109 protein-coding genes, 3 tRNA genes and 1 pseudogene (1 of these 113 only partly in view) are annotated in these 112,557 nt (G+C 69.6%); 66 read left to right on the forward strand and 47 right to left on the reverse strand.

All coding sequences use genetic code 11. The features are described 5' to 3' along the window. Positions 1-118 precede the first annotated feature (118 nt). From recF to OC490_RS19620, 6 genes are all read left to right on the forward strand, one after another. A complete protein-coding gene (gene recF / locus OC490_RS19595; protein WP_200716697.1) occupies positions 119-1,240 on the forward strand; it encodes a DNA replication/repair protein RecF in 1,122 nt (373 codons plus the stop codon). Further along, on the forward strand, positions 1,237-1,806 hold the full coding sequence (locus OC490_RS19600) for a DUF721 domain-containing protein (RefSeq protein WP_262059256.1): 570 nt from the start codon (positions 1,237-1,239) through the stop codon (positions 1,804-1,806). The genes recF and OC490_RS19600 overlap by 4 nt, the downstream gene beginning before the upstream one ends. A 353-nt stretch (positions 1,807-2,159) precedes the next feature. Further along, entirely contained in the window at positions 2,160-4,220 is a 2,061-nt protein-coding gene (gene gyrB / locus OC490_RS19605; protein ID WP_262059257.1) for a DNA topoisomerase (ATP-hydrolyzing) subunit B, read from the forward strand. 42 nt (positions 4,221-4,262) lie between these two features. Continuing rightward, on the forward strand, positions 4,263-6,854 hold the full coding sequence (gyrA, locus tag OC490_RS19610; protein WP_262059258.1) for a DNA gyrase subunit A: 2,592 nt from the start codon (positions 4,263-4,265) through the stop codon (positions 6,852-6,854). An 18-nt stretch (positions 6,855-6,872) separates the two neighbouring features. After that, the gene (locus OC490_RS19615; RefSeq protein ID WP_262059259.1) at positions 6,873-7,667 is read left to right on the forward strand and encodes a DUF3566 domain-containing protein; all 795 of its coding nucleotides are present in this window, start codon (positions 6,873-6,875) and stop codon (positions 7,665-7,667) included. Positions 7,668-7,803: 136 nt separating this feature from the next. Beyond that, positions 7,804-7,880 (forward strand) — tRNA-Ile (locus tag OC490_RS19620). A 447-nt stretch (positions 7,881-8,327) separates the two neighbouring features. On the opposite strand, the gene OC490_RS19625 is transcribed toward OC490_RS19620, so the two are convergent. Beyond that, entirely contained in the window at positions 8,328-8,690 is a 363-nt protein-coding gene (locus tag OC490_RS19625) for a DUF6344 domain-containing protein (RefSeq protein ID WP_262059260.1), read from the reverse strand. A gap of 337 nt (positions 8,691-9,027) precedes the next feature. Between OC490_RS19625 and OC490_RS19630 the strand changes: the two genes are divergently transcribed. After that, complete coding sequence (locus tag OC490_RS19630; protein ID WP_003999697.1) at positions 9,028-9,156, forward strand: DLW-39 family protein; 129 nt, start codon at positions 9,028-9,030, stop codon at positions 9,154-9,156. A 152-nt stretch (positions 9,157-9,308) separates the two neighbouring features. Further along, positions 9,309-10,757 carry a hypothetical protein gene (locus OC490_RS19635; protein WP_262059261.1) on the forward strand — a complete coding sequence of 483 codons (1,449 nt, stop codon included), beginning with the start codon at positions 9,309-9,311 and terminating at the stop codon, positions 10,755-10,757. Positions 10,758-10,785: 28 nt separating this feature from the next. On the opposite strand, the gene OC490_RS19640 is transcribed toward OC490_RS19635, so the two are convergent. Continuing rightward, entirely contained in the window at positions 10,786-12,132 is a 1,347-nt protein-coding gene (locus OC490_RS19640; protein ID WP_262059262.1) for a serine/threonine-protein kinase, read from the reverse strand. Between the two features lie 130 nt (positions 12,133-12,262). Continuing rightward, positions 12,263-12,811 carry a helix-turn-helix domain-containing protein gene (locus OC490_RS19645; RefSeq protein WP_019073558.1) on the reverse strand — a complete coding sequence of 183 codons (549 nt, stop codon included), beginning with the start codon at positions 12,809-12,811 and terminating at the stop codon, positions 12,263-12,265. Positions 12,812-12,991: 180 nt separating this feature from the next. Here OC490_RS19645 and OC490_RS19650 point away from each other — a divergent pair. Beyond that, positions 12,992-13,064, forward strand: a tRNA-Ala gene (locus tag OC490_RS19650). A 421-nt stretch (positions 13,065-13,485) separates the two neighbouring features. On the opposite strand, the gene OC490_RS19655 is transcribed toward OC490_RS19650, so the two are convergent. Next, positions 13,486-14,190 carry a DUF5324 family protein gene (locus OC490_RS19655; RefSeq protein WP_262059263.1) on the reverse strand — a complete coding sequence of 235 codons (705 nt, stop codon included), beginning with the start codon at positions 14,188-14,190 and terminating at the stop codon, positions 13,486-13,488. A gap of 326 nt (positions 14,191-14,516) precedes the next feature. Here OC490_RS19655 and OC490_RS19660 point away from each other — a divergent pair, with 326 nt between their 5' ends. Continuing rightward, positions 14,517-15,044, forward strand: a complete 528-nt coding sequence (locus tag OC490_RS19660) for a peptidylprolyl isomerase (RefSeq protein WP_262059264.1) — start codon at positions 14,517-14,519, stop codon at positions 15,042-15,044. A gap of 104 nt (positions 15,045-15,148) precedes the next feature. Then, entirely contained in the window at positions 15,149-16,066 is a 918-nt protein-coding gene (locus OC490_RS19665; RefSeq protein ID WP_262059265.1) for a rhomboid family intramembrane serine protease, read from the forward strand. Between the two features lie 282 nt (positions 16,067-16,348). Here the strand turns inward: OC490_RS19665 and crgA are convergent, their stop codons facing one another. Further along, entirely contained in the window at positions 16,349-16,603 is a 255-nt protein-coding gene (gene crgA / locus OC490_RS19670) for a cell division protein CrgA (protein ID WP_019073554.1), read from the reverse strand. Between the two features lie 142 nt (positions 16,604-16,745). Here crgA and OC490_RS19675 point away from each other — a divergent pair, with 142 nt between their 5' ends. From OC490_RS19675 to OC490_RS19700, 6 genes are read left to right on the forward strand one after another with little or no spacing between them, the layout of a single operon-like run. Beyond that, entirely contained in the window at positions 16,746-17,525 is a 780-nt protein-coding gene (locus tag OC490_RS19675) for a DUF881 domain-containing protein (protein WP_262059266.1), read from the forward strand. Between the two features lie 21 nt (positions 17,526-17,546). After that, entirely contained in the window at positions 17,547-18,230 is a 684-nt protein-coding gene (locus OC490_RS19680) for a class E sortase (protein ID WP_262059267.1), read from the forward strand. A 16-nt stretch (positions 18,231-18,246) separates the two neighbouring features. Then, the gene (locus OC490_RS19685) at positions 18,247-18,444 is read left to right on the forward strand and encodes a hypothetical protein (protein ID WP_174479444.1); all 198 of its coding nucleotides are present in this window, start codon (positions 18,247-18,249) and stop codon (positions 18,442-18,444) included. Next, entirely contained in the window at positions 18,441-19,079 is a 639-nt protein-coding gene (locus OC490_RS19690; RefSeq protein WP_262059268.1) for an aminodeoxychorismate/anthranilate synthase component II, read from the forward strand. The genes OC490_RS19685 and OC490_RS19690 overlap by 4 nt, the downstream gene beginning before the upstream one ends. Further along, on the forward strand, positions 19,076-20,170 hold the full coding sequence (locus tag OC490_RS19695; RefSeq protein WP_262059269.1) for a class E sortase: 1,095 nt from the start codon (positions 19,076-19,078) through the stop codon (positions 20,168-20,170). The genes OC490_RS19690 and OC490_RS19695 overlap by 4 nt, the downstream gene beginning before the upstream one ends. 6 nt (positions 20,171-20,176) lie before the next feature. Further along, positions 20,177-20,932, forward strand: a complete 756-nt coding sequence (locus OC490_RS19700; protein ID WP_262059270.1) for a class E sortase — start codon at positions 20,177-20,179, stop codon at positions 20,930-20,932. A 35-nt stretch (positions 20,933-20,967) separates the two neighbouring features. On the opposite strand, the gene OC490_RS19705 is transcribed toward OC490_RS19700, so the two are convergent. The 7 genes from OC490_RS19705 to OC490_RS19735 all read right to left on the reverse strand — a co-directional run bounded on the left by OC490_RS19705 (position 20,968) and on the right by OC490_RS19735 (position 29,620). After that, positions 20,968-21,318, reverse strand: coding sequence for a peptidase inhibitor family I36 protein (locus OC490_RS19705; protein ID WP_262059271.1), 351 nt, complete (start codon positions 21,316-21,318; stop codon positions 20,968-20,970). 138 nt (positions 21,319-21,456) lie between these two features. Further along, positions 21,457-23,469, reverse strand: coding sequence for a Stk1 family PASTA domain-containing Ser/Thr kinase (gene pknB, locus OC490_RS19710; protein WP_262059272.1), 2,013 nt, complete (start codon positions 23,467-23,469; stop codon positions 21,457-21,459). 170 nt (positions 23,470-23,639) lie between these two features. Further along, a complete protein-coding gene (locus OC490_RS19715) occupies positions 23,640-25,127 on the reverse strand; it encodes a peptidoglycan D,D-transpeptidase FtsI family protein (RefSeq protein ID WP_262059273.1) in 1,488 nt (495 codons plus the stop codon). Beyond that, positions 25,124-26,560 (reverse strand): FtsW/RodA/SpoVE family cell cycle protein, encoded by a 1,437-nt coding sequence (locus OC490_RS19720; RefSeq protein WP_262059274.1) that lies wholly within the window; start codon positions 26,558-26,560, stop codon positions 25,124-25,126. Before OC490_RS19720 ends, OC490_RS19715 begins: the two co-directional genes overlap by 4 nt. Positions 26,561-26,587: 27 nt before the next feature. After that, positions 26,588-28,141 carry a Stp1/IreP family PP2C-type Ser/Thr phosphatase gene (locus tag OC490_RS19725; protein ID WP_262059517.1) on the reverse strand — a complete coding sequence of 518 codons (1,554 nt, stop codon included), beginning with the start codon at positions 28,139-28,141 and terminating at the stop codon, positions 26,588-26,590. Between the two features lie 98 nt (positions 28,142-28,239). After that, positions 28,240-28,761, reverse strand: a complete 522-nt coding sequence (locus OC490_RS19730) for an FHA domain-containing protein (protein ID WP_019055182.1) — start codon at positions 28,759-28,761, stop codon at positions 28,240-28,242. A 10-nt stretch (positions 28,762-28,771) separates the two neighbouring features. Continuing rightward, positions 28,772-29,620 (reverse strand): FhaA domain-containing protein, encoded by an 849-nt coding sequence (locus tag OC490_RS19735; RefSeq protein ID WP_262059275.1) that lies wholly within the window; start codon positions 29,618-29,620, stop codon positions 28,772-28,774. A 432-nt stretch (positions 29,621-30,052) separates the two neighbouring features. Between OC490_RS19735 and OC490_RS19740 the strand changes: the two genes are divergently transcribed. Further along, positions 30,053-30,136 (forward strand) — tRNA-Leu (locus OC490_RS19740). A 90-nt stretch (positions 30,137-30,226) separates the two neighbouring features. Here OC490_RS19740 and OC490_RS19745 read toward each other — a convergent pair. After that, positions 30,227-30,880 carry an FMN-dependent NADH-azoreductase gene (locus OC490_RS19745; RefSeq protein ID WP_262059276.1) on the reverse strand — a complete coding sequence of 218 codons (654 nt, stop codon included), beginning with the start codon at positions 30,878-30,880 and terminating at the stop codon, positions 30,227-30,229. 130 nt (positions 30,881-31,010) lie between these two features. Here OC490_RS19745 and OC490_RS19750 point away from each other — a divergent pair, with 130 nt between their 5' ends. The 4 genes from OC490_RS19750 to OC490_RS19765 all read left to right on the forward strand — a co-directional run bounded on the left by OC490_RS19750 (position 31,011) and on the right by OC490_RS19765 (position 34,409). After that, positions 31,011-31,373 (forward strand): winged helix-turn-helix transcriptional regulator, encoded by a 363-nt coding sequence (locus OC490_RS19750; protein ID WP_262059277.1) that lies wholly within the window; start codon positions 31,011-31,013, stop codon positions 31,371-31,373. Between the two features lie 122 nt (positions 31,374-31,495). After that, positions 31,496-32,905, forward strand: a complete 1,410-nt coding sequence (locus OC490_RS19755; protein ID WP_262059278.1) for a DUF2252 domain-containing protein — start codon at positions 31,496-31,498, stop codon at positions 32,903-32,905. Between the two features lie 146 nt (positions 32,906-33,051). Next, a complete protein-coding gene (locus OC490_RS19760) occupies positions 33,052-34,065 on the forward strand; it encodes a J domain-containing protein (protein ID WP_262059279.1) in 1,014 nt (337 codons plus the stop codon). A gap of 14 nt (positions 34,066-34,079) precedes the next feature. Then, a complete protein-coding gene (locus tag OC490_RS19765) occupies positions 34,080-34,409 on the forward strand; it encodes a rhodanese-like domain-containing protein (protein ID WP_262059518.1) in 330 nt (109 codons plus the stop codon). 13 nt (positions 34,410-34,422) lie between these two features. Here the strand turns inward: OC490_RS19765 and OC490_RS19770 are convergent, their stop codons facing one another. Next, a complete protein-coding gene (locus tag OC490_RS19770; RefSeq protein ID WP_262059280.1) occupies positions 34,423-35,556 on the reverse strand; it encodes an acyl-CoA dehydrogenase family protein in 1,134 nt (377 codons plus the stop codon). Positions 35,557-35,786: 230 nt separating this feature from the next. On the opposite strand from OC490_RS19770, the gene OC490_RS19775 reads away from it, so the two are divergent. From OC490_RS19775 to OC490_RS19785, 3 genes are read left to right on the forward strand one after another with little or no spacing between them, the layout of a single operon-like run. Further along, a complete protein-coding gene (locus OC490_RS19775) occupies positions 35,787-36,596 on the forward strand; it encodes a DUF5819 family protein (RefSeq protein WP_262059281.1) in 810 nt (269 codons plus the stop codon). After that, positions 36,593-37,816, forward strand: a complete 1,224-nt coding sequence (locus OC490_RS19780) for an HTTM domain-containing protein (RefSeq protein WP_262059282.1) — start codon at positions 36,593-36,595, stop codon at positions 37,814-37,816. Before OC490_RS19775 ends, OC490_RS19780 begins: the two co-directional genes overlap by 4 nt. Beyond that, positions 37,813-38,559: a TrmH family RNA methyltransferase gene (locus tag OC490_RS19785; protein ID WP_262059283.1), complete on the forward strand. Its 747-nt coding sequence runs from the start codon at positions 37,813-37,815 to the stop codon at positions 38,557-38,559. Before OC490_RS19780 ends, OC490_RS19785 begins: the two co-directional genes overlap by 4 nt. Positions 38,560-38,653: 94 nt before the next feature. Here OC490_RS19785 and paaN read toward each other — a convergent pair whose 3' ends face one another. Further along, the gene (paaN, locus tag OC490_RS19790; RefSeq protein ID WP_262059284.1) at positions 38,654-40,345 is read right to left on the reverse strand and encodes a phenylacetic acid degradation protein PaaN; all 1,692 of its coding nucleotides are present in this window, start codon (positions 40,343-40,345) and stop codon (positions 38,654-38,656) included. Between the two features lie 172 nt (positions 40,346-40,517). Here paaN and OC490_RS19795 point away from each other — a divergent pair, with 172 nt between their 5' ends. Together OC490_RS19795 and OC490_RS19800 are read left to right on the forward strand one after the other, a co-directional pair. Further along, positions 40,518-42,032: a 3-hydroxyacyl-CoA dehydrogenase gene (locus tag OC490_RS19795; protein WP_262059285.1), complete on the forward strand. Its 1,515-nt coding sequence runs from the start codon at positions 40,518-40,520 to the stop codon at positions 42,030-42,032. Then, positions 42,029-42,619, forward strand: a complete 591-nt coding sequence (locus OC490_RS19800; protein ID WP_262059286.1) for a TetR/AcrR family transcriptional regulator — start codon at positions 42,029-42,031, stop codon at positions 42,617-42,619. Before OC490_RS19795 ends, OC490_RS19800 begins: the two co-directional genes overlap by 4 nt. A gap of 12 nt (positions 42,620-42,631) precedes the next feature. Here OC490_RS19800 and OC490_RS19805 read toward each other — a convergent pair whose 3' ends face one another. Further along, entirely contained in the window at positions 42,632-43,132 is a 501-nt protein-coding gene (locus OC490_RS19805; RefSeq protein WP_410098745.1) for an Lrp/AsnC family transcriptional regulator, read from the reverse strand. Positions 43,133-43,307: 175 nt separating this feature from the next. Here OC490_RS19805 and pdhA (OC490_RS19810) point away from each other — a divergent pair, with 175 nt between their 5' ends. The 7 genes from pdhA (OC490_RS19810) (at position 43,308) to OC490_RS19840 (ending at position 51,371) form a co-directional block, all read left to right on the forward strand. Then, entirely contained in the window at positions 43,308-44,444 is a 1,137-nt protein-coding gene (gene pdhA / locus OC490_RS19810) for a pyruvate dehydrogenase (acetyl-transferring) E1 component subunit alpha (protein WP_262059287.1), read from the forward strand. Continuing rightward, positions 44,441-45,445 carry an alpha-ketoacid dehydrogenase subunit beta gene (locus OC490_RS19815; RefSeq protein ID WP_262059288.1) on the forward strand — a complete coding sequence of 335 codons (1,005 nt, stop codon included), beginning with the start codon at positions 44,441-44,443 and terminating at the stop codon, positions 45,443-45,445. Before pdhA (OC490_RS19810) ends, OC490_RS19815 begins: the two co-directional genes overlap by 4 nt. Continuing rightward, a complete protein-coding gene (locus OC490_RS19820; protein ID WP_262059289.1) occupies positions 45,445-46,812 on the forward strand; it encodes a dihydrolipoamide acetyltransferase family protein in 1,368 nt (455 codons plus the stop codon). The genes OC490_RS19815 and OC490_RS19820 overlap by 1 nt, the downstream gene beginning before the upstream one ends. Before the next feature lie 54 nt (positions 46,813-46,866). Next, a complete protein-coding gene (locus OC490_RS19825) occupies positions 46,867-47,820 on the forward strand; it encodes a molybdenum cofactor guanylyltransferase (RefSeq protein ID WP_262059290.1) in 954 nt (317 codons plus the stop codon). After that, positions 47,817-49,202 carry a molybdopterin molybdotransferase MoeA gene (locus OC490_RS19830; RefSeq protein WP_262059291.1) on the forward strand — a complete coding sequence of 462 codons (1,386 nt, stop codon included), beginning with the start codon at positions 47,817-47,819 and terminating at the stop codon, positions 49,200-49,202. Before OC490_RS19825 ends, OC490_RS19830 begins: the two co-directional genes overlap by 4 nt. After that, entirely contained in the window at positions 49,199-50,293 is a 1,095-nt protein-coding gene (locus OC490_RS19835; RefSeq protein WP_262059292.1) for a potassium channel family protein, read from the forward strand. Before OC490_RS19830 ends, OC490_RS19835 begins: the two co-directional genes overlap by 4 nt. A gap of 97 nt (positions 50,294-50,390) precedes the next feature. Then, the gene (locus OC490_RS19840) at positions 50,391-51,371 is read left to right on the forward strand and encodes an NAD(P)H-quinone oxidoreductase (RefSeq protein ID WP_262059293.1); all 981 of its coding nucleotides are present in this window, start codon (positions 50,391-50,393) and stop codon (positions 51,369-51,371) included. Positions 51,372-51,383: 12 nt separating this feature from the next. Here OC490_RS19840 and OC490_RS19845 read toward each other — a convergent pair whose 3' ends face one another. Beyond that, positions 51,384-52,043 carry a hypothetical protein gene (locus OC490_RS19845; protein ID WP_262059294.1) on the reverse strand — a complete coding sequence of 220 codons (660 nt, stop codon included), beginning with the start codon at positions 52,041-52,043 and terminating at the stop codon, positions 51,384-51,386. Between the two features lie 116 nt (positions 52,044-52,159). Here OC490_RS19845 and OC490_RS19850 point away from each other — a divergent pair, with 116 nt between their 5' ends. Next, a complete protein-coding gene (locus OC490_RS19850) occupies positions 52,160-52,699 on the forward strand; it encodes a bacterial proteasome activator family protein (RefSeq protein WP_262059295.1) in 540 nt (179 codons plus the stop codon). Between the two features lie 63 nt (positions 52,700-52,762). Here the strand turns inward: OC490_RS19850 and OC490_RS19855 are convergent, their stop codons facing one another. After that, on the reverse strand, positions 52,763-54,397 hold the full coding sequence (locus tag OC490_RS19855) for a protein kinase domain-containing protein (RefSeq protein WP_262059296.1): 1,635 nt from the start codon (positions 54,395-54,397) through the stop codon (positions 52,763-52,765). 375 nt (positions 54,398-54,772) lie between these two features. On the opposite strand from OC490_RS19855, the gene OC490_RS19860 reads away from it, so the two are divergent. Continuing rightward, on the forward strand, positions 54,773-56,302 hold the full coding sequence (locus OC490_RS19860; RefSeq protein WP_410098787.1) for a protein kinase domain-containing protein: 1,530 nt from the start codon (positions 54,773-54,775) through the stop codon (positions 56,300-56,302). A gap of 75 nt (positions 56,303-56,377) precedes the next feature. Here the strand turns inward: OC490_RS19860 and OC490_RS19865 are convergent, their stop codons facing one another. The 3 genes from OC490_RS19865 to OC490_RS19875 all read right to left on the reverse strand — a co-directional run bounded on the left by OC490_RS19865 (position 56,378) and on the right by OC490_RS19875 (position 58,609). Then, complete coding sequence (locus OC490_RS19865) at positions 56,378-57,382, reverse strand: phosphotransferase (RefSeq protein WP_262059298.1); 1,005 nt, start codon at positions 57,380-57,382, stop codon at positions 56,378-56,380. Between the two features lie 113 nt (positions 57,383-57,495). Further along, positions 57,496-57,897 (reverse strand): pyridoxamine 5'-phosphate oxidase family protein, encoded by a 402-nt coding sequence (locus OC490_RS19870; protein ID WP_262059299.1) that lies wholly within the window; start codon positions 57,895-57,897, stop codon positions 57,496-57,498. A gap of 49 nt (positions 57,898-57,946) precedes the next feature. Beyond that, a complete protein-coding gene (locus tag OC490_RS19875; protein WP_262059300.1) occupies positions 57,947-58,609 on the reverse strand; it encodes a response regulator in 663 nt (220 codons plus the stop codon). A gap of 322 nt (positions 58,610-58,931) precedes the next feature. Here OC490_RS19875 and pdhA (OC490_RS19880) point away from each other — a divergent pair, with 322 nt between their 5' ends. From pdhA (OC490_RS19880) to OC490_RS19890, 3 genes are read left to right on the forward strand one after another with little or no spacing between them, the layout of a single operon-like run. After that, positions 58,932-60,089, forward strand: coding sequence for a pyruvate dehydrogenase (acetyl-transferring) E1 component subunit alpha (pdhA, locus tag OC490_RS19880; protein WP_262059301.1), 1,158 nt, complete (start codon positions 58,932-58,934; stop codon positions 60,087-60,089). 1 nt (position 60,090) lies between these two features. Beyond that, the gene (locus OC490_RS19885) at positions 60,091-61,083 is read left to right on the forward strand and encodes an alpha-ketoacid dehydrogenase subunit beta (protein ID WP_262059302.1); all 993 of its coding nucleotides are present in this window, start codon (positions 60,091-60,093) and stop codon (positions 61,081-61,083) included. Between the two features lie 10 nt (positions 61,084-61,093). After that, positions 61,094-62,488: a dihydrolipoamide acetyltransferase family protein gene (locus tag OC490_RS19890; RefSeq protein ID WP_262059303.1), complete on the forward strand. Its 1,395-nt coding sequence runs from the start codon at positions 61,094-61,096 to the stop codon at positions 62,486-62,488. Between the two features lie 97 nt (positions 62,489-62,585). On the opposite strand, the gene OC490_RS19895 is transcribed toward OC490_RS19890, so the two are convergent. The 8 genes from OC490_RS19895 to OC490_RS19930 form a co-directional block, all read right to left on the reverse strand. Next, positions 62,586-63,545 (reverse strand): Bro-N domain-containing protein, encoded by a 960-nt coding sequence (locus tag OC490_RS19895; RefSeq protein WP_262059304.1) that lies wholly within the window; start codon positions 63,543-63,545, stop codon positions 62,586-62,588. A 120-nt stretch (positions 63,546-63,665) separates the two neighbouring features. Continuing rightward, positions 63,666-64,319, reverse strand: a complete 654-nt coding sequence (locus OC490_RS19900) for a contact-dependent growth inhibition system immunity protein (protein ID WP_262059305.1) — start codon at positions 64,317-64,319, stop codon at positions 63,666-63,668. 27 nt (positions 64,320-64,346) lie between these two features. Next, positions 64,347-64,706 (reverse strand): RNase A-like domain-containing protein, encoded by a 360-nt coding sequence (locus OC490_RS19905; protein WP_410098750.1) that lies wholly within the window; start codon positions 64,704-64,706, stop codon positions 64,347-64,349. Between the two features lie 40 nt (positions 64,707-64,746). Then, complete coding sequence (locus OC490_RS19910; RefSeq protein ID WP_093627884.1) at positions 64,747-65,331, reverse strand: hypothetical protein; 585 nt, start codon at positions 65,329-65,331, stop codon at positions 64,747-64,749. Between the two features lie 73 nt (positions 65,332-65,404). Next, a complete protein-coding gene (locus tag OC490_RS19915; protein WP_262059306.1) occupies positions 65,405-67,156 on the reverse strand; it encodes an RNase A-like domain-containing protein in 1,752 nt (583 codons plus the stop codon). Continuing rightward, entirely contained in the window at positions 67,156-67,473 is a 318-nt protein-coding gene (locus tag OC490_RS19920; protein WP_262059307.1) for a WXG100 family type VII secretion target, read from the reverse strand. Before OC490_RS19920 ends, OC490_RS19915 begins: the two co-directional genes overlap by 1 nt. 81 nt (positions 67,474-67,554) lie before the next feature. Next, entirely contained in the window at positions 67,555-67,983 is a 429-nt protein-coding gene (locus OC490_RS19925) for a WXG100 family type VII secretion target (RefSeq protein WP_262059308.1), read from the reverse strand. Positions 67,984-68,073: 90 nt separating this feature from the next. Continuing rightward, positions 68,074-68,514, reverse strand: a complete 441-nt coding sequence (locus OC490_RS19930) for an ATP-binding protein (protein ID WP_262059309.1) — start codon at positions 68,512-68,514, stop codon at positions 68,074-68,076. A 234-nt stretch (positions 68,515-68,748) separates the two neighbouring features. Here OC490_RS19930 and OC490_RS19935 point away from each other — a divergent pair, with 234 nt between their 5' ends. Together OC490_RS19935 and OC490_RS19940 are read left to right on the forward strand one after the other, a co-directional pair. Next, the gene (locus OC490_RS19935; protein WP_262059310.1) at positions 68,749-69,630 is read left to right on the forward strand and encodes a helix-turn-helix domain-containing protein; all 882 of its coding nucleotides are present in this window, start codon (positions 68,749-68,751) and stop codon (positions 69,628-69,630) included. A gap of 5 nt (positions 69,631-69,635) precedes the next feature. Then, positions 69,636-69,809: a DUF397 domain-containing protein gene (locus OC490_RS19940; protein WP_262059311.1), complete on the forward strand. Its 174-nt coding sequence runs from the start codon at positions 69,636-69,638 to the stop codon at positions 69,807-69,809. Positions 69,810-69,867: 58 nt separating this feature from the next. Here OC490_RS19940 and OC490_RS19945 read toward each other — a convergent pair whose 3' ends face one another. Continuing rightward, positions 69,868-70,776, reverse strand: a complete 909-nt coding sequence (locus OC490_RS19945) for a D-alanyl-D-alanine carboxypeptidase family protein (RefSeq protein ID WP_262059312.1) — start codon at positions 70,774-70,776, stop codon at positions 69,868-69,870. 279 nt (positions 70,777-71,055) lie between these two features. Here OC490_RS19945 and OC490_RS19950 point away from each other — a divergent pair, with 279 nt between their 5' ends. Continuing rightward, positions 71,056-71,739, forward strand: a complete 684-nt coding sequence (locus tag OC490_RS19950) for a GntR family transcriptional regulator (RefSeq protein ID WP_262059313.1) — start codon at positions 71,056-71,058, stop codon at positions 71,737-71,739. Continuing rightward, positions 71,736-73,055 (forward strand): MFS transporter, encoded by a 1,320-nt coding sequence (locus tag OC490_RS19955; protein WP_262059314.1) that lies wholly within the window; start codon positions 71,736-71,738, stop codon positions 73,053-73,055. Before OC490_RS19950 ends, OC490_RS19955 begins: the two co-directional genes overlap by 4 nt. Before the next feature lie 36 nt (positions 73,056-73,091). On the opposite strand, the gene OC490_RS19960 is transcribed toward OC490_RS19955, so the two are convergent. After that, a complete protein-coding gene (locus tag OC490_RS19960) occupies positions 73,092-73,916 on the reverse strand; it encodes a maleylpyruvate isomerase family mycothiol-dependent enzyme (RefSeq protein WP_262059315.1) in 825 nt (274 codons plus the stop codon). A gap of 189 nt (positions 73,917-74,105) precedes the next feature. On the opposite strand from OC490_RS19960, the gene OC490_RS19965 reads away from it, so the two are divergent. Both OC490_RS19965 and OC490_RS19970 read left to right on the forward strand, forming a co-directional pair. Further along, positions 74,106-74,906, forward strand: a complete 801-nt coding sequence (locus OC490_RS19965; RefSeq protein WP_262059316.1) for a carbon-nitrogen family hydrolase — start codon at positions 74,106-74,108, stop codon at positions 74,904-74,906. After that, a complete protein-coding gene (locus tag OC490_RS19970; RefSeq protein WP_262059317.1) occupies positions 74,903-75,439 on the forward strand; it encodes a hypothetical protein in 537 nt (178 codons plus the stop codon). The genes OC490_RS19965 and OC490_RS19970 overlap by 4 nt, the downstream gene beginning before the upstream one ends. On the opposite strand, the gene OC490_RS19975 is transcribed toward OC490_RS19970, so the two are convergent. Then, on the reverse strand, positions 75,436-75,927 hold the full coding sequence (locus OC490_RS19975; RefSeq protein WP_200712920.1) for an LURP-one-related/scramblase family protein: 492 nt from the start codon (positions 75,925-75,927) through the stop codon (positions 75,436-75,438). The genes OC490_RS19970 and OC490_RS19975 overlap by 4 nt on opposite strands. Continuing rightward, entirely contained in the window at positions 75,924-76,934 is a 1,011-nt protein-coding gene (locus OC490_RS19980; RefSeq protein WP_262059318.1) for a GlxA family transcriptional regulator, read from the reverse strand. The genes OC490_RS19975 and OC490_RS19980 overlap by 4 nt, the downstream gene beginning before the upstream one ends. Before the next feature lie 52 nt (positions 76,935-76,986). On the opposite strand from OC490_RS19980, the gene OC490_RS19985 reads away from it, so the two are divergent. Further along, on the forward strand, positions 76,987-77,397 hold the full coding sequence (locus tag OC490_RS19985; protein WP_262059319.1) for a cupin domain-containing protein: 411 nt from the start codon (positions 76,987-76,989) through the stop codon (positions 77,395-77,397). Positions 77,398-77,489: 92 nt separating this feature from the next. Further along, positions 77,490-78,281 (forward strand): class I SAM-dependent methyltransferase, encoded by a 792-nt coding sequence (locus OC490_RS19990; protein ID WP_262059320.1) that lies wholly within the window; start codon positions 77,490-77,492, stop codon positions 78,279-78,281. Positions 78,282-78,548: 267 nt separating this feature from the next. Here OC490_RS19990 and OC490_RS19995 read toward each other — a convergent pair whose 3' ends face one another. After that, complete coding sequence (locus OC490_RS19995; RefSeq protein ID WP_262059321.1) at positions 78,549-79,550, reverse strand: aldo/keto reductase; 1,002 nt, start codon at positions 79,548-79,550, stop codon at positions 78,549-78,551. A 358-nt stretch (positions 79,551-79,908) separates the two neighbouring features. Here OC490_RS19995 and OC490_RS20000 point away from each other — a divergent pair, with 358 nt between their 5' ends. Beyond that, complete coding sequence (locus tag OC490_RS20000) at positions 79,909-80,127, forward strand: hypothetical protein (RefSeq protein WP_262059322.1); 219 nt, start codon at positions 79,909-79,911, stop codon at positions 80,125-80,127. 10 nt (positions 80,128-80,137) lie between these two features. On the opposite strand, the gene OC490_RS20005 is transcribed toward OC490_RS20000, so the two are convergent. Both OC490_RS20005 and OC490_RS20010 read right to left on the reverse strand, forming a co-directional pair. Beyond that, positions 80,138-81,937, reverse strand: coding sequence for a sensor histidine kinase (locus tag OC490_RS20005; RefSeq protein ID WP_262059323.1), 1,800 nt, complete (start codon positions 81,935-81,937; stop codon positions 80,138-80,140). Next, a complete protein-coding gene (locus OC490_RS20010; RefSeq protein ID WP_262059324.1) occupies positions 81,927-82,664 on the reverse strand; it encodes a response regulator transcription factor in 738 nt (245 codons plus the stop codon). The genes OC490_RS20005 and OC490_RS20010 overlap by 11 nt, the downstream gene beginning before the upstream one ends. Before the next feature lie 80 nt (positions 82,665-82,744). Here OC490_RS20010 and OC490_RS20015 point away from each other — a divergent pair, with 80 nt between their 5' ends. The 4 genes from OC490_RS20015 to OC490_RS20030 are packed head-to-tail and all read left to right on the forward strand — an operon-like array spanning position 82,745 to position 86,697. After that, positions 82,745-83,536 (forward strand): hypothetical protein, encoded by a 792-nt coding sequence (locus tag OC490_RS20015; RefSeq protein WP_262059325.1) that lies wholly within the window; start codon positions 82,745-82,747, stop codon positions 83,534-83,536. Next, positions 83,523-84,770: a hypothetical protein gene (locus OC490_RS20020; protein ID WP_262059326.1), complete on the forward strand. Its 1,248-nt coding sequence runs from the start codon at positions 83,523-83,525 to the stop codon at positions 84,768-84,770. The genes OC490_RS20015 and OC490_RS20020 overlap by 14 nt, the downstream gene beginning before the upstream one ends. Next, positions 84,767-85,459, forward strand: a complete 693-nt coding sequence (locus OC490_RS20025) for an ABC transporter ATP-binding protein (protein ID WP_262059327.1) — start codon at positions 84,767-84,769, stop codon at positions 85,457-85,459. Before OC490_RS20020 ends, OC490_RS20025 begins: the two co-directional genes overlap by 4 nt. Next, positions 85,456-86,697, forward strand: coding sequence for an ABC transporter permease (locus tag OC490_RS20030; RefSeq protein WP_262059328.1), 1,242 nt, complete (start codon positions 85,456-85,458; stop codon positions 86,695-86,697). The genes OC490_RS20025 and OC490_RS20030 overlap by 4 nt, the downstream gene beginning before the upstream one ends. 75 nt (positions 86,698-86,772) lie before the next feature. Here the strand turns inward: OC490_RS20030 and OC490_RS20035 are convergent, their stop codons facing one another. Then, a complete protein-coding gene (locus OC490_RS20035; RefSeq protein ID WP_262059329.1) occupies positions 86,773-87,366 on the reverse strand; it encodes a hypothetical protein in 594 nt (197 codons plus the stop codon). Between the two features lie 352 nt (positions 87,367-87,718). Here OC490_RS20035 and OC490_RS20040 point away from each other — a divergent pair. Next, positions 87,719-87,992 (forward strand): annotated as a pseudogene (locus OC490_RS20040) (PRC-barrel domain-containing protein); the annotation flags it as partial. Between the two features lie 194 nt (positions 87,993-88,186). Here OC490_RS20040 and OC490_RS20045 read toward each other — a convergent pair. Continuing rightward, positions 88,187-88,825, reverse strand: a complete 639-nt coding sequence (locus tag OC490_RS20045; protein WP_262059330.1) for a hypothetical protein — start codon at positions 88,823-88,825, stop codon at positions 88,187-88,189. A gap of 141 nt (positions 88,826-88,966) precedes the next feature. Here OC490_RS20045 and OC490_RS20050 point away from each other — a divergent pair, with 141 nt between their 5' ends. Beyond that, entirely contained in the window at positions 88,967-90,790 is a 1,824-nt protein-coding gene (locus tag OC490_RS20050) for a thioredoxin-like domain-containing protein (RefSeq protein WP_262059331.1), read from the forward strand. A 21-nt stretch (positions 90,791-90,811) separates the two neighbouring features. Here the strand turns inward: OC490_RS20050 and OC490_RS20055 are convergent, their stop codons facing one another. The 5 genes from OC490_RS20055 to OC490_RS20075 all read right to left on the reverse strand — a co-directional run bounded on the left by OC490_RS20055 (position 90,812) and on the right by OC490_RS20075 (position 95,846). After that, positions 90,812-90,976, reverse strand: a complete 165-nt coding sequence (locus OC490_RS20055) for a hypothetical protein (RefSeq protein WP_019055237.1) — start codon at positions 90,974-90,976, stop codon at positions 90,812-90,814. Between the two features lie 52 nt (positions 90,977-91,028). After that, on the reverse strand, positions 91,029-92,087 hold the full coding sequence (locus OC490_RS20060; protein WP_262059332.1) for a glycosyltransferase family 2 protein: 1,059 nt from the start codon (positions 92,085-92,087) through the stop codon (positions 91,029-91,031). Between the two features lie 173 nt (positions 92,088-92,260). Further along, positions 92,261-92,491, reverse strand: coding sequence for a DUF6458 family protein (locus OC490_RS20065; RefSeq protein ID WP_262059333.1), 231 nt, complete (start codon positions 92,489-92,491; stop codon positions 92,261-92,263). Between the two features lie 87 nt (positions 92,492-92,578). Then, the gene (locus tag OC490_RS20070) at positions 92,579-93,874 is read right to left on the reverse strand and encodes a M18 family aminopeptidase (RefSeq protein ID WP_262059334.1); all 1,296 of its coding nucleotides are present in this window, start codon (positions 93,872-93,874) and stop codon (positions 92,579-92,581) included. Between the two features lie 130 nt (positions 93,875-94,004). After that, positions 94,005-95,846, reverse strand: a complete 1,842-nt coding sequence (locus OC490_RS20075) for an acyl-CoA dehydrogenase (RefSeq protein WP_262059335.1) — start codon at positions 95,844-95,846, stop codon at positions 94,005-94,007. A 136-nt stretch (positions 95,847-95,982) separates the two neighbouring features. Here OC490_RS20075 and OC490_RS20080 point away from each other — a divergent pair, with 136 nt between their 5' ends. The 8 genes from OC490_RS20080 (at position 95,983) to OC490_RS20115 (ending at position 103,684) form a co-directional block, all read left to right on the forward strand. Continuing rightward, a complete protein-coding gene (locus tag OC490_RS20080) occupies positions 95,983-96,456 on the forward strand; it encodes an SseB family protein (protein WP_019073480.1) in 474 nt (157 codons plus the stop codon). A 218-nt stretch (positions 96,457-96,674) separates the two neighbouring features. Then, positions 96,675-97,502 (forward strand): SDR family NAD(P)-dependent oxidoreductase, encoded by an 828-nt coding sequence (locus OC490_RS20085; protein WP_262059336.1) that lies wholly within the window; start codon positions 96,675-96,677, stop codon positions 97,500-97,502. A 378-nt stretch (positions 97,503-97,880) separates the two neighbouring features. Further along, on the forward strand, positions 97,881-99,182 hold the full coding sequence (locus OC490_RS20090; protein WP_262059337.1) for an aminotransferase class I/II-fold pyridoxal phosphate-dependent enzyme: 1,302 nt from the start codon (positions 97,881-97,883) through the stop codon (positions 99,180-99,182). Continuing rightward, positions 99,136-100,116, forward strand: coding sequence for a diiron oxygenase (locus OC490_RS20095; RefSeq protein ID WP_262059338.1), 981 nt, complete (start codon positions 99,136-99,138; stop codon positions 100,114-100,116). Before OC490_RS20090 ends, OC490_RS20095 begins: the two co-directional genes overlap by 47 nt. Next, the gene (locus OC490_RS20100; protein WP_262059339.1) at positions 100,113-100,856 is read left to right on the forward strand and encodes a tryptophan 2,3-dioxygenase family protein; all 744 of its coding nucleotides are present in this window, start codon (positions 100,113-100,115) and stop codon (positions 100,854-100,856) included. Before OC490_RS20095 ends, OC490_RS20100 begins: the two co-directional genes overlap by 4 nt. Positions 100,857-100,986: 130 nt before the next feature. Continuing rightward, positions 100,987-101,958 carry a pirin family protein gene (locus tag OC490_RS20105; RefSeq protein WP_262059340.1) on the forward strand — a complete coding sequence of 324 codons (972 nt, stop codon included), beginning with the start codon at positions 100,987-100,989 and terminating at the stop codon, positions 101,956-101,958. A gap of 199 nt (positions 101,959-102,157) precedes the next feature. Beyond that, positions 102,158-102,556 (forward strand): peptidase inhibitor family I36 protein, encoded by a 399-nt coding sequence (locus OC490_RS20110; RefSeq protein WP_262059341.1) that lies wholly within the window; start codon positions 102,158-102,160, stop codon positions 102,554-102,556. Positions 102,557-102,619: 63 nt separating this feature from the next. Then, positions 102,620-103,684: an AI-2E family transporter gene (locus OC490_RS20115; protein WP_262059342.1), complete on the forward strand. Its 1,065-nt coding sequence runs from the start codon at positions 102,620-102,622 to the stop codon at positions 103,682-103,684. Here the strand turns inward: OC490_RS20115 and OC490_RS20120 are convergent. After that, on the reverse strand, positions 103,636-105,798 hold the full coding sequence (locus tag OC490_RS20120; RefSeq protein ID WP_262059343.1) for a SpoIIE family protein phosphatase: 2,163 nt from the start codon (positions 105,796-105,798) through the stop codon (positions 103,636-103,638). The two genes, OC490_RS20115 and OC490_RS20120, sit on opposite strands and share 49 nt — an antisense overlap. Before the next feature lie 165 nt (positions 105,799-105,963). Here OC490_RS20120 and aspS point away from each other — a divergent pair, with 165 nt between their 5' ends. The 3 genes from aspS (at position 105,964) to OC490_RS20135 (ending at position 109,356) form a co-directional block, all read left to right on the forward strand. Beyond that, entirely contained in the window at positions 105,964-107,727 is a 1,764-nt protein-coding gene (gene aspS, locus OC490_RS20125) for an aspartate--tRNA ligase (RefSeq protein WP_262059344.1), read from the forward strand. Positions 107,728-107,849: 122 nt separating this feature from the next. After that, positions 107,850-108,818: an intradiol ring-cleavage dioxygenase gene (locus OC490_RS20130; protein ID WP_262059345.1), complete on the forward strand. Its 969-nt coding sequence runs from the start codon at positions 107,850-107,852 to the stop codon at positions 108,816-108,818. 79 nt (positions 108,819-108,897) lie between these two features. Beyond that, a complete protein-coding gene (locus OC490_RS20135; protein WP_262059346.1) occupies positions 108,898-109,356 on the forward strand; it encodes a hypothetical protein in 459 nt (152 codons plus the stop codon). A gap of 13 nt (positions 109,357-109,369) precedes the next feature. Here OC490_RS20135 and OC490_RS20140 read toward each other — a convergent pair whose 3' ends face one another. The 3 genes from OC490_RS20140 to OC490_RS20150 all read right to left on the reverse strand — a co-directional run bounded on the left by OC490_RS20140 (position 109,370) and on the right by OC490_RS20150 (position 111,611). After that, entirely contained in the window at positions 109,370-110,164 is a 795-nt protein-coding gene (locus tag OC490_RS20140; RefSeq protein WP_262059347.1) for a hypothetical protein, read from the reverse strand. Between the two features lie 41 nt (positions 110,165-110,205). Next, positions 110,206-111,108 carry a hypothetical protein gene (locus OC490_RS20145; RefSeq protein ID WP_262059348.1) on the reverse strand — a complete coding sequence of 301 codons (903 nt, stop codon included), beginning with the start codon at positions 111,106-111,108 and terminating at the stop codon, positions 110,206-110,208. Positions 111,109-111,188: 80 nt separating this feature from the next. Beyond that, positions 111,189-111,611 carry an ATP-binding protein gene (locus OC490_RS20150; protein ID WP_262059349.1) on the reverse strand — a complete coding sequence of 141 codons (423 nt, stop codon included), beginning with the start codon at positions 111,609-111,611 and terminating at the stop codon, positions 111,189-111,191. A gap of 236 nt (positions 111,612-111,847) precedes the next feature. On the opposite strand from OC490_RS20150, the gene OC490_RS20155 reads away from it, so the two are divergent. Then, a protein-coding gene (locus OC490_RS20155; protein ID WP_262059350.1) for a helix-turn-helix domain-containing protein crosses the window boundary here: on the forward strand, positions 111,848-112,557 show its 5' portion. Its footprint extends 142 nt past the window's final position; the window shows 710 of its 852 coding nt (coding positions 1-710); the start codon lies at positions 111,848-111,850; its stop codon lies beyond the right edge, outside the window.

Here is a 112,557-nt window from a genome sequence, read left to right on the forward strand (position 1 = left end):
AGATGATCGCGGCCCTGCGCAACCAGTTCGGCGGCCACGCCGTCGAGACCAAGTAATCCACAGATCCACAGGCCCCGGGCCTGTGGATCCACAACCTGGGGGAGGTCGGCGAACGACCATGCACGTCACGCATCTGTCGCTGGCCGACTTCCGCTCGTACGCCGGGGTCGACGTCCCGCTCGACCCCGGCGTCACCGCGTTCGTGGGCCCCAACGGGCAGGGCAAGACCAACCTCGTCGAGGCGATCGGCTATCTCGCCACCCTCGGCAGTCACCGGGTCTCCTCCGACGCCCCGCTGGTCCGGGTGGGCGCCGACCGCGCGATCATCCGGGCCCAGGTCAGACAGGGCGAGCGGCAGCAGCTGGTCGAGCTGGAGTTGAACCCCGGCCGCGCCAACCGCGCCCGCATCAACCGGTCCTCGCAGGTCAGACCCCGTGATGTGCTGGGCATCGTACGGACCGTGCTGTTCGCGCCCGAGGATCTCGCCCTGGTGAAGGGGGATCCCGGGGAGCGGCGGCGGTTTCTCGACGAGCTGATCACCGCGCGGTCGCCGCGCATGGCCGGGGTGCGGTCCGACTACGAGCGGGTGCTGAAGCAGCGCAACACCCTGCTGAAGTCGGCCGCGTTGGCGCGGCGGCACGGCGGGCGGTCGATGGACCTGTCCACGCTCGACGTATGGGATCAGCATCTCGCGCGCGTGGGGGCCGAGTTGCTCGCCCAGCGGCTCGATCTGATCGCCGCGGTGCAGCCCCTCGCCGACAAGGCGTACGAGCAACTGGCGCCCGGCGGTGGGCCGGTGGCCCTGGAGTACAAGCCGTCGGCGCCCGGTGAGGCGCACACCCGCGAGGACCTCTACGAGCAGCTGATGGCGGCGATCGCGGAGGCGCGCAAGCAGGAGATCGAGCGGGGCGTCACCCTCGTAGGACCCCATCGGGACGATTTGATTCTCAAACTCGGTCAGTTGCCGGCCAAGGGGTACGCCTCGCACGGGGAGTCCTGGTCGTACGCGCTGGCGCTGCGGCTCGCGTCGTACGACCTGCTCAGGGCCGAGGGCAATGAGCCGGTGCTCGTGCTCGACGACGTGTTCGCCGAGCTGGACACCCGGCGTCGGGAGCGGCTGGCCGAACTCGTGGCGCCCGGTGAGCAGGTGCTGGTGACGGCGGCGGTGGACGACGACGTACCGCATGTACTGGCGGGGACGCGGTACAGCGTGGCGGAGGGTGCGGTGGAGCGCGTATGAGCACGAATGAGCCTGCCCCGCGTCCCGAGCGCCCCGCGGCCGGGGAGCCCGCGCCCAAGAAGGCTGCCGAGCCCTCCGGCGTCGACCTCGCGCGCGTGGCGCTGCGCGCCGCGAAGGAGCAGGCACGCGCGCGTGGGGACGCGGCGCAGCAGAAGAAACAGGCGCGGCGCGGGGGGCTGCGCTCCGGCGCGCGCGCCGACGGCCGCGACCCGATGGCACTCGGCGCTGCGATCAACCGGCTGCTGAACGAACGCGGATGGGAGACGCCGGCCGCGGTGGGCGGTGTGATGGGCCGCTGGCCGCAGATCGTCGGCGAGGACCTGGCCAAGCACTGCGTACCGGAGAGGTACGACGAGGACGAGCGGGTGCTGGTCGTGCAGTGCGACTCCACGGCCTGGGCGACCCAGCTGAGGCACCTCACGCCCACCCTGGTGGCCAGGCTCAACGAGGACCTGGGGCACGGCACCGTACGGATGATCAAGGTGCTCAACCCCGGTGGACCGCCCCGCCGCTACGGCCCGCTGCGGGCTCCCGGCAGCACGGGTCCCGGCGACACCTATGGGTGACTGACATCACAGCGCGGGCCCCGGCGGGCGACCGGACGCGGTTGCGAATACCGACCTGACCCAGGAGTAGCAAAGGGTTCATACCCGGAAGCGCTGAGTGCCGCTGTAAGCCTCTTCGAGCCCCGTTCCGCATATGGGGAGTCGGGAGAGACCGGTTGAGGGCGGCACATGAGGACTCAGGTACCGGCAAACCCCCATCCATGTCGGCGCTACCGGTAGACTGGAAGCAATCCCGCCCCACTTGTGGGACACACACCGAGCAACGCTGACTAAGGCTTACCAACGCAACACGCCGCAGCCGCACCGGCCACCCGCCGGGAGCCTGGCTTGTGCTGTGCCAGAAAGGGCGCTTCGTGGCCGATTCCGGCAACCCCAACGAGAACATCCCGTCCACCGACGCCGGCGCCAACGGCGGGGCTCACACCTCGAACGGCGAGGTCACCGCCTCGTACGACGCCAGCGCCATCACCGTCCTCGAGGGTCTGGACGCGGTCCGCAAGCGACCCGGTATGTACATCGGCTCGACCGGCGAGCGCGGCCTGCACCACCTCGTGCAGGAGGTCGTCGACAACTCCGTCGACGAGGCGCTGGCCGGCCACGCGGACACGATCGACGTCACGATCCTTCACGACGGCGGCGTGCGCGTCATCGACAACGGCCGCGGCATCCCGGTGGGCATCGTCCCGTCCGAGGGCAAGCCCGCCGTCGAGGTCGTGCTGACCGTGCTGCACGCGGGCGGCAAGTTCGGGGGCGGCGGCTACGCGGTCTCCGGCGGTCTGCACGGAGTGGGCGTCTCTGTAGTGAACGCGCTGTCCAGCAGGGTCGCCGTCGAGGTCAGGACAGACGGCTACCGCTGGACCCAGGACTACAAGCTGGGCGTCCCCACGGCCCCGCTCGCGCAGCACGAGGCCACGTCCGAGACCGGTACCTCGGTCACCTTCTGGGCCGACCCGGACATCTTCGAGACCACCGAGTACTCCTTCGAGACGCTGTCGCGGCGCTTCCAGGAGATGGCGTTCCTCAACAAGGGTTTGACGATCAAACTCACTGACGAGCGCGAGCTGGCGAAGGCCACGGCCGGTGCCGACGAGGCGGGTGCGGACGAGAAGGACGAGGTCAAGACCGTCACGTACCACTACGAGGGCGGCATCGTCGACTACGTGACGTACCTCAACTCCCGCAAGGGGGATGTGGTGCACCCGACCGTCATCGACCTGGAGGCGGAGGACAGGGACAAAAGCCTGTCCCTTGAGGTCGCGATGCAGTGGAACAGTGGTTACACCGAGGGTGTGTACTCCTTCGCCAACATCATCCACACGCATGAGGGCGGCACGCACGAAGAGGGCTTCCGGGCCGCGCTGACGTCACTGATCAACAAGTACGCGCGCGACAAGAAGCTGCTCCGCGAGAAGGACGACAACCTGACGGGCGACGACATCCGCGAGGGTCTGACCGCGATCATCTCGGTCAAGCTGGCCGAGCCGCAGTTCGAGGGCCAGACGAAGACCAAGCTCGGCAACACCGAAGCGAAGACCTTCGTACAGAAGGCGGTCTACGAGCACCTCAACGACTGGCTGGACCGCAACCCGAACGAGGCCTCGGACATCATCCGCAAGGGCATCCAGGCGGCCACCGCGCGCGTAGCGGCCCGCAAGGCCCGTGACCTCACCCGTCGCAAGGGCCTCCTGGAGACCGCGTCCCTGCCGGGCAAGCTGTCCGACTGCCAGTCGAACGACCCCACCAAGTGCGAGATCTTCATCGTCGAGGGTGACTCCGCCGGCGGCTCGGCCAAGTCCGGCCGGAACCCGCAGTACCAGGCGATCCTCCCGATCCGGGGAAAGATCCTCAACGTCGAGAAGGCCAGGATCGACAAGATCCTGCAGAACCAGGAGATCCAGGCACTGATCTCCGCCTTCGGCACCGGAGTCCACGAGGACTTCGACATCGCCAGGCTGCGCTATCACAAGATCATCCTGATGGCGGACGCCGACGTCGACGGCCAGCACATCAGCACCCTGCTGCTGACCTTCCTGTTCCGCTTCATGCGACCGCTGGTCGAGGCCGGGCACGTGTTCCTGTCGCGTCCCCCGCTGTACAAGATCAAGTGGGGCCGTGACGACTTCGAGTACGCGTACTCGGACCGCGAGCGCGACGCCCTGATCGAGCTGGGCCGGCAGAACGGCAAGCGCATCAAGGAAGACTCGATCCAGCGCTTCAAGGGTCTCGGCGAGATGAACGCCGAGGAGCTGCGCATCACCACGATGGACCAGGAGCACCGCGTCCTCGGCCAGGTCACCCTGGACGACGCCGCGCAGGCAGACGACCTGTTCTCGGTCCTCATGGGCGAGGACGTCGAGGCGCGCCGCCAGTTCATCCAGCGCAACGCCAAGGACGTCCGCTTCCTCGACATCTGAGTCGGTCTCAGCTGACCGCACCAGGAAGGATCCCCACCAGCAATGGCCGACGAGAACACTCCCAGTACGCCTGAAGAGGGCGTCATCGCCCAGCGCGTCGAGCCCGTAGGGCTCGAGACGGAGATGCAGCGCTCGTATCTCGACTACGCGATGTCCGTCATCGTGTCGCGCGCCCTGCCCGACGTCCGGGACGGCCTCAAGCCCGTCCACCGCCGCGTCCTGTACGCCATGTACGACGGCGGCTACCGGCCCGAGAAGGGCTTCTACAAGTGCGCCCGTGTCGTCGGCGACGTCATGGGCAACTACCACCCGCACGGCGACTCCTCGATCTACGACGCGCTGGTCCGCCTCGCGCAGCCGTGGTCGATGCGGATGCCGCTGGTGGACTCCAACGGCAACTTCGGCTCCCCGGGCAACGACCCCGCCGCCGCCATGCGCTACACCGAGTGCAAGCTGGCGCCGCTGTCCATGGAGATGGTCCGTGACATCGACGAGGAGACCGTCGACTTCACGGACAACTACGACGGCCGCTCCCAGGAGCCGACCGTCCTGCCGGCCCGCTTCCCGAACCTGCTGATCAACGGCTCGGCGGGCATCGCGGTCGGCATGGCCACCAACATCCCGCCGCACAACCTCCGTGAGGTCGCTGCGGGCGCCCAGTGGTGCCTGGAGAACCCCGAGGCCTCCCACGAGGAGCTCCTGGACGCGCTGATCGAGCGCATCAAGGGCCCCGACTTCCCGACCGGCGCGCTGGTCGTCGGCCGTAAGGGCATCGAAGAGGCGTACCGCACCGGGCGTGGCTCGATCACCATGCGCGCGGTCGTCGAGGTCGAGGAGATCCAGAACCGCCAGTGCCTGGTGGTCACGGAACTGCCGTACCAGACCAACCCCGACAACCTCGCGCAGAAGATCGCCGACCTGGTGAAGGACGGCAAGGTCGGCGGCATCGCGGACGTCCGCGACGAGACGTCGTCCCGTACCGGCCAGCGCCTCGTCATCGTCCTGAAGCGGGACGCGGTCGCCAAGGTCGTACTGAACAACCTCTACAAGCACACCGATCTGCAGTCGAACTTCAGCGCCAACATGCTGGCCCTGGTCGACGGTGTGCCGCGCACCCTCTCCCTGGACGCGTTCATCCGGCACTGGGTGGCGCACCAGATCGAGGTCATCGTCCGCCGTACGAAGTTCCGGCTGCGCAAGGCCGAGGAGCGGGCGCACATCCTGCGTGGCCTCCTGAAGGCCCTGGACGCCATCGACGAGGTCATCGCGCTGATCCGGCGCAGCGACACCGTGGACATCGCGCGTACGGGCCTGATGGGCCTCCTGGAGATCGACGAGATCCAGGCGAACGCCATCCTGGAGATGCAGCTCCGCCGACTGGCCGCCCTGGAGCGCCAGAAGATCATCCAGGAGCACGACGAACTCCAGGCGAAGATCGCCGAGTACAACGCGATCCTGGCCTCCCCGGTCCGCCAGCGCGGCATCGTCAGCGAGGAACTCGCCGCGATCGTCGAGAAGTTCGGCGACGACCGCAAGACGATGCTGGTGCCCTTCGACGGCGACATGTCCATCGAGGACCTCATCGCCGAAGAGGACATCGTCGTCACCATCTCGCGCGGCGGCTACGTCAAGCGCACCAAGGCGGACGACTACCGCTCCCAGAAGCGCGGCGGCAAGGGCGTACGCGGCACGAAGCTCAAGGAAGACGACATCGTCGACCACTTCTTCGTGTCGACCACGCACCACTGGCTGCTGTTCTTCACCAACAAGGGCCGCGTCTACCGCGCGAAGGCGTACGAGCTTCCGGACGCCGGCCGCGACGCGCGCGGGCAGCACGTGGCGAACCTGCTCGCCTTCCAGCCGGACGAGGCGATCGCGGAGATCCTCGCGATCCGCGACTACGAAGCGGCGCCCTACCTGGTCCTCGCGACCAAGGGAGGGTTGGTGAAGAAGACGCCTCTGAAGGATTACGATTCGCCCCGTTCCGGCGGTGTCATCGCGATCAACCTCCGTGAGACGGAGGACGGTTCCGACGACGAACTGATCGGTGCCGAACTCGTCTCGTCCGAGGACGATCTGCTGCTGATCAGCAAGAAGGCACAGTCGATCAGGTTCACGGCCACGGACGACGCACTGCGCCCCATGGGGCGTGCCACCTCCGGTGTCAAGGGCATGAGTTTCCGCGAGGGCGACCAGCTTCTCTCGATGAATGTTGTTCGACCCGGTACGTTCGTGTTCACTGCCACAGACGGCGGGTACGCGAAGCGCACCGCCGTCGACGAGTACCGCGTCCAGGGTCGCGGTGGCCTGGGTATCAAGGCCGCCAAGATCGTCGAGGACCGCGGTTCTCTCGTCGGCGCGCTGGTGGTCGAGGAGACCGACGAGATCCTCGCCATCACGCTGTCCGGCGGTGTGATTCGTACGCGAGTCAACGAGGTCAGGGAGACGGGCCGTGACACCATGGGCGTCCAACTGATCAACCTGGGCAAGCGCGATGCCGTCGTCGGTATCGCTCGTAACGCCGAGGCGGGATCCGAGGCGGAGGAAGTCGTCGGCGACGAAGCCGTCGACGAGACCGCCGAGGGTGTCGCGACCACCGGCACGGACGAGGGTGACGCACCCTCGGTCGAGTAGCACGAGGAGAGAGTCATCGTGAGCGGAGCCACGGGCGCCGGATCGACCGGTACGGACACGGACGGCGGCGGCCGTGGCTCCGCCGCGAACGCGACAGATCCGCACACGACCCAACTGCGTGCGATCGACGTGAAGAAGACGGACTCGCACGCGCCCGACCCGCAAGGATCCCAGGGGGGAACTGTGACGGACACCCGAGGTCCGGGCACCCAGCAGTCGGCCGCCGCCGGCGCCAAGGCTCCGGCCCAGGGGCAGCAGGCGCCCCAGCCGGCCGCGCCGCCGCCGGCGTCCCCGCTGCCGGGTTCGCCCCTGCCCGGTGAGCGCCAGTCGCAGCAGGCGGCCGGGCCCTACCACCCGCCGCAGGCCTATCCCACGCAGGCGCCCGCCGCCGCCCAGAGCGGTGCCGTACGGCGTCCGCGCACGGGCGCGCGCACCGCGCCCCGCACTCGCAAGGCGCGGCTGCGGGTGGCCAAGGCCGACCCGTGGTCGGTGATGAAGGTCAGCTTCCTGCTCTCCATCGCGCTGGGCATCTGCACGGTCGTGGCGTCCGCGGTGCTGTGGATGGTCATGGACGCGATGGGGGTCTTCTCGACGGTCGGCGGCACGATCTCGGAGGCGACCGGCTCGAACGAGTCGAACGGCTTCGACCTGCAGTCCTTCCTGTCCCTCCCGCACGTCCTGACCTTCTCGGGGATCATCGCGGTCATCGACGTCGTCCTTGCCACGGCCCTCGCGACCCTCGGCGCGTTCATCTACAACCTCTCCGCCGGCTTCGTCGGCGGCATCGAGCTGACGCTCGCCGAGGACGAGTGAGAAGTCGGACGAGAACGCGGGTGTACGGGGGTTGAAACCTCCGTCGGCGGTCCTGTGACTATCGATTTTGGGACTGCCCATGTCGTGCGCTAATCTTCAGGAGTCAGCGCGCGGGACACACTCCGCAAAGCGCGGCGGGGCTATAGCTCAGTTGGTTAGAGCGCATCCCTGATAAGGATGAGGCCACAGGTTCAAATCCTGTTAGCCCCACCAGCACGAAGACCTCCAGTCGATCAGACTGGGGGTCTTTTGGCATCACCGGTCGACATCAACGGCGACGGTCAGCTGGTAGGCGGTGGGGCCAGGACCGCAGTACGGGGTCGGCTGACCCCCGTTGACCTTTTTCATCCGGAAGGTTCACGTAGAGCCGATCCCTGCCGTGTCGTTTCCACGGTTTCACCGTGAGATCGCCCAGTGGCCCGCCCTCGAATATGTGCCGTCCGCACATACACGGCAGCAGCAGACCAGTTGACCGACAAGAGCGCCGGGGCAACATGGCCGAGCGGCGGCGCGCGCGGAGTCGAGGGAACAGCAGTGAGACCCCCGGCCGCGACGGGCCGGGGGTCTTCAGGGTCTTCTCTGGAGCGTTGTACGCAAGTTCGCCGCTGTGTCAGAGATGTCGGGGCGGTGGGTGAGCGGTGAGGTGGCGCGTGTCCGGCGTCAGCGCTGGAGGGGCGCCGCCAGGGGTGCCGTCTGCTCGGTGTGGTCGGGCTCGGTGGAATCGCCGGTCTCCGTGGCCTCGTCCGTGTCCGCCGGCGGGCGGTGGCGGCAGCTGGGGGACTTGCCGTGGGCCTCGGCCCGGATGCGCTGCTTCATCGTGGGGGGCAGGGACCTGGTGAAGGACCAGGGGGAGATCGTCGGTGCCGTCGGCTGTGCGGTGGCGCTGGTGCGGGTCGCCTCGGAACGGGGCGTCGCCGCGGTGGCGGCCGTCGCGGTGATCGTGATGAGTCCGAGCGCGGTGCACAGCGAGATGAAGGCGGTGACGAAGGCGGTCCACAGCTTCATGACCTTGATCTGGGTCATGGCCCCTCACTTTCAGGTTGGGCGATTTGCGTACTTTCCTCATGATGTGTATGGGCGTCGCGAAGTGTGGGACCGGCGGCCGTGGCGCGTCGATGTTCTGATGAACACCACTCGAATGGGTGCAAGAAGCCCTAAAAGTGAAGGAAGATGAGGAATCGGGGCCAAGTTAACGGTCCGTGGAGGTGTGATCACCCTCCGATCGGAGCGGTTCCATCCGCTTCTACTGCGCTGTCCCGGGCGGGAGTTGGCCGCGGAGGCAGGTCACCGATCGGTCTCGGTCGGTGTGTATAGTCGGGCGACAGAGGTCCCCTACGTCAAGGAAAGACGAGGTCGCGCGGTGAAGAAGCTTCTCCTGGTCGCACTGGCCGCCATCGGCGGGCTCCTCGTGTACCGCCAGATCCAGGCGGATCGCGCCGAGCAGGATCTGTGGACGGAGGCGACCGACTCCGTGCCCACGGGTTCGTGAGTACCGAGATCCAGTTCTGAGCACGCCCCGACCGCCTGGCGGTCGGGGCTTTGTGTTGCGCCGTCGCGCGAACCCGGTTACGGCCGCCACGACCCGGGCGTTTCGGACGCTCGCACGAATTGCCGGGATGCCACGCGCGCGTGCGGGGCAGGATGGGCCACGTCCGGAGCAACGACGAGGGGTGGCGCGTGATGGGGCGGCGGCGTACGGCGTGGTGGCGGACGCGGACGCGGACGCGAGCACAGGGCGGCCGTACACCCGTTGTCGGGGCGGCCGTACGACCCGTCGGGGTTGCGCGGCGCATCCGCGTCGTACGGCCCGTAGGGGGCGCGCCACGCGCCGGTGTCGTACGACGTGCCGGTGTCGTCGCCGCCGTGCTGTGCGCGGCGGTCGCCCTGGTGGGGCAGCCCGCCGCCGCGGCCGGGGCGCCGGGCTCCTACGGGTACGACAAGGGCGACCAGGCCGTCAACGGCGCGACCGGGGCGGCAGACGCCGTAGGCCTGAAACCCGGCGGGACGTACCGGAGTTCCCTTCCGAAGGGAGCCACCCTCTACTACGGCCTCACTCTCGACGCCGTGTCCGACGTCTACGCCTCCGTCACCGCAGTGCCCCCGGCCGGTACCACGGTCGCCGCCACCGACGGCATCAGGGTGTCGCTGCAGAACACCGCGGGCACCGGCTGCACCCACCGGAGCGCCACCTTCGGGGCCAGCAGGAGCCCGCACCCCGTGGCCGCCTGGGCCGCGCGGGAGACGGGCAACGCGCTGTGCAAGGGGGACGGCCAGTACTACGTGGTCGTCGAACGCGTCGACGCGTCGGGTTCCTCGCCGGACACCTGGGGGCTGGAACTCACCGTGGTGTCGGAACCGCCGCTCACCCAGGCCGGTACCTCCGACGCGCCGCAGGACTGGAACTCCGCGTCGCCCGAGCCCGTCACGGGGGAGGTCCGGAGCCGTGCGGGCGGCTCGGGGTTCGCCGGGGCGGTCGCCGTCGGACAGGGCGTGTGGCGAGGTGACATCACCCCCGGCGGGACCCTCTTCTACAGGGTGCCGGTCGACTGGGGCCAGCAGCTCTCCGTCACCGCCGACCTGGAGGCCTCGAACGCGGGCAGCGGCTATGTGAGCCGCGCGCTCGACCTGGCGCTCTACAACCCCGTGCGCGCCCCCGTCGACGAGGCGGGCGTCGGCTATCAGGGCAGTCCGAGATCGGCCGCCCTCGAAGCCCTGCCGCCCGTCGAGTACCGCAACCGCTACTTCGTCGTCGACCACGAGAGCGGGATGAGTTTCGCCGGGTCGTACTACCTCGTCGTGCACCTCGCCGCGCAGGTGGCCGACGACTTCGGCCAGGGGCCGTTCCCGGTGACGCTGCGCGTGCGTGTCGCCGGTACGGCGCACGCGGGGCCCGGGTACGCGGGGCGGTCCGAACCCCGGAACGCCTTCGACGTCACCGCGCAGGACCGCGCGGCGGCCGTGACAGGGAGCGGCGGGGGAGGCGACACCGCGATGAAGGTGCTCGCGGTGGCCGGAATCGGCGCGGGCAGCGTGCTGTTGGCGACGCTCGGCGCGTGGACGGTGGCGGCCAGGCGCCGGGCCGCGACGTAGCCGCCGTACCCCTCCCGGCCCCCGTCGGTCAGACGCGGGCCAGCGCCCAGAACCCCACCGCGTAGCAGGCCAGCGCCAGCAGCAGGACCGGTATCGCCACCTTCGCGGGCGGCCCGGGCCGGCGCCGGGCGCGCCTGCCACGGTGCTGCGGAAACGGCGGCGCGGTAGGCGGAACCAGCGGGACCTGGGCGGTGTATGAAGCAGTAGAGGGTTCGGCGCGCGGCTGGGGGGAGGGCAGGACATGGGAAATCTGCGGAGTCTGCGGGGGCGGCGGCAGATGGAAGCTGCCGGTGTCCGACATCGAGGTCGGAGTCGGAGTCGGAGTCGATGTGGGGGTCGGTGTTGGCGCGGACGGCTGGGAGACGATGTCCTGGCGTGGGTCGAGGAGGGCAGAATCCGCACCGCTCGTATCCGCACCCGCACCCGTATGCGCACTGGTCCCGGGTCCCGTCACGCGAGCCGTGGTCGACCCCGTGTCCACCCCGGAAGCCCGCATCAGCGGCCCCTCGGGCGCGAACCCCGTTGGCAGCGGCCCCACTTGGTCGAAGATCTCGATCAACTCGTCGTCGGGGCCGGGCTCCGGCAGGAGTTCCACGGCCGCTGCGAGCGCCTTGCGCGCCCCCGTGGCCGTACGGAAGCGGGCCTGTGGATCGGGCTGCAGCAGCATCGCCACGACCTGCCACAGCGGCTCGGGGACGCTCTTGGGCGCCCCCGGGGTCCCATGCTCGGCGAAGTACTGGATGAGCGCCTTGGAGTCCGGCTTGGCCCCCTCCAGCAGATACAAAGCCACCAGTCCTACGGCGAACAGGTCGGCGGGAAAGTCGGGTTCCGCGCCCATCATCTGCTCGGGCGCGAGGTAACCCGGCGTGCCCACCACGAGGTTGGTCTCCGTCAGGCGCGCTTCGCCCAGCCGCATCGCGATGCCGAAGTCGGACAGCCGCAGGCGTGGACGGGCCGTGCCGGTGGCTTCGAGGAGCAGGTTGGCGGGCTTGATGTCCCGGTGCACGACACCTTCCGCGTGCACCGCGGCGAGGCCGGAGAGAAGCTGGTCGAGCAGTGTGCAGACGAACGCGGGGGGCAACGGGCCGTAGTCCCCGATGAGATGGACCAGCGAACCGCCGGCCACCAGGTCCATGGTGAACAGGACCTTGTCGTCGTCGGCGGCCCAGCTGGCCGGTGCGAGCACATGGGGGTGGTCGATCCGCAGCGCCTGTTCGCGTACGAAGCGCAGCAGCGAGTGCGCGTCGCTCTGCTGCAGGACCTTGGCCGCGACATAGCGGCGCCGGCGGTGGTCCCAGGCGCGCCAGACGGCGCCGACACCTCCGCGCCCGATCGGGTCGACCAGTTCGTACCGGCCAGCGAAGACCTCACCCATGGCTGTTCGTCGCTCCTCCCCCTTCGGCTACCTCCGTTGCTTCCCCCGAGACGAGCGATACGACTCCCCCTTACGGCAGTTGCCGTGTGCCCGGCTGTCGAACCCCCGATCGACGGCCGGGCCGTGGTGCTCAGCTCTGGTGGGACTGGTAGTGCGCGACCGCGTCGGAAGTACGGCCGGCGCCGTACACCCGGAGGAACTCTGCCAGTTCGGGGTGGCTCGGGGCGAGGGTGTCCGCCGCGTCGATGATGTCGCCCGCGGCGGCCACCGACCGCAGCAGCGACTGGATCTCGCGGACCACCCGTTTGACCGTGGGCGCTCCCGAACTGCTCGTCGTGGTCGTGGTGTTGCTGAGCACCGAGCCCCCCTGGGACTTCTTGATCTCGTCCATCCGCTCGGTCGCCTCGGCCGCGCTGACGCTGCCGTCCGCGACCTGGCCCGCCAGATCCTGCAGCAACTGCACCCGCTGCACCACCGCGGGATTGCCGATCTTCGCCCGCTGACCGCTCATCAGCTGGGACAACATCGGCGCGGACAGTCCCAACACCCCCGCGAGACGAGCCTGGTTGAGGCCAAGATCGTCGATGAGCTTACGGAAGAGCGCCCCCAAAGGCTCCCCGTACCAATTCCGCTGCAGCTCCCGCGCTCTGGCGGTGGCTTCCTGCTGTGCGGCGTCCATTGCGTCTCCCCATCGCTTCCCCAAAACCGCGGTTCGCTCTAGCGAACCACGACGAGCATCTTACGGAGAGTGGTCGTCCACCGGGAGCCCCAAGTTTTTGCGAGATACCGGGGGTGACCCGGTACGCTGGTCTCCGAAGCCCACCGGTGTGCGGTTGTGCCGGTCGGACGCTTCCCTAGCGGGGCCTTAGCTCAGTTGGTAGAGCGCTGTCTTTGCATGGCAGATGTCAGGGGTTCGACTCCCCTAGGCTCCACATCCCGCACCGGCCGGTCGCCCTCAGTGGCGTCCGGCCGGTGTTTGTTTGTGCCCGCGAGGTGACGTGCGTCACATAAACGGCGGCTCGTCGTTGCAGTTGTTTGCGCAAATATCGGTACCGGGTGAGGTCCGCCGGGTCGTCGCGGCGGTGGTCGGCATGGTGTGGGGAACGTGTGTCCCCATGTGCGGGACGTGTGTGAGCTGGCTGAATACGGTCGTGTAATCAGGGGTGTGCAGTCCGTTAAGGGAGTCTGTGCGGTACTTGTACACCTGGGGCGTTGCAAACGTCATCGTGGGCAGCTTGCGTAAATCAAGGGAGTGTCTCCGGCCCGCGCGACTGTTCCACGTGAAACATCGAGGTGGGGCAGGAGACTCTCAAGTCTCCTGCCCCACCTCGATGTTGACGGTTCGTCGGATGTTCAGAGGTGCTCGTCGCGGTCCACGGCCGCCTCGTCCTCGGCCTGCTTCGCCTGGACCTCGGGGTCGAGCACGGACTGATCGCTGCCGTCCACCGAGGAGAGTCGGCCCGTCTCGGGCACCTCGGTCGCGGCGGGGGGCTCGACCAGCCAGTCGGGGTTGGCCTGCTTGTCCCACCACTTCCAGGCGGCGAAAGCGCCACCCGCCAGGATGCCCAGCACTGCCAGCCCCTTCGCGAGCCGGCCGGCCCTCGCCCGCCGCTCGTGCTTGCGGACCAGCTTCTGGATCTCCTTGGGCGAGACCTGGCCACGCAGCGCGGCGATCGCCGCCGCACCGCGCGCGGCGGCCTCGTCCCTGACCGGACCCGCGGCGGCGACCGCCTGCTCGATCCGCGGCCGGGAGTACTCGGCGGCCTGCTGGGCGGCCCTGCGGGTGCGGACGGCGGCCTCCTGGGCGGCCTGGTCGACCTTCGGCGGCACATGCGTGCGGGCCAGTTCCAGACGTGGGGCGAGATGGGCGTCGTACTGCACACGGGCCTGGTCGGCGGCCAGGGACACCTTGGGCGCGAGTCGTACGCGCGCCTCGTGGGCGTAGTAAGCGGCCTTGTCCTTGGCCGTGTCGGCGTAGGGCGCCACCACTTCCGCGGCGTGCAGCACGCTGTCCTTCGCCGAGCCGGTCGCGGAGCGCACGCTGTCGATGCGGGTCACGGGTTCCTCCTCCTCGGTGGCGTACGTTTCTTCGTCTGTCCACCCAAATACGGATCATGCCTGCCAGAGGGCTACGGGGCATGTGAGGACGGGCATCCGGGTCACGATCACGGGTAATAGCGGATGAATACGGGGGAACTGGGGGAACGGGGGCTTGTCGTCGACAATGCCACGGATCCCTGCCGCCTGCCCCTGTCCCGGAGGCACTCGGCCGGTTTTCTGCAAGCGGATCCGGTGGAACGGCCCGCCCATGAGGCCATCGGGCGACTCGGCGCGGTTGGCGTGCGAGGATCTGGGGGTCACAGAAAGACAACGGAAGGCAGATCGTGGCCGAGCAGCTTTACGCCACCCTGAAGACCAGCCTTGGCGACATCGAAATCCGGCTGCTGCCGAACCACGCGCCCAAGACGGTCCAGAACTTCGTCGAGCTCGCCACGGGTGAGCGTGAGTGGACCAACCCCGAAACGGGCGAGAAGTCCAAGGACAAGCTCTACGACGGCACGGTCTTCCACCGGGTGCTCAGCGGCTTCATGATCCAGGGCGGGGACCCGCTGGGCAACGGCACCGGCGGCCCCGGCTACCAGTTCGAGGACGAGTTCCACCCGGACCTCCGCTTCGACCGGCCCTATCTGCTCGCCATGGCCAACGCCGGTCCGGCCACCAACGGCTCGCAGTTCTTCGTCACCGTCTCCCCGACGGCCTGGCTGAACCGCAAGCACACCATCTTCGGTGAGGTCGTCGACGCGGCGAGCCAGAAGGTCGTGGACACCATCGCGACCACGCAGACCAACTCGCGCACCAACCGCCCGCTCCAGGACGTGGTCATCGAGTCGGTCGTCGTCGAGACCCGCTAGATCACAGGGCCGACACCAGTACTTACCGCCGGGAACCAAACGCCCCGTTCATCCGTAAGGAAGGGCGGGGCGGTGCATTGCGTACGAAGGATTGAGGGGACCCCATGGATCAGGCGCCAGGCAGCCCGCAGGGCCCGGAGGAACAGCGGCCCACGGACGCCCAGAGCCTGCCGGGTTGTTATCGCCACCCGGACCGCGAGACCGGCATCCGCTGCACCCGTTGCGAGCGCCCGATCTGCCCCGAGTGCATGGTCAGCGCCTCGGTCGGCTTCCAGTGCCCGGAGTGCGTGCGCGACGGCTCCGGCACGGGGCACGCCCCGACGGCCGCCCAGCCTCGCACGATCGCCGGTGGCACGGTGGCGGCGGATCCTCGGCTTGTCACCAAGATCCTCATTGGTCTCTGCGTCGCCGTGTATCTGGTTCAGCTGTCGTCGGTGGGCGACCAGTTCACCAACCATCTGGAGCTGCTCGGCAAGGCCTCGGCCAACGGCTACCCGCCGTACGAGGGCGTCGCCGACGGGCAGTGGTACCGGCTGCTGACCGCGATGTTCCTGCATGCCAGCCCGATCCACATCATCTTCAACATGATGAGCCTGTGGTGGATCGGCGGTCCCCTGGAGGCGGCCCTCGGCCGGGCCCGCTATCTCGCGCTCTACTTCGTCTCGGGTCTCGCGGGCAGCGCGCTCACCTATCTCATCGCGGCACCGAACCAGCCCTCTCTCGGTGCCTCCGGCGCCATCTTCGGGCTCCTGGGAGCGACCGGCATTCTGCTGCGCCGCCTGAACTACGACCTGCGGCCGCTCATCGCCATCCTGGTGATCAACCTGATCTTCACCTTCAACCCGGGAATGAACATCGCCTGGGAAGCCCACATCGGCGGCCTCGTCGCCGGAGTCATCACCGGCTACGCGATGGTCCACGCCCCCCGCGAGCGCCGCGCCCTGATCCAGTACGGCACCTGTGCGGTCGTACTCGTGATCGTCGTGGTGTTGACGCTGATCAGGACGGCTCAGCTCAGCTGATATCAAACCGTTGTCCACAGTGCGTGGCGGATCTTGTGCATACCGTGGAGAACAGCTGTGCCCCCTGTCGCTGACCCGTGTTTGTGCAGGTCAGGCAGGGGGCGAACAGGCTTGCGGTTGCCGGTGTGTCAGTCACACCAGCGTCAACACTCAGTGGGTTATCCACAGATCGTCGTTCTTTTTCCCCAGGCCCGCTGTGGATACTTCTCTGGCCTGTGGATAACTCAGTGGAAGGCCGTGGGCAGAGCTGCGTTCACCGGGTGGCAGCCGCAGCTTCCGCCGCTACTTCCACTGGGTCGAGACACCGAACCCGGCGGCGATGAAGCCGAAGCCCACCACGATGTTCCAGTTGTCCAGGCTGTCGATGGGCATGGAGCCGTCGGTGACGTAGAAGACGACGATCCAGGCCAGTCCGATGACGAACATGGCCAGCATGACCGGAGCGACCCAGGCACGGCTGTTCAACTTGATGGCGGTCGCCGTCTTCGCCGGCGGCGGCGTGTAGTCGGCCTTCTTGCGGATACGTGACTTCGGCACGAGGGTCTCTCCTGTCGATGCGCTGCGTGGCCGCGCAGGGAACTGGGGCGGGCTCCGGGGCAGCGTACAAGGGGACACTGAGTGCTCCCCCGGGCGTCCGTTAGCGTAGTGCTTCCGCGGCGCCGAAGGAGATAAGGGTACGTTGAGCAATTCTGCCGACTCCCCCGGGACGGGTACCAGTCCTGCCGGTATCCGCCGTTTCCGTCCCGCGCGGATTCTCACGGTGGCCGTCTTCGCGCTCGCGGGGCTCATCTTCTTCACCAGTTTCAACACCGCCAAGGGCACCAACATCCGCACGGACGCCTCCCTGCTGAAGCTGTCCGACCTCATCCAGAACCGCAGCGAGAAGAACGGCCGGCTCAACGACGCCAACGGCGTCCTGCGTGACGAGGTCGACGCGCTCCGCAAGGAGGACGACACCGGTACGGGCGCCGACAACGAGAAGCTGACGAAACTGGAGCAGAGCGCGGGCGCGCAGAAACTCAAGGGCAAGGCCGTCACCGTCACCCTCAACGACGCCCCGCCCAACGCCACCGCCAAGCTCCCCGGCTATCCCGAGCCGCAGCCCGACTACCTGGTCATCCACCAGCAGGACCTGCAGGCCGTGGTGAACGCCCTCTGGCAGGGCGGCGCCCAGGGCATCAAGGTCATGGACCAGCGGCTGATCGCGACCAGTGCCGTGCGCTGTGTGGGCAACACCCTGATCCTCCAGGGCCGGGTCTACTCACCGCCGTACAAGATCACGGCCGTGGGTGACCCGGGGAAGCTGCAGCAGGCGCTGGCGGCGTCCAAGGCGATCCAGAACTACATGGTGTACGTCAACGTCTACGGGCTCGGGTGGAAAGTGACCGACGACGGGACGGTGACTCTTCCGGGGTACTCGGGCACAGTGGATCTGCACTACGCGAAGCCAGTGGAGTAGGCGTCCGTACGGGAGCTGCCGGTGCGCGTGATCGTCAGGAGCGTCAGCGAACTCTGCATCACCGTGGGCACCTTGATCGTCCTCTTCGTGGTCTACGTGCTCTTCTGGACCGGTGTGAAGGCCGACCACACGATGAGCGACCAGATCCACCAGCTGCAGAACCAGTGGTCGCGGCAGACCGCGCGCCCGAAGGCGGCCCCCACCCCCACCGCCCCGGCGAGACCGGCCGCGTACAAGGACGGCAAGCCCTTCGCGATCATGTACATCCCGCGGCTTGGTTTCACGTGGAACAAGCCGGTTCTTGAGGACACGGCCGTCAGCACCCTCCAGAAGGGGCTCGGGCACTACGCCGGTACCGCGCAACTCGGGCAGGTCGGGAACTTCGCGGTGGCCGGGCACCGGCGGACCTACGGCAACCCCTTCGTGGACTTTCCCGAGCTCCGCAAGGGTGACGCGGTGGTGCTGACCGACGGGACGACCTGGTTCACGTATCGGATCGACAAAGGGCCTTACAAAACAGTGCCCACCGACATTGAGGTGATCGATCCTGTGCCACGTAAGTCCGGGTACACGGCCTCGGGCCGCTATCTCACGCTGACCACGTGCGATCCGGAGTGGGGGCACAGCCACCGGCTGATCGTCTGGGCACACCTGGACTCCACACAGCCTGTGGAGGCCGGGAAACCAGCCGCGCTGCGCCGTTAGTCTGGTGGCGTACGGCGTGAGTCTGGTGCCGTGGTGCGACGGAAGGGACGGCATGTACGGCTGGATCTGGCGGCATCTGCCGGGCAACGCGTGGGTCAAGGCGCTGATTTCGCTCGTCCTGGCCCTGGCCGTGGTCTACATCCTCTTCCAGTACGTCTTCCCGTGGGCCGAACCGCTGCTGCCCTTCAACGATGTGACGGTGGACAACCAGTGAGTGCACGGATTCTCGTCGTCGACAACTACGACAGCTTCGTCTTCAACCTGGTCCAGTACCTGTACCAGCTGGGCGCCGAGTGCGAGGTGCTGCGCAACGACGAGGTGTCGACGGCGCACGCCCAGGACGGCTTCGACGGCGTCCTCCTCTCGCCCGGCCCCGGCACCCCCGAGGAGGCCGGCGTCTGCATCGAGATGGTGCGGCACTGCGCCTCGACCGGGGTGCCCGTCTTCGGCGTCTGCCTCGGCATGCAGTCGATGCAGGTGGCCTACGGCGGCGTCGTGGACCGTGCCCCCGAACTGCTGCACGGCAAGACCTCGCTCGTCGAGCACGAGGGCAGGGGCGTCTTCGCCGGACTTCCCTCGCCCTTCACCGCGACCCGCTACCACTCCCTGGCGGCCGAGCCGGACACCGTCCCGGCCGAGCTGGAAGTCACCGCCCGGACGCACGACGGCATCATCATGGGTCTGCGCCACCGCGAACTGCCCGTCGAGGGCGTCCAGTTCCATCCGGAGTCGGTGCTCACCGAGCACGGCCACCGGATGCTGGCCAACTGGCTGGCGGAGTGCGGCGACCAGGGTGCCGTGGCGAGGTCGGCGGGGCTCGCCCCGGTGGTGGGTAGGGCCACGGCGTGACCGCGCTGCGCCCCGAGCGCGAGTCCGAGGCCTCGTACGGGGAGCAGCCGTACGGGGAGCCGGGCGCGTTCGAGGAGTGGTACGACGCGTCGGCCCAGGGCGCGTCCGGGGTGCCGTACGGTCCGGTCGACGAAGAGACCATGGCGCTGCGGATACCGGACCCGCCGCCGGTACGGCGAGGCCACGGCCGGTCCATACCGGCGTCTGACGCCTCATCCGCCTCCTCCGTCACAGGAACCCCGTCGGGTGGCCGTGCGGCCCGCAGAAAGGCCGCCAAGGGCCGTCACGGGCGTCATGGGGGCGTCGGGTCGGCGGAGGAGACCGCCGAGGGGGTCGAATCGGGTGCCGTCGGTGCGTCCGGCGGATCCGGCGCGCCCGTCTCGCGGGTCGAGGCACGGCGGCGGCAACGGGCCAACAAGCCGGGTGCCGCGGTCGTCGCGAGCCGCGCGATCGGCGAGGTGTTCATCACCACCGGCGTGCTGATGCTGCTGTTCGTCACCTACCAGCTGTGGTGGACGAACGTACGGGCGCACGCCCAGGCCGGCAGCGAGGCGAGCCAGCTGCAGAACGACTGGGCGAGCGGCAAGCGCGCCCCGGGGGAGTTCTCGCCGGGGCAGGGCTTCGCCATCCTGCACATCCCCAAGCTGGACGTGGTGGCGCCGATCGCCGAGGGCGTCAGCAACAAGAAGGTGCTCGACAAGGGCATGGTCGGGCACTACAGCGAGGGCGCCCTCAAGACCGCGATGCCGGACGCCAAGACCGGCAACTTCGCGCTGGCGGCGCACCGCAACACCCATGGCGAACCGTTCCGGTACATCAACCAGCTCAAGCCCGGCGACGAGGTCGTCGTCGAGACCCAGGAGATGTACTACGTCTACAAGATGACGAAGACGCTGCCCGTGACCTCGCCGAGCAACACCAGCGTCATCGACCCCATCCCCAAGGGCTCCGGTTTCACCAAACCCGGCCGCTACATCACGCTGACGACCTGTACGCCGGAGTTCACCAGCAAGTACCGGTTGATCGTCTGGGGCAAGATGGTCGAGGAACGGCCGCGCAGCAAGGGCAAGCCGGATGCGCTCATCGAGTAGGGGCAGATGAACGTGGCAGCGACCACCGACGACACCGAAGAGCAGACCGACACGCCCGCGTCGCCGCCGGACCGCCCTCGCGGCACCGGTCCGATCGCGAAGATGATCAGCCTCTTCGGTGAACTCCTCATCACGGCCGGCCTGATCCTCGGCCTGTTCGTCGTCTACTCCCTGTGGTGGACGAACGTCGTCGCCGACCGCACGGCCGACAAACAGGCCGACAAGGTCCGCAACAACTGGTCCAAGGACAAGGACACCGGCCCCGGCGCGCTCGACACCAAGGACGGCATCGGCTTCCTGCACGTGCCCGCCATGAAGAACGGCGAGGTGCTGGTCGAGAAGGGCACCGAGACGAGCGTCCTGAACGACGGCGTCGCCGGCTACTACACCGACCCCGTCAAGGCCGCTCTCCCCACCACCGGCAAGACCGGCAACTTCACGCTCGCCGCCCACCGCGACGGCCACGGCGCGAAGTTCCACAACATCGACAAGCTCAAGAAGGGCGACCCGATCGTCTTCGAGACGAAGGACAAGTGGTACGTCTACAAGGTCTACGACATTCTTCCCGAGACCTCGAAGTACAACGTCAAGACCCTCGCCCAGATCCCCGTGGAGTCCGGTAAGAAGAAGGCCGGCCACTACATCACGCTGACGACCTGCACACCGGTGTACACGTCCCGGTACCGGTATGTGGTGTGGGGCGAACTGGTCCGCGTCGACAAGGTGGACAGCGCGCGGACACCGCCTAAGGAACTGCGGTGACCGGACCGTATATTCGGCCGGTCACCGCGGCGTCCTTATGAAATCCGCTTGTAGCTGTAGACGGCCCAGCCGGTCTGCGCCTCCAGGTCGTAATAACCCCAGATGTCGTCGTAATGACGGTCGGACGCGCAGTTCTTGTCCGGGTAGTAGCGGACCTTGTACTTCTTCTTGTTGACCAGCGAGCGTACCCGTACGTCCAGGTAGCACGTGCCCTTGTGGAGGGCCGACGTGTAGAGGGACCCCTTGTAGTCCTTCTTGTCCCACGTGCACATGTTGGACGAGCACGAAGGTGCGGGCGGGATCGCGTACGCGGAGTTCGTGATACCGGTCAGCAGGACACTGGAAGCCGTGCCCGCCAGCATTGCCGTGATGATTCTTCTCTTCATTTGCCTTCCCTGGTCAGGGGACCCGTTTCTGTTTCCGGAGAAACAGGAAGACCTTAAAAGACCGATGGGCGTTCCGCAATCAACAGCAATTGCGGAACGCCCATCCGGGTCTCACCTGCGAGGGAATTATTCCTCTGTTCAGTCCTCCGTGCGGAATGCCGTTCCCGTCACCCCGCCGAAGAAGCCCCCGTTGTTTCCCCCGTTGTTGTTGCCGTTTCCGACACTCACGGTGGTGAGGGTGATCGTCGTGTTGCTCGGGTCGACCGTGTTGCCGGCGCCCGGGTCGATCCCGGTCACGATCGCGTTGTCGCTCTGGTCGCTGCCGTCGGCGAACTGGATGTTGGTGAAGCCCTGCTGCTGCAGCGTCTGCTTGGCGTTCTTCACCGTCTGGGTGACCACGTTCGGGACCTGGACCTGCGTGGACTTGCCGATCTGGATGTTGACCGTGGAGTTCTTGTCGACCTGGGTGTTGGCCTGCGGATCGGTCGAGACGACCTTGCCGACCAGGTTGGGGTCGCTGGTGTCCACCTCGGTGCAGTTGCCCACGAGGTTGTTCGCGGTCATCTGCGCCTTGGCGTCGTCACAGCTCTTGCCGCTGACGTCCGGGACCGTGGACTTCGCCTGGGCCTTGGCGACGGTCAGGGTGATGACGGTGCCCTTCTCGACCTCCGCGCCCAGCTTCGGGTCCTGGTCCAGGACGGTGCCCGGGTCCTCCGCGGAGACCTTCTGCTTCGTCTCCACCTTGAACTGGTACTTGTCGCTCGTGAGCGTCGAGGTGGCGTCGTCGATGTTCTGGCCGAGGACGCTCGGTACGACCACCTTCGGGGCGCCGGTCGAGACGACCAGGTTGATGGTGTCGCCCTTCTTGACGTCGACACCCGACTTCGGGTCCTGCGAGCAGACGCTGCCCTTCGGCGCGTTCGCGCAGGCCTTGCGGGTGGGCTCGGCCAGCTTCAGGCCGGAGTTGACGGCCATGGTCTTCGCGGTGTCGTAGGTCTGGCCGACGAAGTTCGGCGCCGCGAACGGCTTGTCCGCGCCCCCGTCCCCGCTGAACGCCCACTTCCCGATCAGGATCGCGCCCACCAGCACCAGGACCGCCGCCACGACCAGCAGGATCGTCGAGGTGTTCGTCTTCTTCTTCTGCTGGCGGCGCCGGTCCGGGCGGTCGTCGTAGCCGAAGCCGCCGTCGTCCGGGTTCATCGGGGGCAGCATCGTGGTGGCGCCGGCGTCGGAGCGCAGGGCCGTGGTGGCCTGGTCGTCGCCGTAACCGCCGTAGCCGACCGAACCCATCGCCGCCGTCGCCGCGACCGGCTGGCCGTCGAGGCAGGCCTCGATGTCGATGCGCATGTCGTCGGCGGACTGGTAGCGGTAGTTGGGGTCCTTGACCAGGGCCCGCAGCACGATCGCGTCCATCTCGGGCGTGATCTCGGGGTCGAAGACGGACGGCGGCTGCGGCTCCTCGCGTACGTGCTGGTACGCGACCGCGACCGGGGAGTCGCCCACGAACGGCGGCCGTACGGTCAGGAGTTCGTAGAGGAGACAGCCCGTCGAGTAGAGGTCCGAGCGGGCGTCGACCTGCTCGCCCTTGGCCTGCTCCGGGGAGAGGTACTGGGCGGTGCCGATGACCGCGGACGTCTGCGTCATCGTCATGCCGGAGTCGCCCATCGCGCGGGCGATGCCGAAGTCCATCACCTTGACCTGGCCGGTGCGCGTCAGCATGACGTTCGCCGGCTTGATGTCGCGGTGCACGATGCCGTTGCGGTGTGAGTACTCCAGGGCCTGGAGGATGCCGATGGTCATCTCCATGGAGCGCTCCGGCAGCAGCTTGCGGCCACTGTGGAGCAGCTCACGGAGCGTGGAGCCATCGACGTACTCCATGACGATGTACGGGATCGAGACCCCGTCGACGTAGTCCTCGCCCGTGTCGTAGACCGCGACGATCGCGGGATGGTTGAGCGAGGCGGCCGACTGGGCCTCCCGGCGGAACCGGGCCTGGAAGGAAGGGTCGCGCGCAAGGTCGACGCGCAGCGTCTTCACCGCCACCGTGCGGCCGAGGCGTGTGTCATGGGCGAGGTAGACCTCTGCCATGCCACCACGGCCGAGCACCTGGCCCAGCTCGTACCGGCCGCCGAGGCGACGCGGCTCTTCCATAGTTCCCTACCAGCCCTCTCCGTCGGTCCCGACCCGCACGGGTGTGCGGTCGGAGGCTAGCCGTCCGGGCCTACCGTACCCGGCTGGCTCTGTGTGACCTGGCCAAGCCCGTCACCCGATACAGGACCGGTATCGCAACGTGCACCGATGTGAAGGGGACGTGAGCGGGGTCACTTCTTGCTGTTGATGACCGCCTCCATCACGCTCTTCGCGATGGGGGCCGCGAGACCGCCGCCGGAGATGTCGTCACGGTTGGCGCTGGAGTCCTCGATGACCACGGCCACGGCCACCGGCGAACTGCCGTCGGCGAGCTTGGCGTAGGACACGAACCAGGCGTACGGGTTCTCGCTGTTGGCGACGCCGTGCTGGGCGGTACCGGTCTTGCCGCCGACGGTGACGCCGGGGATCTGCGCGTTCTTGCCGGTGCCGTCCTTGACGACGGTCTCCATCATCGACTGCAGGATCTGCGCGTTCTTCGACGACAGCGGCTGGCTCATCTCCTGCGGCTCGGTCTGCGCGATGGTGTCGACGTTCGACGACTGGAGCTTGTCGACCATGTACGGCTTCATCAGCTTGCCGTCGTTGGCGACCGCGGAGGCGACCATGGCCATCTGCAGCGGGGTCGCCGCGGTGTTGAACTGGCCGATCGAGGAGAGCGCGGTCTGCGAGGAGTTCATGTTGTCGGAGAAGACCGAGGCGCTGGAGCGGATCGGCGTGAACTGCTCGGCGTCGAAGCCGAACTTCTTCGCCTCGGCCAGCATCTTCGCGTTGCCCAGGTCGGAGCCGATCTTGCCGAACACGCTGTTGCAGGAGACCCGCAGCGCCTCCCGCAGGGTCGCGTTCTTGCAGGGGATGTTGCCCTCGTTCTTCAGCTCGGTCGTGGTGCCCTTCATGATGTAGGGCAGCGGCGAGTCGGTCGCCGTGTCGGCCGACGAGTACAGGTTGTTCTCCAGCGCGGCGGCCGCGGTGACCACCTTGAAGGTGGAGCCCGGCGGGTAGGTCTCGCGCAGCGCCCGGTTGAGCATCGGGTCGTTCGGGTCGTACTTCTTCTGCAGCTTCTGCCAGGCCTTGGCGTCCGTGGAGGTGGAGTTCCCGGCGAACGTCGACGGGTCGTACGACGGGTAGGACGCCAGTGCCAGGATCTTGCCGGTGGACGGGTCGAGGGCGACGACCGCGCCCTTGCCGCCCTGCTTCGTCAGACCGCTCCACGCGGCCTTCTGCGCGGCCTCGTTGAGGGTGGTGACGACATCGCCGCCTGACTTGTCCTTGCCCGTGATCATGTCGAGGGTGTTGCGGAAGAAGAGCCGGTCGTCGGTGCCGGAGAGGATGCCGTCCTCGATGGACTCCAGCTGGTTGGCGCCGAAGGCCTGCGAGGCGTATCCCGTGACCGGCGCCCACATGGCGCCGTTCTTGTAGGTGCGCTTGTACTTGAGGTCGTTCAGCCCGGAGGTGCTGGTCTCGGTGGAACCGGTGATCGGGTTGCCGTCCACGATGATGTCGCCGCGCGGGGTGGAGTAGCGCGCGATGGTGACCCGGCGGTTCTTCGGGTCGTCCTTGAGGCCGTCGGCCTTGACGTACTGGAGCCAGTTGTCGCGCAACAGCAGAGTGAGGACCAGCAGACCGCAGAAGAGCGCGATCCGGCGCAGGGGCTTGTTCATGACGGGCGGACCACCTGGGTCATCTCGGCGTCGGGACTGGGGGCGGGCGCGGGGGCCGGCCGGCGGGCGGTGTCGCTGATGCGGATCAGGATGCCGATCAGGGCCCAGTTGGCGATGACGGAGGAACCGCCGTACGCGACGAACGGCATCGTCATACCGGTCAGCGGGATGAGGCCCATCACACCGCCGGCGACGACGAAGACCTGGAGGGCCATGGCGCCGGAGAGGCCCACGGCGAGGAGCTTGCCGAAGGGGTCGCGGGCGGCGAGGGCGGTGCGGACGCCGCGCTCCACGATCAGGCCGTAGATGAGCAGGACCGCCATGATGCCGGCGAGGCCCAGTTCCTCGCCGAAGGTGGCGAGGATGAAGTCGGAGTTGGCGGCGAACCGGATGAGGTCGGAGTGGCCCTGGCCGAGACCGGTGCCGAGGGTGCCGCCGGAGCCGAAGGCCCACAGGGCCTCCATCGACTGCGCCGAGTGCCCGGGGACGGTCTTGCTGAGCGTGTACTCCTTCATCGGGTTCAGCCAGGCCTGCACACGCTGCTGGACGTGCGGTTCGAAGCTGGCCACGCCGACCGCGCCGGCCGCGGACATCAGCAGACCGAAGACGATCCAGCTGGTCCGCTCGGTGGCGACGTACAGCATGATGATGAACATCCCGAAGAACAGCAGCGAGGTGCCGAGGTCCGTCTCGAAGACCAGGATCAGGATCGAGATGAACCAGACCACCAGGATCGGGCCGAGGTCGCGCCCGCGCGGCAGGTACAGGCCCATGAAGCGGCGGCTGGCCAGGGCGAGCGCGTCGCGCTTCACCATCAGGTAGCCGGCGAAGAAGATCGCCAGCACGATCTTCGCGAACTCACCGGGCTGGATGGAGAATCCGCCGACCGAGATCCAGATCTTCGCGCCGTAGATGTTGGCGCCGAGACCCGGTACGAGCGGCAGGAGGAGCAGGACGAGCGCGCCGACCATGGAGATGTAGGTGTAGCGCTGCAGCGCGCGGTGGTCCTTGAGGAAGATCAGGACGACGGCGAACAGTCCGATGCCCATCGCGGTGTACAGCAGCTGCCGGGGTGCCGCGTTGCCCGCCTGGTTGATCGACTGCAGCAGCTTCGACTGGTCGAGCCGCCAGATGACGACCAGTCCGAGGCCGTTGAGCAGGGTGGCCAGGGGCAGCAGCAACGGGTCCGCGTACGGGGCGAACTTCCGTACGACGAAGTGGGCGACGCCGGCCAGCAGGCCGAGGCCCAGTCCGTAGCTCAGCAGGCCGGACGGCACCTTGTCGTTGATGGCCAGACCCACGTTGGCGTAGGCGAAGACCGGGATGACGACTGCGAACAGCAGGAGCGCCAACTCGGTGTTGCGTCTGCTCGGTGCGCCGATGGAGCCGATCGTGGACGTGTGGTGCGTCGGCGAATTGGTAGAACTGCTCATCGTGTGACGGGGCCTCTCACGGCTTGCCTATTGCTTGCTGCACTGCGAGACGACCTGCTGCTCTTCCTCCGAAAGACTGGGACCGGGGCTGGGAGTTGCAGACTTGGTCGGGGACGGGGACGTCGAGGCCGAAGGTGACGGCGTGGCCTTGGACGTGAGGGAGGTGCTGGTGGTTCCCGTGGTGCCGCCGGCCTGGCCCTGACCCGCCGTGGAGCCCGTACTCGCGGCACTCGTGCGCTCGGACTCCTTCTTGCACGCGGAGGCCTGCACCGCCAGATCGGCGATCTTCTTCTGGGCGTCCTGGAGACCGCCTTCGGCGATCGTCGCCTTGACCTGCTTCTGCTGGTAGGGCGGCAGGTACTTGAGTTCGATCTCGGGGTGGTCCTTCTCCACCTTCGAGAGCGAGACCCAGGCGAGGTCCTGGCTGATGCCCTGGTAGAGCGCCACGTGCTCGCCGTTGGTGCCGACGAAGTACTGCGTCTGCGTCCAGCGCCAGCCGCCGTAGAGACCGCCGCCGATGACGGCCAGCGTGAGCACGGTGTAGAAGGATCTCTTCAGCCACTTGCGGCCCTTGGAGGGCTTCACGAAGTCGTCGTCGGTGTAGTCCCCGAAGCTGCCCGCGGGGACGTAACCGGTGGTGTCGCCGGAGCCGGGCGGGCCGAACTCGCCGCCCCCGCCGCCCTGTCCGGGCACCTGGCGGCCGAGCCCGGAGGCGCGTCCCGCCGGGGTCTGCATGATGCCGTTGTCGTGCAGGTGGAGCTGGTTCTCGGCGACCGCGCCGACGATCACCGGGGTGTCCGACAGCTGCGCGGCGAGGGTGTCACCGGTGTCGAGGTCCAGGACGTCGGCGATGATCACCGTGATGTTGTCGGGGCCGCCACCGCGCAGCGCTAGCTGGATCAGCTCCTGCACGGTCTCCTGGGGGCCCTGGTAGCTGGCGAGGGTCTCCTCCATCGTCTGGTGGGAGACGACTCCGGACAGCCCGTCGGAGCAGATCAAGTACCGGTCGCCGGCGCGGACCTCACGGATCGACAGGTCCGGCTCGACATGGTCGCCGCTGCCGAGCGCGCGCATCAGGAGCGCGCGCTGCGGGTGCGTGGTGGCTTCTTCCTCGGTGATCCGGCCCTCGTCGACCAGCCGCTGCACCCAGGTGTGGTCCTGGGTGATCTGGGTCAGCACCCCGTCGCGCAGCAAGTAGGCGCGGGAGTCCCCGACATGGACGAGGCCGAGCCGCTGCCCGGTCCACAGCAGGGCGGTCAGGGTGGTCCCCATGCCCTCCAGCTGGGGGTCCTCCTCGACCATCATCCGCAGCTGGTCGTTGGCCCGCTGCACGGCGGTGCCCAGCGAGGTGAGGATGTCGGAGCCGGGCACGTCGTCGTCGAGCGAGACGATGGTCGAGATCACCTCGGAGGAGGCGACCTCACCGGCGGCCTGGCCGCCCATCCCGTCGGCGATCGCGAGGAGACGTGGACCGGCGTAGCCGGAGTCCTCGTTGCCCTCGCGGATCATGCCCTTGTGCGATCCGGCGGCGAAGCGCAGTGACAGACTCATGCGCACCTCGCCCGTCGGCTCCGGGTACATCCGCACGGTGCCCACCCTCCGGTCGGGAGCGCGCCGGGGTCCGCCAGGCGGTCCGCCGGTGCGTGCTCGCTCCGCTCGCGCTCATTCATGACGTGGCACTACTTCCGCAGCTCGATGACGGTCTTGCCGATGCGGATCGGCGCGCCCAGCGGAATCGGTGTGGGGGTCGTCAGCCGGGACCGGTCCAGGTACGTGCCGTTGGTGGATCCGAGGTCCTCGACGATCCACTGGCCGTCGCGGTCCGGGTAGATCCTGGCATGCCGGCTGGAGGCGTAGTCGTCGTCCAGCACGATCGTCGAATCGTGCGCCCGGCCCAGGGTGATGGTCTGGCCCTGGAGCGCGACTGTGGTGCCGGTGAGGATTCCCTCGCTGACGACCAGTTTGGTGGGGGCGTTACGGCCGCGCCGGCCGCCCCCGCTCGGTTGCTGCTGGCGCTGCTGCGGAGGCGCCGCCTGCCGGGCGGCCTGCTGCTGCGGTCGTCCGGCTTCCCGTCGCGAGCCGCGCTGTGTGACACGCGTTCCGAACAGGTCGCTGCGGATGACCTGCACGGCCACGATCACGAACAGCCACAGTACGGCCAGGAAACCCAGCCGCATGACCGTGAGGGTCAGCTCTGACATTGCCCCCGCTTCACCCTTCGGCTTGCCGGTAAATGATGGTGGTGCTGCCCACGACGATCCGCGAGCCGTCGCGGAGCGTAGCGCGGGTGGTGTGCTGCCCGTCCACCACGATGCCGTTGGTGGACCCGAGATCCTGGATCGTCGAGGGCGTTCCGGTCCGGATCTCACAGTGCCGGCGGGATACGCCGGGGTCGTCGATCCGCACGTCGGCTTCGGTGCTGCGGCCCATCACCAACGTCGCGCGGGAGATCTGATGGCGGGCGCCGTTGATCTCCACCCAGTACCGCATCCGCACGCCTGCCGCCGGGGCGGCCGGGGCCGACTGGAGATACGGCGCGGAGCCTCGGCCCGGCGGCGGCGAGGGCGGCATGGGCGGCGCGCCCGCGGGCGCGCCGGCGGGCGGATAGCCGTAGCCGCCGGGCCGTCCCGCGGCCGGAGCCGGGGGTGCCGCCGGGGCGCCGGCCCCGGGTGCCTGCTGGTTGGTGGAGGAGGCGAGCGTACGACTGCGCACCCGGTACAGACCGGTGTCGAGGTCCTCCGCCTTCTCCAGGTGGACCTTGATGGGTCCCATGAAGGTGTAGCGCTGCTGCTTGGCGTAGTCGCGGACCATGCCGGCGAGCTCGTCGCCGAGCTGGCCGGAGTAGGGGCTGAGCCGCTCGAAGTCCGGCGTGCTCAGCTCCACGATGAAGTCATTGGGTACGACGGTCCGGTCGCGGTTCCAGATCGTCGCGTTGTTGTCGCACTCGCGCTGGAGCGCACCGGCGATCTCGACGGGCTGGACCTCGGACTTGAACACCTTGGCGAAGGTGCCGTTGACCAGACCTTCGAGGCGTTGCTCGAACTTCTTCAGGACTCCCATGGGGCACCTCCTCCGTCGTGGCCGCACTGCTTGTCGTGCCGACTGCCGTGCCGGCTGCCTTGGTACTGCTTACTGATCGTATCCACGCGCCGGTAAATCGGCTGGTTCCCCCTTGTCGGCCCGTCGAACTCCTTCTGCACTACTTCTGCCCAGGATCGTAGAGGGGCCCGCAGACAAGTGTCCCGCACCTGACTGTGGACCTTGCCCGCCTCCTGGGGAGATGGCCGCTACCGGTACGAGGTTGATACGTGAACCGGCCCACGTTGATACGTAGCGAGGGGGGCGGGGTGTTCGGAAGGGGTCCCTGGCGGTCCCCGGGGCAGGTCACGGGGTGCGGATAAGGGATGTGAATCCACCCCGGGCACCGTGCTAATCTTCTGCATGTCGGAAGGCGCCAGCCCCTTGGGGGAACAGCCCGAAGACACACCCAATGCGCGGGTGGCGGAATAGGCAGACGCGCTGGATTCAGGTTCCAGTGCCCGAAAGGGCGTGGGGGTTCAACTCCCCCCTCGCGCACAACAGAAGCCCCCCAGGTCTCGGACCTGGGGGGCTTCTTCTTGTGTGGTTCTCACCTCAGGTGAGGACAATCACAGGTCCGGGCCTGCCTCAGGCGGCGAGCCGTTCCGCCAGTTCCTTGGCCTTGGCCGCCGCGTCGTCGAGGGCGCGCTCGCGGGACGCCTCGTAGAGCGGGATCAGGTCGGACATCGCCGGGTTCTGCGGGGCCAGGGTCAGCTCCGGGACGATGAACTCCAGTTCCGTGCCGAGGGCGTCGACGAAGACCGCGCGGAGATAGGTCTGCACGTACTCGAAGCCCTCGCGCGGGGTGCCGGGTCCGTAGGCGCCGCCGCGGCTGGCGATCACGGTGACCGGGGTGCCCTTGATCTTCGAGTCCTCGGTGCCGGCGGTGCGGCCCATGAGGATCACGTTGTCCAGCCAGGCCTTCAGGGTCGAGGGGATGGAGAAGTTGTACATCGGGGCGCCGATCAGCACCGCGTCCGCCTGCTCCAGCTCCTCTATGAGCTTCACGCGCTCGGTGAAGGCCGCCGTCTGCTCGGGCGTGTGCGCGGCGGGGTCGGCGAAACCGGCGGTGTGGGCATCGGCGGTGAGGTGCGGGACGGGGTGCGCGGCGAGGTCGCGGTGGATCACCGTGCCCTCGGGATGCTGCTCCTCCCAGGACGTGCGGAAGGCGTCGGCGACCGCGCGGGAGGCGGAGGCGCCGGCGGGGAACACGGAGGAGTCGATGTGCAGAAGCGTGGCCATGGGGGTCTCCAGGGGGCTGGGCTCGACGAGCGAACACTTTGCGCAGTAGCTAAAGTTTCGTACTCGACTATGAATAACATAGGTGCTTACTTTTTTTCATCCCCATTCAAGAGGGCAGTACCCTGAAGCCATGACGGTCGAGCAGGAACACGGCACGGACCTGTGCAAGCAGGTCGACAAGGGCATCACCCGTGTCTTCCAGCTGTTCGGAAAGCGCTGGACCGGACCGATCGTGGCCGTCCTGATGGCACAGCCCATGCACTTCTCCGACCTGCGCCGGGCGATCCCCGGCATCAGCGAGCGCATGCTCTCCGACCGGCTCACCGAACTCGGCGCCGCCGGCCTGCTCGTCCGCGAGGTCGACGAGGGCCCGCCGCTGCGCGTCTCGTACCGGCTGACCGAGGCCGGCAAGGCCTTGAACCCGGCGCTCCGGGAACTCGGCGAGTGGGCCAAGGTGCATCTGCCCGAGGGGTGGGAGTCGGGCAACTGCTGAGGCCGCGTGGGTTTTCCACAGGCGCCGAGTTGTCCACAGGGTCTGACGTGTTTTCGCCACCGGCTGTACGGTCGTCGCGAGTTGATGTTCGTGCGTGCGCAAGTGCGGGGGAGGCGGTCGGAATGACCGAGGCCGGAATCGGTGTGGGGCGCAGGCTGCCCGGGGTGCGGGGCTTCGCCACCTGGCCGGTGGAGGGATCGCCCAAGGAGGAGGGGAAGTCGCTGCGGGAGAGCGTCCCGCGCAGCGCGCACGCCGCTCTCGACCTGGACGGCTCCCGCCCCGACGCGGTGACCGCCGTCGAGGAGTCCGGCCGCGGCCGTATCCCCGGGCTCACACCGATACGGGTGGGCCGGATGGCGGCCACCCCCTTCGCCTTCCTGCGCGGTTCGGCAGGGCTGATGGCCCACGACCTCGCCCGCACCCCCATGACCCGGATCGGCGCCCAGATCTGCGGCGACGCCCACGCGGCCAACTTCGGCCTGTACGGCGACGCCCGCGGCGGCCTGGTCATCGACCTGAACGACTTCGACGAGACCGTGCACGGCCCCTGGGAGTGGGACCTCAAGCGGCTCGCCGCCTCGCTGGTGCTCGCGGGCCGGGAGGCCGGCGCCGACGAGGACACCTGCCGTACGGCGGCACACGGCGCGGTGGGCTCCTACCGCCGCACCATGCGGCTGCTGGCGAAGCTCCCGGTGCTGGACGCGTGGAACGCCATCGCGGACGAGGAGTTGGTCTCCCATGCCGACGCCCGTGACCTGCTCGGCACGCTGGAGCGGGTCTCCGAGAAGGCGCGGGGCAACACCAGCGGGCGGTTCGCGGCCAGGTCGACCGAGGCCGCCGAGGACGGCGGGCGCCGCTTCGTCGACGCCTCACCGGTGCTGCGCCGGATCCCGGACGAGGAGGCGGCGGCGGTCGCGGCGTCCCTGGAGGAGTATCTCGGCACGCTCTCCGAGGACCGCCTCCCGCTGCTCGCCCGGCACACGGTGCACGACGTCGCCTTCCGCGTCGTCGGCACGGGCAGCGTCGGCACCCGGTCGTACGTCGTGCTGCTGCTGGACCACCGCGGCGAACCGCTCGTCCTCCAGGTGAAGGAGGCCCGCCCCTCGGCGCTGGTGCCGCATCTGCTGACCGCCGGGTTCGAGGCGCCGCCCGTCCCGCACGAGGGCCGGCGCGTGGTGCTCGGGCAGAAGCGGATGCAGGTCGTCAGCGACATCCTGCTGGGCTGGACGACGGTCGACGGACTGCCGTTCCAGGTACGGCAGTTCCGCAACCGCAAGGGCAGCGTCGACCCCGCCGCCCTGGCCGCCGACCAGATCGACGACTACGGCCGGATGACCGGCGCCCTCCTGGCCCGCGCCCACGCCCACAGCGCCGATCCGCGCCTGGTCGCCGGGTACTGCGGCAAGAACGACGAACTGGACGAGGCCATAGCGACGTTCGCCGTCGCCTACGCCGACCGCACCGAGGCGGATCACGCGGAGCTGGTGGGGGCGGTGCGGTCGGGGCGGATCGCGGCGGAGCTGGGAGTCTAGGCGGCGCACGGGCGGTGGGGAGGGGAACGGGGAGCCGGACCCCGTCCCCGGCCTTGTCCCGCTTCAGCGGCAGGACGACCCACGCTGCACGGCACCGGTGCGGCCGATGCCCCGTCGCCGGTCGGGCCGTGGCCTACGCTGGTCGGGTGACGACCCCGGAAGCTGAGCAGTCCCAGTCCGCGCCCGTTGGAGAACCGGTGCCGGAGCAGGTGGGTGCCGAGGTGCCGTCCGCCGCCGGAGCCCCGGCGGGTGAGGGCGCCGTGCGCGAGGACATCGGGGGCGCCGCGGCCGGCACCAGCCCCGCGGACGATACGGCCGGCACCGCCCCGGTGGACGGTGCGGCGCCCCGGCCCGAGGAGCGGCTTGAGCGGGCCGTACGGGCCGCCGAGCAGGCGTTGATCGAGTACGAGATCGCGGTGGACACCTTCCGCATCGAGGTCGAGAACTTCTCCCGGCTGCACCACCAGAAACTCGGCCCGATGTACTCCCGGCTCGACGAGCTGGACGCGCAGATCGCCGAGGCGAAGGCCGCGCGCAGCGGTGACCCCGAGGACATCCGCCTGGCGGACGAGGCCCGGGCCCGGGTGATGCCGATGCCGGCGGTCGAGGAGCTGTTCCACGGCTGGATGGACGGCGACGGCCTGTTCCCGGAGGCCGCGGCGATGCTCACGGACCAGCCGGTACGGCCCCCGCAGCGGGTGCGCCCCAGCGAGGAGGCCCGCAAGCTCTACCGCGAGCTGGCCCGCAAGGCCCACCCCGACCTGGCGCAGGACGAGGACGAGCGCAAGCGGCGCGAGGAGTTCATCACCCGGGTCAACGCCGCCTACAGCCGCGGCGACGCCCCGCTGCTGCGCGAGCTGGCCGAGGAGTGGGCCGCCGGACCGGCCCCGGCGGAGCGCGGCCCGAGCGCCAGCGAGGAGCTCTACGCCCGCCTCGAATGGCTCGCCCAGCGCAAGGAACTGCTCACCCTCGTCGCCCGGGAACTGGAGGAGGGCGCCATCGGCTCCATGCTCCGGATCGCCCCGGACGACCCCGACCGGCTCCTGGACGAGATCGCGGATCAGTTGCTCGCACAAGTCGCCGAGCGGGAAGCCGAGTTGGCGGCCCTGCTCGGGGAGCCGGACACGTCGGGCGGAGCGTCGGGTAGCGTCGAGTCATGAGTTTCGGAGCTGGTGTGCCCACGGTCGAGGTCGGCGACCTCAAGGACGGCGACTTCCTGCTGGACGTCCGCGAGGACGACGAGTGGCAGGCAGGTCACGCCACGGGGGCGCTGCACATCCCCCTCAGTGAATTCGTGGCCCGGTACGGCGAGTTGACCGAGGCGGCGCCGCAGGACGGCAGGGTCCACGTGATCTGCCGCTCCGGCGGGCGCTCCGCCCAGGTCACCACGTATCTGACCCAGCAGGGCATCGACGCCGTGAACGTCGACGGCGGTATGCAGGTCTGGGCCGCCACGGGCCGCCCGGTCGTCACGGACGAGGGCCAACCGGGCTTCGTTCTCTAGGACTTCGGGACCCCTAGCTCAGCGGATGGGCCGCCAGCAGGTCCCCCAACGCCTCCTCGTGTGCCGCCGCCGGGCCGAGCGACAGCTCCAGGTGCTTGGCCCAGGCGTGGTACCGGTGCAGGGGGTACTCGGTGTCGGCGCCGAACCCGCCGTGCAGATGCTGCGCGGTCTGCACGACCCGTCGTACCCCCTCCGCCGCCCAGATCTTGGCCACCGCCAGGTCCGCGGCGGCGGGCAGCGCGCCCGGTGCGCCCGAGGCGATCCGCCACGCGGCCTGCCACAGCGTGGCCTCCATCGCGCGCAGGTCGATGTACCGGTCGGCGGCCTGCACGGCGACGGCCTGGAAGGTCGCGACGGGGAACCCGAACTGCTCGCGCTTGCCGGTGTACTCGGCGGTCATGCGCAGGACGGCGGTGCCGAGGCCGAGGGCCAGCGCGCAGGTGCCGGCGGTCAGCAGGTCGCGCAGCCACTCCCAGGCGCCGTCGGCGTCGATGACGTCGACCACGGCGATCGGCACGGATTCCAGGCGCAGTTCGGCGAGCCGCTCGCCGGTGGTGGAGATCTGCTCGGCGAGTACGACGCCGTCCCGGTCCGGGGCGACCAGCGCGAGGACGCTCCGGTCGGCGTCCGTGTGCGCCGGTACGACGACCAGGTCCGCGTTGTGGGCCCACGGCACCGCCGTCTGCACGCCGTCCAGCAGCCACCGGTCGCCGTCCCGCCGTGCCGTCACGGCGAGCTCGGCCGGGTCGTGGCCGGTCCGGCCGTGCGCGGCGACGGTCAGCACGAGCTCGCCGCGGGCCGCCCGGGCAAGCAGGCCGGACCTCAGCTCCTTGCTGCCGAAGGCCTGTACGGTCGCCGCGGCGGCGCTGCTCTCCAGGAGCGGCACCCTGGCCAGCACCTTCGCGGACTCCCGCAGCAGCAGACAGAGGGCGATGGCGTCCAGGCCCGCGCCGCCGTACTCCTCGTCGAGCAGCAGGCTCAGCAGGTCGGCCTCGGCGAGCCTGGTCCACAGCGCCCGGTCGAAGTCCTCGGCGACGGCACCCGTGGTGTCCGCCGGACTGGGCACGGAGTCCGGCACGACATCGGCGAACACCCCCGCCGCCGCCTCGGCCGCCGCCTGCTGCTCCTCGCTGAAGGTGAAGTCCACGGTTCCCGTCCTTCCGCAAGACCTGATCTGACGGAGCGTCAAGATAGAACACGTTCTAGAAGAAGGGAACGGGTCGGCCGGTCGTCCCATGGACAACGTTGTGGGCAACCTGCGGGCAGTCCCTGTGGACAACATGCCAACGTGCATGGCCTGTGGGGATCGGGGCTGTGCCCGGAGCGCGGGTCTGAGTACCGTTCCGTGCGACGGACAGGAATCGGAGACGGGGCGGAATGGACGCGAACGACGGAGGCTCGAACGCCCCCGAGGGGGAGCAGACGCCGGTCTTCCCCTCAGTGGGCCCGCGCACGCCTGCCGCCCCCGAGGGGCCGCACGTGCCCGCGCAGCAGCCACCCCCGCCCGAACCGCAGCCGCCCCGTGATCTCGCGGACGCCCGTGTCGGGGTCGCCGCGCTGTCCCTGCGCTATCAGGTGGGTGCCGCGCTGGCGGTCGCGGTCGTCGCGGTCGCCGCCCTGGTCCATCTCGGGATGGTGTTCCTGCACGTCGCGCCCGCGAACACGGTGACGAAGCAGCACGGCAAGGCGATCGACGAGTGGATCTACCCGGAGTTCGAGCAGAACTGGAAGCTGTTCGCGCCGAACCCCTTGCAGCAGAACATCCAGGTCCAGGTGCGCGCCGACATCCGCACGGCGGCCGGTGAGACCCGTACGACCGGCTGGTACGACCTGTCCGCCGAGGACGGCGCGGCCATCGACGGCAATCTGCTGCCGAGCCACACCGAGCAGAACGAGCTGCGCCGGGCCTGGGACTTCCTGACCGCCACCCACGACGGCAACAACCGCGCGGTGGGTGTGCGCGGCACGCTCGCGGAGACGTATCTGCGCCGCATCGTCGTGCTGCGCCTGGGCCGGGACGACGCGGCCGGACCGGGCGGCACCGTCCAGCGCGTCCAGGTCCGCTCCGTCACCACCAACGTGCCCCCGCCCGAGTGGAGTGACGAGCAGGTGTCGACCACGCCCCAGTACCGCACGCTGCCCTGGTGGCCGGTCCCGGCGGACGAGGGCACGGGAGGTGTCCGGTGAGCGGCTTCGCCCCGTCGGTCTCGCGCGGCATCGCCCGTGTCACCGAGTCGGCCCTCGGCCCCTACCAGAGCGCCGTGATCCGCATCGGCTTCGCCGCGACCTGGCTGCTGTTCCTGCTGCGCGAACTGCCCCACCGCCAGGAGCTCTACGGCCCCGACGGACCGTGGAGCTGGGACCTCGCCCGCCGACTGATCGCGGACAACGGCGCGTTCACGGCCCTGATGTGGTCCGACGGGCAGTTCTGGTTCGAGACGGTGTACGCGCTGGCCGTACTGGCGAGCGTCCTGCTGCTACTGGGCTGGCGCACCCGCACGACATCGGTGCTCTTCATGGTCGGAGTGCTCTCGCTGCAGAACCGCAGCGTCTTCATGGGCGACGGCGGCGACAACGTCCTGCACCTGATGTCCCTCTACCTGGTGTTCACCCGCTGCGGCCAGGTCTGGTCCCTCGACGCGCGCCGGGCCGCCCGCACGCGAGAGGCACGCGCGCGTGGGGAGCTGATTCCCGACCGGGCCGGGCCCGTCCTGTGGGTGGTGCTCGGCGCGGTGCTCATCGCGGTGACCTCGGCCGGCCGGTTCCACAGCGACTGGTTCGTGCCCGCACTCCTGTGGGGCGTCTGGCTGGCGCAGGCCCTGTGGTGGGCGGTCGCGCGGTACGCGAAGTCGTACGAGCCCCGGGTGCTGCTCGACGTCGTCGCGAACGTGATCCACAACGGCGCCCTGTTCGTCATCGCGACCGAGGCCTGTCTGATCTACGCCACGGCCGGCTGGTACAAGATCCAGGGCTCCCGCTGGCAGGACGGCACCGCCGTCTACTACCCGCTCCACCTCGACTACTTCTCCCCCTGGCCCGGCCTCGCCGACGTGCTGTCCTCCAGCGGCACGATGGTGATGCTCGTGACCTACGGGACGGTGATCGTGCAGGTCGCCTTCCCGTTCACCCTCTTCAACCGGCGGGTCAAGAACGTCCTGCTGGCCCTGATGATGACCGAGCACGCGGTGATCGCCGTGCTCCTGGGGCTGCCGTTCTTCTCCCTCGCGATGATCGCGACGGACGCGGTCTTCCTGCCGACGTCGTTCCTGCGCCGGCTCGGCGGCTGGGCGGCACGCGCGCGTGGACGGTGGTTCACGCGGGGCGGCCGTACGGTGCCGGACGCAGATCCGGGGGAGCCACGAGCCCCGGAGAACCCCGAGCACAGCCACGTAGGCTTCACCGCATGACCGACCCCGCAGCGGCCGACTGGCACCGGCTCGCCGAGACCGCCGTACTGCTCGACGGCTTCCACGCCCTCAAGCACGCGCTGCGCTTCGGCGCGGAGGTCCCGATGGCGGTGACCACGGACCGGGCGGCGGCCCTCGCGCTCGCAGCCGACCTCGCCCCCGACGTACAGGACACCCTCGACGCGCTGCTGCTGGAGGTCCCGGAGACCACGTACCGCACCTTCGTACCGCGCCCCCACCCGACAGCGGTGGCGGCCCTGGCGGTACGTCCCGCGCGCGCGGCCAACCTGGAGAAGATCGCGCGCACGCCCCGCAGCACGCCCGTCGTGGTCCTCGACAACCCCCGCAACCTCGGCAACGCGGGCGCCGTGATCCGCCTCGCCGCCGGGTTCGGCGCGACCGGCGTGGTCACCACCGGCACGCTCGACCCCTGGCACCCCACGGTCGTACGCGCCGGCGCGGGCCTGCACTACGCGACCGCGGTGGAGCGCCTGACGGTCGACGAACTACCCCCGGGCCCGGTGTTCGCCCTCAACCCGGAGGGCGACGACATCCGGGGCTTGAAGCTCCCGGACGACGCCGTCCTGGCCTTCGGCTCCGAACGCACCGGCCTGTCACCCGAACTACGCGCGCGCACCGACCACTTGGTGGCCCTACCGATGCGCCCCCAGGTCTCCAGCTACAACCTGGCGACGAGTGTGGCCATGGCTCTCTATCACTGGAGCACTGCAGCGCCCCTCTAGGGGCGCGGGGCTGTGTCGATATGCGGCTCCGCCGCGTGGGCGCGACCAGCCACAACGGACCGTCACTCGCGCAGACCCCGAACCCCCCGAGCTCTTAGGCGTCCCGACGAACCTCGACAACCCGGAACCGATTGGCGACAAACGCCCCATCACACAGCGCCGCGTTGGCAGCCGGGTTGCCCCCAGACCCGTGGAAGTCCGAGAACGCCGCCGTCTGATTGACGAACACCCCGCCGGTCAGGTTCAGCGACAACTGGGCGGCCTCCTCCAGACAGACCTCCTCGACGGCCTTCTCGACACCCTCGTCCGTGGTGTACGCCCCGACAGTCATCGCCCCCTTCTCCCGCACCGTCCGCCGCAACAACTCCACCGCGTCGGACGCCGAGTCGACCGCGACGGCGAAGGAGACCGGTCCGAAGCACTCGCTCATGTAGGCGGCCTCGTCGTCGGGCTTGGCACCGTCCAGCTTCACGATGACCGGGGTCCGGACGACCGCGTCCGGGAAGTCCGGGTTGACGATCTCCCGTGAGGCGAGGGCGACTTCACCCAGCCCGGCAGCCGCCTCCAGGCGAGCCTTTACGTCCGGGTTGACGATCGCGCCGAGCAGCCCGTTCGCGCGGGCGTCGTCGCCCAGGAGGCCGTCCACGGAGCGTGCGAGATCGGCGACGACCTCGTCGTAGGACTTGGGGCCCTGGTCGGTGGTGATGCCGTCGCGGGGGATCAGCAGGTTCTGCGGGGTGGTGCACATCTGGCCGCTGTACAGGGACAGCGAGAACGCCAGGTTGGACAGCATGCCCTTGTAGTCGTCGGTCGACTCGACGACGACCGTGTTGACGCCGGCCTTCTCCGTGTAGACCTGCGCCTGGCGGGCGTTGGCCTCCAGCCAGTCGCCGAAGCCGGTCGACCCGGTGTAGTCGATGATCCGGATCTCGGGGCGGGTGGCGAGCGTCTTGGCGATGCCCTCACCGGGGCGCTCGGCGGCCAGCGCCACCAGGTTCGGGTCGAAGCCCGCCTCGGTGAGCACCTCGCGCGCGATCCGCACGGTGAGCGCGAGCGGCAGTACCGCGCGCGGGTGGGGCTTCACCAGGACCGCGTTGCCGGTGGCGAGGGAGGCGAACAGGCCCGGATAGCCGTTCCACGTCGGGAAGGTGTTGCAGCCGATGACCAGGGCGGTTCCGCGCGGGACCGGAGTGAACTCCTTGTTCATCACGAGCGGGTCGCGCTTGCCCTGGGGCTTGGTCCACTCCGCGACGGCGGGCGTGTGGACCTGCTCCGCGTACGCGTACGCCACCGCCTCCAGGCCGCGGTCCTGGGCGTGTGGGCCGCCCGCCTGGAACGCCATCATGAAGGCCTGCCCGCTGGTGTGCATGACCGCGTGGGCGAACTCGTGCGTCCGGTCACTGATCCGCTTGAGGATCTCGATGGAGACCACGGCACGCGTCTCCGCGCCCGCGTCCCGCCAGGCCCGCTGCCCGGCGCGCATGGCCGGCAGCAGGACGTCGAGGTCCGCGTGCGGGTACGTCACGCCCAACTCGATGCCGTACGGCGACACTTCGCCGCCCACCCAGTCGTCGGTGCCGGGCTGGCCGAGGTCGAGGCGGGTGCCCAGGAGGGCGTCGAAGGCGGCCTTGCCCGCCGCCGCGTCCAGGCTGCCGTGCTCGCCGTAGGCCTTCGGGTGTTCGGGGTGCGGGGACCAGTACGCGCGCGTGCGGATCGCTTCGAGCGCCTGGTCGAGTGTCGGCCGATGCCGGGCGATCAGTTCGTGCGCGGTCGGTTCGGCGGCCATGCGGGACCAACTCCTCTTCTCAAGAACTCGTCTGCGAGCTCATGACCTGGGCAGGAACAGGGCAAGGATCAGGGGCGGAAACAGGCGGTCAGAGTTAGAGTAACCGAACGATCGGTCGGGACAAGGGGGTCCGCCGCATCTGTGGAAAACCCCGTGCGGGAGGATCGCGGACATGACAGCACTCGACCTCAGCAGCCCCGTGGCCGTCGTCGGCACCGGCACCATGGGCCAGGGCATCGCCCAGGTCGCGCTGACTGCGGGTCACGCCGTACGGCTGTACGACACCGTTCCGGGGCGGGCCCGGGACGCGACCGAAGCGATCCGCGCCCGGCTCGACCGCCTCGTCGAGAAGGACCGGTTCACCGCCGCCGACCGGGACGCCGCACACGCCCGGCTGCTGCCCGCCGAGACCCTCGCCGAGCTCGCGGACTGCACCCTGGTCGTCGAGGCCGTGCTGGAGCGGCTGGACGTCAAACAGCAGCTGATGCGCGACCTGGAGGACGTCGTCGGCGAGGACTGTCTGCTCGCCACCAACACCTCGTCCCTCTCGGTGACGGCCATCGGCGCCGCCCTGCGCAACCCCGGCCGCTTCGTGGGCCTGCACTTCTTCAACCCGGCCCCGCTGCTGCCGCTCGTCGAGGTCGTCTCCGGGTTCGCCACCGACGTCACGTCGGCCACGCGCGCGTACGAGATGTCCCGCGCCTGGGGCAAGACCCCCGTCGCCTGCGCGGACACCCCCGGCTTCATCGTCAACCGCATCGCCCGGCCCTTCTACGCCGAGGCCTTCGCGGCCTACGAGGCGCAGGCCGCCGACCCGGCCACCATCGACGCGATCCTGCGCGAGTCCGGCGGCTTCAAAATGGGCGCCTTCGAACTGACCGACCTCATCGGCCAGGACGTCAACCAGTCCGTCACGCACTCCGTGTGGCAGTCCTTCTTCCAGGACGTCCGCTTCGCGCCCTCCCTCGCCCAGCGCCGCCTGGTCGAGTCCGGCCGCCTCGGCCGCAAGACCGGACAGGGCTGGTACGACCACGGGGACGACGCCGAGCTGCCCGAACCGCACACCGCGGAACCGGCCCAGGCGCCCGCCTACGTCGTCGTCGAGGGCGACATGGGCCCCGCCGCCGACCTGATCGCGCTGATCCGCGAGGCGGGCATCGTCGTCCGCGAGGAGGAAGAGGACCACGGCACCCGCATGGTGCTGCCCGGCGGCGGACAGCTGGCGCTCGCCGACGGACAGACCTCCGTCGAGTTCCGTGACGTCGTCTACTTCGACCTCGCCCTCGACTACCGCAGGGCCGGCCGCATCGCCCTGTCCGCCTCCCAGGACACCGCGTCGGGGACCCTCTCCGAGGCGATCGGCCTCTTCCAGGCGCTCGGCAAGGACGTCAGCGTCATCGGGGACGCCCCCGGGATGATCGTCGCCCGCACGGTCGCCCGGATCGTCGACCTGGCGCACGACGCCGTCGCCAAGGGCGTCGCCACCGAGGAGGACATCGACACCGCGATGCGCCTTGGTGTCAACTACCCCCTGGGTCCGTTCGAATGGAGCCGCAGGCTCGGCCGCAGCTGGGCCTACGACCTCCTGGACGACCTGCACCTGCGTGATCCGTCGGGACGGTACGCGCCGTCCCTGGCGCTCTACCGCCACGCGTACGCCACCGAGAAGCGGGAGGGCACCCCATGACCACCGCCAAGCGCGACACGTACACCCCCGAGAGCCTGCTCTCCGTCGCCGTCCAGGTCTTCATCGAGCGCGGCTACGACGGCACCTCCATGGAGCATCTCGCCAAGGCGGCCGGCATCTCCAAGTCGTCGATCTACCACCACGTCACGGGCAAGGAGGAGCTGCTGCGCCGGGCCGTCAGCCGCGCCCTGGACGGCCTCTTCGGGATCCTCGACGAGGAGCACGCGCGCGTGGGGCGTGCCGTCGACCGGCTGGAGTACGTCGTACGGCGGATGGTCGAGGTACTGACCTCCGAGCTGCCGTACGTGACGCTGCTGCTGCGGGTGCGCGGCAACACCGACACCGAGCGGTGGGCCCTGGAGCGGCGCCGTGACTTCGACCACCAGGTGGCCGACCTGCTGAAGGCCGCGGCGGCCGACGGCGATCTGCGCGGCGACGTGGAGGTACGGCTCGCGACCCGGCTCGTCTTCGGGATGATCAACTCCATCGTGGAGTGGTACCGGCCCGACGGACGGGGCATGGGCGAGCGCGAAGTGGCCGACGCGGTGGCCCAGTTGGTGTTCGGAGGGCTCCGGAAGGAGTCGTAGCGCCTTCGCGGGTCAGCCCTGCGGCTCCAGGTCCTCCTCCTCGAACACCAGCAGGGTGCGCGTGCTGAGCACCTCGGGGATCGCCTGGAGCCGGTTGAGGACCAGGTCCCGCAGCGCCCGGTTGTCCAGGGTGTGCACCAGCAGCAGGACGTCGAAGTCGCCGCCCACCTGCGCGATGTGCGAGGCGCCGGGGAGGAGCCTCAGCTGCTCGCGGACCGTGCGCCAGGAGTTCTGCACGATCTTCAGGGTGATGTACGCCGACGTGCCCTGACCCGCCCGCTCGTGGTCGACCCGGGCGCCGAAGCCGCGGATGACACCGTCCTCGATGAGCCGGTTGATCCGCGCGTAGGCGTTGGCACGCGAGACGTGCACCCGTTCGGCGACGGACCTTATCGACGCGCGGCCGTCCGACTGGAGCATCTGGAGGATGTCCTGATCGATGGCGTCGAGCGGACGCGGGGGCGGCAGCTCACGTCCCGCCTCCGGGCCGTCGGCCATTTGTTCAGGTGCCATGTCCCCCCGCCTCCCTACCATGGACGTACTGCGTTCATTCCAGGTTGTGGAGAACCGTTTGTCCACAGCCTGGAGCCGCGTGTAGCCAAAATGTGCCGACGACCGAACAATCGGTAGGGAGGCGCCGCACGTCCGAGGCGTCTCTCCGAGCCACTCCCCCCGAGGAGGTGCCGTCATGACGGTCATGGAGCAGCGGGGCGCGTACCGGCCCACACCGCCGCCCGCCTGGCAGCCGCGCACGGACCCCACGCCGCTGCTGCCCGACGCGGTGCCGTACCGCGTGCTCGGCACCGAGGCCGCCGCGCAGGCCGCCCCCGAGCTGCTGCGCCGCCTGTACGCCCAGCTGGTGTCCGGCCGCCGGTACAACGCGCAGGCCACCGCCCTCACCAAGCAGGGCCGGCTCGCCGTGTACCCCTCGACCACCGGCCAGGAGGCCTGCGAGGTCGCCGCCGCGCTGGTCCTCCAGGAGCAGGACTGGCTCTTCCCCAGCTATCGCGACACCCTCGCCGCCGTCGCCCGTGGCCTCGACCCCGTGCAGGCCCTCACCCTGCTGCGCGGCGACTGGCACACCGGCTACGACCCGCGCGAGTACCGCATCGCCCCCCTGAGCACCCCGCTCGCCACCCAACTCCCGCACGCCGTCGGCCTCGCCCACGCGGCCCGCCTCAAGGGCGACGACGTGGTCGCGCTCGCCATGGTCGGCGACGGCGGCACCAGCGAGGGCGACTTCCACGAGGCGCTGAACTTCGCCGCCGTCTGGCAGGCCCCGGTCGTCTTCCTGGTCCAGAACAACGGCTTCGCGATCTCCGTCCCCCTCGCCAAGCAGACCGCGGCCCCCTCCCTGGCCCACAAGGCCGTCGGCTACGGCATGCCCGGCCGCCTGGTCGACGGCAACGACGCGGTCGCCGTGCACGAGGTGCTGAGCGACGCCGTACGGCACGCGCGCGAGGGCGGCGGTCCCACGCTCGTCGAGGCGATCACGTACCGCATCGAGGCCCACACCAACGCCGACGACGCGACCCGATACCGGGGCGAGACCGAGGTCGAGGCCTGGCGCGCGCACGACCCGATCGCCCTCCTGGAGCACGAGCTGACCGAGCGCGGACTCATCGACGAGGCCGGTATCCAGGCCGCCCGCGACGCCGCCGAGGCCATGGCGGCCGAACTGCGCGCCCACATGAACCAGGACCCGGTGCTCGACCCCATGGACCTGTTCGCCGACGTGTATGCCGAACCCACCCCCCAACTGCGCGAACAGCGCGAACAGTTGGCGGCCGAGCTCGCGGCCGAACGGGAAGGGACGCACTCATGACCACCGTCGCCCTCAAACCCGCCACCATGGCGCAGGCCCTCACACGCGCGCTGCGCGACGCCATGGCCGCCGACCCCACCGTGCACGTCATGGGCGAGGACGTCGGCACCCTCGGCGGCGTCTTCCGGGTCACCGACGGCCTGGCGAAGGAGTTCGGCCAGGACCGCTGCACGGACACCCCCCTCGCCGAGGCCGGCATTCTCGGCACGGCCGTCGGCATGGCGATGTACGGCCTGCGCCCGGTCGTGGAGATGCAGTTCGACGCGTTCGCCTACCCGGCGTTCGAGCAGCTGATCAGCCACGTCTCCCGCATGCGCAACCGCACCCGCGGCGCCATGCCCCTCCCGATCACCGTCCGCGTCCCCTACGGCGGCGGCATCGGCGGCGTCGAGCACCACAGCGACTCCTCCGAGGCCTACTACATGGCGACCCCGGGCCTCCATGTCGTCACCCCCGCCACGGTCGCCGACGCCTACGGCCTGCTGCGCGCCTCCATCGCCTCCGACGACCCGGTCGTCTTCCTGGAGCCCAAGCGCCTGTACTGGTCGAAGGACACCTGGAACCCCGACGAGCCCTCACCCGTTGAACCGATAGGCCGCGCCGTGGTCCGCCGTCCGGGCAGCAGCGCGACACTCATCACCTACGGCCCCTCCCTCCCCGTCTGCCTCGAAGCCGCCGAGGCGGCCCGGGCCGAGGGCTGGGACCTCGAAGTCGTCGACCTGCGCTCCCTGGTGCCCTTCGACGACGAGACGGTCTGCGCGTCCGTACGGCGGACCGGCCGCGCCCTCGTCGTGCACGAGTCGGGCGGCTACGGCGGCCCGGGCGGCGAGATCGCGGCCCGTGTCACCGAGCGCTGCTTCCACCACCTGGAGGCGCCGGTGCTGCGCGTCGCCGGGTTCGACATCCCGTATCCGCCGCCGATGCTGGAACGGCACCACCTGCCCGGCGTCGACCGGATCCTGGACGCCGTGGGACGGCTGCAATGGGAGGCCGACAACTGATGGCACAGGTACTGGAGTTCAAGCTCCCCGACCTCGGCGAGGGTCTCACCGAGGCGGAGATCGTGCGCTGGCTGGTCCAGGTCGGCGACGTCGTCGCCATCGACCAGCCGGTCGTCGAGGTCGAGACGGCCAAGGCGATGGTCGAGGTCCCGTGCCCCTACGGCGGTGTGGTCACGGCCCGCTACGGCGAGGAGGGCACCGAACTGCCCGTCGGCGCCCCGCTGTTGACCGTCGCGGTGGGGGCGCCCGCCTCCGACACCGGGACCGGTACCGACACCGAGGGCTCGGGGAACGTGCTGGTGGGCTACGGCACGGGGGCACCTCCGGCGCGGCGGCGCAGGGTGCGGCGGATGGCGGCGGATGTCGTGACCTCGGTGGCGGACGCCCCCGCCGCCCCCACCGTCGGGACCGGCGGTCGTGGCGACGGTCCCGTACCCGTGATCTCCCCGCTCGTACGACGCCTCGCGCGGGAGAACGGCCTGGAACTGCGGGAGTTGACGGGTTCCGGCCGGGACGGCCTGATCCTGCGGGCGGACGTCGAGAAGGCACTCCGCGCGGCGGCGGCCCAGGAGGCGACCGCACAGGAAGCGACACTTCTCCCACCGGCGACGCTCCCCACCACCCCGGCCGCGTACCCCACCGCCACGACCACGGCAACGACCACCGCCACGCCTGACGGAGTCACCCGCACCCCCCTGCGCGGCATACGGGGAGCCGTGGCCGACAAGCTCTCCCGCAGTCGCCGCGAGATCCCCGACGCGACCTGCTGGGTGGACGCCGACGCGACCGAGCTGATGCGCACCCGCGCGGCCATGAACGCCGTAGCCGGGCCCAAGATCTCCGTGCTGGCCCTCCTCGCCCGGATCTGCACGGCCGCGCTGGCCCGGTTCCCCGAGCTCAACTCCAGCGTGGACATGGAGGCGAGGGAGGTCGTCCGGTTCGACCGGGTGCACCTCGGGTTCGCCGCGCAGACCGAGCGCGGGCTCGTCGTACCCGTCGTACGGGACGCGGGGGCGCGGGACACGGCGGCGCTGAGCGCGGAGTTCGCCCGGCTCACCGACGCGGCCCGGGCCGGGACGCTGACCCCCGGGGACCTCACCGGCGGAACCTTCACGCTCAACAACTACGGGGTGTTCGGCGTCGACGGCTCCACGCCGATCATCAACCACCCCGAGGCGGCGATGCTCGGGGTCGGCCGGATCGTCCCCAAGCCGTGGGTGCACGAGGGCGAGTTGGCGGCGCGCCAGGTCGTGCAGCTCTCGCTCACCTTCGACCACCGGGTCTGCGACGGCGGTACGGCGGGCGGTTTCCTGCGGTATGTGGCGGACTGTGTGGAACAGCCTGCGGTACTGCTGCGCAACCTGTGATCACGGCGGCCCGGACACGTTCCCTGTGATCAGGGAGGCACGCATACTCGGGGGGTGACCGCGTACGAGCCCTCCGACGCCGCGCCCGGCGACGCGTACGACGCCGTCGTGCTCGCCGGTGGTGCCGCCCGGCGGCTCGGCGGTGCCGACAAGCCCGGGCTGCGCGTGGGCGGCCGGGCCCTGCTCGACCGGGTGCTCACCGCCTGCGCCGCCGCCCGCACCACCGTCGTGGTCGCCGACCCCCGGCCTACCCCCCGGCCGGTGCGCTGGGCCCGCGAGGACCCGCCCGGCGCGGGCCCGGTCGCCGCGCTCGACGCGGGCCTGCGGCACACCACGGCCGACACCGTCGTGGTCCTCTCCGCCGACCTGCCGTTCCTCGAAACGGCAACCGTACGGCGGCTGTTGACCGCCCTGCGGACCGGCGGCAGCGAAGGCGTGCTGCTCACCGACGCCGACGGACGCGACCAGCCCCTCGTGGCCGCGTACCGCGCGTCGGCACTCCGGCGGGAGCTGACCGCACTCACCTCCGCCGCACCCATCAGCGGCTTCACCGCGAGCGGCAGCCTCACCGGGCTGCCCCTGCGCCGGCTGACCGCCGCGCTCGATCTCACCCGCGTCCCCGACCCCGTCGCGTCCTTCGACTGCGACACCTGGGACGACCTCGCCATCGCCAGGGCACGCATCAGGGAGCATGGGCACGTGTTGGATGAATGGATTTCCGCAGTCAAGGACGAACTGGGCATCGACCTGGACGTCGACACCGGCATCCTGCTCGACCTCGCCCGCGACGCCGCCCACGGAGTGGCCAGGCCCGCCGCCCCGCTGACCACCTTCCTGGTCGGCTACGCGGCGGCACAGGGCAAGGGGGGCCCCGAAGCCGTCGCCGAGGCCGCCCGCAAGGCCGCCGCCCTCGCGCTGCGCTGGGCGGACGAGAACACCCCCAGGACCGGGTCCGACGCCAAGCCGGAGACCCCGTCCGACGCCCCCGGTCCGGACGCCGCCGGATGACCGCGCGCGGCACGCACACGCACGCCGGCGAGCACGCCCAGGACGTCGAGGATCTCGACGTCGAGGAGGTACTCGCCCTCGTGAACGAAGCCGGCACCGGCGGGCAGGCCGAGCCCCCGCCCCCACCGCAGGGCACGTCTCAAGCGCCCGGCGCACCCCGCACGCCGGACACCCGTCAGCACAAGGCCACCCCGTGGCCCGAGGCCCGGGCCGTCGCCGCGCGTGCCGCCCGTTCCGGCGGCCACCGCGCCCCCGTCTCCGTGCCCCTCGACTCCGCCCTCGGCCTGGTCCTGGCCGCGCCCCTAGTCGCCCTGAGCGACCTGCCCTCCTTCGACACCTCCGCGATGGACGGCTGGGCGGTCGCAGGCCCCGGCCCCTGGGCCGTACGCGAGGACGGGGTGCTTGCCGGACACGCGGAGTCGGAGCCGCTCGGCGACGGCGAGGCCGTGCGGATCGCGACCGGCGCCCGGGTCCCCGCCGACACCACCGCCGTCATCCGCAGCGAACACGGCCGCACCGACGACAAGGGCCGGCTCCACGCGGCCCGGGACGTCGGACACGGCCAGGACATCCGCCCACGCGGCCAGGAGTGCCGCAGCGGCGACCACCTGCTGCCCGGCGGCACCCTGGTGACCCCGGCGGTGCTCGGCCTCGCCGCAGCCGCCGGCTACGACACGCTCACCGCCGTACCCCGCCCCCGGGTCGAAGTCCTCATCCTGGGCGACGAGTTGCTCACCGAGGGGCTGCCCCACGACGGGCTCATCCGGGACGCGCTCGGCCCGATGCTGCCGTCCTGGCTGCGCGCCCTCGGCGCCGAAGTCACCGCGGTGCGCCGGCTCCGTGACGACGAGAAGGCGCTGCACAAGGCGATCACGGCCAGCACCGCCGACCTCATCATCACCACCGGCGGCACCGCCTCCGGCCCGGTCGACCACGTCCACCCCACCTTGCGCCGCCTGGGCGCCGAACTCCTCGTGGACGGCGTCAAGGTGCGCCCCGGCCACCCGATGCTGCTGGCCCGCATCAAGGACGACCAGCACCTCGTGGGCCTGCCCGGCAACCCCCTCGCCGCGATCTCCGGCCTGCTCACCCTCGCCGAACCGCTGCTGCGGACCCTGTCGGCACAGCCCGCCCCGGAGCCGTACGCGCTGCCCCTCCAGGAGGCGGTGCACGGGCACCCGTACGACACCCGACTCATCCCCGCCGTCCTGCGCGGCGACTCCGCGATCCCGCTGCACTACAACGGCCCGGCCATGCTGCGCGGGATCGCGGCGGCCGACGCGCTCGCGGTCGTACCGCCGGGTGGTGCGCGCCAGGGGCAGCGGACGGAGCTGATCGATCTGCCCTGGGCGGTCGCCGGAATCGGGGTGTGTTTCACGTGAAACAGTCGGGCCATGATGCGATCGCCCGCCAGGCGGACGAACATCTCGTGACCCATCGGGTGAAACTCCCGAAGAAAGTGGTCGAGCATCCCTTCCAGCAGGTCGCCAAGCGGCTGTCCATCGCGCTGCTCCTGCTGGTCGCGACCGCGCTGATCGTCTATGCCGACCATGACGGCTACAACGACAACTCGGACGGCTCGGTCGACTTCCTCGACGCCTTCTACTACGCCACGGTCACCCTTTCGACCACCGGCTACGGCGACATCACCCCGGTCAGCGACGGCGCCCGGCTCACCAACATCCTCGTCGTCACGCCCCTACGTGTGTTCTTCCTGATCGTCCTCGTCGGCACCACCCTTGAGGTCCTCACCGAACGCACCCGGGAGGAATGGCGCTTGAACCGCTGGAGGTCCGCGTTGCGGGATCACACCGTCGTCATCGGCTTCGGTACGAAGGGGCGGTCGGCGATCCAGACCGTGTGTGCGACGGGGCTGAAGAAGGAACAGGTCGTCGTGGTCGACCCCAGCGCGAAGGCGATCGAGGCCGCGAGCGGTGACGGGTACGTCGGGGTCGTCGGGGACGCCACCCGCAGCGAGGTCCTGAAGCGTGCCGAGGTGCAGAAGGCGCGGCAGATCATCATCGCGACCCAGCGCGACGACACGGCGGTGCTGGTGACCCTCACCGCCCGGCAGCTCAACCGCGGCGCGAAGATCGTGGCCGCCGTGCGCGAGGAGGAGAACGCGCCGCTGCTCAAGCAGTCCGGCGCCGACGCCGTCATCACCAGCGCCAGCGCGGCCGGCCGGCTGCTCGGCCTGTCCGTGCTCAGCCCCGCCGCCGGCATGGTCATGGAGGACCTCATCCAGCAGGGCAGCGGGCTCGACATGACCGAGCGGCCCGTCATAAAGGCCGAGGTGGGCAAGACACCTCGCGAGACGGACGACCTGGTGGTGAGCGTCGTACGCGGGCACCGGTTGCTCGGCTACGACGATCCGTCGATCGGGACGCTTCAGCTCACGGACCGGCTCATCACCATCGTGCGGGTCTCGCCGGGTTCGCAGGTCGCCCCGGACACCCGGCCGCTGCCGCAGTGACCTGCCCTCGACCGTTGCGGCAGTGACCCGCCCTCGATCGTCGCCGCGGTGGCACACCTCGGCGGTCGGCCGTATGTCGAGGAGTAGCGTCGGGCTCATGCATGCGATCACGATTTCCGAACCTGGTGGGCCCGAGGCGCTGGTGTGGGACGAGGTCCCCGATCCGGTGGCCGGCGAGGGCGAGGTCCTGGTCGAGGTGGTGGCCACCGCCGTGAACCGGGCCGACATCATGCAGCGCCAGGGTTTCTACGACCCGCCGCCCGGCGCGTCCCGCTACCCCGGCCTCGAATGCTCCGGCCGGATCACCGAGGTCGGCCCCGGGGTGGCCGGTTGGTCGGTCGGCGACGAGGTGTGCGCGCTGCTCGCGGGCGGCGGCTACGCCGAGAAGGTCGCCGTACCGGCCGGGCAGCTGCTGCCGGTGCCGCAGGGCATCGACCTCAAGCAGGCCGCAGCGCTGCCCGAGGTGGTCTGCACGGTCTGGTCGAACGTCTTCATGGTCGCCCACCTCCGCCCCGCCGAGACCCTGCTCGTGCACGGCGGCTCCAGCGGTATCGGCACCATGGCGATCCAGCTCGGCAAGGCGGTCGGCGCGAAGGTCGCCGTCACGGCGGGCACCAAGGAGAAGCTGGACTACTGCGCCGAGCTGGGTGCGGACATCCTCATCAACTACCGCGAGCAGGACTTCGTCGCCGAGGTCGCGCGGGCCACCGGCGGCGCGGGCGCCGACGTCATCCTCGACAACATGGGCGCCAAGTACCTGGACCGCAATGTCCAGGCCCTCGCCGTCAACGGGCGGCTCGCGATCATCGGGCTGCAGGGCGGGATCAAGGCCGAACTCAACATCGCGGCCCTCCTCGGCAAGCGGGCCGCGATCAGCGCGACCTCGCTGCGGGCCCGTCCGCTCGGCGAGAAGGCGGCCATCGTCGCCGCCGTACGCGAGCATGTGTGGCCGCTGATCGAGTCCGGCCAGGTCCGTCCGGTCGTCGACCGTGAGTTGCCGATGAGCGAGGCGGCGGCAGCGCACCAGGTGGTCGAGGACAGCGCTCACATCGGGAAGGTGCTGCTCGTCGCGCCATAGGCCGGAGAGGCTCTAACCCCGCCGCACCCGGAGACCGATGAAGGCGAGACCGAGGCCGAGCCCGATGAGGATCAGGCCGCTGCCCAGCGGGAGGATCCGCAGCACGGGCTCGGCCGGGTCCTCGGCGTGGGTGACGGTCTGGTGCACCGGCTGGAGCGGCGGCGAGGACGGCACGACCGCCGTCACCCCCGCTGTCACCCCGGTCTCCCCCGTCTCGTGGGACGGCGACGCGGAGTCGGCGGGCGTCGGACCGGTCGAACGGCCACCGTCACTGCTCTCGTCCGCCGCCGGTTCGGCCGTGCCGCCGTCGTCACCTCCGCTCTCGTCCTCCTCCGCACTCGGCTGAGCCGTCCGCCCGGGCCGTTCCCGCCCTTCGCCGGCCTGACTTCCGGCCTGGGAGGGCTCGGCGGAGGCGTGAGCGGGGGACTGGGCGGGGGCCTGAACGCGGCCGGGACCGGAAGCAGGCCTCAGGGCGGAGGCGGAGGGAGAGGGCGGGGCAAGGGCGGCGCCGGATGCGGGTGCCGTGGCCGCCACGCGACCGCCTCCGGCGCCCCCGGCACTGCCCGAACTCCCCACTCCCACGCCGTACGCCGGAACACCCCCGTACGGAATCACCACCGAACCCGTGCCCAGCACAAGCAGCAGTCCCGTGGTGCGCAGCCATGGAGTCACGGGACAAGCGTCACATCGGGTGGGTTTCCCGGCATTCCGGGTTCGGGCAAACGGTGGATCACCTTACGAGGGGGGCACCACGGTGGTGAGGTGTAGGGGTGCGAGAGAATGACGGCATGGAGATGCCGAGGAACGAAAGGTCACCGGAGAAGCCTCAGATCCTGGTCGTGGGCCAGGACGGGATGGCGCTCGGTGGCACCGGGGACGAGGACTCCCGCGAGATCCCGGTGACGGAGATGGTGGAACAGCCCGCCAAGGTCATGCGGATCGGCAGCATGATCAAGCAGCTCCTGGAGGAGGTGCGTGCGGCTCCCCTCGACGAGGCGAGCCGGGTGCGGCTCAAGGAGATCCACGCCAGCTCGGTGAAGGAGCTGGAGGACGGTCTGGCGCCGGAGCTGGTCGAGGAGCTGGAGCGGCTCTCGCTGCCCTTCACGGACACGGCGATCCCGAGCGACGCGGAACTGCGCATCGCTCAGGCCCAGTTGGTGGGCTGGCTGGAGGGACTCTTCCACGGGATCCAGACCACGCTGTTCGCCCAGCAGATGGCCGCGCGGGCGCAGCTGGAGCAGATGCGCCGGGCCCTGCCGCCCGGTGTCGGTGACGGCTCCGAGGAGGGCCAGCCGGGCGGCGGCCGGGTGGGCGGCCCATACCTGTAAACACCCCCCACATGTTCAAAGGGCCCGGCAGCGGTTGCTGCCGGGCCCTTCCACATCACGGGGTCAGGCCGGGTTGCCCGTCGAGACGCCCAGCTGGATCTCGGGCATCTTCTTGGGGTCCACGTCCGTGCCGGCCGCCGGGAACTGCTCCATCACCGTGCCCTGGCCGTAGGTGCTCTCGTCCTCGGGCTTGACCTTGACCTTCCAGCCCGCGGCCCGGAGGCAGGACTTGACCGAGTCGATGTACTTGAACTGGAAGTCCGGGATCTGGATCTCGGTGGGGTCGTTGTACGACTCCTCCGGCTCCGTGCACGCGGTCTCCTTGATCGTCTTCGTCGTGTCGCCGTCGCGGTGGCCCTCCACCGCCGTCGCCGAACTGCTCTCACTGGCACTGCTGCCGCCGCTGCCCACGTCGTCCGAGCCGCTGTTGGCCGACGCCAGGTGCGCGATCAGCGAGACGATCACAATGAGAGCGACGATGATCGCGCTGATGACCACAGGCTTGTTGCTTCTGCCGCCGCCTCCCCCGGGGGTCGGCGTCGGGTGCTGCGGGTTCAGGTTGTACGGCGGCGGGGTCGAGATGCCCTGCTGCCCGAACCCGACCGAGGCCGGCGTCTGGTAGCCCGGCTGCTGCGGATAGCCGTAGGCGGGCGAGGGCGTGGGCGGTGGAGTGCCGCGGTACGGACCCGGGTGGTACGGCGTCTGTACGGGGCCGGTGGGCGCCGGGGCCGCCTGGTCGACCGGCGGGAACACCGCGGAGCCGACGCCCGCGCCGCTCTGCGCGGGTGCGCCCGGCACGATGCTCGGGGCCGCCGCGTGCAGCGAGGACGCTACGCGCAGACACTCCTCGCGCATGGACTCGGCGTTCGGGAAGCGCTCGTTCGGGTTCTTCTTGAGCGCGCGGGCGACCAGCGCGTCCACGGCCGGCGGCAGCGAACGGTTGATCGAGGAGGGCGCGACCGGCTCCTCCTGCACATGCGCGTACGCGATGGCCAGCGGCGAGTCCGCGTCGAACGGCAGCCGCCCGGTGACCAGTTGGAACAGCATGATGCCGACCGAGTACAGGTCGCTGCGCGCATCCACGCCCCGGCCGAGCGCCTGCTCCGGGGAGAGGTACTGCGGGGTGCCGACGACCATGCCGGTCTGCGTCATCGAGGTGACCCCGGACTGCATGGCGCGGGCGATGCCGAAGTCCATGACCTTCACGACGCCGCGCTTGGTCATCATCACGTTGCCCGGCTTGATGTCCCGGTGGACCAGGCCCATCTCGTGGCTGATGTCCAGCGCCGCCAGCACGTCCGCGGTGATCTTCAGCGCCTTGTCGGCGGGCATCGCGCCCAACTGCCGTACGTCCTCGTCGAGTACGGAGCCCAGCGGGCGGCCCTCGACGTACTCCATGACGATGTACGGCATCGTCGAGCCGTCGAGGGCGTCCTCGCCGGTGTCGAAGACGGAGACGATGTTGGTGTGCGTGAGCTTGGCCACGGCCTGGGCCTCGCGGCGGAAGCGCTCGCGGAAGGCCTGTTCACGGCCGAGTTCGGTGTGGAGTGTCTTGATCGCGACCTGACGGTCGAGCACCGAGTCGTAGGCGAGGTGCACCGAGGCCATGCCGCCCTCGCCGAGCAGGTCGCGCAGCTGGTAGCGGCCACCGGCCAGCGCGCGCCCCGTATACCGGCCGTGTGGGCCGTCCTGGCTCATGTTCCGTGTCCCCCATCGGCGCCGGCTCAGTGATCGAATGTGCCATTCCCGGCCAAGTCTGCCGGAGGGCACTGACACGTCAAGCGCGGTGCCCGATCCGTGACCGTACGCGAAAGAAGAGTCGTGGAAGCGTTACAGGTGCTGTACCGGCGGTACACAGAATTTGCACGACGGCGCGTGGTACCGATTTGATGACCGGTCCGTCTCCGGACGATTCCGGCACTCATCCCGGAACGGCGGCTTGCGCCGAGCCTGTAGCGTGGCCGACGGAGACCGTGACAACACCGCGCGCACCGCGGGCAGAAACGACGGCGAGGACTGATGGCACAGCAGCACGCTCAGGGCCCGTCCGACCCCGAGGCGGCTGGCGGCGGAATGTCGGACGCACCGGAACTGTGGGGCAACGGCGGACTGGTCGGCGACGGCCGGTACCGGCTCACCCACAGACTGGGCCGGGGCGGTATGGCCGAGGTTTTCGCGGCCGAGGACGTACGGCTCGGGCGCACGGTCGCGGTCAAGCTGCTCCGCTCCGACCTGGCCGAGGACCCGACCTCCAAGGCCCGCTTCACGCGTGAGGCCCAGTCGGTGGCCGGCCTCAACCACCACGCGATCGTCGCCGTGTACGACTCCGGCGAGGACACGGTGTCCACGGGCGGCTACGGCGCGGGCGGGGCCCAGTCCGTGCCCTACATCGTCATGGAGATCGTCGAGGGGCGCACGATCCGCGACCTGCTCCTCAACGCCGAGGCACCCGGGCCCGAGCAGGCCCTGATCATCGTCTCCGGGGTCCTGGAGGCGCTCGCCTACTCGCACCAGCACGGCATCGTGCACCGCGACATCAAGCCCGCGAACGTGATCATCACGCACAACGGCGCCGTCAAGGTCATGGACTTCGGCATCGCGCGCGCCCTGCACGGGGCGTCCACGACGATGACGCAGACCGGCATGGTCATGGGCACCCCGCAGTACCTCTCCCCGGAGCAGGCGCTCGGCAAGGCCGTCGACCACCGCTCCGACCTGTACGCGACGGGCTGCCTCCTCTACGAACTCCTCGCGCTGCGGCCCCCGTTCACCGGCGAGACCCCGCTGTCGGTGGTCTACCAGCACGTCCAGGACATCCCGGTCCCGCCGTCCCAGACCTCGAACGGGGTCTGCCCGCCGGAGCTCGACGGCCTCGTCATGCGCTCCCTCGCCAAGGACCCGGACGACCGTTTCCAGACGGCCGAGGAGATGCGCGGGCTGGTCCAGTACGGCCTGCAGATGCTCTACGACCAGGGCGGCCACACCGGCACCTGGAACACCGGCCCGGTGACCGTGGCGAACGCGCAGGGGACCCCGCCGGGGGGCTTCGCCGGCACGACCGTGATGCCCCAGGGCGACCCCTCCGGCACCGCGCAGATCCCGCAGCCGATCCTGCCGGGCGGCTACGGCAACGGCGACGACGGCGGCTTCGAGGGGCACGGCAACCACGGCAGCGGCCGGGGCAAGCTGTGGATCCTCGCCGTGCTCGCGGTGATCGCCATCGCGGCGGGCGTGGCGCTGGCCATGAACAACACCGGTAACGGCACCGGCGGTTCGGGCACCACGCAGTCGCCGACCACCTCGCAGTCCGCCACGGACGACCAGTCCAGCGAGACGCCGAGCGACGACACGACCGCCTCGCCGTCCGACACGGAGACGGACGACAGCGGCACGAGTTCCGGTTCGAGCTACACGCCGTCGCGCCCGCCCTCGTACACGCCGTCCGAGACGGCCACCGAGAAGCCTTCGAGCACCCCGACCCCGTCCGCCACGGAACCGTCGGACAGTCCGACCGCGAGTACCTCGCCGGATCCGACGGACACGGGCGACCCCGGTGCCGACGGCGGGACCGGCGCCGTCGCCGGAACCCTGGGCGGCGGCTGACCTCCACGCACCCCGACACGCGCGCGTGCGCCCCGTAACAGGGGTCCACGCGCGCGTGCCGTTTTCCGTCGTCCTCTAGGGGGCGTACTCCGCGAAGGCCTCGCACACCGCGTCGTACTCCCGCGTCCACCACACGGCGAGCGCCGAGGCCGCCGGGAACTGGGGGTCCGCGCGGGTGTCGCCGCGTTCGTAGTGCCAGCGCAGCATCCAGAAGTCGTTGAGCCGCTCCCACCACACCCGGTGCACGGCGGCGGCGAGTTCGGAGGGGGTGGCCCGCGCGGCCCGCCGGTACGCGTGCGCGTACGCCCGCACTTTCGGCAGGTCGAGCGCCCCGTCGGGCCGTACGAAGAAGATCGCGGCGGCGCGTACGGCCTCCTCGGCGCGGGGCTGTACGCCGAGCCGGTCCCAGTCGACGATCGCGGCGGGGGCGTCACCCTTGTAGAGCAGGTTGAACGGGTGGAAGTCCCCGTGCACCCAGCCCACCGACCCCCCGCGCGGCGAGCGCCGGTCCGCGTGCCGTTCCAGCAGCTCGCGCCGCTCCAGCAGCCGGTGGTGGGCCAGTTCGTCGAAGGCGTCGGCGGGCCGGTGCCGGCGGACGTGCCCGAGCAGGTCGTCGATGAGGGCGAAGGTGTCGGCGGGGTCGGCCCCCGGCACGCACTCCCCGCGCTGTCCCGGCATCACCCGCTCCAGGCTCGCGTGGACGACCCCCAGCAGCGCGCCGAGGCGTCCGCACTGGACGGTGGTGAGCTGGCCGCCGTGGCGGTGGCGGCCGTCGATCCAGGGGTGCAGGGCGTAGGCGTGACCGCCCACGACGGCGACCGTACGGCCGTCGCGGTCCGGCAGCGGCGGGGCGACGGGGACGCCGAGGTCGGCAAGGCGCCGGGTCGCGGCGTGCTGGCGGGCGATCGCCGCCGGGTCCGCGGTCTCGGGGTCGAAGTGGTGCTTGAGGAAGTAGCGGCCCCGGGTGGTGCGGAGCCGGTAGCCGCGGTTCAGGAGGCCCTGTTCGACGGGTTCGCAGGTGACGGCGGACCCGGCGGCGTACTGGCGGAGGAGGGCGCCCAGCGGGGGCGCGTGAGGCACGGGGGGTGGTACACGTAAGGGCGGCACGCGGCCGATGCTAGGGCACGAGACGGGCCTGTGAGCTGCGGTTTGTCACAGAAAGTCACCGGTCGGTCGCCGATGGTCGCTTTCGGTCACAGGGTGGGCCCGAAGCGCCGTTCCAGACCGCCGTCCACCGAGTGCACGGTGCCGAGCCGCGGTTCGATGCGCAGGTACACCATCGCGTCCCGGGCCGGGCCGAAACGCTCGACCTGGTCGGCCGTCGGCTCGTGCGGCTCGCAGGTGCCGATCACCTGCACGGACCACAGGCCCTCGCCCGGCCCGGCCGAGTCCAGGTTGTCGGCCCCGTAGGCGACGACGCTGCCCACGCACGCGTGGTGGTGGCCGTGGCTCCGGGGCATGCGCAGCAGCAGCCGGCCGTCCTGGACGATGTGCCCGGCGAAGGCCAGGAAGGGCAGCGCCCGCAGGGTGGTCGCCACCCTGCCGTGGTCGGTACGGGAGAGCAGGGCGATGGCCGGCTGTGCGTCCTCGGACATAGGACCACTGTCGGCGTTTCAGGCCTCCGGGGGGAGAGGTCTTTGGTCCCTAATGGCGCTGCCGCTCGGCCTGTCTGCGCGCCACGTAGGCCGCCGCCTGCGAGCGCCGCTCCATGCCGAGTTTGGAAAGCAAACTGGACACGTAGTTCTTGATGGTCTTCTCCGCGAGGTGCAGCCGCTCACCGATCGCCCTGTTGGTGAGCCCCTCCCCGATCAGGTCGAGGATCCTGCGCTCCTGGTCGGTGAGCGCGTCGAACTTGTCGTCCGGCTGGGCGCCGCCGTTGCGCAGCCGCTCCAGGACCCGTGCGGTCGCCGCCGGGTCCAGCAGCGACTTGCCGGCCGCGACATCCCGTACGGCACTCAGCAGTTCGTTCCCCCGGATGGCCTTCAGGACATACCCGGAGGCACCCGCCATGATCGCGTCGAACAGGGCCTCGTCGTCCGCGTACGAGGTCAGCATCAGGCACTTCACCGAGTCGTCCCGGGCGCGGATCTCCCGGCACACCTCGACACCGCTGCCGTCCGGGAGCCGTACGTCCAGGATCGCGACGTCGGGGCGCACGGCCGGGATCCGCACCAGAGCGTCGGCCGCCGTGCCGGCCTCGCCCACCACCTCGATGTCGTCCTCCACGGAGAGCAACTCATGGACACCTCTGCGTACCACTTCATGGTCATCGAGGAGAAATACACTGATTTTTCCGTCTCTGTACACGCGGCAAGTCTCACACGCGGCCTCTTCCCGTGCCTGAGGTGACCGGGATAACGTGCCGTTGTTCCGGCCCCCTGCAAGGCTGTGACCAGGACTTGTTCCCGGCTTTGCCGATTTACTTGGAAATCCAAGCAAAATCGCAGGTCAGGAGGGGTTTCACAGAATTGTGGAGCACTGGGTAACGTGCCTGTTGCAGGGCGCTCGCCGGGGCACCTGTCACGCCTGCTCCCGACGAACCGCACCCACCCTGTGCGTCCGTGGGGCGCAGGTGAGCCGCACTGGCACCCGGCGAACCCGGGGAGCCGGACCGACGGAGGAGCACACGTTGACCGTGGAGAGCACTGCCACGCGCAAGCCGCGACGCAGCGCCGGAAGCAAGGCCAAGGGCGCCGACCCGGACCTCGTCCAGCTGCTGACGCCCGAGGGCAAGCGAGTCAAGAACGCCAAGACCGCCCCGTACGACAAGTACGTCGCCGGCATCACCCCCGAAGAGCTCCGCGGCCTGTACCGCGACATGGTGCTCACCCGCCGCTTCGACGCCGAGGCCACCGCCCTGCAGCGCCAGGGCGAGCTGGGCCTGTGGGCCTCGCTGCTCGGCCAGGAGGCCGCCCAGATCGGCTCCGGGCGGGCCACCCGCGAGGACGACTACGTCTTCCCGACCTACCGCGAGCACGGCGTCGCCTGGTGCCGCGGGGTCGACCCGACCAACCTGCTCGGCATGTTCCGCGGCGTCAACCACGGCGGCTGGGACCCGAACACCAACAACTTCCACCTGTACACGATCGTCATCGGCTCGCAGACGCTGCACGCCACGGGCTACGCGATGGGCGTGACCATGGACGGCGCCGACAGCGCCGTCATCGCGTACTTCGGGGACGGCGCCTCCAGCCAGGGCGACGTCGCAGAGTCGTTCACCTTCTCCGCGGTCTACAACGCCCCGGTCGTGTTCTTCTGCCAGAACAACCAGTGGGCCATCTCCGAGCCCACCGAGAAGCAGACCCGCGTCCCGCTCTACCAGCGCGCGCAGGGCTACGGCTTCCCGGGCGTCCGCGTCGACGGCAACGACGTCCTGGCCTGCCTCGCGGTCACCAAGTGGGCGCTGGAGCGGGCCCGCAGCGGCGAGGGCCCGACGCTCGTCGAGGCGTACACGTACCGCATGGGCGCCCACACCACCTCCGACGACCCGACGAAGTACCGGGCCGACGAGGAGCGCGAGTCGTGGGAGGCGAAGGACCCGATCCTGCGGCTGCGCCGGTATCTGGAGGCCGCAAACCACGCGGACGAGGGATTTTTCGCGGAACTCGAAGCCGAGAGCGAGACGTTGGGCAGGCGAGTACGCGAAGCGGTCCGTGCCATGCCGGACCCGGACCGGTTCGCACTCTTCGAGCACGTGTACGCGGACGGGCACGCGCTCGTCGACGAGGAGAGGGCCCAGTTCGCCGCCTACCAGGCGTCGTTCGCGGACGAAGAAGGGGGTAAGTGACATGGCGGAGACCGCGACTTCCAAGAACCTGCCGCTGGCCAAGGCGATCAACGAATCGCTGCGCGCCGCCCTGGAGTCCGACCCCAAGGTCCTCATCATGGGCGAGGACGTCGGCAAGCTCGGCGGCGTCTTCCGCGTCACGGACGGCCTCCAGAAGGACTTCGGCGAGCGCAGGGTGGTCGACACCCCGCTCGCCGAATCCGGGATCGTGGGCACCGCCATCGGCCTGGCCCTGCGCGGCTACCGCCCGGTCGTGGAGATCCAGTTCGACGGCTTCGTCTTCCCGGCCTACGACCAGATCGTCACCCAGCTCGCCAAGATGCACGCCCGCTCCCTGGGCAAGGTCAAACTCCCGGTCGTCGTCCGCATCCCCTACGGCGGCGGAATCGGCGCGGTGGAGCACCACTCGGAGTCCCCCGAGGCCCTGTTCGCCCATGTGCCCGGCCTGAAGATCGTCAGCCCGTCGAACGCGTCGGACGCCTACTGGATGATGCAGCAGGCCATCCAGAGCGACGACCCGGTGATCTTCTTCGAACCGAAGCGGCGCTACTGGGACAAGGGCGAGGTCAACACGGAGGCGATCCCCGACCCCCTGCACAAGGCCCGCGTGGTCCGCGAGGGCACGGCCCTGACCCTCGCCGCCTACGGCCCGATGGTGAAGCTCTGCCAGGAGGTCGCCGACGCGGCGGCCGAGGAGGGCAAGTCGCTGGAGATCCTGGACCTGCGCTCGGTGTCCCCGCTGGACTTCGACGCGATCCAGGCCTCGGTCGAGAAGACCCGCCGCCTGGTCGTGGTCCACGAGGCGCCGGTGTTCTTCGGCTCCGGCGCCGAGATCGCGGCCCGCATCACCGAGCGCTGCTTCTACCACCTGGAGGCCCCGGTACTCAGGGTCGGCGGTTACCACGCCCCGTACCCGCCGGCCCGCCTGGAGGAGGAGTACCTGCCGAGCCTGGACCGGGTGCTCGACGCCGTCGACCGCGCTCTGGCGTACTGAGGAGAGGGTCGTGACGACGATGACTGAAGCTGAAGCGTCCGTACGCGAGTTCAAGATGCCGGACGTGGGCGAGGGTCTCACCGAGGCCGAGATCCTCAAGTGGTACGTCCAGCCCGGCGACACCGTCACCGACGGCCAGGTCGTCTGCGAGGTGGAGACGGCCAAGGCGGCGGTGGAACTCCCCATCCCGTACGACGGCGTGGTCCACGAACTCCGCTTCCCCGAGGGGACGACGGTGGCGGTGGGCACATCCATCATCGCGGTGGCGGTCGCGGGTTCCTCGGCCGAGGCTCCGCCCGAGCCGAAGCCGGAGCCGGTGGAGGAGGCGAAGCCGGCCGCCCGCACACCGGTGCTGGTGGGCTACGGCGTCTCCACGTCCGCGACGAAGCGCCGCCCCCGCAAGGGCGCGGAGATTCCGGCCCAGGAGGCGTCGGCTGCCGTACCGGCGGAGCTGAACGGCCACGCGGGGACCGCTGTCGTAGAGCGACGCCCCCTCGCGAAGCCGCCGGTGCGCAAGCTGGCGAAGGACCTGGGCGTCGACCTGGCGACGGTCACCCCGTCGGGCCCGGACGGCATCATCACCCGCGAGGACGTGCACGCGGCGGTGGCTCCGGCGCAGGTTCCGCAACCTGCACCTGTGCAGGCCGGCTCCGAGCCGGTCGCGCCTTCGGCGCTCTCGGTGCCTTCCGCGACGTACGACACGACCCGGGAGACCCGCATCCCGGTGAAGGGCGTCCGTAAGGCGACGGCGGCGGCGATGGTCGGCTCGGCGTTCACGGCACCGCATGTCACGGAGTTCGTGACGGTCGACGTGACCCGCACGATGAAGCTGGTCGAGGAACTCAAGCAGGACAAGGAGATGCAGGGCCGACGGGTCAACCCGCTCCTGCTGATCGCCAAGGCCCTGCTGGTGGCCATCAAGCGCAACCCGGACATCAACGCGTCCTGGGACGAGGCGGCCCAGGAGATCGTCCTCAAGCACTACGTCAACCTCGGCATCGCGGCGGCGACCCCGCGCGGTCTGCTCGTGCCGAACATCAAGGACGCCCACGCGAAGACACTGCCGCAACTGGCCGAGTCGCTAGGCGAGTTGGTGTCGACGGCGAGGGACGGCAAGACGTCCCCCGCGGCGATGCAGGGCGGCACGGTGACCATCACCAACGTCGGTGTCTTCGGCATCGACACCGGCACACCGATCCTGAACCCCGGCGAGTCCGCGATCCTCGCGATCGGCACGATCAGGCTCCAACCGTGGGTCCACAAGGGCAAGGTGAAGCCCCGTCAGGTCACGACGCTGGCGCTGAGCTTCGACCACCGGCTGGTGGACGGGGAGTTGGGCTCGAAGGTGCTGGCGGACGTGGCGGCGATTCTGGAGCAGCCGAAGCGGTTGATCACCTGGGGGTGAAGTCCGCGGATTCGGTAGCCTAGGACGTCTGGAGGGGACGGTCGCAACTTGGATTTGCGACCGCCTCCTCCGCTGTTCCGGAGTGTTCAGACCGGTCTCAGGACCCGTTGAGCACGTACACCGGCGCCCCGTCCTCCGTCCCGCCGCGCGAGCGGATGCAGGCGTGCTGGCGCAGCAGGCGGAGACATTCGTTGACGCGGCGTACTGTCAGCCCCGTACGCGACGCGAGCGATTCGAGCGGCTCACGCAGTTCCCCCTCCTCGACCAGTACCGGTGCGATCGCCACGGCCACCGTCCACACGTCCTCCGTGACGGACAGCCGTTGCCGCCAGTCGGCCAGCACGGATTCAGTGGTGGGCTGGAGGGTGGGGGCGTCGACGACAGCGGGACGGTCGAGAGCGAGCACGTCGAGCCGGTCCGCGATGCGTCCCATGGCCTGGGCGATGGCCTCCTGCGCGACGAGCGTCGCACGCTGCGCGGCGAGCATCTCTCTTTGCAACGCCAGCGATTCACGTTGTGCGACCGCGAGTTCCCCGTCCATCTGAAGGTTGTGCGCCTCCAGCCGGACGATGGCTTCGGCGACCTGCGCGGGCATCGCGTACGCGATAGGGGCTCCGGGGTCGGTGGGCTGTACCTCGGCTTCTTCGAGGGTGTACGAGCCGTCGCGCTGGATGGTCTCGATCACTTCGACGGCCCATTGCTTGAAGGGCGCGGCGGAGGGCTTCGTGCAGGCGTTGACGAGGAAGAGCAGCCCCTGAAGATTGATGAGATTCATGTCTCGGCGCCACTCCCGACCTGCGGGAACGCTGAGACCGTAACCATTCGTTACGGTCTCGAGAGTTTCTCGGTGCCCGTCGGGAACATGGTCGGTGAGAGCCTTCCTTGCATTGGAGTGTCCCAACTCCTTGCAGACATCCACCGCAGGGAACCAATACGTCCCGTCCGGCATGGTCAGCCTCCGGACGCGGGCTCCGGTTGCCGCGTAGACGAAGTCGCTGATGTCGATGGCGTCCTGCGGCGACTGCCGGTTCGGCTTGTGCTTGCTGGGTTCGATCATATGAACCACCTCCGCAGCGAAACGTAGGGCGGAGGAAATCGAATATGCCAACCAGCGCACGGATGTTCACTGTTGAGAAGGAAGATCGCCGATTTTGCGGCTCGGGGATCTTGGGACGTGTTAAGCGGAGAGCCGGTCGGTGACCAGTGCGAGCCAGCCGCTGGGTGAGTACGGCGCCGGTGGGTCGATCTCCATGCCCAACTCGGCTACGGCGAGGGCGTAGTCGGACTCGTCGATGTCCAGGGCGAGCAGTTCGTGCAGCTCGCCGGTGAGACGGGCGACGAGCTGCGGATCGGTCGAGGCCCGGTAGTCGTCGATCGCCGCGTCGTGGTCGTCGAACTCGTCCGGCATGTCCTGCGAGAACCAGCCGCCGAGGAACTGACCGAGTTCAGGGAAGCGGGCGTGCCATTCCCAGTGGGTGGCGGGGGTGGCCGGGGGCGGGACCTCGCCCTCCTCGATGCTGTGCTTGATGTGATCGGCGAGGCAGTACAGCCACTGCTGGAGGTCGGATTCGGGAAGGCCGACGTCCGGAATGGCGTAGAACTCGCCGAGACGCAGGCGGAGTCGGCCGGGAGGGTTGTCGGCGTACTCACGGAGTTGGCGTTCGGCGACGGCCAGGGCCCACGGCCGGCTGTGCCAGGTGTGGCGGAGGTAGGCGATCAGCGCGTCGCTCGCCTTGTCCGGGGTGTCGTCGGCAGACTGCCCGGCGTAGGCGCGGATCACCTGGTCCAACTCGCCGTAGCGGCGGTCGTGTTCGAGGGGGCTCAGGGGCACGGTGGTCAGCCTCTACGGATCGGGTCGTTACAGGTAGACGGGGAAGGTGGCGTGAACGGCGAAGCCGTGCGGCCGGGACTCGTCCCGCTTCAGGATCACCCGGGCCGCGCGTACGTCGACGGGCTCCCGCCCGGCCAGCATCATCGCCTGGAGCAGCACGCGTCCGACCGGTTCGGGGCGGGAGGGCCAGGACGCCTCGATGGTCAGGCGGGGGCGCGTGGACTGAGCCAGCCAGCGGTGGATTGCCTGCTCATTGGCGGTGACGACCTGTTGGGTGGCCCATTGGGCGGTTTCGCGGTCGGGGTAGGTGGAGGTGCGGGTGGCCACCAGAGCCGGGGGTTCGGGACGTAGACCGGCGCTGTCGTCGGTGTTGCCGATCTTGTTCATGGAGTTCCTTCGGATGGCATCGAATGAAGAGGCAGCGCACTCAGGTGGCGTCGAAGGACCAGAAGATGCCGACTTCGGTCTCGGACACCGCGAACAGGCCGAGATCCCAGTCGTGTTGCGAGAGGGGAGTGCAACCAGTGGTCGCCTCGTAGAAGTCCGGGGCGTCGGCAGGGTGGACGCCGTGCGAGCCCGGGTAGCCGCTGTTCGTGTAGAAGGACGTCCCCTCCGGGAAGCGGGAGAGGATCACGCGGGCCTTGCGTTCGAGTTCCGGTCGGCGGGCCTCGAAGTCGTTCCATTTGCTTTCGTTGGGAACATCCAGCCAGTTGGTGGACAGCATGACGAGCAATCGTTCCACCGATGTCCGAGGTACGGTCCACAGCCCGGTCGGCCAGTCGGGCCCCGGTTCCTCGAAAGGGGCCAGCCAGTCCGCGCGCCATTCCTCGTCCGCTTCCGACCAGTACTCCAGGGTTCGCCAGGAACGCGGATCCGAAACCTCCTTGCGCAACAGTGCAAGCGCGTCCTGCGACCAGTCCTGGTGGGTGCGGGGTCCCACCGTGACGATTGAGTACCGTCGCTCGTACATGGTCAGGGCATCTGCCCAGGCGTCGGCGTTCAGTGCTGTCATCGGCTCTTCCAGGAGGGGTGGATCGGTGGCGGTGCGGGTGCTGCGGTGGGCGGCAGCCCATTTTTGCGCCCGGTTACTTCGGCATGGAGGTGACCACGATGAAGGGCGGGTCGAGGCTGGGATCGTATTTGAGGCGGGTGGAGACGCCGTGTGCGTCGGTCACCGGGGTTGCCTGGCCGTTGACGACCCTTGAGGTGCGCCCGGTCACCGGGCTGACGCCCAGCGGGTTGTTGGGGTCGGAACTCACTGAGGTGACTTCGAAGAGGGGGCTGGAGGGTTGGGGCGGGGGCCCGGTCTGCAGCCACGCGTCGATGGCGCCGCTCTTCTGCCGGATGCAGTCCTGGGTGTACTTCTGCGCCGAGGCCAGGTCTGTGAAGGTGGAGGCCGCCGGGATCGAGGGTTGGCCGGAGGCGTTGGCCTGGTCGCGTAGCCGCTGCAGGAGCTGGGCGTCGGTTTTGCCGACGTGCTTGTCGATGGTGTGGCCGCCGCCGAGGTCCTCCTCCATCACCAGGTCGATCGTGTACTTGTAGGGGATCGGGTTCTCCCCGTTGAGCAGCTTGTGCTCCTTCTTGAACTCGTTCAACGACCGACCGCCGAAGGCCTCGGCCCTGGCCTCCTCCGCGATGAATGTGGGTGCGCTCCTGAGCGCTTCGTCCAGTTCCCATTCCAGCTGGAGGAGGGTTGAGGCGGCATCACTGAACGCCTGCTGGTAGGTCTCGACGGCCCTGTCCGCGGCCTCCCTGTCCATGTGCTGGCGGAAGGTCATGACCAACTTGCCGAACATGTCGGTGGCGGCGAGTTCGAGAAGTTCCAGGAGATCGAGCCCGGTCGTCAGGTCCACCACCGTCGCCTTGGCCGCGGCCTTGCCGAGGTTCTCGGTGGTCGTCCGACAAGTGTTCACGACCTGGGCCAGATCGTCGCAGGTCTTCTGGATCGTGTCGGCGGTGTTGTGCAGCACCTGAAGGATCGGCCGGCGCTGCGCGGGCGCCACATTGCCCGAAGTCTTCCAGGCGCGGGCGCCCTGCTGGGCGATCTGCCCTTGTGCGTTCCGGCTGCGGCCCCAGGCCGTGGTCCCCCAGATCGACTGGCAGAACGCCTTCATGGCCTTCTGCCACTCGCTGTTCCCCTGGGGGTCAGTCATGTAGTCGATCGCCGAGGTGAAGTTGTCCCCGGCCTTGAGCGCGGCGCTCGCCGCCTCCCGCCATGCGGTGGCCATTCCCTTGAGATCGTCGTCGCGAGCACCCGGTGTGATCTCGGTGGTCTTGCCGAGGTTGAGTCCGTATGCGATGGCCGGTCGCATGACGTCCGCGAGGAAGTCGGGGATCTCACCGAGGGCGCCGGAGATCGCCCAGGAGTCGGCGTCCTCGCCGGTTCCGCTCCACTTGATGTCGTTGATCTTCCCGTAGTCGGGCTCTTTGTCGATGACGGCGGGTGGAGTACGGCGGGGTGACGGGCCGTACATGCCACGCGAGGACCAGTCCGCCTGCTGGTAGTTGTTGGCCGTCACGGTCAGACCGACCGCGACGCCACCGACGCTCACCACGCTGGCTGCCCAGACCTTCACGAACTTCTCGGCGAGCTGCATGTAGACGTTTGCGAAGGAGTCTGGACCCCATCCGGTGCCTGCCGACTGGCTGTAGGCGTTGAGGGCGCCGACGAGTGTGGTCGCGCCCTTGTCGTAGTCGAACTGTCCGTCTCTTACCACCGCCGATGTGTAATACAGGTGGGCGGGCTGCACATCGAACCCACCACCCGCGTCGGGGGCAGCCGTTCTCAACTGGTCCCGTTCCGCCTGGCGTTCGGCGTCGCTGGGCCGATCTGTCATCAGGCCGCCCCCCAGCCCCGCAGCACCGCCCGATGCGCCGCCGCGTAGTTCGCGTGCCCGGTGGTGACGTACGCGTGCAACCACTTCTGCGCGGCCTGGAGGTCCTGCGCCGAGCGGTCCCACTCGTCGAGCTTCTCGACGAAGACCTCGCGGGCTTCGCCCTTCCACGACAGGACGACCGGCTCGGCGCGGTCGTAGAGGTCGTCGAGTCTGCCGTTGAGCTGCTTGAGGATGTCCTCCAGCTCGGCGGTGAGGTCGTGGAGCGTGGCGAAGGAGACGGTTATGTGGTCGTCGTCGGCGGAAGCCCCGGTCGACATGATCCCCCTGGGTACTGGATATCGGTCGGCAACTATGGCTGGTTGGCGGGAACTTGGCGGCCCGCGTTCAGAAGGAAAGGATCAGAAGGAGTCGAGGCTGCTGCGGGGCGGTGCCGGCGTATCGCCCGTCGCCTCCACGTTGGGTGTGGACAGCTTGTCGACCTCGCTGCCGACGTTCACCTGGATCTTCCGCATCTGCTCCAGCACCTCGATGTCGTTCGCGGAGAAGCCGTCCCGGCTCATCCGCACGGCCTGTTCCAGCAGCTTCATCACTTCGCGGATGCGTACGGCGTCCTCGGTCGCCGCGCGGTGGAACTCGCGGTACGCCGTCGCCGCCGGGCCGCGCCAGCCGGACTCGATGCGGTCGACGATCGCGTCCATGCGTCTGACCTGCTTGTCGAGGTGGTCCTGCATGTCGTCGAGGTCGCCGGCGAGTTTGGTGAGGTCGGAGGACGTCACCCTCAGGTCGGGGCCGCCGCCCTGGCCCGCACCGGTTCCGGGCACTGCCATGCCGTATCCCCGCCCCCGTCGCGTCGGCATCACACGTCACTTGCTGTTGCAATAATCCTACGGTTCGCGGTGGCCCCGAAGCGAGGGCGTTCAGGGTCCCGCGATGTTCAACTCCGCCCAGACCGTCTTGCCGACCGTGAGTCTCTCCACGGCCCAACGGGCGGCCAGCGTACGGACGATGAGGAGACCTCGGCCGAACTGGTCGTCGGGGGTGGATGTTTGGGGCCACGGGAGTCGCTCACCCCTCGGGTCGGTGACCGCGACGCGCAGGGCGTTGCCGGTGAGGGACGTCTCCACGCGGAACAGGCGGTCGCGGAGGCAGCCGTGAAGTAACGCGTTCGTGCACAACTCGCTTGCCAGCAGGGCCGCGTCGCCGGCGGAGTGGGGGTGTCCCCAGGTGGCGGTGAGGTGGGCGACGTGTCTGCGGGCGCGGGGGATGTTGCTCGGGTACGGGGTGTAGGTGACGGCGTCGTAGTGGTCGTAGCGGCGGTCGTGGGGCTCGGGGAGTCCGGGAGGGCAGGAGTCGGTCACCGGGGCGCACCTCCTTGTGCGGGGTGGGGACAACGGCCAGGTGGGGTGGCTCTGCCGTGGGCAGCACGGTGCACTTCCGCCAACTGGTCTCGCTGCGTTGCTTGTTGTGCACTTACGGTAGCGGCGTAATGAATGGGCCAGCAAGTGTGAGGCCATAAATTTCTACTCGAACTTGCTTGCTCTCCGTATGGTGACCGCACAGACTGTGACCAACTCGGCGGGAGGGAAGGCGACATGGCAGGTAGAAACCCTGATCGCGGTGTGTCCGTGTCGACCGTGCTGGCGCGGCGGCTGGGCGGTGAACTGCTGCGTATGCGTGAGGTGCGCGGGCTGCGCCAGGCGCATGCCGCCGAGGCGCTGTCGGCGTCGGTGGCCAAGGTCGCGAAGATGGAACGCGGGCTGGTGCCGATCCGCGATCCGGACATCCGCGCGCTCTGTCACCTGTACGGCGAGACGGCCGAGCCGGTGATCGGGCGACTGCTGACCCTCGCGGGGACGGACCGTGAGAGACGCAAGGCTCGTGGTTGGTGGAACCAGTACCCGCAGCTTTCCGCGATGGTCGAGTACGTGGCGTTGGAGGACATCGCTACCAGCATGCGGACATGGGAACTCGCCTTTGTCCCCGGTCTGTTGCAGACACCGGACTACGCCCGGGCAGTGGCCGTGGGCGCGGGTTCGTGGGAGGACCCGGACGAGATCGAACCCTTTGTGGAGGCCAGGCTGGCCCGTCAGGCTCGACTGAGTTCGGAGCGGCCACTGGAGTTGTGGGCCGTGGTGCACGAGGGCGCGCTACGCCAACTCGTGGGCGGGCGGGCGGTGATGAGGGAACAACTGGGTCAGCTGCTGGACCTGGCGCGCACGGACACGGTGAAATTGCAGGTGGTGTCCTTTCTGGCAGGCGCCAACCCGGGCATGATCGGGTCGTTCAGCATCGTCTCGTTCGCGGAACCCGGTGCGCTGGACGTCGTACACATGGACGTACCTTCTTCTACGCTCTGGTTGGAGAGCGAGGAGGACGCAGCCCGGCATGGTCGGATCTTCGATCGCATCGCGCGAGTGGGGCTGGCGGAGCGCAACGCTCTCGACCTGATCGAAGCCATTCGCAAGGAGATGTAGATCCGGTGACCGAGTTCGAGTTCGTCAAGTCCAGCTACAGCGGCGGAGACGCCGGACAGCAGTGCGTCGAGGTCGCCCGCAACGTCCCCACCACGATCGCCGTCCGCGACTCCAAGACCCCCGGCGGACCGATACTCCAGGTCACCTCCGCCGCCTGGGCCGCGTTCATAAAGCACTGAACGTGCCGAGGGGCCCGCCGCTGGCATGCGGCAGGCCCCCGAAGAACGTGTCTGTATGTCAGATCGTCGCGAAGCCGTAGGTCAGGAGCTTCTTCGCGTCCGTCGCGCGCTGCGTGATCGACGACGACGCGAGGACCGTGCCGATGACCGTCTTGCCGTTGCGGGTGGCGGCGAAGACGAGGCAGTACTTGGCCTCGGGGCCGGAGCCGGTCTTCACGCCGATGGTGCCGCTGTAGCTGCTGAGCAGGGTGTTCGTGTTGGTCCAGGCAGCCATCGTGCGGGTGCCGCCGGTCTTGGTGACCGTCTTGGCGGTGTACGACTTGGTCTTGACGACCGTCTTGAACGTGGCGTTCTTCATCACGTTGCTGGCGAGCTTCGTCAGGTCGCGCGGCGTCGAGTAGTTGTTGCCGTTGCCGATGCCGTCGAACGAGTCGAACTTCGTGTTCGTCAGGCCGAGCGTCTTCGCCGTCGAGTTCATCTTCGCGATGAACGACTTCACGCGCGCGGCCCGGGTCGAGCCCGTACCGAACTTGTCGGCCAGGGCGTACGCCGCGTCGCAGCCCGACGGCAGCATCAGGCCGTAGAGGAGCTGACGGACGGTGACCTTGTCGCCGACGATCAGGTGGGCGGACGAGGCGGTGTTGGCGACGATGTAGTCGCTGTACGCCTTCTGGATGGTGACCTTGGCGTCGAGGTTGAGGTTCGACTGGGAGAGAACGACCTTCGCGGTCATGATCTTCGTGGTGGAGCCCGTCGACCGCTTGGTGTCCGCGGCCTTCGTGTAGAGCGTCTTGCCGGTGGCGTTGTTCATCACAAAACCGCCCGCGGCCACGATCGTCGGCTTCGTGACGGCCTGCGCGGGTGCCGCGGTCAGGGCGCCGGTCGCGAGCACGGCGCCTGCGGTCACGGTGACCGCGGCGGCTCTGCGGAAGCGGCTGCCCTTGATGCCGTTAATGGCAGTAATCAACTGAGGTACCCCGAATACGTTGAATGCCCCTGAGGAGCGGCCCAGTTGGAGGGGGGAAAGAGAAGGGCCGCACGTGTGTGACACGTAAGTAGCACAGAAGGTTGTGCGGTTGCTGGGCCGGGTTCCTCGAATGTGTGACATGCCCCGAGTGCCGACCGCGTTCCCCTCGCGAAAACGCATCCTCGTAGACGCACCTGTGCCCCTCCTTGGTTCCCTTTGGTCCCGTCCGCATCCTGGACGCCCGTCCTCATGCGTACGTGTTGTATCTATGCTGTTCTCATGTCGTCCCCGTCCCTCGTCGCCACCGGTTCCTCCCCGCCCGCCGTCAAGCAGCCCCCCGCCGCCGACCGCGTCTACACCCACGTCAAACAGGGTGTCCTGGACCGGCGTTACGAAGGCGGAATCCTGCTCACCGAGGGCGAGTTGGCCGAGGCCGTGGGAGTGTCACGGACACCCGTGCGCGAGGCGCTGCTGCGCCTGGAGGTCGAGGGGCTGATCAAGCTCTACCCGAAGAAGGGCGCCCTCGTCCTGCCCGTCTCCTCACAGGAGATCGCGGACGTGGTGGAGACCCGGATGCTGGTCGAGCAGCACGCGGTCCGCAAGGTCGTACCGGCGTCACCGACCCTCATCGCCCGGCTCGAAGAACTCCTCGCGCGGCAGAAGGAACAGGCCGCCGCGGGCGACCTGGCCGGCGCCGCCGTCACCGACCGCTGCTTCCACGCCGAGATCGTCCGCAGCGGCGGCAACGAGATCCTCTCCCGCCTCTACGACCAACTCCGCGACCGGCAGCTGCGGATGGGCGTCGCCATCATGCACTCGCACCCCGACCGCATCGCCAAGACGCTCACCGAGCACGAGGCGATCCTCGGCGCGCTGCGCACCGGCGACGCGGAGGCGGCGGCCGGGATCGTGCACCAGCACGTCGACTGGTTCTCCCACCTGGCTCGGGGCGAGGTCCGATGAGCAGCAGCAGTAGTAGTTCGAGTTCCGCTCTGTCCCTGCCCGGTGATCCGCCCGGCGGCCGTCGTGCCATGGCCGTGTGGGGCATCGGCGTCTCCGTCTACTTCGTCGCCGTCATCTTCCGCACGTCCCTGGGTGTGGCCGGCCTCGACGCCGCAGAGCGCTTCCACGTCAACGCCTCGGCGCTCTCCACCTTCTCGATCCTCCAACTGCTGGTCTACGCGGGCATGCAGATACCTGTCGGCCTGCTCGTCGACAGCCTCGGCACCAAGAAGGTGCTGACCATCGGGGTGGTGCTGTTCACCGCCGGCCAGCTCGGCTTCGCCTTCTCCCCCTCCTACGGCACCGCCCTCGCCTCCCGCGCGCTGCTCGGCTGCGGCGACGCGATGACGTTCATCAGCGTGCTGCGGCTCGGCACCCGCTGGTTCCCGGCCCGCCGCGGACCGGTCGTCGCACAGCTCGCGGGTCTGGCCGGGATGGCCGGAAACCTCGTCTCCACCCTGGTGATCGCCCGCCTGCTGCACGGCATCGGCTGGACGGCCGCCTTCGCGGGCAGCGCGCTCGCCGGGGTCGTAGTCCTCGTTCTGCTGCTGCTGTTCCTGAAGGACCACCCCGAAGGCCACGAACCGGAGCCCTTCCCGCACCGGGGCGCGGCCTACGTCCGCCGCCAGATCGCCGCCTCCTGGCGCGAACCGGGCACCCGCCTCGGTCTGTGGGTGCACTTCACCACCCAGTTCCCGGCGATGGTGTTCCTGCTCCTGTGGGGCCTGCCGTTCCTGGTCCAGGCCCAGGGCCTGTCCCGCGCCACCGCCGGCGAACTCCTCACCCTCGTCGTGCTGTCCAACATGGTGGTGGGTCTGGTCTACGGTCAGATCGTCGCCCGGCACCACACGGCACGGCTGCCGCTGGCGCTGGGCACGGTCGGCGCGACGGCGTTCGTCTGGGCGGTCGTCCTCGTCTACCCCGGCGAGCACGCGCCGATGTGGCTGCTGATCGTGCTGTGCGCCGTGCTCGGCTCCTGCGGTCCCGCCTCGATGCTGGGCTTCGACTTCGCCCGCCCGGCCAACCCGCCGGAGCGTCAGGGCACCGCCTCCGGCATCACCAACATGGGTGGTTTCACGGCCTCGATGACGACCCTGTTCGCGATCGGTGTGCTGCTCGACGCGACCGGCGACAACTACTCGATCGCGTTCTCGGTGGTCTTCGTGCTCCAGGCGCTCGGCGTCAGCCAGATCCTGCGGCTACGGCGCAGGGCGGCCCGCCGCGAGCGCGAGCGGCTGGTGGCGAGCCGGGTGGAGACGGTGCACGTACCCGCGTGACAACCGCCCACCCACCGACCCGGCTTCCCGCACCGCCTACTGAGTCACCGTGAAGTTCCGCAGTATCGACGCCGCCAGCTCCGGATCGCCGTCCGCCTTGACGCGGTCCGTCACCGATTCGAGGGGGACCCGCCCGCAGGCCAGCCGGACGTACGTCTCCCAGTCGAGGATCAGGGTCGCGGCGGGGCCGAGCGCGGGGGCCGTCTCCAGGCTGCCGCGGCCCTGGATGTCGACGCGGATCGTACGGAGGAACTCGATCGGACCGTGCACATCGAAGACGACCGCCGAACTGCGCGGTGCGCCCGAGTCGTCGGCGACCACCTTCGGAAGCGCGGCGAGCAGCACGTCACGAGCGATGTGCGCGCCGGGCGAGTCGAGGTTCCCGGGGCGGCCGAGGGCGGTGCGCAGGTCCTGCTCGTGCACCCACACGTTGAACGCGTGGGTCCGCATGGACTCTTCGAGCGTGACCTCGGTGCTGACATGGCCGCGCACCTTCCGGCCCGGCTCCCGCGACTCGTTGCGCAGCTGCCGGTTGCGCCGGATGATCGTGTACTCCAGCTCCGACGTCATCTCCGGCGCCGTGTGGTGCCGACGCACGTCGACCTGCATCTCCATGTACCGCTGGTGCTCGTTGGTGACGTGGTAGAGGTCGCGCGGGAGGGTGTGGATGGGACGCGGGTCGCCGAGCATCTCGTTGTCCAGCCCGATGACATGCGAGACCACATCACGAACCGACCAGCCCGGGCACGGCGTTCGCCGGTTCCACTCTCCCTCCACGAGCGGGGTCACCAGCTCGGATATCGCTTCGATGGAGTGGGTCCAGGCGTCGGCGTAGGGCTGGAGAGTGGGATGCAGACTCACGGAACGGGACCCCTCGGCGGTCGGTACAGGTCGGTACAGGTCGGGTGGCAGGCGTCGTTGCCAGCGGGAGGTGGCTGTCGGCGGGCGTCTTGGAACGCTAAGTTACGCTGCTGTGAGGCACCCCGGCAGTGCTTTCGTGTGACGATCGTAGGCCCGTGTGAACGGCTCGAATGCCAGGACGGTGGTAGTGTGCGCGCCTCTCTGATCCAGATCGCCGTAGATGAGGGCGAATCGGTCGAATCTCGTCGGGTTCGGATGGGTGCTCTCGTCCGCGAACAGGCGGGGGCCGATCTGGTCGTCCTGCCGGAGCTGTGGACCACGGGCGCGTTCGCCTACGAGCTGTTCGGCAGCGAGGCCGAGCCGCTGGAGGGGCCGACCTACGAGGCGATGGCCAAGGCAGCGAGCGACGCGGGCGTCTGGCTGCACGCCGGCTCGATCCCCGAACGAGACCCGGAAGGCCCCCTCTACAACACGTCCCTCGTCTTCTCCCCCTCCGGTGAACTGGCCGCCGCCTACCGCAAGATCCACCGCTTCGGCTTCGACAAGGGCGAGGCCGTGCTGATGGGCGCGGGCAGCGAACTGGTAACGGTCCGCCTGCCCCAGACGGTCATCGGTCTCGGCACCTGCTACGACCTCCGTTTCCCCGAACTCTTCCGCGGCCTCGTCGACGCCGGCGCCGAGACCCTCGTCCTCCCCGCGGGCTGGCCCGAACGCCGCCGCTCCCACTGGACCCTCCTCGCCAAGGCCCGCGCGGTCGAGAACCAGTCGTTCGTCCTCGCATGCGGAACGGCCGGTACACACGCCGGAGTTCCCCAGGCCGGTCACTCGATCGTGGTCGATCCCTGGGGCGAGGTCCTCGCGGAGGCGGGCGCCGGCGAGGAGGTGCTCACGGTGGAGTTCGACCCGTCGCGGGTGTCCGTGACGAGGGAACAGTTCCCGGCGCTGAAGGACCGAGTGCTGGGCCTGGAGCGTCCGGGGCGAGCGCGTTGAGCGGCAGAACCGGCACGACCGGTCGGACCCTGGCCGCACTTGAGCGTGCCTTTCTGGCCCTGGACCGGGGCATGGGCGGAGCGAACCCCCCACTCGCACCCCAGGTGTTCGCCGCCCGGCACCCGGCGGCCTGCGCCACGGCCGCCGCGCTGCTCGTCGCGATACCCGTCGGCCTGGCCTCCGCGACGTTCCGGACGATCCTCGTCGGCACGTGCGCGTGGGTGCTGTTCTGGGCGGTCCTGCGCCTCGAACGCCGCCGCCAGGCCCACTACGCCCGCATCGGCTACGACACCGCGCCGCACGGCTCCTGGTCGACCGCCCGGCCCCGGGCCGTACTCACCACCGTGCTCGTCGCATGGGGCCCCGTGACGGTGTTCATCTGGCTCGTGGGCAGGACGCAGGACGACCCCTACGGCTGGACGGCCAGCGCGGTCTTCGGCGTGCTGGCCATCGCGGGCGGCTACGTCGGGGACCGTCTGAAGGCACGCCGCCGGACCCGCGACCGCACCGCCGCCGACCAGGACGCCGGTTAGTCCTCCCGTTCCTTCTCCGCCAGGTGGATCACGCAGACCGCCACCGCGATCAGCAGCGCCGCGTCCGCGTCCTCCCGGACGATGTCGACGCCGTACGTCTCCCGGATGTGCAGCCAGCGCCGGGAGATCTGCGCGAGCAGCTCACCGTCGTAGTCGACGCCGAACTCGCGGTCCAGGATCTTGCCGCTGACGTCGAGTTCGGTGCCGTCCACCAGGGACACCCGATAGTGGTTGCGCAGCAGCGAGAAGCGCTTGCGTCTGATGGTCGCCAGGGGCTCGCCGTCCCGTTCGATGACCATCGTGTCGCGCAGGGCGAGCATCTTCTTGTGGATGTCGATGAGCACGCGCCCGTGCGTGTCCTTCAACTCGAAGGTGTCCCTGATGCGCATGGCCTTGCCGTCGACCAGGAACACCTTGTTGCCGTGCTGGTCCTCGATCCAGTAATCCTCACCGAAGCCGAGGATCCGATCGCGTACGAGGAATCTCATGACATTACGGCTTCCCCGGCAGCCGGTCCGAAACGCCGCCGATAGGCCGACGGGCTCAATCCGGTCTCGCGGCGCAGCCGCACCCGCAGGTTCGCCCCGGTCCCGAGACCGCACCGCGCGGCCACCACGTCCAGGCGTTCCTCCCCGCGCTCGATCAGCCGGCACGCCAGCGCCACCCGCTCCCCGGTCAGCCAGGCCAGCGGTGTCGTCCCGAGCTGCGCCCTGAAGCGCCGGTGCAGGGTCGCGGGGGAGACGGCCGCGCGGGCGGCCAGCCCGGCCACCGTCAACGGCTCCCCCAGCCGCTCCCGCGCCCACGCGAGCAGCGGCGCGAGCGACTCGTCGGGCACATCGGGCAACGGCCGCTCCACGAACTGGCGTTGCCCGCCGTCCCGGTGGGCCGCGAAGACGAGCCTCCTGGACACCGCGTTGGCGATCTCGGCGCCGTGGTCCCGCCGTACGACATGCAGCCCGAGGTCGAGCGCGGCGGCGCTGCCGGAGGCGGTGAGGATGTCCCCGTCGTCCACGAAGAGGACGTCCGGTTCGAGCCGCACGCGCGGGTGCAGGGTGCGGAAACGGTCGGCCCACATCCAGTGGGTGGTCGCCGGGCGCCCGTCCAGCAGCCCGGCCTCGGCGAGCGCGAAGCTCCCGGTGCACAGGCTCATGACACGGGCCCCGCGCGCGTGGGCACGCCGGATCGCGTCGAGGACGTCACCACCGCGCGGTACGACGTTGTCGGGCCGGCCCGGCACGACGAGGGTGTCCGCCGAGTCCACCGCGTCGAGGCCGTGCGCTCCGGTGAGGGTGAAGAACCCGTGGTTCATCCGCACCTCGCGCGCGGGCGTGCACACCAGCACCTCGTACAGCGGCCCGGACAGCCCCAGTTCGGGCCGGGGCAGCCCGAACAGCTCGGTGGCGACGCCCACTTCGAAGGGATTGGTGCCCTCGTCGACGATCACGGCGACACGGTGAGGCTGCGACGGAGGACGCTGAGAGGATCCTTGCGGCATGTGCGATTCCTAGCACTCGTGGGGCCGCCCCGACACCCCGCAGGCTGACCCCATGACATCCACGGAACCCATCTCCCTCCCCGCCGCCCTCGCCTCCTTCACCGACCGGTGGAGCCCCCGCATCGTCACCACCGTCAACGACTACGACGTACGCGTCGCGAAGGTCGAGGGCGAACACCTCTGGCACACCCACGACCACACCGACGAGTTCTTCCTCGTCCTGGCCGGCGAACTGCACATCGCGCTCCGCGAGTCGGCGGGGGAGCGCACGGTCGTCCTCCCCAAGGGCTCCGTCTTCACGGTCCCGCGCGGCACGGAGCACAAGCCCTACGCCCCGGTCCCCTCCGAGATCCTCGTCCTCGAACCGACGGGCACGCTCACGGTCGGCGACCAGCACGAGGAGATCCCGGCCCACGTGGACGCGACGACGGGTCACACCCTGAACCGACCCTCGGCCCGCTAATTTCGTTGAGCCCGCACTCCGCGATCGTGTTGGCTGGCGGCACCGGACTGTCGTACCGCAGGTGTCCGCGCGGCTGGAGCAGGGAGTTGAACGTGCAGGACAGTGGTGTCGACCCCGTTGCCCACAATCGGGCAGCCTGGGACAAGTACGTCCGAGAGGGCAACGAGTGGTCGAGGCCGGTGAGTGCCGAGGATGTCGAGCGCGCCCGCACGGGCGACTGGTCGGTCGTTCTCATCGGGCACGAGCCGGTCGACCGCTCCTGGCTGCCGACGGACCTGACCGGCAAGGACGTGTTGTGCCTGGCCTCCGGCGGTGGCCAGCAGGGTCCGATCCTCGCCGCCGCCGGGGCGCGGGTCACCGTATTCGACAACTCACCCGGCCAGCTCGGCCAGGACCGGATGGTGGCGGCGCGCGACGGACTCGAACTGCGCACCGTCCTGGGCGACATGCGCGACCTAGGCGCCTTCGGTGACGCGACGTTCGACGTCGTGTTCCATCCGGTCTCCAATCTGTTCGTACCGGACCCGGCACCGGTGTGGCGCGAGTGCTTCCGCGTTCTGCGACCGGGCGGAACTCTGCTCGCGGGCTTCCTCAACCCTGATGCGTACCTGTTCGACCACGAGGCGCTCGACGAGCGCGGCGAGCTGATCGTCGTGCACAAGCTGCCCTACAGCGATGTCACGCAGTACTCCGCCGAGGAACGCGCCACGAGGTTCGGCGCGGATGCCGCTCTTGAATACAGCCACACCCTCACCGGCCAGATCGGCGGGCAGCTCGCCGCGGGGTTCGTCCTCACCGGCTTCGCGGAAGCACCGCACCAGTCCGACGCCTCCGCTCACTACATGTCGCACTACTTCGCGACGCGGGCGGTCAAGCCGGGCTGACCCCCGGCAGCCGCACGGCAGCCCCACGGCGGCGTGCCCGTGGTGTCGTTGTGCTGTCGGATCTTTGTCGGCGGGGCCTGGAACGTTTCGGACAGGTCCTGCCGGGCGTCATCCGGCAACCGCACCCCGAGGGCAAGGGGTGCGGTTCGACCTGCCCGCAGACCTGCCCGCAGAGCTGCCCGCAGATCCACCCGTACGACACCCTGCATCACCATGACCGAACACCCACTTGCGTTGGCTCTCGCGAGGAGAAGCGCGGCTACGTCATCAGGCGGAGCCGGATCGCGAGGTGGGTGCGGGTGCCCGCTCGTCCAGGAGGCCCTCGCCTCGCAGGTCGTCCCAGAGCTGTGCGGGGATGTCCAGGCCGAACGCCGCGGCATTGCGCCGGACTTCGTCCTCGGTGCGCATGCCGACGACGATGCCCGCAACGACGGGATGGTGAAGCGGGAAGGCCATGGCCACGGCCGGCAGCGTCACGTCGTGGGCTTCGCAGACATCCGCCAGGCGATGTGCGCGCTCAAGTGTCTGCGGTGTGGTGGGCGCGTAGTCGAAGGTCGCACTCGCGGACGGGCGGGCCGTGGCGAGAAGGCCGGAGTTGAAGATCGAGGCCGCAAGCACCGAGATGCCCCGGTCCGCGCAGGCAGGGAGCAGGCTGTCGAGAGCACTGTGATCGAGCAGCGTGTAACGGCCGGAAAGCATCACCACGTCGACGTCCGACTCCTCGACCAGCCGGGTCAGCTTGCCCGGGTGGTACATCCCCGCACCGATCGCCCCCACCACCCCCTGGGCACGCAGTTCGGCGAGGGCCGGAACACCCTCGCGCAACGCCTCCTCGAAGTGCTCCTCCGCATCATGCAGATAGAGCACGTCGATCCGGTCGACGCCGATGCGTGCGAGCGAGTCCTCCACGCTGCGCAGCACACCGTCCCGGGTGAAGTCCCACACCCGACGGTGCGTGGCGGGCACCTGGAACGGTTCGTCCGTCCGACCCGCGGGGTCCTGCGGAACCAGTAACCTGCCGACCTTCGTCGACAGCGTCCACTCGTCGCGCGGCTTGCCCCGCAGGAGATCACCGATACGGCGCTCGGAATGCCCGATTCCGTAATGGGGCGAGGTGTCGAAGTAACGGATCCCGCTGTCCCACGCCGCCTCAAGAGCCTCCGCCGCGGTCTCGTCGTCGAGCGGCTCGAAGAGCCCACCGAGCGGACCGCCCCCAAAACCCAGTTCCGTGACCTGTACCTTGCTCCGACCGAGCCGATTCTGCTTCATCCACCGATCCCCTCACATGGCTGACAGCGCGCGAACATCCTTTCGTGGCCCGCGCCGTACTCCAAGGGGCGCGCACGCGACACGATCGGCCGGACAACTCCTGGATGACATGCAACCTCGTGCACAGCGCTGGGAGTTGAGCTTCCGGTCTCCCAGGCGTGGTCGTCATCGATCCACGCGAATCGATCCACGCGAGGGGACGACGATGCGCCGCCATCGCACGGTGAACCCCGGATATGGGCTGGTGAAGATGCTGCCGTTCGACCATGTATGGGTGGGCTGTTAATCCTCACGCGCCGGGGCCTTCGGTGGGTTCCATCATCCGGATCAGGGATATCGGCACCTTCAAATGGTGGCCGTGCCCTCCGTGGCACTGCGTTCGGCGAACTTCGGGTTGCAGGGCAACGGCCAGGGCGCCGTGTCCACCAGGGCGTATCTGGCCGAACTGCCGTCCCTCATCGAGGAGATCGACGGCGGCGGCATCGCGGTCACCGCCAGGACGATGCCCCTGGCCGACGTCGGGACCGCGTGGACCGAGCCAGAGGTACCGGGCGTACGCACCGTACTGACGCCCTGAACCGCCGTGGTCAGCAGGGCAGTTGGAGAGTGAAGACCGTCTCGGTTCCGGGGGAGCTGGTGACGTTGAGGCTGCCGCCGTGGGCCTCGGTGAACCGGCGGGCGATGGAGAGGCCGAGGCCGCTGCCGCCGGTGTGCCGGTTGCGGGACTTCTCGGCGCGCCAGAACCGGTCGAAGACATGCGGCAGGTCCTCCGGGCCGATGCCGGAACCGGTGTCGCTGACCTGGATCAGGACGGTGTTCCCGGTCCGGCGGGAACGCACGGTGACACTGCCGCCGGGGGGAGTGTGGCGTACGGCGTTGGACACCAGGTTGCCGACGGCCTGGCGCAGCCGCATGGGGTCCGCGTACAGCTCGGTGTCACCGTCGGTGCGGACGTCCAGGGTGATGCGCGCGCTCTGGGCCTGGCCGCCGTGGGCTGTGGCGACGTGGTGCAGGAGGTCGCCCGCGTCCAGGAGCTCACGGTGCAGCTGGAGCGTGCCGGCCTCGGCCGCCGCCAGGTCCCGGAGGTCGTCGATGATGTGCTGGAGCAGCAGGGTCTCCTCCAGCAGCACCGAGGTCACGTCGTCGTCCGGGGTGAGCACACCGTCCTGGGTGGCTTCCAGCCAGCTGCGGATGGTGCTGAGCGGTGTCCGCAGTTCGTGGGCGATGTCGCTGACCATGGCCTTGCGCTGCGCTTCGGTGCGTTCCCGGTGCTCGGAGAGGTCGTTGAAGGCGGCGGTGAGGCGGCCGATCTCGTCGCCGGTGGTCACCGGGACGCGGAGCTGCGGGCGGCCCGGGTTCCGTACGGCGCTGGTGAGCGCGCGCAGCGGTCTGACCAGGCGGACGCCGATCACCACGGTCACGGTCATGGTCAGCACGAGGACGAGGGCGACGACCCCGATGATGCGGATGGTGTTGGCCTGCGACAGGTCGAAGCCCGGAACCGCCGATCCCGCCGGTTGGCTGACGAACAGCTGCGCCGCAGGGGACACATAAGCGGTGAGCTGCTCGCGGCGGCTGGAGTTGACGCAGTCCCGCGCGGCTCGGGTGTCGACGGTGCCCGGTTTGGGGGACAGCGTGAGGCCGAGCACCACGGCAGGCAGGCCCTGATGCGCCAGGCAGGTCTTGATGAGCTTGTTGAGGCTGTTGACGGCTTTCAATTCGCCTGGTGTCACAAGCGCGAGTTGGAGCGTGGATTTGCAATTGACCAGGCTCACGGCTGCCTTGGTGCCGTCATCGGTGTCGATGCTGGGGTGACCGCTGAGCGAAACGGAGACCGTGGCAGGGAAGCCGGATTTGATCATGCAGTTCCTGAGCTTGTTCGCGCTGCTGAGGAGATCCTGGCGCTGCGCGGCGGAAAGCCGGAACGGGCCGAGGGCACGGGGGTCGATACGGTCGGCGCCGGCGTCGGGGAACAGCGCGGGGTCGACCTGCAGCGGGTCGATGACCGCGAACGCCTGGTCCGGCAGCGGCGATGTGCCGGGCGCGGAGTCCGCAATCGTCCGGCGGCCGTGGTCCTGGGCGGTGAGGGTGATACGCCGGTCGGTCCGGTCGGCGAGGTGGCGGATCGTCGGTGCGACGCCGTCCCAACTCGGGTGGACGGCGGCGTAGTCGGTGAGCGTCTTGTAGATGTCCGTGTCGTCGGAGAGGACCTGTCCCTGTTCCTGGCGGATCGCGCTGGTGGTGGTCCGTACCGCAAGCCAGGCGGTGGCGGTGATCGCGCAGAGGGCGACGAGAAGCGAGGACGCCAGCAGCCTGACCAGCAGACTCCTGCGCAGCGGCACCCTGGTCTCGGGGGTCTCGGCGTGCACCGCGGGCTCAGTGCGCACGGTGGCCCTCGGGGCCGCCGGCCATCTTGTAGCCGACCCCGAAGACGGTCAGCAGGAGGACCGGCTGCTTCGGGTCGGCTTCGAGCTTCTTGCGCAGGTTCAGGATGTGCACGTCGATGGAGCGCTCGGTGATGAAGCGGTCGGACCCGCGGGTCCGGGTCAGCAACTGCCGCCTGGTGAAGACCCGTTCGGGCTCGGCGGCCATGACCGCCAGGACCTCGAACTCCCCGGGGGTGCATTCCACCTGCCACCCGCCGAGGTGGACGGTGTGCCGGACCGGGTCCACCGAGAGGGCGCCGGCCCGCAGGACCGGGTCGGTCGGCCGGCGGTCGTCCGGCACGGCGGCGCCGCCGTCGGTACGCCGGCTGCGCCTCAGCAGGGTGCGGATACGGGCCATCAGTTCACGGGGGCTGTAGGGCTTGGTCATGTAGTCGTCGGCGCCGAGGTCGAGGCCGAGCAGCAGGTCCTCCTCGGTGGCACGGGCGGTCAGCATCAGCACGGGGAGGCCGGACGACTCCCCCCGCAGAATGCGGCAGACGTCCAGGCCGTCGACCACCGGCATCATCACGTCGAGGACGAGCAGATCGGGCGGTCGGCGGCGGGCCTCGTCGATCGCGGCACGTCCGTCGTGCACCACAAGGGCGGTGTGGCCCTCGCGTTCCAGATAGCGCCGGATCACCGTGGCCTGTCTGACGTCGTCCTCGGCCACCAGGACATGTGCGCACATGCTGCCGACCATAGGGCGGGGCGCTGCGATTCAGACAGGTTTTTGATTACGGCCTGACAGGATCCTCATATCGCTCGGCCATGGTGGCCGCCATGCCGAACATCAATGACCGGCGAGGCCTTGATGCTGTGGCCGCAGATGTGTCCCGGGTCCGTCCGGTAGCCGGTTCGTCCTCAATCGCCGGACGGCCCCTGTGCCTTGTCCTCAATCGCCGGACGGGCTGCAATCAGCCGGTCCGGCGATTGATGACACAGCGCGGCCGAAGGCTGCACGACCCGGCGAACCAATGCGGCCACAGCACCAGGTCCAGATCCGCCGCGTTGGCCGCCCTCGGGGTGGTGGCGATTTCCGCGCTCACCGCGTGCGGTGGCGGATCCTCCGGTGCGGGCAAGGCCGGTGACACCGACGTGGCCTCGATCTCCGGCCCGGCCGCGAGCACCGGATCGGCCGGGCCGAGCGCCGACCCCGACTCCGGTCGCCCCCAACTGCGCCTGGACGGCAGCGAGGAGGAACACCGGAAGCTCAACAACGCCTGGGTGTCCTGCCTTCAGGACCACGGAGTGAAGACGTACACGAAAGGCTCGGCGGGCGCCGAATGGATCTTCCCGGGCGTGAACGCTTCGGACTTTCCCGCATCGGCGAAGGTCTGCGCCTCGAAGCAACCACTTCAGCCTGTGGAGACGGACCCGAAGAAGAACCCGCATTACGCGGACGACTTCCGCGAATGGATCAGGTGCATGAACTCCAAGGGGCTCAAGGTTGTCGGGCTGCCCGACAACGCGGGCTGGAACTACGCCTCCAACAACCAGCCGGCCAATTCGGATGAAATCGAGAGCAGTTGCCGGCTGGAGGCATTCAGTGCGAAGAAGTGAGCACGCTCAGGCCGACGAGCCGCCCGGCAGCGCGGCGCCGGGGAAAGCGCGGAAACGGGTCGTCATCGCGGTGGCCGCACTGCTCACGGCAGGCGTGGTGGGGGTCAGCCTGGCCGGGGTGAGGAGTGATGGGAAGCCGTCGGGCGCCGCAGCGAGCGGTGCGCCCCGGGTGAGCACCGTCGCGGTGGTCAGGACCGACCTGTCCAGCACCCTTTCGCTGAACGGAACCCTGGGCTACGGCAGGACCGTGTCGGTGAAGGGCGGCAAGGACGGCCTGGTCACCCAGCTGCCGGCGGTGGGGACCAAGGTGTCCAGGGGCAGGTCCCTGTACCGGCTGGACGATCGTCCGGTGCCGGTCTTCTACGGGACCACACCGCTGTTCCGCCCCCTGGACACCAGGGGTCTCATGGGCAGGGACGTGAAGGTGGTCGCGGACAACCTCAGGGCGCTCGGCTACGACATCGGCGCCCAGCCGGCGTCGGGCAGTTGGGTCGCGCAGCGGCCGGAGCCGACCGGCGCCGCGAGTACCTCGCCGTCCTCCTCCCCTTCGGCGTCCCCCTCACCCTCCCCGTCCCCGTCGCCGTCCTACGTCCGGGTCAAGCCCGGCGAGGGGGTGCTCACCGCCTCCCTGATCGCGGCGGTCGGGCGGTGGCAGACCCAGGTCGGTATGCCCTCCACCGGGGTCCTCGGCGCCGGCGACGTGGCGGTGCTGCCGGGCGAGGTACGGGTCGGTGCCGTACAGGCGCAGCCCGGCGACCCGGCCACCGGAACGCTGATGTCGGTCACCGGTACCGCCAAGTCGGTGTCGGTGCCGCTGGACGCGACCGACGTCGACTCGATCCGGCAGGGCGACAAGGCGACCGTGACGCTGCCCGACAACTCCGAGGCCCGTGGCACAGTCTCGGCCATCAGCACGGATGCCCAGGCCTCCGACCAGGCAGGCGGTGACTCCGGCGGCACACCGCAGCTGGTGGTGACCGTCTCGCTGGACAGCACGGCGGCGCTGCGCCGCCTCAACTCCGCACCCGTACGAGTGCAGTTCACCGGGCAGACCAAGAAGGGCGTACTGGCCGTGCCGGTCGGCGCGCTGCTCGCGCTGAGCGGCGGCGGTTACGCGCTCCAGCTCCCCGGCGGCCGTCTGCTGGCCGTCGAGACGGGGATGTTCGCCAAGGGACTGGTGGAAGTGAGCGGCACCGGCATCACCGCGGGCACCAAGGTGGCAACGGCCTCATGACCGACCGCACACGTCCGGTACTCACCGTCCGCAACGCGAGCATGGCGTATCCCGGCGGGGTCAACGCGCTGGACGATGTCTCGCTGGCCATCGGGACCGGTGAACTGCTGGCCATCGTCGGACCTTCCGGGTCCGGCAAGTCCACTCTGCTGAACATCATGGGCACCCTGGACCGGCCGACGAGCGGCACCGTGGAGATCGGCGGCCGGGACGTCTCCTCGCTCTCCGACCGGCGGTTGTCCGCGCTGCGTGGCCGCTGGCTCGGTTTCGTCTTCCAGCAGTTCCATCTCACCGAGGGGCTGACCGCAGCCGAGAACGTCGCCACCGGTCTGCTCTACGCGGGTGTGCCGCGCGGCCGGCGCCGTCCGCTGGCGCTGGAGGCGCTGGCCCGGGTCGGCCTGGGCCACCGGGCCGGACACCTCTCGCACCAGCTCTCCGGCGGTGAACGCCAGCGCGTCGCCATCGCCCGGGCTCTGGTCAACAACCCCGCGCTGGTGCTCGCGGACGAGCCCACCGGCGCGCTGGACACCGCCAACGGACGGGCCGTCCTCGAACTGCTGACCGAGCTGAACGACGAGGGCACCACCATCGCGATCATCACCCACGACCGGGACATCGCCGAGCGGCTGCCCCGCCGGGTGGAGATCCTCGACGGGCGCCTCGTCGCCGACACGTATGAGGGGTCATGAACACCACCGTCACCGCGACGCCGACCGCCGGCACCGAGGCGAACAGCAGGCCGGTACGGCTGGCCCCGCTGGACCTTCTGGGGCTGGGCCTGCTCGGCATCCGTACCCGGAAGATGCGGGCCGCGCTGTCGGCCCTGGGCATCTCGATCGGCATCGCCACCATGATCGTCGTCACCGGGATCCCGGCCTCCAGCCAGAAGGCCCTGCTGAACGAGCTCTCGGCGATGGGCACCAACATGCTCCAGGCGCAGCCGGTCCCCAATCCGAACTCGCCGGTCCTGCTCCCGCCGGAATCGGTGGACATGGTCCGCCGTATCGGTCCGGTCACCATGGCCAGTGCCGTCGCCAACACCCATGCCACCGTGCACCGTTCGGACCGCGTCGACCCCAGCGACTACGCCGGACTCACCATCCTGGCCAGCGAGGTCAACCTGCTCCCGGCCATCAACGCCGAGGTGCGGTCGGGCCGCTTCCTCAACGCCGCCACCGAGAGGTTCCCCACCGCGGTGCTCGGTTCGGTCGCCGCCACCCGGCTCGGCTTCGCGAAACTGAACGACCGGGGACCCGCCCCGCAGATCTTCATCAACAACCGCTGGTTCACGGTCATCGGCATCCTCGCCCGGACCCCGCTCTCCCCCGACATCGACCGCTCGGTACTCGTCGGATGGGACGCCGCCCGCGCCCAGTTGAAGTTCGACGGACACCCCACGGTGATCTACATCAAGGCCAGGGAATCCGCCATGGAGGCGGTCCGGGGCGTGCTGCCCGCCACGGTCTACCCGCAACTGCCCGGCATGGTCCAGATCAGCCGCCCGTCCGACGCGCTGGCCGCGAAGCGCGCCACCCAGACCACCTTCTCCGCCCTCTTCCTGGGACTCGCCGGAGTCGCGCTGCTGGTCGGCGGTATCGGAGTGGCCAACACCATGGTCATCTCGGTCCTCGAACGCCGCCGTGAGATCGGCCTGCGCCGCGCGCTGGGCGCCAACCGGGGCCAGATCCGCGGCCAGTTCCTCACCGAGTCCGTCGTGCTGTCCGCGCTCGGCGGCGTGGCCGGTACGGTCCTCGGCGTCCTGGCCACCGTCGGCTACGCCACCTACCAGCACTGGCCGCCGGTCGTCCCGCTCACCTCGGTGGCGGAAGGGTTCGGCGGCGCCGTACTCGTCGGCATGATCGCCGGTGTCTACCCGTCCATCAGGGCCGCCCGCCTCACCCCCACCGAGGCCCTCGCGTCAGCATGAACGACATGAACGACATGAACGACATGAACGAAGGGCGTTGGGCCGTTGGACGGCCCAACGCCCTTGCGTATGCGCCTACTTCTGGAAAGCTTTCACCTGGCAGGCGTTTTCGATCTCGTTGAAGTGCGGAGGATTCGGTTGGCTCTGGTCGAACGAGTAATCGGAGTCGCCGACCATGGTGGCCCTGACGCCGTGGGCGTTCAGGCACTTCACCATGACCCGCAGGTCGTCGGAGTAGTCCGGATTCTTGGCCGGGTCCAGCTCCGGCGGCGTAATCGGCTGCTTCGAGGCGCAGGCCTTCGCTCCGGCCTTCTCGGCCGGGGTGGTCGGCGCACCCTTCAGCGGCCCGCCCTTCGCCCTCAGGCAGGCATGCCAGCTGTCCCACATCCGGTTGGTCTCCTCGGCGGAGCTGTCCAGCCGGATAACGGGGCGGCCGGCGTCGGGGTCCGTTGTCCGCGTCGGTGTCCCAACTGCCTTGCCCGGGCTCGCGATCGAGGCGACATCGCCGTCGCCGGCGCTGCTTCCGTCACTCCGGCTGCCTGAACCGCCGCCACCGCACGCGGTGAGGACGACAAGGCCCGTTGCGCCGATGGCGGTGAACAGGGCTGCCCGCGCGGAGCGGCCGGGAACCGGCCAGCTGCGATGAGAGGGGTTCGTCATGGCGGCCACTGTGGCCGAACGATATGAGGATCCTGTCAGATTGCTGACAAGGGCCTGTCTGAAACCGGCCGGGCAGCCGGCCCCGGGCCTCCGTACGAATAGTCGGGTCCCGACAGGCAAGGCGCCCGGCAACGGCGTAGCCATCGCGATCGGGCATCGCCTTCGTCATCCACGCCACCGAAACGTCGACCGACGTGATCTTCAGTTCGACGAGCCTGCTGTACCTCGGCCTCACGCTGCTCGCCCTGTATGCGGCCGGTGTCGGGACCGGTTGGTCCGGCAGGGGCCGCAGTCCTCGCCGCTGAGCGGCGTTCACCGACCATCACACGGCGCAGGAAGCAGGGAGTGGAGGAGACCGGTCATGATCCAGGCAGCGGACGTCCGAGAGTGGCGTAATCACGATGTCGTTGATGACAGCGGGCAGCGGATAGGCGTACTGGAAGCCGTGTACGTGGACACCAGCACCGATGAGCCGTCCATGGCCACGGTCAGGACGGGGCTGCCCACCCGGCGCCGACTGGTCTTCGTCCCCCCTCGACGACGCGATCGTCGGTCCGGGCTACCTCAAGGTCCGGCACGCCAGGGCGGAGGTGCGGAAGGCTCCGTCGATCGGCACGGACGACGTGCTCCCGGCCGGGACATCGAAGACTTCGCCTCCGAGGCAGATGCAAACGATCATTGCCACCCACCCGCGCCCGCGGGAGCAACGGCTCCACCAACGCCCGCTGCCCATCCGTCAGGTCCGACGGATACCCACTCCAGCAACGGCGTACGGCAGATCTCAAACACGGTCTGAGCTGAGCGAAGAGGCCCAAGGGACAACGGCTCATCAACCACTGACCTGGTGCTCCACGCGGTGACGGATGTACTCGTCCGGATGCGATCGGGCGATTGTCACTGCCACCTCCACGAGGTCGTGCAGCTCGGGCGGGTACGCCGACGTCCGGAGCGGCAGTCCGGGGAGAATGGAGCGCCGAACGTCGAGGTGCTCGTTGTTCACGAACTCTCGGAGCGCAGCCTCGTACCACTCACCCACCACGGCAGACCTGTCGTCGGCCGCTGCCTGGCTTTCGATGTCCGAGTCCTCTGCCCTGACTTTGGAGAGCTGAAGCGGCAGCGCCGACCAGTACCAGGCCCGCGCAGCGCCTGCCCGCTCCTGGTTGGTGCCCGTCCGCAGATAGTCCAGCAGCGCGCAGCGGACGCGCCGGTGTCCGAAGGCATTCAGAGCCGGCTCGACGAACTGGCGGTTGAAGCTCGGGTCCGGGTCATGGACCGCCGCCTTCATGAGGACGCCGAAGGACGCCTCGGGCAGAACCAACTCCTGGCGGCATGCCTTGCGCAAGGCAGCGCGCACCTGGTGTCCCCGCTGCCGCTCATCACCAGCGTCTGACTCGGGGGCGACATCGAGCCTCAGAACCCGGACCGTGTCCGCCAGGCACTTCAGGAACAGCTGCCTGCCGTCCTCCACGTGCCCTGGCAGTGCCATGAACCCTTGCGCGGCGCTCCCCGCGCCTCTCGCAGCCGTCTCGTCTCCGTCAACAGCCAACTGTCCCTCCCTGTCCCAGGCCCACACGGAATGCTTCCACAGCCCGTGCGGTTGGATGGAGGTATGGCTTCACGTGTACGGGTCCGCACTCCCGAACTGATCGGCAAGGGCGGCTGGCTGAACACCGGCGGCGAAAATCTCTCCCTCGCCGACCTGCGTGGACGCATCGTCATCCTGGATTTCTGGACCTTCTGCTGCATCAACTGCCTGCACGTCCTTGACGAGTTGCGGGAGCTGGAGCAGAAGCACCGGGACACGGTCGTGATCATCGGGGTGCACTCGCCGAAGTTCGTGCACGAGGCCGAGCACCAGGCGGTCGTGGACGCGGTCGAGCGGTACGGCGTCGAGCATCCGGTGCTGGACGACCCGGAGTTGGCGACCTGGAAGCAGTACGCGGTCCGCGCGTGGCCGACGCTCGTCGTGATCGACCCGGAGGGGTACGTCGTCGCGCAGCACGCGGGCGAGGGGCACGCGCACGCCATCGAGCGGCTGGTGACCGAGCTGGAGACCGAGCATGCGGCGAAGGGGACGCTGCGGCGCGGGGACGGGCCGTATGTGGCGCCGGAGCCGGAGCCGACGGTGCTGCGTTTCCCCGGCAAGGCGTTGGCCCTGCCGTCCGGGAACTTCCTGGTCAGCGACACGACCCGGCATCAGCTGGTCGAGCTGGCGGCGGACGGGGAGAGCGTCGTACGGCGGATCGGTTCCGGGGTGCGGGGGTTCGGTGACGGCACGGCGGAGTCCGCCGCCTTCAACGAACCGCAGGGGCTCGCCCTCCTCGGCGACGGCTCGGTCGTCGTCGCCGACACCGTGAACCACGCCCTGCGCCGCCTCGACCTCGCCACCGGTGCCGTGACGACCCTCGCGGGCACCGGCCGCCAGTGGATGCAGGGCGAATCCACGTCGGGTCCTGCCCGCGAGGTCAGCCTCTCGTCCCCGTGGGACGTGGCCCGGTGGCAGGGCAAGGTGTGGATCGCCATGGCCGGTGTGCATCAACTCTGGGCCTACGACCCGGCCGAAGGCACCGTCGCCGTCACCGCAGGCACCACCAACGAAGGGCTCGTCGACGGGCCCGGTCCCGAGGCCTGGTTCGCGCAGCCCTCGGGACTCGCCGCGACCGCCGACCGGCTGTGGCTCGCCGACTCCGAGACGTCCGCCCTGCGCTGGGTCGACCTCGACGGGGCAGTGCATACAGCGGTCGGTACCGGTCTCTTCGACTTCGGTCACCGTGACGGAACGGCCGAACAGGCACTGCTCCAGCACCCGTTGGGCGTCACCGCGCTCCCGGACGGCTCGGTCGCGATCAGCGACACGTACAACCACGCGCTGCGCCGCTACGACCCCGCGACCGGCCAAGTCACCACGCTGGCAACGGACTTGCGGGAGCCGAGCGACGCCGTGCTCGTCGGCGACGAGATCCTGGTCGTCGAGTCGGCCCGGCACCGGCTCACCCGCCTGCGTCTCCCGGAGGAGGCGGTGCGGGTCGCGTCCGTGGCCCATCGCACCCAGCGCGCGGCCACCGAAGTCGCCCCGGGCGAGCTGGAGTTGGACGTCATCTTCCAGGCCCCGGCGGGGCAGAAGCTCGACACGCGGTACGGCCCCTCGACCCGGCTGCTCGTCTCCGCGACCCCGCCCGAACTCCTCGTCGCAGGCGAGGGCGCGGGCACGGACCTGAACCGCACCCTGACCCTCAACGAGGCTGTCGCGGAAGGGGTGTTGCACGTCTCCGCGATGGCCGCCTCATGCGACGACGACCCAGCCAACGAATACCCCGCCTGCCATGTGCACCAGCAGGACTGGGGTGTTCCGGTCCGCCTCACCGAAGGCGGGGCGGACCGTCTCCCCCTCGTGCTGGCCGGCATGGACGACCGGGACGACCAGGACGCCTGAAACGGGGGAGCATCGGCGAGATCAGCGCCGCCGCGCCCTCGGTGCCAGCTTGTAGAGCGCCATCCCCGCCGCCACCAGCGTGGTCGCCGCCACCATCATCGCCATGCTGTTCAGCCACAGGCCCGTCGCGGCCAGCGTGGCCCCGCCGGCGCCGGTCGTGCCGGCGCCGACAACTCGTCCGTACATAAATGCTTCTCCTTGAAGGATGTGATTGACGTGAGCTTGCGTGAGGGGTGGGCTAGGTGGCCACCCACTTCTCCTCGCTGCGGCGGGCCAGCCCCCACAGCGAGGTGAAGTAGACGGCGTGCTGGAACAGGTCGTAGAGCATCTCCGGGATCATCAGCGCCGCGACCAGCACCGCGAGGGGACCGGCGCGGCGGACGGAGACGGTCTTCTCGACCACGAAGATCAGGCCGATGGCGGTCCAGAACGGGGAGACGCCGGGCCAGCCGTACATCGTCGTGTAGGTCGCCATGAAGGTCAGGTAGATCAGGAAGGACAGCGCGCCGAAGCCCATCAGGAACTGCTGGAGGAAGTAGCGGGCGGTGACCTTGGTCCAGCCGTAGTCGCGGAGGTTCTCCAGGGCGCCGCGCTGCCAGCGCAGGCGTTGGTGCCAGAGTTTGGGGAGGCTGGTCATGACCTCGGTGGTGACCGCGCAGCCCGCAGGGGACATGGCGCGGTAGCCGAGGGTCTTGACCGCCTTGGTCATCTCGTCGTCCTCGGTGAGGGAGGCGAGGCTGTAGTAGCCGTCGCCGCCGCCGATCAGCCCCGAGTGGCGGGCGTCCCGGACCTCGCGCAGGACGCGGGCGCGGAACATCGTGCCGGTGCCGGTGAGGACCTGGGCCTTGCCGCCGGTGCGGTCCAGCTCCCAGGCGTAGCGCTGGAACTCCATGCGCTGGAGCAGGCCGAGAAGTCCGCCGCCCTGCTCGCCGTAGAAGACTCCGCCGACGGCGCCGACCTTGCGGTTGAAGGTGGCCATGGCGGTCTCGCTGAACCAGGGGTTGAGGACGGTGTCCGCGTCCTGGACGAGAAGCAGGTCGCGCTCGTCGAGGTGGGGCAGGACCCAGTCGATGGCCTGGTTGAGGGCGCCGGCCTTCTTGTGGGTGTTGCCCTGCGTGGCGAAGATGTCCGCGCCGTGCGAGGCGGCGACAGCGGCCGTGTCGTCGGTGCAGTTGTCGGTGACGACGACGATCAGGTCCGGTTTACGGGTTTGCCGCCACAGGCCCTCGATCGCGGCGCCGATGCGGTCCGCTTCGTTGTGGGCCGGTATGAGCACTACCAGCCGCGGTTCGAGCACGGCAGCAGCCTCCCCCGTGACGATCGTGCGACGGGTCCGGGGCTGCCTGTCCCGGACCCTCAACGGCACAGAGTCTTCACGAGGTTCACACAACCGCACAATACGACTTGCGTCACGGATTGCTCACGGTTGTCTTTGGATGTCCTGTGCGGGCGATTCGGCCCGTGTGCGGGCTACGCCCCGTATCCGCCGCGGTCCCGGTCCTCTTCCACCACGGTCGTCGAGCCCGGCAGCAGCACCCGCCGACGCCGCGCGATGCTGCTGAACGTCACGACGCCGATCAGCCCGACGACCATGAGAATGACGCCGACCAGGTCGAGATTGACCCCCTGCATGTGCCAGTCGGTCGCGAAGGTCAGAATCGCGCCGCCGGCGATGAGGATGATGCAGCCGCCCAGGCCCATGAGTGTCGCCTCCCTGTCCGGTCCGGTCGGCCCGGTCCGACACCGGGTACCCGGCCCGACAACACCCATGCGCCAAGCGGGAGTTGACTACCCCTCCAGGAACGCCACCAGCGCGTTGGCCAGCAGGAACGGGTCGCGGTCGCCGCAGAGTTCGCGGGCGCTGTGCATGGAGAGGATCGCCACGCCGATGTCGACGGTCTTGATGCCGTGGCGGGCCGCGGTGATCGGGCCGATCGTCGTGCCGCAGGGCATGGAGTTGTTGGAGACGAAGGACTGGAAGGGCACACCGGCCTTCTCGCAGGCCGCGGCGAACACCGCGCGGCCCGAACCGTCCGTGGCGTAGCGGTTGTTGACGTTGACCTTGAGGATCGGCCCGCCGTTGACGCGCGGGTGGTGCGTCGGGTCGTGCCGCTCCGCGTAGTTCGGGTGCACGGCGTGCCCGGTGTCGGAGGAGAGGCAGACGGTGCCCGCGAAGGCCCGTGCCCGGTCCTCGTACGACCCGCCGCGCGCGAACACCGAACGCTCCAGCACCCCGCCGAGCAGCGGCCCGTCCGCGCCCGTGTCGGACTGGGAGCCGTTCTCCTCGTGGTCGAAGCCGGCGAGCACGGGGATGTACGGCAGGTTCTCGCGGGCGGCGGCGGAGGTGAGCGCGGCGGCGCCGGAGTGCAGGGACAGCAGATTGTCCATGCGCGGTCCCGCGACCAGCTCCTGGTCGCGGCCCAGGTAGGAGGGCGCCTCGACGGAGTGCGTCATCAGGTCCCAGCCGGTGACCTCGCCCGGCGCGAGCCCCGACTCCTCTTCCAGGAAGGCGATCAGGTCGCCGTCGCGGATGTCGTCGCCCAGGCCCCAGATCGGCTGGAGGTGGCGCTGCTTGTCCAGCTTGAGCCCCTCCGCCGACACGGACCGGTCCAGGTGGATGGCGAGTTGGGGCACTCTGAGCAGCGGCCGGTCCACGTTCACCAGACGGGTCGAGCCGTCCCGGAGGCTCAGCCGGCCGGCCAGGCCGAGGTCGCGGTCGAGCCAGGAGTTGAGCAGCGGTCCGCCGTAGATCTCGACGGCGACCTGGCGGAAGCCGTGCGCACCGGTGTCGGGGCGCGGCTTGACCCGCAGGTTCGGGGAGTCGGTGTGCGCGCCGACGATGCGGAAGGGGGTGTGGGGTGCCGCACCTTCGGGGACGAACCAGGCCACGATCGCGCCACCGCGCAGCACGTACTTGCCGCCGGTCGTCCCCTCCCAGGCGTCCGTCTCGGCGACCTGCTTGAATCCGGCCTTCTCCAGCCGCTCGGCGGTGCTCGCCACGGCGTGGTACGGCGTGGGGGACGCCGCGAGGAAGGACATGAGGTCGTCGGTGTGGCCGCGGTCGAAGCGGGGGGGTTCGCTCATGGGGTTCACCTTAACGACGCACGAGGGCCCGCTCCCGGCGTTGGGAGCGGGCCCTCGCAAGGGCGATGTGGGGTTTCGCGAAGCTGTTCCGGGCTGTTCCGGTCTGTCCCGGAACGGGTTCTCCGGCTGGCTAGAAGGCGGCTTCGTCCAGTTCCATCAGGTCCAGCTCGACACCCTCGGCGACCTTGCGGGCCAGGGTCAGACCGGGCAGCACATTGGCCGCGAAGAACTTCGCAGCCGCGATCTTCCCCGTGTAGAACGGCACATCTTTGGCCGACACAGCCTTGGCGGAAGCCGTCTCCAGCTTCTCCACGGCGACGGCGGCACCCTTGAGGAGCAGGTAGCCGACGACGACGTCACCGGAGGCGAGCAGCAGGCGGGTGGTGTTGAGGCCCACCTTGTAGATGTTCTTGACGTCCTGCTCGGTCGCCGCGAGGTCGGTCAGCATCAGGCCGACGATGGCCTCCAGCTCCACGGCCGCCTTGGCGAGGTGCTCACGCGCACCGGCCAGCTCCTCGCCGCCCGTGCCCAGCGCGAGGAACTTCTTGATGTCCTCGGCGAGGGAGTTGAGGGCCGCGCCCTGGTTGCGGACGATCTTCCGGAAGAAGAAGTCCTGGCCCTGGATCGCGGTGGTGCCCTCGTACAGGGTGTCGATCTTGGCGTCCCGGATGTACTGCTCGATCGGGTACTCCTGGAGGAACCCGGAGCCGCCGAAGGTCTGCAGCGACTGGGCGAGCTGCTCGTAGCCCTTCTCGGAGCCGTAGCCCTTGACGATGGGCAGGAGCAGGTCGTTGAGCGCGTGCTCGGTGGACGCGTCCTCGCCCTCGGCCTCCTTGACGGCGATCGCGTCCTGGACCGAGGCGGTGTACAGCACCAGGGCGCGCATGCCCTCGGCGTACGCCTTCTGCGTGATCAGCGAGCGGCGCACGTCCGGGTGGTGCGTGATGGTGACCTTGGGCGCGGTCTTGTCGCCGAAGGCGGCGAGGTCGGGACCCTGGACGCGCTCCTTGGCGTACTCCAGCGCGTTGAGGTAGCCGGTGGACAGCGTGGAGATGGCCTTGGTCCCGACCATCATGCGAGCGAACTCGATGATGCGGAACATCTGGCGGATGCCGTCGTGCTTGTCGCCGATCAGCCAGCCCTTGGCGGGGTGGCGGTCGCCGAAGGTCATCTCGCAGGTGTTGGACGCCTTGAGGCCCATCTTGTGCTCGACGTTCGTGGCGTAGACGCCGTTGCGCTCGCCCAGCTCGCCGGTCTCGACGTCGAAGAGGAACTTCGGCACGAGGAAGAGGGAGAGGCCCTTGGTGCCCGGGCCGTGGCCCTCCGGACGCGCGAGCACGTAGTGAAGGATGTTCTCCTCCATGTCGTGCTCACCGGACGTGATGAAGCGCTTGACGCCCTCGATGTGCCAGGAGCCGTCCTCCTGCTGGACCGCCTTCGTCCGGCCCGCGCCCACATCCGACCCCGCGTCGGGCTCGGTCAGCACCATGGTCGAACCCCAGGTCCGCTCCACGGCCAACTGCGCGATCTTCTTCTGTACGTCGTTGCCCTCGTCGTAGAGGATCCCGGCGAAGGCCGGACCTGAGGAGTACATCCACACGGCCGGGTTCGCGCCGAGGATCAGCTCCGCGTACGACCAGATCAGGGAGGGCGGAGCCGTCGTACCGCCGATCGCCTCGGGCAGACCGAGCCGCCAGTACTCCGACTCCATGAAGGCCTTGTAGCTCTTCTTGAAGGAGGCCGGAACGGGCGCGGTGTTCGTCTCCGGGTCGAAGACCGGCGGGTTGCGGTCGGCGTCGGTGAAGGACTCCGCGAGCTCGTTCTCCGCGAGCCGGGTCAGCTCCTCCAGGACGCTCTTCGCGGTGTCCGTGTCCATCTCCGCGAACGGACCGGTGCCGTACAGCTTGTCGCGCCCGAGGACCTCGAAGAGGTTGAACTCGATGTCGCGGAGATTCGACTTGTAGTGCCCCATGGCGACGACTCCGTAAGAGATGTGTGCGACGAGATGTGTACGCAGTTGTGCAGCAGTGGTGATTACGATGATGCTACCCGTCGGTAATAAGAAGCAACCCCAAGCCGTCCATCTGTGACTCAGTACTCTTGCTGGCATGTACGGCTACGACCAGAACGTGGGCGCTCAGCAGGGGTACGTCCCGCCCCAGCAGCAGATGGCCGGTGGCGTGGGCGGCTACGGCCAGCAGCCACCGCTCTACCCCGAGCCGTCCCCGCCCTCGCTGGCGGACGCGGTACGCGCCTTCACCACCGGGCAGATGGCCGCCGAGGACTTCCAGCAGGTCTTCGCGACGTCCAAGGTGTACTGCCCGCGCGGCGACAACCCGGGCTTCCTCGCACTCCACAACACCCAGCAGCCGGTGATCCCGATGTTCACCTCGCTGAAGGAACTGCGCCGCTACGCGGGCAAGGAGTCCAAGTACTTCGTGATCACCGGCGCCGAGGTGATCGACCTGCTGCCGACGGGCTACGGCTTCGTCGTCGACATGGAGGGCGAGCACCGCATGGTGTTCGACGCGAAGGCGGTCGAGCAGATGGTGGAGTTCGCGATGCGCAGGATGTACGGCTGAGCAACTGCTCGGCGGCCTGGGACCTGATCCGCCGGACAGGTCCTACCGGACAGGTCCTACCGGACAGGTCCTACCGGACAGGTCCTAGTTGCTGAAGTCCCGGTCCCGATCCGACGAGATGTCGGCAGGGTTCCCGGTGTTGCGGGGTGTGTGTCCCGGATGGCTGGAAGTGTGCGGGTCCGTCAGAGAGCGGACGCGGCACACCGACGGGGGCCCGCATGGCGGCGGCACGGACCGAGCGGAATCGGAATGTTCTGATCACAGGCGGCTCGGCGGGGATCGGGCGGGCCTGCGTACGGCGGTTCGCGCGCGGCGGCGACCACGTCTGGTTCACCTACCACTCGGGACGCGAGCGTGCGGCCCGGCTGGTCGCCGAACTGGCCGGCACCGGCCGGCACCCGGCGCGGGCCTTCGAGTTCCGCCAGGGCGAGTGGCCCGACCATGAACGCCTGGTCGCGGAACTGCCCGGACCGGTCGACGTACTCGTCAACAACGCGGCGGTCGGCTCGAAGACCGTCGAGCACTACGTCCCCGGGCCCGGCCACACCCAGGACGCTGCGTTCCTGCAGATCAACGCGGTGGGGCCGCTCTGGCTCACCGAGCAGCTGCTGCCGGGGATGCGGGCGCGCGGACGCGGCACGATCGTCAACGTCGCCAGTGTCGGCGGGGGCGTCGCGCAGTTCCCGGGTTTCCGTGTCGCGGACGGCATGAGCAAGGCGGCCCTCGCCTACCTCACCCGGCACCTGGCCGCCGAACTGGTTCACGACCCCGTCGACGTCGTCGCCGTCTGCCCCGGCGCGGTGGAGACCCCCATGTTCGAGGCCAGCACCCTGGCGGGCCTCACCCCGCAGGAACGTGCGACCCTGGAATCCACCCTCCCCCGGGGCCGCCTGATCGCCCCCACGGAGATAGCCGACCTGATCTGGCACCTGACCGGCCCCCTCGCCGGCCTCCTCCACGGAGCGGTGCTCGACGCGTCGATGGGACTGGGGGTACGCCCGGGTCTGCTGGGCGGGGTGGCGGAGGGCGCGGGGGTGGAGCGGTGACGGTGACGGCGGATTCGGTCGCCGGTGCCCGGGCGTGGGCCTCGGCGTCCTGTCGGGGTGTGTGTCGGGTGGCTGGGTCTGGAGCGGGTGGGGCCGTCCGGTCGGTTCCGGCTTTGCGGCGGGGGGTGGGTTCGGTCGCCGGACCCTGTGCGGTGGCTGCGGTTTCCGGCCGGGGTGCGGGTCCAGTCGCGGGTGCTCGGGCGTCGGCCTCGGCGTCCTGTCGGGTGTGCGTCGCGTGGTCGGGTCCGGTGCGGGTGGGGCTGTCCGGTCGGTTCCGGCGTGCTGCGCGGGGGCGGTCGCCGGTTCGCGCGTATCGGCGCCGGACCCCCGCCGGACCCCGCGTCGCGTTGCCGTCTCGCCCGCGTTCGGAGTCGGCCCGTGACCCCGGTCTCCCGGCAGGCCGCCCGCCTGGTCGTCGGTTCGCCCGCCATCGCGGAGGCGCACTTCCGGGCGGAGGAGTTGCCCTATCACCCCCGGCTGCGTCCCGACGGCTGGCTCAATCTCGGGACCGCGGAGAACCGACTCGTCCAGGACCTGCACACCGAGCCGCCCCGCCCGCTGACGGCCCGCGACACCCGTTACGCGCCCCTGTACGGAACCCCTGAGCTGCGCGCGCACCTCGCGCGGCACCTCACCGGCCCGGGGGAGCGGCCGGTCGACCCCGAGGACCTGGTGGTCGTGGCCGGGGCGACGGCGGCCCTGGACGTGGTGGCCACCGCGCTGTGCGACCCGGGCGAGGCGATCGTCGTACCCACGCCCTGCTACGGCGCCTTCGACACGGACCTCGGGGGACGCTCGGGCGCCCGGCTGCTCCTCGCCCCGCCGGACCCGGAGGACGGCCACGGGCTCTCCGTACGCGCAGTGGACCGGACGCTGGCCGAGGCCCGGCGCGACGGCGTGGACGTACGGGCCGTCGCGCTCGCGTCCCCGGCCAACCCGACCGGAGAGGTCCACCCGCCCGCGAAACTGAGGGAGTTGGCGGAAGTGGCGGCCCACCACGGTGTCGATGTCGTCGCCGACGAGATCTACGCCGGCTCCGTGTTCGGGCCCGGCCCCTTCACCGGCCTGCGGACGGTCGCCGCCGACTCCGCCCGCGTGCACACCGTGTGGGGCTTCGCGAAGGACTTCGGGCTGCCCGGCTTCAAGGCGGGCGTCCTGCACACCACCGACCCGGAGATCCGCGCCGCCGCCCGCGCCCTCGCCTACTTCGCCCCCGTCTCCACCCACACCCAGGCCCATCTCACCACCCTCCTCGCCGACCCCGCCCGGGTGCACGCGTTCCTCGCCGAGAACCGCCGCCGCCTCGGCGCCTCCTACGCCCGCGCCACGGCCCTGCTCGACGCCTTCGGCATCCCGTACGCCCCCGCGCAGGCGGGCTGCTCGATCTGGGCCGACCTGGCCGCCCGGCTGCCCTGCCCCGGCTTCGCCGGCGAACGCGCGCTGTGGCGGGAGATCCTCGACCGCACCCACGTCAGCATCCTGCCCGGCGAGGCCTTCCACGCTCCTCGCCCCGGCTGGTTCCGCGTCTGCCACTCGCTCGACGCGGCCCTCGTGGAGGAGGCCCTGACCCGCCTCGGCCGCCTGCTCGACGAGAAGACCGAGAAGGCCGAGAAGGCCGAGAAGGGAGCACCCCATGACGACCCACGACACACCACCGGGCCCGCTCGACCGCTGGTATGAGCAGGCGGGCGTCCGCACCGGGGTGCGCCGCATGTTCCACGAGGAGACCGAGCGCGGCCAGGTCTTCTTCCCGGCCGCCCTGGTGCCGTACGCCCGCCACGAGGCCGTACGGGAACTGCCGTCCGAGCGGGTGCGCGAGCTGACCGTGCGGCACCTCTACCAGTTCCTGCTGTCGACGACCCACCTGGAGACCCGGGTCGTGAACACGGCCGCCGAGGCCGTGGCCAACGGCCGGACCGGACTCGACCTGCCCGCCGCACTGCGCCCGGACGCCTTCAAGGTCTACTGCGACGAGGGCTACCACGCCCTCTACAGCCTCGACCTGGCCGACCAGATCGCCGCCGTCACCGGCATCCCGATACCGGACCAGGACTACGGCGGCTTCGTCGATCGGCTACGGGCGTCCGCGCACCGCGCGCTGCCCGGCGCGCCCGCCCTCGCCGGACTCCTCCAGGCGGTGGTGTTCGAGACGCTGATCACGGCCGTGCTCAACGAGGTGCCGGGCGACCCGTCCGTGGTCGGCGTGGTGCGCGACCTGCTGCGCGACCACGCCCGGGACGAGGGCCGCCACCACCGTTTCTTCTCCGCCCTCTTCCGCGAGGTGTGGACCCACCTCTCCACCGCCGACCGGACCGCCGCCGCCCACGCCCTGCCCGAACTGATCCGGGCCGCCCTGACCTGGGACCTCGCCCCCGTCCGCACCTCACTGCGGCTGGCCGGCCTCGACCCCGACACCGCCCGCCGGGTCGCCGACGACTGCTGCGCGGCCGGCCCGGACCCCCGCCGCCTGAACGAGACCGCCCGTTCGACGCTACGGCTCTGCGCGGCCGTCGGAGTCTTCGAACTCCCGGGCGCCCGCGAGCACTTCGCGGCCCACGGCCTCGGCGACGGCCACGCCCACGGCTTCGGCGACGACCACGAGGAGACCCCGTGAACCCGACCCCGACCCCAACCACAACGACCCTCACCTACGGCAACTACCTGCGCCTGCCGCAGCTCCTCGGCCAGCAGCTGCCGCAGGCCGGCGCCGCGCACGACGAGCATCTGTTCATCACCGTGCACCAGGTGCACGAACTCTGGTTCAAGCAGCTCCTCGTCGAGCTCACGGACGCCCGCGACCGGATGCTGGCGGGCGAGAACGCCGTAGCGGTACGACGGCTGCGCCGCTGCCGGGAGATCGAGCGGGCGCTGCTCGACGCGCTGGCGTTGCTGGACACCATGGTGCCGGGCGACTTCGAGGCGTTCCGCGGTGCGCTCGGCACGGCCAGCGGCGGGCAGTCCGCGCAGTTCCACGAGATCGAGGCGCTCTCGGCGCGCCGGGACCACCGCACCCGCTCGATGCGCTGGCTGACGGAGGCCGAGCGGGCCCGGCTGGACCGGCGGCTGCTGGAGCCGACGCTGTGGGACGGGTTCCTCGCGGCGCGGGCGGGCCTCCCGCGGACGGGCCGGGCCGCGGCCTTCCGGGGCGAGGGCCCGCTCGGGGAACTGGCGGACGCGCTGCTGGGCCACGACGAGGGCTGGGCGCTGTGGCGGGCCCGGCACGTCCTGGTCGTGGAGCGGCAGATCGGCAAGGGCCGGGGTACGGCGGGCAGTTCGGGGGCCGCGTATCTGCGGGAGCGCACCGGTGAACGGTTCTTCCCGGAGCTGTGGGAGGCTCGGGGCGCCGTGCTGTGAGCCACTGATGTGCCCGCTGTGCGGGCGGGTCGGGCGGAAGCCCGGAGGGAATGTCCTCCGGGCTTCTTCTGTTGTGGGGTAGCAGAAAGTTCAACGCTCAACTAAACTCGACGCACAAGGAGGTCCCGACATGCCTGCAGTGACCGTAGAGAACCCGCTGACCCTGCCCCGCGTGGCCGCGCCGGCCGACGCCGTGGCACGTCCCGTGCTCACCGTCACGACCGCACCCGGCGGTTTCGAGGGTGAGGGCTTCCCGGTGCGCCGAGCGTTCGCCGGGATCAACTACCGTCACCTCGACCCGTTCATCATGATGGACCAGATGGGCGAGGTGGAGTACGCGCCGGGCGAGCCCAAGGGCACCCCCTGGCACCCGCACCGCGGCTTCGAGACCGTCACCTACATCATCGACGGCGTCTTCGACCACCAGGACTCCAACGGTGGCGGCGGCACCATCACCAACGGCGACACCCAGTGGATGACTGCGGGCGCGGGCCTGCTGCACATCGAGGCGCCGCCGGAGTCCCTCGTCGTGTCCGGCGGCCTCTTCCACGGTCTGCAGCTGTGGGTGAACCTCCCGGCCAAGGACAAGATGATGGCCCCGCGCTACCAGGACATCCGCGGCGGACAGGTGCAGTTGCTGACCACTCCGGACGGCGGCGCGCTGCTGCGCGTCATCGCCGGTGAGCTGGACGGCCACCAGGGCCCCGGCATCACGCATACCCCGATCACGATGGTGCACGCCACCGTGGCGCCGGGCGCGGAGCTCACTCTGCCGTGGCGCGAGGACTTCAACGGCCTCGTCTACGTGATGGCGGGCAAGGGCTCGGTCGGCGCGGACCGCCGCCCGATCCACCTGGGCCAGACCGCCGTCTTCGGCACCGGCTCCTCGCTGACCGTCCGCGCGGACGAGCAGCAGGACGGGAACACTCCGGACCTGGAGGTCGTCATCCTCGGCGGCCGGCCGATCCGGGAGCCGATGGCGCACTACGGACCGTTCGTCATGAACACCCGCGAGGAACTCCAGCAGGCCTTCGAGGACTTCCAGAAGGGCCGGCTGGGCACCATCCCCGCCGTGCACGGAATGGGCGAGGGCGGCCTGTAAGCCTTCGTGCAACGGAAACGCCCGAAGCCCCGTCCGGACAAGGACGGGGCTTCGGGCGTTCGCGGCCCGGTTCAGGGGGTGTGCGTCCACGCCGGTCCGGATGCTCCGTCCGGGTGACCTGGACCCGGACGGAGCATGAAGGTCCCGCTCATGGAAAGAGACGGGCTGAAAGTGGACGTCGAATGCAAGGAAGTCACCCGTGCGTATCCGCATGAGTCCGGCCGTCGCCGTGGCAGCCGCCTGTCTCGCCCTGACCGGCGCGGCAAGCCCCACCCAGGCCCGTACCCCCTCCACCTCCACCGAACAGGCGGCGAGCGCCGCGCTGCACCGCGCGGACGAGAACTGCGGGAGCGGTGAGATCTGCTTCTGGCACGACAGGAACTACTCGGGCACCCCCTGGCGGTGGACCCCCGGCTCCGGGTACCGCGACATGCCGTCCAACCTGCACGACCACGTGTACTCCTTCAAGGCCAACGCCAACGCGTGCTTCATCGACTGGAGCCCGCAGGAGAAGCGGCCGGTCCTCTCCGGCGACTACGCCCAGGCCTACGACACCAACTTCGGCACCAGGATCGACGCGGTGGGCCCCACCTGCTGAGTCCGTCACCCGGGCGGGCCGTCCCCACGGGACGGCCCGCCTTTCGCGTGTTCGGCTGGAACCGTGCAGCTCCTCCCCGGTCCCGTGCGCCGCCTCGCCGCCTGGTGCGCCGTCATCCTGCTCGTCTCCGGGGTCGGCTACGTCGGGATCCGGCTCTGCGTCGAGTTCAGGACCGCCGTCACACCCGTGCTGCTCGCGCTGCTCGGCACCGCGCTGCTCGGGCCGTTGTACCGGCGGCTGGTGAAGGCCGGGGTCAACCGGTCCGTGGCCGCCGCCGTCACCTGTGTCGCCGTCGTCGCCGTGGTCGGCGGTGCCGTCTACATCGTCGTGGCCGCGCTGATCGACACCGGGGACCAGATCGTGAACGCGGTCAAGGACGCGGGCAACTCCGTCGCCGACCACTTCGGCGCAGCCGGGACCTCACTCGACGACCTTGCCTCCAACGCCAAGGAACTCCTCGCCAAGTTCGGCGGGACGGCCGCCTCCAACGTGATCAGCGGGGTCAGCGTCGTCGGCGAGGCCATCGCCATGGCCGTACTGGCGCTGCTGCTCGTCTTCTTCTTCCTGCGCGACTCCCACCTCGCCACCGGGCTGCTGCGCTCGCTCGCCCCGCACGGCACCGCCGACCTCGTCGAGGCCATGGCCCGCCGCGCCTTCGAGGGCGTCGAGGGCTTCATGCGCGGGACGACCGTGATCGCCCTCATCGACGCCACCTGCATCGGCATCGGCCTGCTCGTGCTGGACGTGCCCGGGGCGGTGGGCCTGGCCGCACTGGTCTTCGTCGGCGCCTACATCCCCTACCTCGGCGCGTTCCTCTCCGGCGCGGTCGCCGTGCTGGTCGCGCTCGCCGACCGGGGTGCCGTCATCGCCCTGTGGGCTCTCGGGGTCGTCCTCGCCGTGCAGGTCCTGGAGGGCCACGTCCTCCAGCCGATGATCCAGAGCCGGACCGTGCAGATGCACCCGGCGGTCGTGATGATCGCGATCACCGCCGGAGCCTCCGTGGCCGGCATCCTCGGCATGCTGCTCGCGGTCCCGCTGACCGCCGCCGTCTTCGGCGTCGTCCACGAACTGCGGGCGCGCTACGGCACGACGGATCCCGCCGGGGAACCGTCGCCGTCGGACTCGTAGAGCTCGAACCAGATGCTCTTGCCCTCGCCCCTCGGATCCACGCCCCAGGTCTCGGCGAGCAGCTCGATCAGCAGCAACCCGCGCCCGGAGGACGCCAGTTCACCGGGGTGCCGCTTGTGCGGGAGGTCGTCGCCGGCGTCCGTGACCTCGACCCGCATCCGCCGCCCACCGGGCTCGCCGGCCACCTCGGCGGTCAGCAGGGCGTCGGCATCGGTGTGCACGAGGACGTTGGTGAGCATCTCGGAGACGAGCAGGACCGCCGAGTCGACCTGGTCGGCGCCGGTCCAGTCGTGGAGGAGTTCGCGCAGCTGCTGCCGGGCCACCGCGATCCGCTCGGGCTCGGCCTGCGCGACCGTGAGCACCGTACGGCGGATCTTCGGCGGGTCGGTCACCGTGTCGCCGCAGCCGCAGCTCTCGCCCTCCCGGGACAGCAGGAGTACGGCGATGTCGTCCTCGCGGCGGTCGGCGAGCGGGCCGGTGGTGTGGTGCGAGGAGGGCCCGTGGACGGCCTGGACGAGCGCGTCGGCCAGTTCCTCCAGGTCGCCCTTGTGCTCCTCCAGGATGGTCCGGATGCGCTGCCAGCCGGTCTCCAGGTCGTGGCCGCCGGTCTCGATCAGCCCGTCGGTGCAGATCAGCATGGTCTCGCCGGGTTCCAGGGCGAGCGTGGTCGTCGGATAGTCGGCGTCCGGGTCGATACCGAGCGGCAGTCCGCCGGCCGTGGGCCGCATCAGCACCGTTCCGTCCGCCATGCGTATCGCGGGGTCGGGATGGCCGGCGCGGGCGATCTCCAGCACGCCGGTCTCCGGGTCGGCCTCGACGTAGAGGCAGGTCGCGAAGCGCGGGTCGGTCATCTCCGCGCCGCCGTTGACGATGCCGTGCAGGAAGCGGGAGGCTCGGGACAGTACCGCGTCGGGCCGGTGTCCTTCGGAGGCGTAGGCACGCAGGGCTATGCGCAGCTGGCCCATCAGCCCGGCGGCGCGCACATCGTGCCCCTGCACGTCGCCGATGACGAGCGCGATACGGCCTCCCCCAGAGGGGGTGCCCCCAGGCAACGGGATCATGTCGTACCAGTCGCCGCCGACCTGGAGACCGCCGCCGGTCGGTATGTAGCGGGCGGCGACGCTCATGCCCGGGATCTCCGGGCCCAGCGTGGGCAGCATCGAGCGCTGGAGTCCGTCGGTCAGCTCGCGCTCGGACTCGGCGACACCGGCCCGGGACAGGGCCTGGGCGAGCATGCGGGCGACCGTGGTGAGGACGGACCGCTCGTCCGGTGTGAAGGCGACCGGGTAGGTGAAGGCGGCCATCCAGGCGCCCATCGTGCGCCCGGCGACGGTCAGCGGCAGGAACGCCCAGGACTGCCGGTGGAAGTGCTGGGCGAGCGGCCAGGTGACCGGGTAGCGCGTCTTGTACTGCTCGGGCGTGGACAGATAGACGGCACGGCCGGTCCGGACGACCTCGGCGGCCGGATAGTCGGTCACCGTGGACATGTGCGAGAACGGGTCCTCGTCGCCGGGCTGATGCCCGTGGTGCCCGATGATCGTGAGCCGGTCGCCCGACACCCCGAACACGGCGAGGCCGTCCGGTGAGAAGCCCGGCATCGACAGGCCCGCGGCGACCCGCAGCACCTCCGCCGTGGACCGCGCCTCCGCGAGCGCCCGGCCCGCGTCCAGCAGGAACGCCTCCCGTGACCGCCGCCAGTCACCGGTGACCGCCGTCCGTCCGGCGGGCGTGCCCGGCGTGGGCTCGGTGACCTCCTGGAGGGTGCCGATCAGCTCGAACGACCGGCTCTCGGGGTCGTAGGACGGCTTGGAGCGGCTGCGGACGGTGCGGATCACCCGGCCCCGCCCGTCCATGATCCGGATCCGTACCTCGGCGAGAGTGCCCTCGGCGACGGCAAGGCCGACGACCCCGGCGATCTCGTTCCAGTCGACAGGGTGAAGTCTGGCCCGGGTCTGGGCCTCCGTGAGGGTGGTCGGCTCGGCGGGCAGCCCGAGCAGCCGTGCGGCCTCGGCGTCCACCGTGACCAGCTCCGAGGCGGTGTCCCAATGCCACAGACCGGTCGCGAGGGCGGCGAGTACCTCCCCCACGGCGGGCAGGGGCTCACCAGTGCGCATTGCCCCACTCTAAGAAGAGGAGATCGATAAGTGCCACCGATGGGGTTCCCGGTTAATGGTGGGGAGGCGATCAATGGGTGGCCGGTACCCTTGGGACGTCCGGGCTCCGGCCCCGGACGTTTCACGTGAAACACTCCCCGATCCGCGAAGGCTGGATGAACGACGATGCATCGGTACAGGTCCCACACCTGCGGCGAGCTCCGCGCCTCTGACGTCGGCACCGACGTCCGGCTGAGTGGCTGGCTGCACAATCGGCGCGACCTGGGTGGCATCCTCTTCATCGATCTGCGCGATCACTACGGCATCACGCAGCTCGTCGCCCGCCCCGGCACGACCGCGTACGAGGCCCTCGACAAGGTCACCAAGGAGTCGACGGTCCGCGTCGACGGCAAGGTCGTCTCCCGGGGCACGGACAACGTGAACCCGGATCTGCCGACCGGTGAGATCGAGGTCGAGGTCGGCGAGGTCGAGCTGCTCGGCGCCGCCGCCCCGCTCCCCTTCACGATCAACACCGAGGACGGGGTCAACGAGGAGCGGCGCCTGGAGTACCGCTTCCTGGACCTGCGCCGCGAGCGCATGCACCGCAACATCATGCTGCGGTCCTCGGTGATCGCCTCGATCCGCTCGAAGATGGTCGCCCTCGGCTTCAACGAGATGGCCACCCCGATCCTCTCCGCGACCTCCCCCGAGGGCGCGCGCGACTTCGTGGTCCCGTCCCGGCTGAACCCGGGCAAGTTCTACGCCCTCCCGCAGGCGCCGCAGCAGTTCAAGCAGCTGCTGATGATCTCCGGCTTCGACCGCTACTTCCAGATCGCGCCCTGCTTCCGCGACGAGGACGCCCGCGCGGACCGCTCGCCGGGCGAGTTCTACCAGCTCGACGTCGAGATGAGCTTCGTGGAGCAGGAAGACGTCTTCCAGCCGATCGAGAAGCTCATGACGGAGCTGTTCACGGAGTTCGGCGGCGGCCAGGAGGTCACCTCCCCCTTCCCGCGCATCCCGTTCCGCGAGTCGATGGTGAAGTACGGCTCCGACAAGCCTGACCTGCGCGCGAAGCTCGAACTCACCGACATCACGGACGTGTTCGAGGGCTCGGAGTTCAAGGCGTTCGCCGGCAAGCACGTGCGCGCGCTGCCGGTACCGGACGTGGCGTCCCAGTCCCGCAAGTTCTTCGACCAGCTCGGCGACTTCGCGGTCACCCTCGGCGCGAAGGGCCTGGCCTGGGTCCGCGTGACCGAGGACGGCTCGCTGACGGGCCCGATCGCGAAGTTCCTCACGGAGGAGAACGTCGCCGAGCTGACCAAGCGCCTGTCGCTGGCGGCCGGCCACGCCGTCTTCTTCGGCGCGGGCGAGTTCGAAGAGGTCTCGAAGATCATGGGCGCGGTGCGGGTGGAAGCCGCGAAGCGTGCGGGCCACTTCGAGGAAGGCGTCTTCCGCTTCTGCTGGATCGTCGACTTCCCGATGTACGAGAAGGACGAGGAGACCGGGAAGATCGACTTCTCGCACAACCCGTTCTCCATGCCCCAGGGCGGCCTGGAGGCCCTGGAGACCCAGGACCCGCTGGACATCCTGGGCTGGCAGTACGACATCGTCTGCAACGGCGTCGAGCTCTCCTCCGGCGCGATCCGGAACCACGAGCCCGACATCATGCTCAAGGCCTTCGAGATCGCGGGCTACGACCGCGAGACCGTCGAGGAGCAGTTCGCCGGCATGCTGCGCGCGTTCCGCTTCGGCGCCCCGCCGCACGGCGGGATCGCCCCCGGCGTCGACCGCATCGTCATGCTGCTCGCGGAGGAGCCGAACATCCGCGAGACGATCTCCTTCCCGCTCAACGGCAACGCCCAGGACCTGATGATGGGCGCGCCGACGGAGCTGGACGAGACGCGACTGCGGGAGCTGCACCTGTCGGTGCGGAAGCCGCAGCCGAAGTAGTAGGCATCCGGCGGGAGTTGGGGCTCGGAACCGGCATCGGTTTCGAGCCCTTTCGCTTGGCCACAGGATTCACAGCGCATTCTCATGTTCATGTCATGTTTCTTACCTCTATCTTCCGGGCCATGACGGATTCCCGAGTACCGGAAGACAGAGGGCAGTTGGCCCGCCGTACGGTCCTGGTGGCAGGCGGCGTGGCGGTGACGGCGGTGGGCGTCGGCGGCACCCTCGCGGCGAACGCCTCGGCGGCGCCGGAGGACGTTCCCCAGGACGCCTGCTACACGCTCACCTCGGAGCTGGTCGAGGGCCCGTACTACATCGACGCCGACAAGATCCGCCGTGATGTGACGGAGGACCAGGAGGGCATCCCGCTCAGCCTGGCCCTGAAGGTGATCGACGCCGACACGTGCAGACCGCTCCGCAACGCGGCCGTAGACATATGGCACTGCAACGCGACCGGCGTCTACTCCGGCTACGAGGCGGGCGGGGGCGGCGGCCCGGCCCCCACGGGCGCGCCGCCGTCGGGCACCCCGACCGATACCCCGACCGATACCGCGACCGATACCCCCACCGGTACTCCGACGGGTGGCCCGCCGCCCGGTGGCGGCGGAGGCCACCAGGAACCGACCGACGACGACCGCTTCCTGCGCGGCACCTGGCACACGGACCGGCACGGCCAGGTCACCTTCAGGACGGTGTTCCCCGGCTGGTACCAGGGCCGTTGCGTCCACATCCACGTCAAGGTGCACGTCGACGGCGAGTGGACGGACGCGGGCTACGAGGGCGGCCACACCTGCCACACGGGCCAGCTGTTCTTCGACGAGAAGTCGGTCCTGGCGACGGCGGTCCTGGAGCCCTACGTCTCCAACACGGCGACCCGCACCACCCTCACCGAGGACGGGATCTACCCGCAGAACGGCCACGAGGGCGGCCTGCTCTACCTCAAGTACGACCGACGGCACATCGGCCGGGGCGTACACGCGCGTCTGACGCTGGCGGTGGCACCGGACGAGACGAACGACGGGGAGGGCGGCGGAGGCCCCGGCGGACCCGCCCCGTCGGCTTCGGCGTCACCGTCGGCCACGACAGGCTGACGACCACCACACCGGCCTCGTACGTCCCACCGGCCCCGCCGCCATGGAAACCTCGCAGCCGACGCACAGGAATATCGATGTGCCTGCACAGAGGCAGGGCGTGTCATGGACGTACGAGGCCGGAACCGCCCGGCCCGTGGACCGTGAAGGCCGGGAGGAAGCGATGGGATACGTCGTGCTCGCACTGCTGTTGATAGCCGGGGCGGCGTTCGCCGTCATCGCGCAGCGCCGCTCGCACCGGCCGCGGGCCCTGTCCGACCTGGACGCGGAGGTCGAGGCCAGCGGCTGGGTGCTGCGGCTCGGTGCGAGCCTGTCGGTCCCCGAGGCGAGGATCTGGGCCGGCGCGGGCGAAACGGCGACGCGGGCCCTGACGGCCGCCGCGGAATGCCACCGCGCTGCCGGTGCCCAACTGGCCGCGGCCCACACGGCCGACGAGTACGCCCGGGCGACCCGGGTCGCCCAGGAGGGCCTCGCCCACATCGCCACGGCACGTGCGGCTCTGGGGAACGGCCCGGTCCTGGCGGACTCGGCGGCGTAGGACGGCAGGCCGGTCAGCTACGCCGCTGCCACCAGCGGCGTCTGCGGGGCGGGGTGACGGTGGTGGGCGCCGGAGCGTCGGGTCCGAGTGCGCCCAGGGCTCGTCGTACGGCGTCGAAGGTGGCCACAGGATGGTGGCCGAAGCCATGGTCGTCGCGCGGCAGGGCGACTCCCGCGCAGACCAGTTTGAAGCTGTTGCCGTCCAGCGGGACGGACATGAACACCGGGGCGCCCACGCACCCTTGGGGCAGCAGGCCGCCCCAGCGGATGGTCCCGTCGTCCGCGCGGGCGAGCTCGCCGACCACCGCGGCCTGATCGCGGGCACCGTCGTCCGGATTCACGTCATGACCGAGGACGTACGCTACGACGGGTTCGGCGCCGATCCGCGCGATGTCCTCGTCGCGGGCGGCGGTGCCGTCGGTTATCTCGTCGGTGTTCCAGCGCCAGCCCTTCCGCTCGGCGTACGCGTGCAGAACGGCCGCGGGCATCACCGCGACGCCCAGGTCACCCAGGTGGGTCCAGCCCTCGGCGAAGTCGGTGAGCATCAGCTTTCCGGCGCTGGGGGCGGGGTCGCACAGGGACGGCCGTATGGTCACCTCGGCGAGGCCGGTCCGGGTCAACTCCCCTGCTGTCACGAGGAATTGGCGAATCACGTCACCGTCCGGCGCGCTCTCCACGAGCTCGTTGAACCAGAAGAACGTCGCGTGACCCGCGTCCCGGTGAGCTTCCTGGAAGGGCAGGGTCGCGCCACCGGCATGTCCGACGATCGCGTCGACGGTGGCTTCGTGAAGGCTGGGCAGTTCAGGCATGCGGTGGAGCCTATGCGCTGACTGTCAGCCCCGACGAAAGGTTATGCACCGGACCCGGGAGCCTCAGGGCTCTCGACGAACAGGTCTTCGGCCGTGGAGGCGGTCAGGGAGCGGTCGAACCAGAGGGTGAGGGTGTCGAGGTCGGAGCAAGAGGTGATGCGCTCACGGATGTCTTCGGGGACGTCGATACCGTGCTTCTCCAGCACCCGCAGGATCAGCGAGGCGCGATCCTCGGTCTTGCCCTCCAGGTACTTCTCCTCGAACAGCGTCCCGTGGCCCGGGAAGTGGGTGATGACGCTCGACATCAGCTCTCTCCATTTCTCCTTGGCCGGAGTGTTCTCCAAGCCGACTTCCGTTACTTCGAACCAATACGCCGTGGTGCCTGGGTCGAATGAGAGGAGTCCGCGGGCCAGCGTCTCCAGTATGGCGGGCGCTCGCCGGTCGTCGCTATGGACGATGGCCGAGAGCACCGCCAGGGCCGGCTGCCGGGTCACCGTCGACTCGTCGGTGATCACCGGGACAGTGCCCGGTCCCAGCACGAACGGGCGCGTGACCTGGGTCGACCATGGACCGACAGCGCACTCGAAGGGACCGGCAGCCCACTTCGCCGTCGACCGGTCCCGGCATACGGCCACCAACAGCACCGACATGTCGTACTTCGCGCTGAGGTGCGCCACGTAGTAGGCCCAGCTCTTCGCCTTGTCCGGGTCCTTCTTGGTCTGGGCCTCGATGGCGAGCAGGAAGCTCTCTCCCATGGCGGGTTCGAACTTGAGCACCGTGTCCACTCGGCGCTCCACGGGCCGGATCTCCGTGGCGTCCGGCGTGATCGAGCCGAAGTCCGACTTCGTGGGCGGCGGGATGCCCAGTGACTCGAAGACAAGGGTGAGGGCCTCCGGATGCTCCTGGAAGAGCCGGTGGGTCGCCTCGTGGGTTGATGTGACCATGTGCGCAACCTAGGTGGATCAAGGACGGAGATGTCCGGTCGAATGGGTGACGTTCACTCTTTCGAGGGGCGGAGGAACGTTCAGGCCGCCGTGGTCAGTTCGCACCAGACGTACTTGCCCTTGCTGCCGTTCTTGGACAGCGGCTGCCAACCCCACTGGTCGGCGCAGGCCTTGACCAGGCCCAGGCCGCGGCCGTCCTCCAGGTCCAGGTGCTTGGCCAACTCCCTTGCTGGTTCCGGGGGTTCGGGGTCCGTGTCCCAGGCGCCGATGCGGAGGGTGCCGGGTTTCCAGGAGGCGCGCAGGATTGCAGGGCCTTTCGTGTGGCGTACGGCGTTGGAGCCCAGCTCGGTTGCCAGGAGTTCGGCGGTGTCGACCAGGCCGATCAGTCCGTGCATCGTCAGGATCAGGCGGAGGGTGCGGCGGCTGACGGTGACGGCGCGGAGGTCGTGGGGGATGGTGAGGGTGTATTCCCAGGGGGTGGCTGGTTCTTCGGTTTCGGGCATGCGTGACTCCTGGTCAGGGAGGGGGAGTTGCGGGTCGGCGGGCGGTGGCTTGTCGCGGCCGTCATGGCAGGGCGGGGCGGTGCGCTTCCGGGGTCCCGGTGTTCCGCAGGGTGTGCGTCGCATCGCTGAAGGTAGGGCTAAATATTTGGCGCCCGCAAGTCGTTCCAGTAATCTGACACCCAATCGGGGACGTTCAACCCCGATCGAGGACTGCGCAGTTGGAGACTTGGAGCCGCATGCCCGCGAGGATTCAGCCGACCGCTCGCCAGCTGCGCCTCGGTGCTGAGCTGCGGAAACTACGGGAGACCGCAGGCCTGTCATCGCGCGAGGCGGCGGGACTGCTGAGCGTGGCCCCAGCCCAGATGAGTCAGTTCGAAGCAGGCAACGCGGGTATCACCGGCGAGCGGGTACGCAGGCTTGCCGCTCACTACGCTTGTACCGACGCAGAGTTGATCGAGGCTCTCGTGGTGATGGCGATGGACCGTACGCGGGGATGGTGGGAGTCGTACCGGGGTGTACTGCCGCCCGCCTTTCTGGACCTGGCGGAGCTGGAGCACCACGCCACGTTCATCCAGGAGATCGCCACCGCGCACGTTCCCGGAGTGCTTCAGACCGAGGACTACGCACGAGCCGTGTTCGCCTATTGGCAGCAGGAGCTTCCCGAGAGCGAGCTCGAACCAAGGGTGGAGCATCGTGGGCGTCGCAGGGTGGTGCTCACACGAGATGGTGCGGTCACTTACACGGCGGTTCTTCACGAGTCCGTGTTGCGCACGCGGGTAGCTGACCGCCGTGTGGCTCGGGCTCAGCTCGACGAAATCCTGCATCTGGCGGAGCGCCCCAATGTAACGGTCCGCGTGATTCCGTTTGATGTGGACGGCTTCGGAGGAGCGAGCACGGCACTGATCTACGCAGGTGGCCCTGTCTCGTCGTTGGACACCGTCCACAG

The sequence above is a fragment of the Streptomyces sp. STR69 genome, from assembly GCF_024519455.1.
In the GTDB taxonomy this organism is placed as follows: domain Bacteria; phylum Actinomycetota; class Actinomycetes; order Streptomycetales; family Streptomycetaceae; genus Streptomyces.

Bases quoted from the DNA above. Each gene is read 5' to 3' on its own strand.
- recF (WP_200716697.1), top strand. From the start codon at position 119: ATGCACGTCACGCATCTGTCGCTGGCCGACTTCCGCTCGTACGCCGGG.
- OC490_RS19600 (WP_262059256.1), top strand. From the start codon at position 1,237: ATGAGCACGAATGAGCCTGCCCCGCGTCCCGAGCGCCCCGCGGCCGGG.
- gyrA (WP_262059258.1), top strand. From the start codon at position 4,263: ATGGCCGACGAGAACACTCCCAGTACGCCTGAAGAGGGCGTCATCGCC.
- OC490_RS19625 (WP_262059260.1), bottom strand. From the start codon at position 8,690: ATGACCCAGATCAAGGTCATGAAGCTGTGGACCGCCTTCGTCACCGCC.
- OC490_RS19635 (WP_262059261.1), top strand. From the start codon at position 9,309: ATGGGCCACGTCCGGAGCAACGACGAGGGGTGGCGCGTGATGGGGCGG.
- OC490_RS19640 (WP_262059262.1), bottom strand. From the start codon at position 12,132: ATGGGTGAGGTCTTCGCTGGCCGGTACGAACTGGTCGACCCGATCGGG.
- OC490_RS19645 (WP_019073558.1), bottom strand. From the start codon at position 12,811: ATGGACGCCGCACAGCAGGAAGCCACCGCCAGAGCGCGGGAGCTGCAG.
- OC490_RS19665 (WP_262059265.1), top strand. From the start codon at position 15,149: ATGGATCAGGCGCCAGGCAGCCCGCAGGGCCCGGAGGAACAGCGGCCC.
- OC490_RS19700 (WP_262059270.1), top strand. From the start codon at position 20,177: ATGAACGTGGCAGCGACCACCGACGACACCGAAGAGCAGACCGACACG.
- OC490_RS19705 (WP_262059271.1), bottom strand. From the start codon at position 21,318: ATGAAGAGAAGAATCATCACGGCAATGCTGGCGGGCACGGCTTCCAGT.
- pknB (WP_262059272.1), bottom strand. From the start codon at position 23,469: ATGGAAGAGCCGCGTCGCCTCGGCGGCCGGTACGAGCTGGGCCAGGTG.
- OC490_RS19715 (WP_262059273.1), bottom strand. From the start codon at position 25,127: ATGAACAAGCCCCTGCGCCGGATCGCGCTCTTCTGCGGTCTGCTGGTC.
- OC490_RS19720 (WP_262059274.1), bottom strand. From the start codon at position 26,560: ATGAGCAGTTCTACCAATTCGCCGACGCACCACACGTCCACGATCGGC.
- OC490_RS19725 (WP_262059517.1), bottom strand. From the start codon at position 28,141: ATGTACCCGGAGCCGACGGGCGAGGTGCGCATGAGTCTGTCACTGCGC.
- OC490_RS19730 (WP_019055182.1), bottom strand. From the start codon at position 28,761: ATGTCAGAGCTGACCCTCACGGTCATGCGGCTGGGTTTCCTGGCCGTA.
- OC490_RS19735 (WP_262059275.1), bottom strand. From the start codon at position 29,620: ATGGGAGTCCTGAAGAAGTTCGAGCAACGCCTCGAAGGTCTGGTCAAC.
- OC490_RS19745 (WP_262059276.1), bottom strand. From the start codon at position 30,880: ATGGCCACGCTTCTGCACATCGACTCCTCCGTGTTCCCCGCCGGCGCC.
- OC490_RS19750 (WP_262059277.1), top strand. From the start codon at position 31,011: ATGACGGTCGAGCAGGAACACGGCACGGACCTGTGCAAGCAGGTCGAC.
- OC490_RS19755 (WP_262059278.1), top strand. From the start codon at position 31,496: ATGACCGAGGCCGGAATCGGTGTGGGGCGCAGGCTGCCCGGGGTGCGG.
- OC490_RS19775 (WP_262059281.1), top strand. From the start codon at position 35,787: ATGGACGCGAACGACGGAGGCTCGAACGCCCCCGAGGGGGAGCAGACG.
- OC490_RS19785 (WP_262059283.1), top strand. From the start codon at position 37,813: ATGACCGACCCCGCAGCGGCCGACTGGCACCGGCTCGCCGAGACCGCC.
- paaN (WP_262059284.1), bottom strand. From the start codon at position 40,345: ATGGCCGCCGAACCGACCGCGCACGAACTGATCGCCCGGCATCGGCCG.
- OC490_RS19795 (WP_262059285.1), top strand. From the start codon at position 40,518: ATGACAGCACTCGACCTCAGCAGCCCCGTGGCCGTCGTCGGCACCGGC.
- OC490_RS19800 (WP_262059286.1), top strand. From the start codon at position 42,029: ATGACCACCGCCAAGCGCGACACGTACACCCCCGAGAGCCTGCTCTCC.
- OC490_RS19805 (WP_410098745.1), bottom strand. From the start codon at position 43,132: ATGGCACCTGAACAAATGGCCGACGGCCCGGAGGCGGGACGTGAGCTG.
- pdhA (WP_262059287.1), top strand. From the start codon at position 43,308: ATGACGGTCATGGAGCAGCGGGGCGCGTACCGGCCCACACCGCCGCCC.
- OC490_RS19815 (WP_262059288.1), top strand. From the start codon at position 44,441: ATGACCACCGTCGCCCTCAAACCCGCCACCATGGCGCAGGCCCTCACA.
- OC490_RS19820 (WP_262059289.1), top strand. From the start codon at position 45,445: ATGGCACAGGTACTGGAGTTCAAGCTCCCCGACCTCGGCGAGGGTCTC.
- OC490_RS19830 (WP_262059291.1), top strand. From the start codon at position 47,817: ATGACCGCGCGCGGCACGCACACGCACGCCGGCGAGCACGCCCAGGAC.
- OC490_RS19840 (WP_262059293.1), top strand. From the start codon at position 50,391: ATGCATGCGATCACGATTTCCGAACCTGGTGGGCCCGAGGCGCTGGTG.
- OC490_RS19850 (WP_262059295.1), top strand. From the start codon at position 52,160: ATGGAGATGCCGAGGAACGAAAGGTCACCGGAGAAGCCTCAGATCCTG.
- OC490_RS19855 (WP_262059296.1), bottom strand. From the start codon at position 54,397: ATGAGCCAGGACGGCCCACACGGCCGGTATACGGGGCGCGCGCTGGCC.
- OC490_RS19860 (WP_410098787.1), top strand. From the start codon at position 54,773: ATGTCGGACGCACCGGAACTGTGGGGCAACGGCGGACTGGTCGGCGAC.
- OC490_RS19870 (WP_262059299.1), bottom strand. From the start codon at position 57,897: ATGTCCGAGGACGCACAGCCGGCCATCGCCCTGCTCTCCCGTACCGAC.
- OC490_RS19885 (WP_262059302.1), top strand. From the start codon at position 60,091: ATGGCGGAGACCGCGACTTCCAAGAACCTGCCGCTGGCCAAGGCGATC.
- OC490_RS19895 (WP_262059304.1), bottom strand. From the start codon at position 63,545: ATGATCGAACCCAGCAAGCACAAGCCGAACCGGCAGTCGCCGCAGGAC.
- OC490_RS19905 (WP_410098750.1), bottom strand. From the start codon at position 64,706: ATGAACAAGATCGGCAACACCGACGACAGCGCCGGTCTACGTCCCGAA.
- OC490_RS19910 (WP_093627884.1), bottom strand. From the start codon at position 65,331: ATGACAGCACTGAACGCCGACGCCTGGGCAGATGCCCTGACCATGTAC.
- OC490_RS19915 (WP_262059306.1), bottom strand. From the start codon at position 67,156: ATGACAGATCGGCCCAGCGACGCCGAACGCCAGGCGGAACGGGACCAG.
- OC490_RS19920 (WP_262059307.1), bottom strand. From the start codon at position 67,473: ATGTCGACCGGGGCTTCCGCCGACGACGACCACATAACCGTCTCCTTC.
- OC490_RS19925 (WP_262059308.1), bottom strand. From the start codon at position 67,983: ATGGCAGTGCCCGGAACCGGTGCGGGCCAGGGCGGCGGCCCCGACCTG.
- OC490_RS19935 (WP_262059310.1), top strand. From the start codon at position 68,749: ATGGCAGGTAGAAACCCTGATCGCGGTGTGTCCGTGTCGACCGTGCTG.
- OC490_RS19950 (WP_262059313.1), top strand. From the start codon at position 71,056: ATGTCGTCCCCGTCCCTCGTCGCCACCGGTTCCTCCCCGCCCGCCGTC.
- OC490_RS19955 (WP_262059314.1), top strand. From the start codon at position 71,736: ATGAGCAGCAGCAGTAGTAGTTCGAGTTCCGCTCTGTCCCTGCCCGGT.
- OC490_RS19975 (WP_200712920.1), bottom strand. From the start codon at position 75,927: ATGAGATTCCTCGTACGCGATCGGATCCTCGGCTTCGGTGAGGATTAC.
- OC490_RS19980 (WP_262059318.1), bottom strand. From the start codon at position 76,934: ATGCCGCAAGGATCCTCTCAGCGTCCTCCGTCGCAGCCTCACCGTGTC.
- OC490_RS19985 (WP_262059319.1), top strand. From the start codon at position 76,987: ATGACATCCACGGAACCCATCTCCCTCCCCGCCGCCCTCGCCTCCTTC.
- OC490_RS19995 (WP_262059321.1), bottom strand. From the start codon at position 79,550: ATGAAGCAGAATCGGCTCGGTCGGAGCAAGGTACAGGTCACGGAACTG.
- OC490_RS20010 (WP_262059324.1), bottom strand. From the start codon at position 82,664: ATGTGCGCACATGTCCTGGTGGCCGAGGACGACGTCAGACAGGCCACG.
- OC490_RS20015 (WP_262059325.1), top strand. From the start codon at position 82,745: ATGGTGGCCGCCATGCCGAACATCAATGACCGGCGAGGCCTTGATGCT.
- OC490_RS20025 (WP_262059327.1), top strand. From the start codon at position 84,767: ATGACCGACCGCACACGTCCGGTACTCACCGTCCGCAACGCGAGCATG.
- OC490_RS20030 (WP_262059328.1), top strand. From the start codon at position 85,456: ATGAACACCACCGTCACCGCGACGCCGACCGCCGGCACCGAGGCGAAC.
- OC490_RS20050 (WP_262059331.1), top strand. From the start codon at position 88,967: ATGGCTTCACGTGTACGGGTCCGCACTCCCGAACTGATCGGCAAGGGC.
- OC490_RS20055 (WP_019055237.1), bottom strand. From the start codon at position 90,976: ATGTACGGACGAGTTGTCGGCGCCGGCACGACCGGCGCCGGCGGGGCC.
- OC490_RS20065 (WP_262059333.1), bottom strand. From the start codon at position 92,491: ATGGGCCTGGGCGGCTGCATCATCCTCATCGCCGGCGGCGCGATTCTG.
- OC490_RS20070 (WP_262059334.1), bottom strand. From the start codon at position 93,874: ATGAGCGAACCCCCCCGCTTCGACCGCGGCCACACCGACGACCTCATG.
- OC490_RS20075 (WP_262059335.1), bottom strand. From the start codon at position 95,846: ATGGGGCACTACAAGTCGAATCTCCGCGACATCGAGTTCAACCTCTTC.
- OC490_RS20080 (WP_019073480.1), top strand. From the start codon at position 95,983: ATGTACGGCTACGACCAGAACGTGGGCGCTCAGCAGGGGTACGTCCCG.
- OC490_RS20085 (WP_262059336.1), top strand. From the start codon at position 96,675: ATGGCGGCGGCACGGACCGAGCGGAATCGGAATGTTCTGATCACAGGC.
- OC490_RS20095 (WP_262059338.1), top strand. From the start codon at position 99,136: ATGACGACCCACGACACACCACCGGGCCCGCTCGACCGCTGGTATGAG.
- OC490_RS20105 (WP_262059340.1), top strand. From the start codon at position 100,987: ATGCCTGCAGTGACCGTAGAGAACCCGCTGACCCTGCCCCGCGTGGCC.
- OC490_RS20120 (WP_262059343.1), bottom strand. From the start codon at position 105,798: ATGCGCACTGGTGAGCCCCTGCCCGCCGTGGGGGAGGTACTCGCCGCC.
- aspS (WP_262059344.1), top strand. From the start codon at position 105,964: ATGCATCGGTACAGGTCCCACACCTGCGGCGAGCTCCGCGCCTCTGAC.
- OC490_RS20130 (WP_262059345.1), top strand. From the start codon at position 107,850: ATGACGGATTCCCGAGTACCGGAAGACAGAGGGCAGTTGGCCCGCCGT.
- OC490_RS20140 (WP_262059347.1), bottom strand. From the start codon at position 110,164: ATGCCTGAACTGCCCAGCCTTCACGAAGCCACCGTCGACGCGATCGTC.
- OC490_RS20145 (WP_262059348.1), bottom strand. From the start codon at position 111,108: ATGGTCACATCAACCCACGAGGCGACCCACCGGCTCTTCCAGGAGCAT.
- OC490_RS20150 (WP_262059349.1), bottom strand. From the start codon at position 111,611: ATGCCCGAAACCGAAGAACCAGCCACCCCCTGGGAATACACCCTCACC.